This is a genomic window from Vibrio sp. UCD-FRSSP16_30 (assembly GCF_001676025.1).
In the GTDB taxonomy this organism is placed as follows: Bacteria; Pseudomonadota; Gammaproteobacteria; order Enterobacterales; family Vibrionaceae; genus Vibrio.
This window is the reverse complement of record NZ_LZFW01000003.1, coordinates 57,672-139,171: the sequence shown is the minus strand read 5'-3', so window position 1 is coordinate 139,171 and position 81,500 is coordinate 57,672. Positions and strand designations below refer to the sequence as shown.

69 protein-coding genes, 2 pseudogenes and 1 riboswitch (1 of these 72 only partly in view) are annotated in these 81,500 nt (G+C 41.7%); of the genes and pseudogenes, 28 read left to right on the top strand and 43 right to left on the bottom strand.

The features are described from left to right. Positions 1 to 218, top strand: a pseudogene (gene istB / locus A9260_RS16560) (IS21-like element ISVch3 family helper ATPase IstB); the annotation flags it as partial. Here the strand turns inward: istB and A9260_RS03550 are convergent. Then, a complete protein-coding gene (locus A9260_RS03550) occupies positions 210 to 623 on the bottom strand; it encodes a hypothetical protein (RefSeq protein ID WP_197485243.1) in 414 nt (137 codons plus the stop codon). The pseudogene istB and the gene A9260_RS03550 sit on opposite strands and share 9 nt — an antisense overlap. 294 nt (positions 624 to 917) lie before the next feature. On the opposite strand from A9260_RS03550, the gene A9260_RS16555 reads away from it, so the two are divergent. From A9260_RS16555 to A9260_RS03535, 4 genes are all read left to right on the top strand, one after another. Then, positions 918 to 1,031, top strand: a complete 114-nt coding sequence (locus A9260_RS16555; protein ID WP_306763662.1) for a phage integrase N-terminal SAM-like domain-containing protein — start codon at positions 918 to 920, stop codon at positions 1,029 to 1,031. A gap of 436 nt (positions 1,032 to 1,467) precedes the next feature. Further along, entirely contained in the window at positions 1,468 to 2,427 is a 960-nt protein-coding gene (locus tag A9260_RS03545) for a TRAP transporter substrate-binding protein (protein WP_068696268.1), read from the top strand. 70 nt (positions 2,428 to 2,497) lie between these two features. Then, positions 2,498 to 3,001, top strand: a complete 504-nt coding sequence (locus A9260_RS03540; RefSeq protein ID WP_068696267.1) for a TRAP transporter small permease — start codon at positions 2,498 to 2,500, stop codon at positions 2,999 to 3,001. Further along, the gene (locus A9260_RS03535; RefSeq protein ID WP_068696265.1) at positions 3,001 to 4,305 is read left to right on the top strand and encodes a TRAP transporter large permease; all 1,305 of its coding nucleotides are present in this window, start codon (positions 3,001 to 3,003) and stop codon (positions 4,303 to 4,305) included. The genes A9260_RS03540 and A9260_RS03535 overlap by 1 nt, the downstream gene beginning before the upstream one ends. Before the next feature lie 23 nt (positions 4,306 to 4,328). Here A9260_RS03535 and A9260_RS03530 read toward each other — a convergent pair whose 3' ends face one another. The 4 genes from A9260_RS03530 to A9260_RS03515 all read right to left on the bottom strand — a co-directional run bounded on the left by A9260_RS03530 (position 4,329) and on the right by A9260_RS03515 (position 8,212). After that, positions 4,329 to 5,210 (bottom strand): DMT family transporter, encoded by an 882-nt coding sequence (locus A9260_RS03530; protein WP_197485245.1) that lies wholly within the window; start codon positions 5,208 to 5,210, stop codon positions 4,329 to 4,331. 179 nt (positions 5,211 to 5,389) lie between these two features. Beyond that, a complete protein-coding gene (locus A9260_RS03525) occupies positions 5,390 to 6,010 on the bottom strand; it encodes a 3'-5' exonuclease (protein WP_068696261.1) in 621 nt (206 codons plus the stop codon). 175 nt (positions 6,011 to 6,185) lie between these two features. Next, on the bottom strand, positions 6,186 to 7,553 hold the full coding sequence (locus A9260_RS03520) for a TrkH family potassium uptake protein (protein WP_068696260.1): 1,368 nt from the start codon (positions 7,551 to 7,553) through the stop codon (positions 6,186 to 6,188). After that, the gene (locus A9260_RS03515) at positions 7,550 to 8,212 is read right to left on the bottom strand and encodes a potassium channel family protein (RefSeq protein ID WP_068696258.1); all 663 of its coding nucleotides are present in this window, start codon (positions 8,210 to 8,212) and stop codon (positions 7,550 to 7,552) included. The genes A9260_RS03520 and A9260_RS03515 overlap by 4 nt, the downstream gene beginning before the upstream one ends. Before the next feature lie 454 nt (positions 8,213 to 8,666). Between A9260_RS03515 and A9260_RS03510 the strand changes: the two genes are divergently transcribed. The 5 genes from A9260_RS03510 (at position 8,667) to A9260_RS03490 (ending at position 17,374) form a co-directional block, all read left to right on the top strand. Next, on the top strand, positions 8,667 to 8,966 hold the full coding sequence (locus tag A9260_RS03510; protein WP_068696256.1) for a hypothetical protein: 300 nt from the start codon (positions 8,667 to 8,669) through the stop codon (positions 8,964 to 8,966). Positions 8,967 to 9,467: 501 nt separating this feature from the next. Continuing rightward, positions 9,468 to 11,924, top strand: coding sequence for a TonB-dependent receptor plug domain-containing protein (locus A9260_RS03505; RefSeq protein WP_068696254.1), 2,457 nt, complete (start codon positions 9,468 to 9,470; stop codon positions 11,922 to 11,924). Between the two features lie 69 nt (positions 11,925 to 11,993). After that, entirely contained in the window at positions 11,994 to 14,819 is a 2,826-nt protein-coding gene (locus tag A9260_RS03500; RefSeq protein ID WP_068696251.1) for a M16 family metallopeptidase, read from the top strand. Between the two features lie 96 nt (positions 14,820 to 14,915). Continuing rightward, complete coding sequence (locus tag A9260_RS03495; protein ID WP_068696248.1) at positions 14,916 to 16,628, top strand: ABC transporter ATP-binding protein/permease; 1,713 nt, start codon at positions 14,916 to 14,918, stop codon at positions 16,626 to 16,628. Between the two features lie 185 nt (positions 16,629 to 16,813). Next, positions 16,814 to 17,374: a VC2662 family protein gene (locus tag A9260_RS03490; RefSeq protein WP_068696246.1), complete on the top strand. Its 561-nt coding sequence runs from the start codon at positions 16,814 to 16,816 to the stop codon at positions 17,372 to 17,374. A 140-nt stretch (positions 17,375 to 17,514) separates the two neighbouring features. On the opposite strand, the gene A9260_RS03485 is transcribed toward A9260_RS03490, so the two are convergent. The 7 genes from A9260_RS03485 to A9260_RS16885 form a co-directional block, all read right to left on the bottom strand. Then, complete coding sequence (locus tag A9260_RS03485; RefSeq protein WP_068696244.1) at positions 17,515 to 20,178, bottom strand: molybdopterin-dependent oxidoreductase; 2,664 nt, start codon at positions 20,176 to 20,178, stop codon at positions 17,515 to 17,517. A 160-nt stretch (positions 20,179 to 20,338) separates the two neighbouring features. Further along, positions 20,339 to 21,292, bottom strand: coding sequence for a nickel/cobalt transporter (locus A9260_RS03480; RefSeq protein WP_068696243.1), 954 nt, complete (start codon positions 21,290 to 21,292; stop codon positions 20,339 to 20,341). A gap of 3 nt (positions 21,293 to 21,295) precedes the next feature. Further along, positions 21,296 to 21,952 (bottom strand): DUF1007 family protein, encoded by a 657-nt coding sequence (locus A9260_RS03475; protein WP_068696242.1) that lies wholly within the window; start codon positions 21,950 to 21,952, stop codon positions 21,296 to 21,298. A gap of 4 nt (positions 21,953 to 21,956) precedes the next feature. Continuing rightward, positions 21,957 to 22,832, bottom strand: a complete 876-nt coding sequence (locus tag A9260_RS03470) for a metal ABC transporter solute-binding protein, Zn/Mn family (protein ID WP_068696241.1) — start codon at positions 22,830 to 22,832, stop codon at positions 21,957 to 21,959. Between the two features lie 29 nt (positions 22,833 to 22,861). Next, entirely contained in the window at positions 22,862 to 23,704 is an 843-nt protein-coding gene (locus A9260_RS03465; RefSeq protein WP_068696239.1) for a metal ABC transporter permease, read from the bottom strand. A 4-nt stretch (positions 23,705 to 23,708) separates the two neighbouring features. Next, positions 23,709 to 24,374 (bottom strand): metal ABC transporter ATP-binding protein, encoded by a 666-nt coding sequence (locus A9260_RS03460; RefSeq protein ID WP_197485242.1) that lies wholly within the window; start codon positions 24,372 to 24,374, stop codon positions 23,709 to 23,711. Next, on the bottom strand, positions 24,371 to 24,508 hold the full coding sequence (locus tag A9260_RS16885) for a hypothetical protein (protein ID WP_156683998.1): 138 nt from the start codon (positions 24,506 to 24,508) through the stop codon (positions 24,371 to 24,373). Before A9260_RS16885 ends, A9260_RS03460 begins: the two co-directional genes overlap by 4 nt. Positions 24,509 to 24,867: 359 nt before the next feature. Between A9260_RS16885 and A9260_RS03455 the strand changes: the two genes are divergently transcribed. Further along, positions 24,868 to 25,554, top strand: a complete 687-nt coding sequence (locus A9260_RS03455) for a DUF6933 domain-containing protein (protein WP_068696235.1) — start codon at positions 24,868 to 24,870, stop codon at positions 25,552 to 25,554. A 103-nt stretch (positions 25,555 to 25,657) separates the two neighbouring features. Here the strand turns inward: A9260_RS03455 and A9260_RS03450 are convergent, their stop codons facing one another. Both A9260_RS03450 and A9260_RS03445 read right to left on the bottom strand, forming a co-directional pair. Continuing rightward, positions 25,658 to 25,927 (bottom strand): type II toxin-antitoxin system RelE/ParE family toxin, encoded by a 270-nt coding sequence (locus tag A9260_RS03450; protein ID WP_068696232.1) that lies wholly within the window; start codon positions 25,925 to 25,927, stop codon positions 25,658 to 25,660. After that, positions 25,920 to 26,198: a type II toxin-antitoxin system RelB/DinJ family antitoxin gene (locus tag A9260_RS03445; protein WP_068696230.1), complete on the bottom strand. Its 279-nt coding sequence runs from the start codon at positions 26,196 to 26,198 to the stop codon at positions 25,920 to 25,922. The genes A9260_RS03450 and A9260_RS03445 overlap by 8 nt, the downstream gene beginning before the upstream one ends. A gap of 377 nt (positions 26,199 to 26,575) precedes the next feature. Here A9260_RS03445 and A9260_RS03440 point away from each other — a divergent pair, with 377 nt between their 5' ends. Further along, on the top strand, positions 26,576 to 26,884 hold the full coding sequence (locus A9260_RS03440; RefSeq protein WP_068696229.1) for a helix-turn-helix domain-containing protein: 309 nt from the start codon (positions 26,576 to 26,578) through the stop codon (positions 26,882 to 26,884). 80 nt (positions 26,885 to 26,964) lie between these two features. On the opposite strand, the pseudogene A9260_RS17240 reads toward A9260_RS03440, so the two are convergent. The 7 genes and pseudogenes from A9260_RS17240 to A9260_RS03410 form a co-directional block, all read right to left on the bottom strand. Beyond that, positions 26,965 to 27,102 (bottom strand): annotated as a pseudogene (locus A9260_RS17240) (IS3 family transposase); the annotation flags it as partial. Positions 27,103 to 27,200: 98 nt separating this feature from the next. Continuing rightward, a complete protein-coding gene (gene dhiA / locus A9260_RS03435) occupies positions 27,201 to 27,716 on the bottom strand; it encodes a type II toxin-antitoxin system antitoxin DhiA (protein WP_068696228.1) in 516 nt (171 codons plus the stop codon). Next, positions 27,716 to 27,979 (bottom strand): type II toxin-antitoxin system toxin DhiT, encoded by a 264-nt coding sequence (gene dhiT, locus A9260_RS03430; protein ID WP_068696227.1) that lies wholly within the window; start codon positions 27,977 to 27,979, stop codon positions 27,716 to 27,718. Before dhiT ends, dhiA begins: the two co-directional genes overlap by 1 nt. A 125-nt stretch (positions 27,980 to 28,104) precedes the next feature. Then, positions 28,105 to 29,235: an ABC transporter permease gene (locus A9260_RS03425; protein ID WP_068696225.1), complete on the bottom strand. Its 1,131-nt coding sequence runs from the start codon at positions 29,233 to 29,235 to the stop codon at positions 28,105 to 28,107. Beyond that, a complete protein-coding gene (locus tag A9260_RS03420) occupies positions 29,222 to 30,370 on the bottom strand; it encodes an ABC transporter permease (protein WP_068696223.1) in 1,149 nt (382 codons plus the stop codon). The genes A9260_RS03425 and A9260_RS03420 overlap by 14 nt, the downstream gene beginning before the upstream one ends. A 5-nt stretch (positions 30,371 to 30,375) precedes the next feature. After that, a complete protein-coding gene (locus A9260_RS03415; RefSeq protein ID WP_068696221.1) occupies positions 30,376 to 31,356 on the bottom strand; it encodes an HlyD family secretion protein in 981 nt (326 codons plus the stop codon). Further along, positions 31,346 to 32,764: a TolC family protein gene (locus A9260_RS03410; RefSeq protein ID WP_197485244.1), complete on the bottom strand. Its 1,419-nt coding sequence runs from the start codon at positions 32,762 to 32,764 to the stop codon at positions 31,346 to 31,348. The genes A9260_RS03415 and A9260_RS03410 overlap by 11 nt, the downstream gene beginning before the upstream one ends. 412 nt (positions 32,765 to 33,176) lie before the next feature. On the opposite strand from A9260_RS03410, the gene A9260_RS03405 reads away from it, so the two are divergent. Continuing rightward, a complete protein-coding gene (locus A9260_RS03405; RefSeq protein WP_068696217.1) occupies positions 33,177 to 35,528 on the top strand; it encodes a fatty acid cis/trans isomerase in 2,352 nt (783 codons plus the stop codon). Between the two features lie 129 nt (positions 35,529 to 35,657). On the opposite strand, the gene A9260_RS03400 is transcribed toward A9260_RS03405, so the two are convergent. From A9260_RS03400 to A9260_RS03370, 8 genes are all read right to left on the bottom strand, one after another. After that, entirely contained in the window at positions 35,658 to 36,554 is an 897-nt protein-coding gene (locus tag A9260_RS03400) for a DnaJ C-terminal domain-containing protein (protein WP_068696215.1), read from the bottom strand. A gap of 217 nt (positions 36,555 to 36,771) precedes the next feature. After that, positions 36,772 to 37,095: a bactofilin family protein gene (locus tag A9260_RS03395; protein ID WP_068696213.1), complete on the bottom strand. Its 324-nt coding sequence runs from the start codon at positions 37,093 to 37,095 to the stop codon at positions 36,772 to 36,774. An 8-nt stretch (positions 37,096 to 37,103) separates the two neighbouring features. Then, complete coding sequence (locus A9260_RS03390) at positions 37,104 to 38,051, bottom strand: M23 family metallopeptidase (RefSeq protein WP_068696211.1); 948 nt, start codon at positions 38,049 to 38,051, stop codon at positions 37,104 to 37,106. Positions 38,052 to 38,182: 131 nt separating this feature from the next. Beyond that, positions 38,183 to 38,539, bottom strand: coding sequence for a YibL family ribosome-associated protein (locus A9260_RS03385; protein ID WP_068696209.1), 357 nt, complete (start codon positions 38,537 to 38,539; stop codon positions 38,183 to 38,185). Positions 38,540 to 38,651: 112 nt separating this feature from the next. Further along, positions 38,652 to 39,524, bottom strand: coding sequence for an NAD(P)-dependent oxidoreductase (locus A9260_RS03380; RefSeq protein ID WP_068696207.1), 873 nt, complete (start codon positions 39,522 to 39,524; stop codon positions 38,652 to 38,654). A gap of 205 nt (positions 39,525 to 39,729) precedes the next feature. Beyond that, positions 39,730 to 40,446, bottom strand: a complete 717-nt coding sequence (locus tag A9260_RS03375) for a YebC/PmpR family DNA-binding transcriptional regulator (protein WP_068696205.1) — start codon at positions 40,444 to 40,446, stop codon at positions 39,730 to 39,732. A gap of 106 nt (positions 40,447 to 40,552) precedes the next feature. Then, positions 40,553 to 40,762 carry a DUF3283 family protein gene (locus A9260_RS16545; RefSeq protein WP_082957035.1) on the bottom strand — a complete coding sequence of 70 codons (210 nt, stop codon included), beginning with the start codon at positions 40,760 to 40,762 and terminating at the stop codon, positions 40,553 to 40,555. 148 nt (positions 40,763 to 40,910) lie between these two features. Beyond that, on the bottom strand, positions 40,911 to 41,108 hold the full coding sequence (locus A9260_RS03370; RefSeq protein ID WP_068696203.1) for a hypothetical protein: 198 nt from the start codon (positions 41,106 to 41,108) through the stop codon (positions 40,911 to 40,913). Positions 41,109 to 41,374: 266 nt separating this feature from the next. Between A9260_RS03370 and A9260_RS03365 the strand changes: the two genes are divergently transcribed. After that, on the top strand, positions 41,375 to 41,863 hold the full coding sequence (locus A9260_RS03365) for a hypothetical protein (protein ID WP_068696275.1): 489 nt from the start codon (positions 41,375 to 41,377) through the stop codon (positions 41,861 to 41,863). A gap of 97 nt (positions 41,864 to 41,960) precedes the next feature. Here the strand turns inward: A9260_RS03365 and A9260_RS03360 are convergent, their stop codons facing one another. Beyond that, positions 41,961 to 43,937, bottom strand: a complete 1,977-nt coding sequence (locus tag A9260_RS03360; RefSeq protein WP_068696201.1) for a replication initiator protein RctB domain-containing protein — start codon at positions 43,935 to 43,937, stop codon at positions 41,961 to 41,963. Positions 43,938 to 45,293: 1,356 nt separating this feature from the next. On the opposite strand from A9260_RS03360, the gene A9260_RS03355 reads away from it, so the two are divergent. After that, on the top strand, positions 45,294 to 46,514 hold the full coding sequence (locus tag A9260_RS03355; protein WP_068696199.1) for a ParA family protein: 1,221 nt from the start codon (positions 45,294 to 45,296) through the stop codon (positions 46,512 to 46,514). A gap of 3 nt (positions 46,515 to 46,517) precedes the next feature. Further along, positions 46,518 to 47,492: a ParB/RepB/Spo0J family partition protein gene (locus A9260_RS03350; RefSeq protein ID WP_068696197.1), complete on the top strand. Its 975-nt coding sequence runs from the start codon at positions 46,518 to 46,520 to the stop codon at positions 47,490 to 47,492. A gap of 73 nt (positions 47,493 to 47,565) precedes the next feature. Here the strand turns inward: A9260_RS03350 and A9260_RS03345 are convergent, their stop codons facing one another. Next, the gene (locus A9260_RS03345; protein WP_068696194.1) at positions 47,566 to 48,831 is read right to left on the bottom strand and encodes a mechanosensitive ion channel family protein; all 1,266 of its coding nucleotides are present in this window, start codon (positions 48,829 to 48,831) and stop codon (positions 47,566 to 47,568) included. Between the two features lie 185 nt (positions 48,832 to 49,016). On the opposite strand from A9260_RS03345, the gene A9260_RS03340 reads away from it, so the two are divergent. Next, complete coding sequence (locus A9260_RS03340) at positions 49,017 to 51,074, top strand: tRNA(Met) cytidine acetyltransferase TmcA (protein WP_068696192.1); 2,058 nt, start codon at positions 49,017 to 49,019, stop codon at positions 51,072 to 51,074. A 283-nt stretch (positions 51,075 to 51,357) separates the two neighbouring features. Beyond that, positions 51,358 to 52,146, top strand: a complete 789-nt coding sequence (locus A9260_RS03335) for a hypothetical protein (protein WP_068696190.1) — start codon at positions 51,358 to 51,360, stop codon at positions 52,144 to 52,146. An 83-nt stretch (positions 52,147 to 52,229) separates the two neighbouring features. On the opposite strand, the gene A9260_RS03330 is transcribed toward A9260_RS03335, so the two are convergent. Continuing rightward, positions 52,230 to 54,347 (bottom strand): type I secretion system permease/ATPase, encoded by a 2,118-nt coding sequence (locus tag A9260_RS03330; RefSeq protein ID WP_068696187.1) that lies wholly within the window; start codon positions 54,345 to 54,347, stop codon positions 52,230 to 52,232. Between the two features lie 96 nt (positions 54,348 to 54,443). Beyond that, on the bottom strand, positions 54,444 to 55,835 hold the full coding sequence (locus A9260_RS03325) for an HlyD family type I secretion periplasmic adaptor subunit (RefSeq protein WP_068696185.1): 1,392 nt from the start codon (positions 55,833 to 55,835) through the stop codon (positions 54,444 to 54,446). A gap of 332 nt (positions 55,836 to 56,167) precedes the next feature. On the opposite strand from A9260_RS03325, the gene pdxH reads away from it, so the two are divergent. Continuing rightward, positions 56,168 to 56,809 (top strand): pyridoxamine 5'-phosphate oxidase, encoded by a 642-nt coding sequence (gene pdxH, locus A9260_RS03320; RefSeq protein WP_068696183.1) that lies wholly within the window; start codon positions 56,168 to 56,170, stop codon positions 56,807 to 56,809. Positions 56,810 to 56,856: 47 nt separating this feature from the next. Further along, on the top strand, positions 56,857 to 57,258 hold the full coding sequence (locus A9260_RS03315; RefSeq protein WP_068696181.1) for an ACT domain-containing protein: 402 nt from the start codon (positions 56,857 to 56,859) through the stop codon (positions 57,256 to 57,258). An 80-nt stretch (positions 57,259 to 57,338) separates the two neighbouring features. On the opposite strand, the gene A9260_RS03310 is transcribed toward A9260_RS03315, so the two are convergent. Then, a complete protein-coding gene (locus A9260_RS03310) occupies positions 57,339 to 59,186 on the bottom strand; it encodes a TonB-dependent receptor domain-containing protein (RefSeq protein WP_068696179.1) in 1,848 nt (615 codons plus the stop codon). Between the two features lie 41 nt (positions 59,187 to 59,227). Beyond that, a riboswitch (cobalamin riboswitch) is annotated at positions 59,228 to 59,450 on the bottom strand. A 190-nt stretch (positions 59,451 to 59,640) separates the two neighbouring features. Between A9260_RS03310 and putA the strand changes: the two genes are divergently transcribed. The 4 genes from putA (at position 59,641) to A9260_RS03290 (ending at position 65,530) form a co-directional block, all read left to right on the top strand. Beyond that, positions 59,641 to 62,808: a bifunctional proline dehydrogenase/L-glutamate gamma-semialdehyde dehydrogenase PutA gene (gene putA, locus A9260_RS03305; protein ID WP_068696177.1), complete on the top strand. Its 3,168-nt coding sequence runs from the start codon at positions 59,641 to 59,643 to the stop codon at positions 62,806 to 62,808. Positions 62,809 to 62,810: 2 nt separating this feature from the next. Further along, positions 62,811 to 63,506 carry a hypothetical protein gene (locus tag A9260_RS03300; RefSeq protein ID WP_068696175.1) on the top strand — a complete coding sequence of 232 codons (696 nt, stop codon included), beginning with the start codon at positions 62,811 to 62,813 and terminating at the stop codon, positions 63,504 to 63,506. A gap of 102 nt (positions 63,507 to 63,608) precedes the next feature. Next, complete coding sequence (locus tag A9260_RS03295; RefSeq protein ID WP_068696173.1) at positions 63,609 to 64,703, top strand: patatin-like phospholipase family protein; 1,095 nt, start codon at positions 63,609 to 63,611, stop codon at positions 64,701 to 64,703. 26 nt (positions 64,704 to 64,729) lie between these two features. Continuing rightward, positions 64,730 to 65,530, top strand: coding sequence for an ABC transporter permease (locus tag A9260_RS03290; RefSeq protein WP_068696171.1), 801 nt, complete (start codon positions 64,730 to 64,732; stop codon positions 65,528 to 65,530). Positions 65,531 to 65,664: 134 nt separating this feature from the next. Here A9260_RS03290 and A9260_RS03285 read toward each other — a convergent pair whose 3' ends face one another. After that, positions 65,665 to 66,759, bottom strand: coding sequence for a mechanosensitive ion channel family protein (locus A9260_RS03285; protein WP_068696169.1), 1,095 nt, complete (start codon positions 66,757 to 66,759; stop codon positions 65,665 to 65,667). Further along, complete coding sequence (locus tag A9260_RS03280; protein ID WP_068696167.1) at positions 66,759 to 67,694, bottom strand: LysR family transcriptional regulator; 936 nt, start codon at positions 67,692 to 67,694, stop codon at positions 66,759 to 66,761. Before A9260_RS03280 ends, A9260_RS03285 begins: the two co-directional genes overlap by 1 nt. A 132-nt stretch (positions 67,695 to 67,826) precedes the next feature. On the opposite strand from A9260_RS03280, the gene chrA reads away from it, so the two are divergent. Next, complete coding sequence (gene chrA, locus A9260_RS03275) at positions 67,827 to 68,981, top strand: chromate efflux transporter (RefSeq protein ID WP_068696165.1); 1,155 nt, start codon at positions 67,827 to 67,829, stop codon at positions 68,979 to 68,981. A gap of 134 nt (positions 68,982 to 69,115) precedes the next feature. Then, positions 69,116 to 69,307: a hypothetical protein gene (locus tag A9260_RS03270; RefSeq protein ID WP_068696164.1), complete on the top strand. Its 192-nt coding sequence runs from the start codon at positions 69,116 to 69,118 to the stop codon at positions 69,305 to 69,307. Between the two features lie 171 nt (positions 69,308 to 69,478). On the opposite strand, the gene aroG is transcribed toward A9260_RS03270, so the two are convergent. Beyond that, positions 69,479 to 70,531: a 3-deoxy-7-phosphoheptulonate synthase AroG gene (gene aroG, locus A9260_RS03265; protein ID WP_068696162.1), complete on the bottom strand. Its 1,053-nt coding sequence runs from the start codon at positions 70,529 to 70,531 to the stop codon at positions 69,479 to 69,481. Positions 70,532 to 70,666: 135 nt separating this feature from the next. Further along, positions 70,667 to 72,235: a sensor domain-containing diguanylate cyclase gene (locus A9260_RS03260; RefSeq protein ID WP_068696160.1), complete on the bottom strand. Its 1,569-nt coding sequence runs from the start codon at positions 72,233 to 72,235 to the stop codon at positions 70,667 to 70,669. 152 nt (positions 72,236 to 72,387) lie between these two features. On the opposite strand from A9260_RS03260, the gene A9260_RS03255 reads away from it, so the two are divergent. Beyond that, the gene (locus tag A9260_RS03255) at positions 72,388 to 72,831 is read left to right on the top strand and encodes a carboxymuconolactone decarboxylase family protein (protein ID WP_068696159.1); all 444 of its coding nucleotides are present in this window, start codon (positions 72,388 to 72,390) and stop codon (positions 72,829 to 72,831) included. 316 nt (positions 72,832 to 73,147) lie between these two features. On the opposite strand, the gene astB is transcribed toward A9260_RS03255, so the two are convergent. Together astB and astA are read right to left on the bottom strand one after the other, a co-directional pair. Next, positions 73,148 to 74,494, bottom strand: coding sequence for an N-succinylarginine dihydrolase (astB, locus tag A9260_RS03250; RefSeq protein ID WP_068696157.1), 1,347 nt, complete (start codon positions 74,492 to 74,494; stop codon positions 73,148 to 73,150). 14 nt (positions 74,495 to 74,508) lie between these two features. Beyond that, positions 74,509 to 75,594, bottom strand: coding sequence for an arginine N-succinyltransferase (astA, locus tag A9260_RS03245; protein ID WP_068696155.1), 1,086 nt, complete (start codon positions 75,592 to 75,594; stop codon positions 74,509 to 74,511). Between the two features lie 538 nt (positions 75,595 to 76,132). On the opposite strand from astA, the gene A9260_RS03240 reads away from it, so the two are divergent. Further along, complete coding sequence (locus A9260_RS03240) at positions 76,133 to 76,873, top strand: type 1 glutamine amidotransferase (RefSeq protein ID WP_068696153.1); 741 nt, start codon at positions 76,133 to 76,135, stop codon at positions 76,871 to 76,873. A gap of 166 nt (positions 76,874 to 77,039) precedes the next feature. Here the strand turns inward: A9260_RS03240 and A9260_RS03235 are convergent, their stop codons facing one another. From A9260_RS03235 to glgX, 3 genes are all read right to left on the bottom strand, one after another. Beyond that, entirely contained in the window at positions 77,040 to 78,866 is a 1,827-nt protein-coding gene (locus tag A9260_RS03235; RefSeq protein ID WP_068696151.1) for an ABC transporter ATP-binding protein, read from the bottom strand. 239 nt (positions 78,867 to 79,105) lie between these two features. Continuing rightward, the gene (locus A9260_RS03230; RefSeq protein WP_068696149.1) at positions 79,106 to 80,986 is read right to left on the bottom strand and encodes a sensor domain-containing diguanylate cyclase; all 1,881 of its coding nucleotides are present in this window, start codon (positions 80,984 to 80,986) and stop codon (positions 79,106 to 79,108) included. A 267-nt stretch (positions 80,987 to 81,253) separates the two neighbouring features. Further along, positions 81,254 to 81,500 carry the 3' end of a glycogen debranching protein GlgX gene (glgX, locus tag A9260_RS03225; RefSeq protein ID WP_068696147.1) on the bottom strand. Its footprint extends 1,754 nt past the window's final position, so only the last 247 of its 2,001 coding nucleotides appear in the window; the start codon falls outside the window, past its right edge; its stop codon occupies positions 81,254 to 81,256.

Sequence of the window (81,500 nt, the reverse complement as noted above, 5' to 3'; positions counted from 1 at the left end):
AAGAGCATGCGGGTCACTTACTAGAAGTGCTTGAAGATCGTTATCAAAACAGCAGCACAATCGTCATCAGCCAATTACCCGTAAAGGAGTGGTACAACATGATCGGTAACGCTACCGTTGCAGACGCGCTAATGGATCGGCTCGTACACAATAGTCATCGAATAGAACTGGGAGGTGAATCAATGAGAAAACTGGCGCAATCCGATCACTTAGAGTAAAAATAAGAAGAGAGAAAAACGGCAGGATCTGGTGATCGGAATAAACCGAAACAGCTGATCGCAATCACCGGAATACGCAAAGCTGGCGAAAGGATCACCTGCTGGATTGATAATGCCTAACACTAAAGGTCCAGATATATGATACTGAGTGCTAAACCCTCCTGGCCCATAATACCCAGCTAAAGAAAACCTAAACCTCAGACCTTCGTTAGATACTTTGTTCTCAACCCAGAACCCAAGGCCATTTAGCCTTTTTCCTGCGAGTTCTAAAACTTCTTTAATCTCAATTAAGTTTCTTTCATAGGCATTTTGCTCAGCTTTGAGCATTAAGTTTCGTTCTTCATCCGTTAAGATGAAGTCCTTACTAGCATCAACAAGCTGCTTTACTTTATTCCAATTACTCATTTATACCTCTTTGATACATAACATTCTAAATAACAAGCTGGCTCACTTTTCTACTTGCCTACCTTCACTTAAACTACCATAACTCACTGAAATATAACGAATACAAATCAAAATCTGCGTTCTTTCTTTGCGTAAAAACGAGCGTGCGTGTTATCACTTTTTAACAATGCTCGTTATCTTAGGAACAACAGTATTAATTCTATGATTAACAATGATTTATTTAATCTCCTTTCGAAGAAACGAGACTGACCCTTCGACAAAACAAGCCAAGTTTTAGAAGAAATTCGACGACATATGCGAATGCGAGGCTACAGCCTCAGAACAGAAAAAGCCTACTTATATTGGATCAAATGCTTCATTCGCTTTAACAAACTAAAGCGCCCAAAAGATACTGCGAAATTGAAGTAATGGATTTTCTTTTCTATCTTGCCAACGAACAATACCTAACAGACCTTGACTTTAAATAAGACATTTATCCTGCATCACACTTTTGAAATTTGTTCAAAATCCTCCCATAAATAGGTCTAAAATTGTGTGGCACGACATACAGGCCACATTCGTATTTACTTACACTTTCTTTCACTTCCTTTATTAATCGCGGTCAATTCACACAAAAAAGAACTAAAAAGCTCTATTTTTATACAAACCAGCCCTAAATATCCCCAAAAATATGTGACACCAGTCAGTAAAAATCGAATAAATCCTATCCAATTCCTACTTGTGAGAGTCAGATCCAAAATACCCACCTATTTGTCATATAAGATTACTTTGAGTGCACGCTAGTGCACATAGACAAGTTAGTTTGGATCTTAAAATCAAATTCCACATAAAAAGGAACATGGGAATGAAGAAAACCCTCATTACACTAATGGCCACTTCGGTACTTGCTACTTTCGCAGTTAATGCAAAAACGCTAACCCTTGGTCACGCAATGAACTTGGATAGTGCAGCTCACGCCGGAATGGTTATTTTTGCTGATAAAGTAAAAGAAAAATCAGCCGGTGATCTACAAGTTAAGATTTTCCCTAACGGCATGTTGGGATCGGAGCGCGACCAAGCAGAACAAGTGGTTACTGGCGCATTGGATATGGCTAAAATCAACGGCTCACTAGCAGAGTCATTTGAACCAACTTACAAAGCTATCTCTATTCCTTACCTTTTCCGCAACTCTGACCACATGCACAAATTTATGCGCAGTGAAACAGCAGAGAAGCTACTTCAATCAAGTAAAGGCAAAGGCTTCATTGGTATTACTCTATATGACTCAGGTTCACGTAGCTTCTATAGTGCAAAACCAATTAAGACTCCTGAAGATCTTGCGGGCCTAAAAATTCGTGTTCCAGAATCACCAACAATGATGGAAATGGTTAAACTGCTTGGCGCTCGCGCGACACCAGTACCATTTACAGAAGTGTACACAGCACTACAACAAGGTGTCATCGACGCGGCTGAAAACAACATCTCAAGCCTAGTAGAAATGAAGCACTCAGAAGTGGCTAAATTTTACGCGATGGACCAACACATGATGACTCCAGATTTAATCATGATTTCTGAGTCAACTTGGGCGAGTCTAAACCCAGAACAGCAAAAAATCGTCAAAGAAGCTGCTATTGAATCAATGGAAGAAGAAATCAAGATTTGGGCTGCAACTGATGCGAAAAACATGAAAATCGCAAAAGAGTCTGGCGTTACTTTCATCGAAGTAGATACAAGCAAGTTCCGCGCTAAAGTACTGCCAATGATCGAAAGTGCTAAGAAAGATCCTGCATTGAAATCTTACATCGATTCAATCGAAGCAATGTAATCAATACCTCCTTTAATTGCCCTCCTTTTGGAGGGCTCATTCATTCTACAGTTGTTGACGTGGAGGAAAGATGTACTCAGTTTTACGTCAGTTTAAAACCATCCTAGATAAAGCTATTCTCACCTTTTGTGGAGTGGCCATTGTCACTCTCGTGATCACAGTGACATGGCAGGTTTTTAGCCGCTATGTACTTAATGACCCAAGCTCGTTTACCGATGAACTCGCTCGATACACCATGATTTGGTTTGGTCTTGCTGGAGCAAGCTATCTATTTGGTAAAAACGGCCATCTTTCGATCACTCTATTTATTGGTTCAGTCAAAACCAAACATCGAAAATATGTCCATGTGCTAATTAATTTAGTTTCTGTGGTCTTCATCAGCCTCGCTATGGTCAAAGGTGGCCTATTGTTGATGAGTCGCACCATGACCCAATTCTCACCTGCATTACAAATTCCAATGGCTTACGTTTATCTAATATTGCCACTTTCTGGAGCCATCATGCTGACTTATATCGCTTTAAATAGCATCGAAGTTTTTGCCCCGACTCAATCAGCAAAGGAGGGTAAACAGTAATGGATATCTCAATTGGCTTTTGGCTACTGTGTTTATTTCTATTTCTGATTGCGTTTAGTGTACCGATAGCAATAGCGATCGCCATGTCATCGTTAGTGATCATGTGCTCGATTCTGCCGACTAATGTCGCCTTTATGACTGCGGGGCAGAAGATCGTTACCGGTATAGACAGTTTCAGTTTGCTTGCCATCCCCTTCTTTATATTGGCCGGTAACATTATGAACCGAGGCGGAATCGCCACACGGTTAGTGCAACTGGCAAAAATCTTAGTTGGACGTCTTCCTGGCGCTCTATCTCATGTAAATGTCATCGCTAATATGCTGTTTGGTTCGGTATCAGGATCAGCGGTTGCGGCGGCGGCGGCGGTAGGTAAAACCCTTGAGCCAGAGCTAGAAAAAGAAGGCTATGACAAGTCCTATTCAACGGCGGTAAACGTTGCATCATGCCCTGCAGGCTTGCTCATTCCACCAAGTAACTCGTTAATTGTCTTCTCAGTAGTCAGTGGCGGAACATCCATTGCGGCGCTATTTATTGCAGGTTACGTGCCGGGGATTTTGATGGGCCTAAGCTGTATGGTTGTGGCGTATATTATTGCCAAAAGAAAAGGCTATAAGAGCGCACACGTTGAATTAACCATCCGTGAAAAATTGATCATTACTTGGCGAGCCGTTCCCAGCTTAGGCTTAGTGGTTGTGGTCATTGGCGGAATCATTGGTGGGGTCTTTACGGCCACCGAAGGTGCCTGTATTGCCGTTCTCTACTCGTTTTTCTTATCCCTTTGTTATCGAACATTGGGTGTAAAAGAACTGAAAACGATATGTGTAGAGACTGCAGAAATCACCGGTATCATGCTGTTTTTGATTGGCGCATCAACCATCATGTCTTGGGCAATGGCCTTTACCGGCTTACCAAGCATGATCAGTGAGTGGATGCTGTCTATCTCTGATAACCCAATCATCATCTTTATTTTGATGAACATTATTCTACTCATCGTAGGTATGTTTATGGATTTGACGCCGGCAGTATTGATTTTTACGCCAATCTTTATGCCGATTGCCACTCAGCTTGGCATGCACCCAATCCACTTTGCAATGATGATGATATTCAACCTTTGTATTGGTATCGCCACGCCACCGGTGGGGACAGCCTTGTTTGTTGGCTGTAGTGTCAGCGGAGCAAGGATTGAAAGCGTCATACGCGCCATACTGCCTTTCTGCGCGGTATTAATCGTCACGCTACTACTGATTACATTTATCCCAGCAATCAGCTTAGCGCTACCGCAAGCGTTTGGTTTGATTAAATAAAGATTGAGCCTAGGAGTTCGCTCCTAGGCTCTTTTTTGCTTTCCAAATACATTAATTAATGCACCTGTAATAATTAAACCACCACCTAAATACGTCCAAACGGATGGGATCTCGTTAAATACCCACGCCCCGAGTAACGCCGAAAAAACAATTTGCACATAAGAATAAGCAGAAGCTTTACCTGCCTCTTGGGTTTGCATCGCCTTTGTTAAGCCATACTGACCAATTTGAGTAAATATGCCCACTAACACCAACATAAGAGTAATAAATACACTCGGCCAGACAAAGTGATTCCAAATGAGCGCTGTAGATACTGGTAAAGCAACCAAAGGGAAATACAAGATAATCACTGAGCTATCTTCAGTTTGGCTGAGCTTTCTTACAATCACATAAGCAATCGAGCTGCCAAATGCGCCGCACAATGCAATCATAATGCTAAACACAGGCAATTCACTCGGCCCTTCAGCCATGCTCGGTTGTACCATGATAAATAAGCCGATAAGACACAATACAATGCACATTAATGTCGATCTTTGAATCCGCTCTTTAAGAAATAGCACGCCAAGTAGCGCAGTAGAAATAGGATGAACGTATTGCAAAATGGTCGCTTCTGCCAAAGGCAAAGTGGTTATCGCATAGTACACACACATTAAAGCCGAAGTGCCCACCACCCCGCGCAATAACAGCAGTGGTTTATTGTTTCCCCAAACCGAAATACGCTTACGCTTTACATCAACATAGCTAATGACAAGAGAGACCAAGGCACGAGCGGCGACAATTTCAAAGACAGGAATACCATAGTTGCTAATGTATTTAACACACGCCGACATCAGTGCAAAACCGACAGCAGACAACAGCATAAACCGAACCCCAACAGGGATCTGAGAAAAAGAAAACATAGCTATACCGATATTGTTGGCTGCAAAAAAGAGGGAGAGAATCATATCTTAATGGTCGTCACTTCACCATTCGTCGACAGATAAAAATGATGTCTCTCATTGTTATAAATTTTAGGTTATAAACTTTAGGCTATAGGCTTTACGACGCAGATAAAAAGCGACAATTTCAATGCTGTGATCAAATATTATCGTGAGGCGTGTTTAGCAAACAAAACGGGGACAGCACTTTTACTGGTTTTACCTAACTTTTGCATGAACGAAAAATCAGGGTTATGTACACCGTGCTGCTGTAACTCTTCAAGCATTACCAACCACAGCTTGGCTGTCATTTCAGAATCTGCCAATGCCCGGTGAAAAATGCCATCATTTTCAATTTTGGTGTAACGAATTAAATCACCCAATTTATGAGTCGGTGCATTTTGATATAAGCGACGTGCAATTAACATTGAGCAGGCATATTGAGCCGTACAATCCACATTAATGGCAGACAATTCAGCCTCTAAAAATCGCTTATCAAACGAGGCATTATGCGCCACTAAATCACAATCTTTAATGAATTTGGCAAACTCTCTCATCACCACGCCACAACTTGGCGCATCATTAAGCATCGCATTAGAGATCCCAGTATACCCTTCAATAAAAGAGCTCACTCTAAAGCCTGGGTTCATCAGTTGTTGGAAGGTATCCACCACAATCCCATCAACTAACTTAACCGCACCAATCTCAATGGCTCTATCACCCATATTCGGTGACAAACCTGTTGTTTCAAAATCAAAAACCACCACTGTATTGGCTAAACCAGACATACGTATCTCATATTAATCATTAAACCAGAGCAACTTACTAGGTTATTTAAAAGGGGTTGCGAGGGAGCAATACTAAACGTAATCAAGGATTAACACCACTACAGTGAGAATCCTTGATTATGTACTGATCATTATAAATAGTTGATCGTGTATTGTTCGCAGAAGGGATGGGATGCTAACCCGTAAATACAGGTTCTTCTGGGTAGCGAATTAAGGTTTTCTCAGGTCTGGCTAACATATACGCTAAGGTAAGCGGGCCGATTCGGCCGATAATCATCACTACAATCATGATAAATTTGCCCGGCTCTGATAGCTCCGCGGTTAAACCTGCACTGACCCCTACGGTTGCAAAAGCAGAGATGGTCTCAAAGATAACCACTTTAAACGGTGCTTGCTCGGTAATCATCAATGCAAACATGGCAAGAAATAGCAAAATGCCACTGACTACGATGATCGCCAGTGAGCGGGTGATGGTTTGACTTCCTATTGTGCGATGAAAAAGCACCACGTGTTTTTTCTGACGCAGGAAAGCCCACGTTGCCATTGCCGCAACCACAAATGTCGATACCTTAATACCGCCACCTGTAGAAGTAGAACCTGCACCAATCAGCATGAGCAACATCATAAACAGCATGGCTGGAGCGGTCAGTGCCGACAAATCAATACTATTAAAACCTGCGGTTCGAGCGGTAGCCGATTGGAAGAACGCTGCCAGCCATTGCTCAGACATCGACAAATTACCCAACGTCGCCATGTTATGTCGTTCTAACAACCAAAAAGCTAAGGTTCCGACAATCAGTAATATTGGCGTACCAATTAACATGATTTTGGTATGTAGTTGCAGTTGTCTAAAGCCTTTATGTAGGTTTGTCGATAAATCGCCCACAACGGTAAAGCCGAGGCCACCTAAAATAAATAAAGCGGCTAAACAACTGATCACCACAGGATCGCCAACAAAGCCGACTAAACTATCTGAAAACAGAGAAAAACCCGCATTATTAAAAGCGGAAATAGAATGGAATAGCGCATAAAACATGCCCGTGCTCCATCCCATCTCAGGTACCCAGCGAAAACTCAGCACCACAAAACCGACAAATTCGGCAGCCAAGGCAAAAATGATGATCTTCTTCACTAACCCATGCAGATTAATTCGGCGGTCTTGCCCTAGCGCTTCCTTAGCCAATGCCTGCTGTTGTAATGATAACCGTACCCCAAACATATACAGCAATACCGCAGACAGTGTCATCTGACCCAATCCACCAATTTGCATCAAAATCATCAGCAAAATCTTGCCGCTTAACGTAAAGTGCTGACCGGTATCGACAACCCCTAGCCCAGTCACACTAATTGCCGATGTCGCGGTAAAAAGTGCGTCGGTCATTGATAGCCCAGATACGGAAAAGACGGGTAGCGTTAATAACACAGCGGCAGGGAACAAAATCATAAGAAAGCTAACAACAATAACTCTCGGCTCTCCGCCAATGTTGCCCTTTTTCTCTTGGCCTAAGCTATAGACTCGACTTTGATGAATTCGTGGGATCATAACGTACGCAGTTTTTGAGCTAGAGCCGTTTCTGGGCCAACAATAATAATGACATCACCGATTTCTAAGCTCTTCTTGTAGCTTGGGGATGAAATCACTTCTGGGCCACGTTTTAAGGCAATCACGCTGACTCCCTCTTCACGGCAAAGTGCCATGTCCGCCAGTGACTTTCCCAGCATCTTAGCGGTGACAACCACTTCGGTAAGTGCAAGGCCGCTGCCTAGTGGATGAAAATCTTTTACGCGCTTATCTATCATTTGGTTGGCAATTCTAATGCCCATTTCTTTTTCGGGCATGATGACTCTGTCCGCGCCTACTTTATGTAATATCTTGGCATGGAACTTATCATTCGCTTTCACCCAAACGGTTTTACAATGTGCTTCCTTGACCACCAAGGTAGTCAAAATACTGGCATTAATATTACTGCCAATAGCCACCATCACCATGTCATATTCATCCAGCTTTAGCTCTGCAACTGTTTCTTCTTGAGCGCAGTTAGCCACAATAACTTCGGTTGCAAACTCTGCAGCGCTTTTGACACGCTCTTCATCAATATCAATGGCTAATACTTGCGCCCCTGCACGGCTTAATTCCCGACATACCGAAATACCAAACCGTCCTAAGCCTATAACAGCATATTGTTTCTTTGCTGATCTCATTTATCCTCTCCGATGACACTGTTTGGCTTACTAAAAACCGTTGCAATTTTTAGTATAGTAAACATCTGATTTACATAACGAAATAATGATTAATTAAAAGATAGTTATCAAAGTTCTTAAGTTCAGCCTCATAAACAGATTTACACTGTAAATATTCAGCTCACTGATTTCCGTTTAACAAAGTAAAGCTGCACCACTTTTTTGCCCAAAAAACTGAATAAAACCTGAATAAAATAGAAACTCATGTCTTATTTAAAACATTCAGAGACAATAATTAAACTCCTGCCAAATGATACAAAATGTTAATAAAGTGCGCCTAATTGCTGAAAACATCTTTCATTCTAATGTCTACTCCATCACGCTATCGGCTTCAATTCATGAGTAAAGATTGCACTTTTATCCCAACAGACACTAATCTAGAGATCAATAACTTATCAATTGGCAGTATTCCCCTATGGCTTATGCATCAAAACGTTTTTTACTCTTATCAGAATCTCAACAACAAGAAGCAAAAAAACGAAAGCGCTTCATCGAAAAGTATCTATTAGAAACCGATCCTAAACAGTTTCTAGAACCAACAAGTTGGGAGTCATTTTGTGGCCAACACTGTATCGATATGAAAATAGTTCGACCTGAGCGTGAAGAGTTCGCTAAATGGTGTTTTGATCTAAAAATGTGGCAAGGCGATTTGTTTGTATTGGCACCGCAACCACCACAAAATAGATACTGCCCTAAACAATGCGCAAATTCATAACCTAAGCTAGGATCACTGCCTAACAATACAAGCTCACTGACGTCATTAATATGAACAGCAAAGCTTTACATATCTTGCCATCTAAAAATAACCGACACGACAGCGGTTGTTTATCAAATACCTCCCTCTTCTGTACAAAATACCCGATATCAAACTAACTCAACCTTTTAAAGACAAAACTCCATTCATCACCAAACAAGCCAATTCTTTCTAGATACATATTTGGTCAACAATCAAACTTAACACGCTATATTTCATATAGTTAAGTGTTTAAATTCTATTCAACACCTCAGAAAAAACCGTCTTGATATCAAATTTATGAATAAAAACATGAGCCAACCATAACAATTATGAATGAATCCTTGCGGCCAACGATTAAGTGTGGATGATGAGCATATAAATGATAATGATTTGCATAAGCGTTAGTAATTCAGTTTAAATATCTGTCTATGACGTAAATGATTATCAAACACTCTTTCATAATTAAAAGTTGTAGGATTTATGGATCGTCATAACAAAATAACCACACTGGCTTTAGGGATAATGACCGCACTGTATGGTGGGTACGCTTCGGCACAATCAGAAGTCGAACAGGTTTCTCAAACAGAAAATAATGATCAAGAAGTGATTGTCGTTACCGGCAACATACTGACCGTTGATCGTTTAGAGCTTGAGCAATCACCAAAAGATAACCCAACCCTATCAGAAGCTCTCAAACATGAACCTAGAGTCGGCATCAATGATGCACAAGACTCAATGCAAGGTGGCGATCTAAAACCGGATGAAATTTCACTCTCTGGCGCTAGACCTCAGCAAACCAAATACACCATTGATGGTGTTGGTGTAAACAATACTGCGACCTTTGGTAATAGTAATGGCTCACCAACCTCTCTTACTTCAGGGCATACATCAGGCTACTTCATTGATACCAATCTGATTGATAGTGTAGACGTTCTCGATCATAACATTGGCGCAGAATACGGCGGTTTCACTGGTGGTATCGTTGATGCGCATATTCGTAAGCCTACCGACGAATTTGTTATCGACTACAACTATCGCATGAATGATAGTGATTGGAATGCGTCGCAAAAAGTGGGGGCAAACTTCCAAGATGACTACGGAACACCTATTGACGGGTCGGGAAAATATCAGCCTGAATTCCAAAAAAGAATGCATTCATTGCATGTCGGTGGCGCCATCAGTGATACGCAAAAGTTAGCGCTTAATGTCAGCCATCAAACCTCTGAGATCCCCCTTGCCAATAGCGAAGATGTGGATCAAAACATGGATAACCTCTTCATTACCCATATTTGGGAATCTGGAGCATGGCTCACTACCACCGACTTTCGTTATGCTGGACACAAAAGCAATAGTTTCTTAAATGATGCCAATAGCGACGATAATGCTGTGCAAAGTGGCAGTGAAACGGTCAACTCCCATACAGGTATCGGCGGCACATTCAAAGTTGACTATATGTTAGAAAATGGTCACTGGACCAACTCTCTTTCTTACGATCACCTTATTGATGAGCGTGAGGCTGATACCGATTACTTTGCTGTGTTTATGACTTTAGATGCCAATGGTTTTAACAGTTATAACCAAGGTAGTTACGGTAACTTAAAACAAATACAAGACTCATATCAGTACAAATCGGCATTCCACTTTGATCCAAGATACCTTGGTAGCGTTGAATTTCAGCCAAGTTTTGGTGTTGAGGTCAGCCATCAGCAAGCGCATGTTGAGCGTGCAGACGATCATGTTGCCTACCAGTATTTAGATATGTTTGGCAGTGCGTCAATTTCCACATTAACACGTAACAGTGCCGCAAATTATGATGTGGATGCGCAGCAGTACAGCTTATTTGCTGACAGCAAAATGCAGTGGGATCGCTTGGGTGTTTATCTGGGTGGACGAGTTGATCATTTAGGCGTTTTCGACACCACTGTATTCTCGCCTCGCTTTACCACCAGCTGGGACTTTGATTTGGTCAACACCAACCGAATTACGTTAGGTGCGAACCGCTACTACAGCGCAAACCTATTAGGCTGGGCACTAGAATCAGAACAAGGAAAGTATCGTTCAACATCACGCACTTGTACTCCAATTGATGGCGACTGGAGCAACTTAGATGAAAATAATCTTGACTGTGCTAGCACTGAAACCTTCGATAGCTTAGACCTAAATAGTGCTGATGTTCCTTACTCTGACGAGCTCACGGCTTCTTGGGCAATCGATATCAACAATTTTGCCATCAACACTACCTACATCTTCCGCATGCAAAGAGATGGCATTACTTACTCTTCTGACGCTACTACGGGCAGTGCAACCATTCACAATAACTTAGAGAGTGATAACCATATTGTCAGTTTGGATATTTCAACCAAGCGTCCTTATGAATTGGCTGGCGGATATCTAAGTGCAAACTGGACAACGGCTTACAACTATCGCCGAGGCTATGGCGATCTAAAAGGCACTTACGACCAAGGTAATGATTTAGGCGCTGGCTTCCAAGATGAATGGGTCATGCTGGATGGTGAACTGGTTCGCTATAGCGAAATGGACGTCAGTGGCTATCAATCGCCTCTAAAAAGCAGCTTAGATTTGAATATGTTCTGGGCGAATGCCGGGCTGGTTTGGAATAACCGCGTAAATTATCAACACGGTAAGAAAGCCGCGGCTTATACCGGAGCTACCTCTATTGATATTGATGGCCAGCCAGAAACCGTCAATATCCTTGAAACCACAGAGCTTGATGAGTTGATTACATGGGATATGGCGATTAACTGGACGCCAACCCAGCTTAACGATCACCTTGTGCTAGGGCTTAGCGTAACCAACGTATTAAACACTCAAGAGGTCATTTCTCTTTCAGGAATTAGCGTTGGAAGCACTGTTGTTCCCGATGAGCATTACAACTCTGGTCGACAAGTTTGGTTAAACGTCAGCGTACGCAACTAACACCATAAAGCACAATATTCAGGCTCGATACTACCGAGCCTTTTCATTTCCAACAAAGGATCGGCGCAGATGTTTCTGCGCCATTATCTTATGAAATCTATACCATTATTTATTGCAGCATGCATCGCGCTAACCGGCTGCCAGCAAACCACCAATAAAGTCACAGAGACGCCACTACCGATACGCCAAGATGTTATTCAAGGTGAGATTGACAATGGTATGCGCTACATCCTCATCGAAAATGACCGACCTAAAAATCGAGTCTCTCTACAGCTTGTTGTTCATGCAGGCTCTCTCGTAGAAGAAGACGATCAAAAGGGCATTGCGCATTTGGTTGAGCACATGGCTTTCAACGGCACTGAGCAATTCCCAGCCAACACGCTCATTGAACATCAGCAATCATTAGGGATGGTGTTTGGCCGCGATGTAAACGCAATGACAGAGTACTTCACTACATCGTATTTCCTGCACTTGCCTGATAGCTCAGAACACATGCTCAGTGAAGGCTTTAATATGCTGGCTCAACAAGCGAGCGCTGTGGTATTTGAACAAGATGAGCTTGAACGTGAACGTCCCGTAGTTGAAGAAGAGTGGCGTTCAACATTAAGCATGATGGCTCGCTTAGGTAAAGAAAACCGCCAGATTATGTTGGCAGGTAGCCGTTTTGGCGACCGTGAACCCATTGGTGATATGGATTTAGTGCGTAATGTGGATGCCAGCCGCATCGAAGCCTTTTGGCAAGATTGGTACCACCCAAACAACATGACTTTAATTGTGGTTGGCGCAACCAATAAAGCCGAAGTTGAAAAAATGCTTAATCAGTACTTTGCACAAATTCCAGCAAAAGAGTTGCCTGCTCGCCCAGATTTGACCGTATCCCTTGATAATACAGTGCGCTTAGAGGTCATTGCGGATAACGAAATCAATACTGAAGTACTTTCTTTTAACTTTAGAGAGCCGCAACCCTCACCTCATACAGAACAACAACTAAGAGAAAAGCTGCTCAACGACATTACGATGCAGGTATTTAATAAGCGTCTGCGTGAGCAATACCATGTCGAAACCGAAAACATCAGCAAAATGATGATGATGAGCCGCCCGATGGCCACACATTATCGTAATAATCGTTTAATGGTCGTGCTCAATGGCAGCAACTATCTTGCCAGTACCCAAGAAACATTTAATCAGCTTAGCCGCTTTTCCGAGCATGGTTTTGCCGAAAGTGACGTGACGGCAATTCGTCAAAGTGTCATCAGTCGCTACCACCAAATGGCCGACTCACTACGCGATACCACCAACCGCCGTGAAATGATGTCAACGTTTAACCGCCTACGCTCACAATCCCCTCTTGTGGACACAGTGCAGCAGGCACAGATCGTTGAAAGCCTGGTGAATAGCATTACCTTACAAGAAGTGGATGCGCACCTAAAGAAAATGGTATTCAACCTCAATCCATTGGTTATTGCTCAAGTAAAACAAGATCATACACAAAACCTACCAACAACAGAGCAGTTTAAGCAGGCGTGGCAACAAGCAAAAGCCAACCCACCAGCGGCCATTGCAGCAGTGCAGGTAGATAAACAATTAATGGAGCACATCCCAGCAAAAGCTGAAATCGTCGCGCACAAACAACAACATGGGGTTCACTTCTGGACATTGGCCAACGGCGCTCAAGTCTGGTTCGAGTACAGTGATGAAACAGGTAATCAATTACGTCTTGATTATCGCGGTTGGGGCGGAAGCCAACATCTTCCACTAGAGCAACGCTCTACTGCCCTGCAACTTCGTCAAATGAGCAAGTTTGGTTATGGCGGATTTAATAGCGATCAGCTGTCTATTTTAAATGCAGCATACGCTAACCAACTGTTCCCATTCATTAATCAAAATAGCCACGGGTTCATTGGTACATCCGATCAAAAATCACTGGAAAACTGGTTACAAAACCTCTATTTGCAAATCACAGAACCACAGATCGATAAAGAGATTTGGCAAACATCGAAAGTGTTGATGAAGCGCAGTATTGATAACCGAAAGATCAGCGCAAACGGCCAATTTAATTCAGCGATTGATGCGCTACGTTATGTCAATAACCCTGAGCGTTTGAGCTTAACCAAACCGCAACTACAGAAAATTCAAGCCACTGATTTACTCAATGCGTGGAATAAAGTTTTTGCCAGTGCTAAGGGTCATCAACTGATCGTGGTGGGTAACGCCAAGCCTGAAGACATCATCCAACTGGCACAGCGCTACATCGGTTCACTGCCATCAAGCACTTCTTATTCTAAATTGCCATTACCGCCATTAGGCAGCGGCAAGCATGAAATCAGAATTGCCGCTGGTGAAGAACCGATGGGTATTACCTCACTGATGTTTAATCAAGACTTTACCTACAGTACTGAGCGTGATGATAAGGCGTATTTACTCAGCCGAGTGATATCAAACCGCCTACGTGAGTCTCTACGTGAAGCTGCCGGTGGCGTGTACTCGGTGCGCTTTGCTATTCAGCTCGATCGCGATCGCAACCAAGCGTACGGCATGATCAGTTATAGCCACGATCCTGTGCGCATTGAAGAGTTAAAAGGCAGAGCTTCAGCAGTTATCGATGAAGTACTAGAAAAAGGCGTAACGCAAACAGAATTGTCTGAAGTCATCGCTCAAACTAAAAACGCGCTTACTCCTGACAACATCTCTGATCGTCAAAAAATCAACTACCTAACAGATGCCGCGCAATATGGTGACAGCTTAACCTCAGTAGACGATTACCTCAGCTGGGTAGACAGCGTAACACCGGCGCAAATCGATACTATGGCGCAGCAGATCTTAACCACCAATAACTGGATAGATGCCACGCTAGTGCCTGCGGAAAAAACCCAATCTGTAGACGATAACAAATAGCAGTAACACCACGCAGATCACTCAGATTAGTGGTTTATTTACTCACAGCACATACAGCCAATAGGCTGTATGTGCTTTAGTACTATCAGGGAATGTATGTCAATTCTTAAACAATTTTTCGCTCTTGCCAGTCCCTATTGGCTCAATCGTACTAGCCTTATTTCTTGGCTATTGTTTGCGGCAACAGTGGCACTTTCATTGTTGCTGGTGCAAGTCATGGTCGAGCTAAACGTCTGGAACAAAGAGTTTTTTGATGCGCTGGCCAATTTAGATGGCCCATTAATTTATGATTTATTAGGCAAGTTCATCCTGATTGTTGCCATCATTGTCGTCATGAGGGTATACGCAAAATGGCTACAACAATGGGTAGAGATACGCTGGCGAACTTGGTTTACCGAACGCCTTGTTAGCCGCTGGCTCAGCAATCAAAACTTTTATCGTTTAACGCTTACCGAAGAGCCTGATAACCCAGATCAACGAATTGCCGAAGACATCCAATTATTAACCACCGATACTTTGGACTTGATCCTTGGACTGATTAAAAGTGTCGCCACAATCAGCGCATTTAGCGTCATACTATGGAACCTTTCTAGCGACTTCTTATTGCCTTTGTTTGATGATGTAAAAATATCGGGCTACCTATTATGGCTGGCCATTATTTACTCCTTTGTGGGCGCAGGCGTGACACACTTTTTTGGTCACCAACTGCATCGTCTTCATTATCAACAGCAAAAGCGAGAAGCCGACTTTCGAGCAAGGCTTCTGCGCAGCCGAGACAGCGCAGAACAAATTGCATTGATGAATGGACAACAACGAGAAAAATCACAGCTTGATTCCACTTTCAACACCATTTCTGATAACTGGAAGTCCTTGATGGGACGAGAGAAAAAACTGGGGATGGTGGTCAACACCTATCATCAGATCGCAGCAATGGTTCCTTACTTTGCCGCAATCCCTGCATTAATGGCTGGTGTTATCACCGTTGGTGGCCTGTTTCAGGTGAGAATGGCGTTTATGCGTGTTTACAGCTCACTAAGCTGGTTCATCTTTAGCTACGACAACTTAACACGTTGGAGTGCCACCATTGTTCGTTTGACGCAATTTATTGATGCTATGGATAAATGTGAAACATTGGCTCAGCAGCAACGTCCAAACCTACATCCTATTACGGATACAAACGGCGTTGCATGCCAAAAATTGTCAATCCAAAAGCCGAATGGCCAAACATTACTCTCAGATATTAATCTGCAGGTAAATAGCGGCGAATCGTTGTTAATTAAAGGCGCTAGCGGCTTAGGAAAATCGACCTTGTTACGCACATTAGCGGGGATCTGGCCATTTTATAACGGTCATTATCACACCCAAGACTCGAATGTACTGCTGCTACCGCAAAAGCCCTACCTTCCTAAAAGTACTCTGAGGGAATGTTTGAGCTATCCGCAAGCGGCAACACCTGAAAATGAGCGTTATCAAAGCGCACTAGAAAAAGTAGGCTTAGCGGCTTTGATATCAGAGTTAGATATTGAAACCGAGTGGCAAATAAAGCTCTCTGGGGGCGAACAGCAAAAGATAGCCCTTGCGCGAGCATTGGTGTTAAAACCAGAGCTGCTAATTTTAGATGAGGCCACAAGTAACCTCGATGAGCCAGTCGCCTATCAATTGATTCAGCAATTGCGAACGTTATTACCTCATAGTACCTTATTAATGGTTAGCCATCAAAGCCACTTAACAGAGCTATTTGAACGCGTTGTCGAGCTGGAACAAACCACGATAAAAACTCAAACTGAACCACTAACTGCGGTGAACTAACCTTGCAAAAACCTAGCTAACCCTATGCTTAACGGTGCTCAAAGGGAAAAAGAAGCGGTTTCTCCCTTTAATCGCCGTTAAGCAACACATTGTCGATAAAGATAAATTTCCATTTTTGTTGCTTATATCAAATCAATGTCACGTCTATGATTGAGCCAATATTCAATAGTTAGGATACATCCAACATGAAAAAACGACTCGTCGCAGTAGCATTGGCATCAAGCATTGCTTCCTCATTTGCTTGTGCACAAGAAGCACCAGTTATGTTTTCAACCATCGATATGAATGCGCCACACGTCAACTCAGTAAAAGGCGTACGATTATCAGTACTGCACGGTAAAGTATCAGAAGTAAAAGGTGTGGATGTATCACTGGTTGGTATGTCTGAAACTGACCGTACTACCGGCTTAAACTTCAACTTGATGTTTGGTGCCAACAAAGTGAACCAAGAGATGAAAGGTTTATCTTGGGGTTGGTTTAACTGGAACACAGGCCAAACAACAGGTGTGAACTTGGGTGCGGCTAACATTACTCACAATGTTAAAGGTGTTAACTTGTCTATCGCCAACATCTCTGACGGTAACACAATGGCTGATATTGGTGTTGTTAGCCTTTCTAAGCAATCGAAAGTGCAAGTAGGTATATTCAACCACACAAGAAAGATTGAAGGTGTACAGGTGGGTTTGATTAACTGCGCGGATAATGGTTTCTTAAAATGTTTCCCTATTATCAACTTCGCTAAATAATCACGCTATACCATTGAATACTGAGGCTATTGCTACCCAAAGCAATAGCCTCTTCAATTTACACTAAATAGACTGACTGATTACCGAATACTTTCCCCTATCAACACTATGATAAGAGAAAGCCCGTCACCCTCAATTTATCATTTCGCGTCTTTCGCGTGAGCTTCTAAAAATGCCATCACCAATTTTCTCTGATCAGGGTCAAGTCCCGCTCTTGGGAACATACTTTGAGTAATACTATGCCATTGTGCTTTGGTGTATTGCTTAGGATCTTTTGCTGAGTGACACATAGTGCAGCGCTCATAAAATAGGTTTTCACCGGCACTGTGTATGCTTGGCTTAGCCGCTTTTTGTGCTTCCGCAGTCTTGGTTTTTGCACGCACCGAAATAGGCGCAGCTTTGACTGTGTGTGTCTGCTTGTTAGTGTTAATAACGGGCGGTTCAAAGGCACGATTATCAGATTCAGGATCAATACAAGGCTTCATGTACGCTAAACACGTATTGGCAATGGTTGCCTGACTAAGACCACTACTCGCCTTGCTTGAGGTCAATACGTTAATTGCTCCGCCATTACAGCGACCTTTTTGATCAAACTGCAACCAAGCCCCTTCCTCTAAACTGATGACGCCCGGCATGATTTGATCAGAGACTTTCGCGCCCGCAATCACTCGGCCGCGCTCATTGTAAATTTCAACTAAACCACCGGCCTTAATGCCTCGCTTCTTTGCATCTTGCTGATTAATGAGAACATATTGGCGTCCCTGAACATTTTCGATATTTCGAATATCGGCATTGGCCAGTTGCGAGTGCACTCGCATATTCGGGTGCGGGCTGACCACATGTACCTGTAAATCATCTGCGTTACCTAAGTATTCACTTGGCGTCATAAAGCTTGGCATTGGCGGACAATCACTAATATTAAAATCGGCGATATCTTGACAATAAAGCTCTATTTTACCCGAACGTGTGTGCAATGGGTTTTTATCAGGATCTTGATAAAAATCGCCATGTCTCACCCATTGTTTAGCTTGTTGAGGGACAGGCATAGGGGCAACGCCCAGTCGCCAGAAATCATCAAAAGGCAACGTTGCGGATGATGCTTGATAGCCTTTCTTCACAATATCGTCAGCCGTTGAATCTTGGGTAAATGCTTTTTCTACGCCAAACATTGCGGATAATCGTCTGAAAATCTCAAAATCATCCAAGCTTTGTCCATAAGGCTCAATCACTTGACGCATTGCATACACTTTATCCGCGCTGTAGGTGCCGCCAGAGGAAACATCATTGCGTTCTAATGTGCTAGTAGCAGGCAGGACGATATCGGCAAAGCGCGACGATGCGCACCACCAAGGGTCTTGGCAGACAAAGGTTTCTACTTTTTCGTTTAATGCTTTAATAAACTCGTTGGTGTTTTGCTGATGAGAAACCACATTATTACCGGCGTTATAAATCATTTTCACGTCAGGATAGGTGTACTCAAGACCATCTCGGGTAAAAGATTTACCGGGGTTGTTCAACATCTCCGAAATGCGCGAGGCAGGACAAATAGATTTCACCGGATTTCGGCCTTGCGACAAACCAATTGGCGCCGTTTTTCCCGATTGTGGCATACCACCGTTACCATAGTGCCAGCTAAAACCAACCCCCTCTCCAGGCTTACCTATTTTGCCGATCATAGCGGCAAAGTTGATGATCGCCCAATGCACCATTTCGCCGTGGTCGGCACGCTGTAGCGACCAAGAAGCGGCAAATTGAGTACGCGTAGTCACAAAACGAATCGCTAAAGATTTGATCTCTTCAGCGCTAATACCAGTAATTTTCTCCGCCCATTCTGGCGACTTAATGACACCGTCATCCTTACCTTGCAGATGATCGATATATTTATCAGAACCGACGGTATAACGCTCAAGATACTCCACATCGTGCATCTGTTGGCTATACACATATTGCGCCATAGCCAAGAACAGCGCGGTATCGGTATTCGGGACAATTTTGACCCACTCGGCATCCAGTTCAACATCGGTATGGGTGCGTTGTGGGTTAATTGAAATAAATTTAATACCCGCTTGCACAAACTCTTTCCAGTGCGGATACATTTGATGATCAGCAATGCGCGCTTCAATGCGGTTGTTCTTCCAAGGGTCACAACCAATCAGCACGAAGGTTTCAGTGTTCTCTTTGATGACAGGCCACGCTGTCTGCGGAGAGTACACTTCCATGTCGCCAATCACATGCGGCAGAATAATTTGTGAAGCGCCACCAGAATAATCGCCCGTTGTTGAGCTTTGACCACCAATCAGATTAAAGAAGCGACCTTGCAATACATGCGGTTTCATTAGCCCAGGGTGAGCCCATCCGCCGTAAGAGCTGCTAAATATGGCTTCGTTACCATGTTGTTCAACGGTGTGATTAATCGCATTGGCAACCAATGACAACGCTGTCTCCCAACTCACTTGTACAAAGGACTCTTTACCACGTAAATGAGGTTTCGTATCGCCTGTAGGATCGGCTAGGTAAGAGGCGCGCACCATTGGATATTGCACTCGGGTATCATCGTATAAACGACTCAAAATACCTTTAGTCAACATCTGCGTTGGCATTGCATCAAGCTCAGAAATTGGCTGAATCCCAATCACAACCCCATCTTTTACCACCGCATTAAACGGCCCAAAATGACTCGCATGAGGAATAATTTGAGTCCCCTCATCAAACACTTTATCAATAGGGAAAAGAGTGAGACCACCGCCTGCGACAATTGCCGTCGCCAGAGAGCCTTTTAGGAAGTTGCGTCTTGAAATCGTCATAATATGGTTTGGAAAAGATTGCTTAGAAAAGAACAGTTACGCCGGATAATAATTAGCCAAACGCGTATAGTCATCCTCTTAAATGAGAATGACTTACAAACTTAGATACACAAAATAATAACTGGGGGGCAGGCCTTGAAATTGGCTTCACATTCAATCGTTAAGAGAAGATAGGTGAGATGCCATAGCTAGGTATCACAATGAGTAATACACCTAGAACAATCAAGAATAACCCTGCTAAACACTTCATTAATGTCGGCAAAATGATAGTGACGCCTGAACGAGCAGTTTTAGCGTAATACTGGATAAACTTTCGCCCTGTCACAGTTAAAAAAGCGATGGTCGAGGTTGTGATAGCAGTACCGATTGCCATTAAAAATGCACCAATCACCCCAAGCCAATACAGATGAGTCAAGTTGGCAAAAAACAGCACTAAGATAGCGCCCGAGCAAGGTCTTAAACCTATGCTAAGGATAATCATCAAATACTCTCTTGGCTTAGAAATGCTATTTAGCTCGGAAGCATTCGCAGAATGTTTATGTCCACAGCCACAGCTGTCACTGTGTTGGTGCTGATTAGCCTTACTAGAAGTGTAAAGATACTTAATTGCGCTATAGATAAGTTGTGCGCCGAGCAAAGCAACTAATACGCCACTGTAGGTGGCAAATTCTGATACGGTTGTATTGAGTTTGCGCATGGTTTGGTGAAACACAAAAACAAAGGTGCTAACCAAGGTCACTGCAACAAGAGCTTGCACTACCGCAGAACACATCGTAATAAAAATGCCCGCTTTAAGGCGGGTTTCATTGGTTGCCAAATAGGTGCTGACCACCACTTTGCCATGGCCGGGACCAAGAGAATGCAAAATCCCATATAAGAAACAAACACCCAATATAATGAGGTCGGATTGGCTATCGCCGTTATAAAACTGATCGGTAAGGTAATCTAAAGACTCTTTTTGCAGGTGAATACTTTCTAGCAAAATAACAGGCCACAAAAACCATAACGCTACTACGACAAGCAATAGCACCATTGCTATCACTAGCATAGGTTTAGACATGCTGACTTTAGTCGGTTGCGGCGCTTCAAGTGGCGTAATTTTATGTATCTTCATTTTTTACACCTTTTTATTTAAGCAACTAAAGTTCAGCGTTTGAGTAAAGACCTTACCTAACTGAGTATCGGGGGGAGCATCAATCGGTATCGACATGGCTTTATTGACTTGAGAAGCACTTGGATGTGGCTCAACCAAAGATGAAGAACAATATGGCTGTAGCGCATTGGCAAATTTGATGTCGTTAGACGATTGCCAAGACATATCCACATAATAAGAAGGATCAAATATGCGTAATTGCAGCTTGTTGCCATCAAACAGGTAGGGTTTATCTAAAAGAAGGGTAAAACTTAAAATAGCCTTACCTTTTACCACCTTCAATTTAGCATCGGTCACGTCTTGATATTTAAACGCCTGCTTGCCTTCATCCAAATAGGTGAAGTCATGTGAAGGTCGCATATTATCAATAACAGAAGCTGAAATAGTCTGTAGAGTTTGCTGTCGATGCTGAGGCGACATGTCCTCACCATCGAACAAATATGCCGTAGTCATCCTATCAAACGTCCATTTCATTTTAAAACCATCAATGGTTTTGCTATTGCCTAGTATTTGCGTCTCAGTGTCTATCCACGAATGTGGATGAGCCATCGCTGAGTGGCAAAATAACAAGAACAACAAGCTAACCAATGTTGCTCGAAATGTGGGTTTGATAGAATGCATCACACTACTCCATGCTATTAGCGATAACCGTCACGTTGTGTTTAAAGGCTTTCGCATAAGTATTTGCTTCGCTATCCAAAGACAATGCCTCTGGGTAAAGCTCACCGCCTTCTTTTGCACCACTTGCAGCAGCCACTTGCTTCACTAAGCGAGGATCGGCTTGATCTTCCATAAAGTAGAACTTCACGCCTTCAGATTTGATCTGATTAATCAGTTCAGCAATATGTTGAGCACTTGCTTCAGACTCAGTGGAGTAGCCTTGTGGAGCCATGAAATCAACATTGTATTGCGCACCAAAGTAGCCAAATGCATCATGGCTAGTCAGCACTTTGCGTTTTTCTCTTGGAATTGCATTAAATGTTGCTACAGCCCAATCATTAAGTTCAGTCAGTTGCTTGATGTACTGCTCGCCATGTTGCTTAAAGTAATCTGCATCTTCAGGATCAGCTTTAATCAGAGCATTCATTACGTTAGTGGCATAAGTTACGCCATTAGCCATGCTATTCCATGCGTGAGGATCGATGATTTTCTCTCCATCATCAATCATGCTACGAGTTTGAATACCGTTAGAAGCAGTCACAACTTCGCCTTTATAGCCAGACGCTTTAACTAAACGATCCATCCAGCCTTCAAGACCTAAGCCACTCACAAATACCACGTCAGCTTTGTTTAAAGTCACGCTATCTTGCGGTGCTGGAGAAAATGAATGAGGATCACTTGCAGGACCAATTAAAGTCGTCACTGCAACATGCTCACCACCGACCTGCTGTACGATATCACCCAATACAGAAAAGCTTGCGACGGCATTTACTGTTCCTGCCATTGCAGCGCTGCTTGTTGCAAGAGCCAAAGTTACGCCCGCAAGTTTTAATAGTTTCATTGAATTTTCCTAGTTAATAATGACGTCAATTACTGTCGTAGCATTCCCTTTTTGCTTCCACAGAAAATAGACAGGATAAAAATAAACAAAGCGACCAAAATAATGGCAGGTCCTGCCGGAATAGATTGGTACCAAGACCAGCTCAAACCAAATAATGAGCTGATCATGCCAAACACAATAGAAATCATCAGCATATACGGTAATCGGTCTGTCCAGCATCGAGCTGAAATAGCAGGTAACATCATCAAGCCTACCGACATCAACGTGCCTAAAACCTGAAAACCTGCAATAAGATTTAATACCACCAGCCCCATAAATAAGGCGTGGATGTAAATTGAATAACGGCTTGAATAAACAGAGAAAAAGCTAGAGTTAAACGACTCATAGACAATCGCTCTATAACAAATAGCCAGTATTAATATAGTGATACTCACTACCACCCCAATAAAGACTAAAGCGGCGTTATCCACGGCCAGCAATGAGCCAAAAAGTAGGTGCAGTAAATCAATACTGTTCTTGCGATAGGAGACTAAAATCACCCCTAATGCCAGTGAACCAAGATACAATCCAGCAAAGGTTGAATCTTCGCTCAGTTTGGTACGCTTACTGATCCAACTGGATGTTAATGCCACAAACAGCCCCGCGACAAAACCGCCAACCCCCATATAAAACAGCGACATGCCGGCAAAAAGGTAGCCGATCGCCACTCCAGGTAATACTGCGTGAGAAAGCGCATCACCCACTAAACTCATGCGGCGTAATAATAGAAAGATACCAAGCGGAGGTAAGCTAAAAGAGAGCACTACACAAGCGACTAGAGAGCGTCGCATAAAACCAAACTGGCAAAACGCATCGAAAATATGTATGGACATAGTGTTAGTGTGTTACCTGATTCAAGTTGTTATTTTGTTCAAAAGTAGCCTGCCCATTATTGAGTCGGATAATGTTCGTAAAGTAGCTTTCAACCATTGAGATATCATGCAATACCGCAACAATAGTTTTACCCTTACGATGCAATTCAAGAACAAGCTTGAGAATGAGCATTTGAGTATCTTCATCGATACCAGCAAAAGGCTCGTCCATCAGCATTATTGGTGCATCTTGAACCAATAAGCGCGCAAACAGCATGCGTTGAAATTGACCACCAGATAAACGATTGATACTAGTCTTTTTAAGATCGGAAATGCCAACCTGTTGCAATGCCCAATCAACCTGCTGCATGTCTTTTTTAGACAAGCGGCCAAAAATACTTTTTCGCGGCCAGCAGCCCATAGAAACTACTTCAAAAACATTGATTGGAAAATCCTGATCAATGTTCGACTTTTGCGGCAACCAAGCAATACTTTTTTTATCAAAATCTTTCAGGCTAGTTGTGCCCGATATCGCCGGAATTAACCCACATAAAGTATTTAATAGCGTGGATTTACCCACCCCATTCGGCCCTACAATTGCCGACATAGAACCCAGCTTTATCTGACCTGAAATAGGATGACATACCGCTTTATTTTGATAGCCAATGACTAACTCAGTAAAATTAATCATGCTAAAGCGATCGCCCATTTAATTGCCAACCATAAAACGCAAAGCCCCGCAGCGCCCAATAGCGCTCGACTCAGTGATGACATCACCAGCAGGTAACGATCGTCATTGGTGTTTTCAGTTGATTTGATATTCATTAAATGTGACATGCTTCAAACAATTAGGGCCGACGTTATAACATAGCACTTGAGTTTTTTATAATCCTGATATGCAAGCACTATAAACTCACACTTATCGATAATTTATAAGTCATTGTTTAATAGCAATAAAAATAAACAGGCCATCATTCTCTGAATATAACTTTGCTAAATTGAGCGTATGCGCAGCATTATTTAACGAGTGGAATTTAAGTCAGGAAAGGTAGAAAAGCTTACCTTTGCTGTAGCAAAGATAACGATCTGATGCTGGTAGGAAATTTAGTGTGAATGAGCATATAATTCGAGAAAAATATAACACCATAAAAATGGTAAGTACTATCAAAAGTAGGTGACACTAAATGTTAGTTTTTAACTGTACCAAAGCCGCGGTCGAGTTTTTTACGGTCAAGCGTCAAGGCAAAAAGATCTCTGATTTAGAGCCTGCACCACATAAAACCATCCTAGAGTCGATTGAAACCGCGACGTTTCCAGACAGTGTTAATACCGACAAAAATAATAACTTCCAATGGCATTGGGTGCTCCATTGTGTCTCCATCAAACGCAAAAAGTACTTAATGGCGATGGATTATCAAAGTCGTTTTTGTATCACTGTACTAGCAGGAAAGAAAGGTGACATTGATCAGTTTCTAAACACCTTTGAGCCTATGCTAAAAACGTGCTTTCACACTCTCGCCAATAATAGTGGTGTTGACACGGTAGAGATAGATAACTGCATTGACCATTACAATAAAGAAGTGATTAACTGTGCCTTCCACCCTAGAAGTGACCGTAGCGTACAAACTCACCTAAATGATGTTCATTGGCATCTTGAACACCACTGCTATGAAGATGGAATGTTGCTTGACGATAATGACCTACTTGGCTTTAACTTATTCTCAGGTCAGTTTCCTCGTACCAGTAAATACAAAAAAGAGTACTTTTACCCTAATGAAGAGCTTGTTAGCCAGTGGCAATTATGGGCATTAAAGCCTCAAGTGCTCGATATGAGTAACGTCATCATATTGAGCAACTATCGCAAACAATAATAGAAGACGCTTGTTCACGGAGATTAACTCACGCAATAACTGCGTATGCATAGCGTTAAAGTTCTTTTTAGAAAATGTATATGCAGGTATGTCTAAGCGAGGTTCAGAATAAATCGCTATGTGAGCCAACTCTCGCTAATTGAAGTAGTCCATCATGGACACGGTAAATTAACACTAAATCGGGCTTGATATGGCAATCTCGAAACCCTACCCAATTACCAGTCAAAGGGTGATCGACATTCTTTGGATCTAACGTATCTCCTCGTTGAAGCTTAGATATGATATTTCCAACTTCAACAATGTCGGGAATAGGCATTTTTGTTACTTTCTTAAAATCTTTCTTAAATTGAGTTGAGTATTCGAGCTTATACATTGTTAACTTTGGCTTCTGTTAGCTCTGATAGCATAGCTTCAACAGATTTGGCTTTGTGACCTTTTCCTTCAACAAGCTCTTGAATAGCGGCAGCAGTTACATCATTAGGTTGTGGTACTCTTAGATCAAAAGGAATACCGCCATGGTTAATTACAGCTTTTGCGAACAACTTGATTGCTTGTGATGTACTTAAACCGACCTCATCACAAATACTAGTAAATGCAACCTTAGTATCGTGATCAATGCGAGTACTGAGCATTTCATTTCTCATTAACTTACCTTTTGTATTACAATGTTATACAAAGTATAGCAGTGTGACAGCATATGACAATGGATCCCTTACGCTTGGCACTTCAGCTTCACTTAAGTATAACCAGTAACAGCACTCCTAATGTGACGTTGATATGACTCCCGCCGTCAATTAAAACTAAGAAGTTTCTGCTCCTATCTTTCCAAAAACCTTTAGTGTCTTCAGTGATAGTGTTAACGCATAGATGAACCAGATTAAGGTTCATATTTGGAATAAATAATAAAAATATCGACAAAAAGCACCATATAAGACCTTTCAGTGCTTTGCTTGTTTTATATTTGACACTATAGTGAATAGAAATCGCATATATAGTTCAAATATAACACTACGGGTAAAATATGAATCCAAAACTCTTCCAACTTCGTAAAGATCTACAACATATATCAGCAAACATAGAAGAAATGTTATCTGATATAGAAGAAGCATCGAATTCACCTGTACCTTCTTATTCTATATATAGTAAAGAATTGCTTATCAATGATTTGCGCGAGCGCAGAAAAGGTGTCTCGTATGAAGATCTAGAATTGCAAACGGACATATCTCGTTCCACTTTAATGAGAATAATGAAGGATCCGGCAAATACTTCACTAGAGAATTTTTTAGTGGTAGCGAATGAATTGGGAATGAAGATTTGGATAGAAAAATAAAAGTGCTACTTATAGTGTACTCTGCGGTGTTCTAACCCAAGGTGTAAATGGTTATATTCCGGTCAAGCGCAACTGGACACCTAATTTTGTGATTTTTCGTAGTTGATCAGTGTTAAGTCACCGAGTGTTGTATGCAACCGTTCATGGTTGTAATACCTAATGTATTCCTCAACACCTTGCTTCATTGACTCTCGCGTTAAATACACAATATTTAGCAGTCACTCGTCTTCTATTAGTAAATTACTCTTTGGTGAGTAGCTTGAAGTGAATCTCATCTACTTTCTACAAGATGCACCTAGAAGTTGGGAGCAAAATATTACTGGCTAAAGGCTTCGTTTTCGGCTTTCACGGCTAATGCTCCGTGGGCTAGCTGAACCAAAGTATCAAACTTAGGTGAAGTATGGGGGCTCAAAGCTTTGTAGATACTTGGTCTACTTTTTAGGTTAGTTTTGAGTTGTACGTTTTGAATTCCATACTCTTCAATATAGCCACGAATAGCGGCTTGAAGAATATCAGGTCTATTAAGAGTGATAGAGTCCCAAGCAGCTTGTTTTAAAACGGCTTCAATATCATCAGGAGAGATTGTTCTTTCTTTCGCATCGAGGTGTTTTCCATATTGCTTAGCTAATTGGCGCAACTTTGTCGCTGATACTTCCGCAACACCCCAATCGAGATAAGTACCTTCGAGAGAAAACTCCGTGAAAGATCCGACTTTAGAAAAGGCTTCCGTTTCAAATACAGCGGTTAGATCAGCCGTACCACGAAAACCGTCACTGAACTCAAGCTCCAATTCATAACCAGATTCCCAATCAACATCAATTATCTTCAGCATCAGTTAACCCTCTTAATCGTTATGCCTTTGACGGCTTTATCCCATTCAATCAGCAATTCACTTTTGTGCTGTTCAATATATTTTTCAGCTTTCACAAGCTTTTTGGCCGGTAAATACCCAGCGAGCAATTCAATATTATCAATGGCAATGGATGCACGGTGTTCACCATACTCAACATGCACATGAGGTCGATTATGTGAGTCATTGTCTAGGTAATACATGATAAACTTCAAACCTAACAACTTTTTGAGTATCTCAGGCATCAACAACTCCTCTATTCCTTGTTAATTGTATGCCAGTATCCTGAAGGATACAAGAAAGGCATATACAAAGCATTTAAGAGTGAGAACCAAGGGTTAAGTGTCGTAGTAGCGTTACTCACAACTCATCAGTTTGACTCACTCACATCAAAGCTCTGTCCTTTCTTTCTTCGCACCCAATACACCACACACGACCAACCCATTACTTGCGCGAGTAATATGAAGTATTGAGGGGTCACTTCGGAGAAGTCTGCGCCCATTTGGTTTAGCTGTAAAAAGCCTTGAATGGCTGGCGTACTTGGGAATACATTGGATAACCAGATAATTGGGGCAGGGATCGCTTCTAGTGGCCATATAAATCCAGCGCTAAATACGAGAGGCATAGAGCTCATTAATACGATTACCGTCACCAGTTCTCTTCTGGGGACGATCATGCCTAATAAGAGACCTATCATGCTGGCTGAGAGCAAAAATGGCGTGGTGAATATAAACAGTTGTAATGGGTTTGCCAGTCGCGAGACGGAGTAAAAATCAAAACTCCAACCAAAGTAATAAGCGCTTAATACATAGTAAAATCCGCTAAAGCAGACCACTCTTGCCAACAAACGAGCATAAGATTCTCGTTTGGCGATAGTCGCGCCGACGATGCCAACACCCATGACTAAGGTCTGCTGTAGTATCAATACAAATACCGCAGGCACAACGTAATTTACATATCCGCCAGATGCATTAAAGGTGGGCTTCATATTCAAATCAATTGAGCTGTGATGGCTTACCGCGGTTACCAAGGGTTCACCTTCCATCACTAAACGAGCCACTTTAGCTTCGGCTGCTAACGTGCCACCAGCTCTCGCAAGCCCCTCCACTATTGTGCCGTATACCAGAAAATAAGAAGCATCTCCGGCAAAGGCGAGGGTTGGACTTTTACCTAGCAATAGGTCGCGATAAAAGTGCTCTGGTATCACTAGAATACCGCGCACTTCACCGTCTAAAAACTGCTGTTTAGCTTGCTCAATACTGTGCGCTGATTGGGTAATATGAATTTGCGACGTGGCATCCACCATCCGTTCCAGATCGTAACTGACTTTGCTTTTATCCAAGTTAACCACGGTAATATGTTGCTCACTCGGCGTTTCGTTTGCATAGGGTAACGGATACAAGAATGAATAGAATACAACCCCGCCAAAGATAGTAAGTACTACCACAGGGTTGGTTAAAATGGCTTTTAGTTCTTGCTTAAAAATCTCACGCCAGTTCATTAGACGCACCTTGTATCTTTTTATTGGCTAATTTAGCCAGCACCAATAGCAGTAACAAATAACCCAACATAGGAAGAATATGCTCAAGGGTTTGCCATGTTGCCGCGCCATAAGAAACTTGGCTAACTTGCGCTTCAATATAATGGCTAATGGGCAATAAACTGCGCCAAAACTGCGCTAGCACGTTCATGTCTGTCACAGGAAAAGTAATCCCCATAAAGGCAAAGCCAGGCGCAGTAAATGCGCCAGCAAAGCTCAAGGCTCTTGCCGCATCAAAGGTAATAAAAAAGAAGACACACCCCACCAGCATACAAGCAATCACTGTGGCTAACTGAGCCACAACCAACACACCCAAGCCGCCGTGCATCGGCCAATCTAAGTAGAGATAGAACCAAGCTAAAAAGCTCATACCAAGAAGAAGATAAATGGGGATATAACAAGCGAGTGTTTTTATCAAGCAGCGTAGCGTCCCTTGCTCTGGCCAGTGCTGCATAAGTCCTTCACGTTTATGTAACGCTAAAGTCAGTACGGTCCCAACCACAATCACAATTTGCCAAATCGCGGGCACAATTGCCGAAACCAAAAATTGGGCATAGTTACTATTGCTGTTAAATAATGGCGTGATCTGATTGCGCACTGCGACTGACTGACCAAGGGCACTTTTCACGGTTTCTCCACCGAGCGATAAGTGCTTTAAGGTTTCTATTTGTGCGTCAAAAGTGCCAATTGCACGAACAATCGCAGAGTTAATCAGCTTACCCACCAAGATATATTGACTGTTATAAAACACGCTCACTTGCGGCGGATTAGACAACAGAATGTCTCGGTCAAAATGCTTAGGAATGACAACATAAGCATAAATATCACTGCCACTGAGCGCTTTTTTTGCCTCGTATTCCGATAACAAGTTAGCACTTACTTTCAGGGTATCACTTGCATCAAGACTATGAGCCAGTTGATAAGACAACTTGCTGTGTTGATGATCCACTATCGCAATAGGCAATGACCGAGCAAGGCCTTGCGAGAATATCCACCACACACAAATGGCAATCAGTATTGGCAGCCAAGTGATGGATGCCAATAACCATTTATCTTGGCGCAATCGTTGCCATTCATCGGCTACAAAAACCAGCATGTTATTTACTCTTGCTCATCAAGAGTTAATGACACACTCATTCCAATGCGAAACTCACCTTGATGATCAAGAGGACGCGCTTCCACTTCAAAAGTGCGCAAATCAAATCCTTGGCTACTGTCTGTTGCTCGCCACGTAGCAAAGTCGCCCATCACAGCAACGTGAGTAACACGAAAGCGAACTTCATCATCTAAAGCGGGTACAAAGGCGCTAATTTCACTGTCTTTAGCAAAATGTTTGAGTAGATCTTCACGCACATTAAACACCGCCCATGAATCAAGTGTATCAATCACGGTGACGACCGGAAATCCTTGCGGCGCTAATTCACCACTGTGCAATAGCACTTGTGATACTTCACCATCAAACCAACTCGCAATTTGAGTATCTGCGGCATACGCTTCCACTTCGGCTACTGCGCCTGCTGCCATACGCGCTTTTTCACTGGCTGCTTTTTTAGTCTCTGAGCGAGCACCTTCTTTAGCCAGTAAATACATCTGATAAGCGGCATTTTCGGTATATTTAGCGGCTTGCCATTGGGTGTAGGTTTCGTCGCGTTTTTGCTCAGCTACCACACCATCTTGATAGAGGTTATCGACTCGGCGGTAGGTTTTCTCCATTAATGAAGACGCCGCTTTGGCTTTACGCCATTGATCGCGAGCCGCGGAAATTTGCTGTGAGCGTGCGCCGTTTTCAGCTTGCTCAGCAAGCGCTCCTGCCGCTTCTTGCCCTGCGCGAGCTTGTTCTAGTTTGGCATCAATTTCTGGGCTATAAATGGTGAAGATAAGATCGCCCTTATTCACCAAATCGCCTTTTTTAACATTAATGGTATCAATACGGCCTGCAACCTTAGAGGAGATGCTGTATTGCTGAGCCGTCATTTGCCCCTGAATACGAATAGGTTCAGGTTGATAAGCTTGATAAAAGCCGTACCCTACAAGGCCAACTAGGGCTAACGCCACCACAGCAATAGGTTTCTTAGTTGACATTGTTTTCTCCTTGCTCAGTTGCAGGTTGCGTCGTTAAACGCGCTGTATTCACGGTTTTATTAGGACGGTCTTCATATTGGCTAAAGGTGTTCATTTTTCCACTTAGGGCAAGTAATTTATTGAGGGAGATTAAATAGTTAAAGCGTGCGACATGTTGCTGTGTTTGAATGCTCGCAAGGTAAAGCTCAGCATCGACGACATCAAGTGAGTTAGATAAACCTTGGCTAAACATCTTGCGACGTAAGCGTAAGTTCTCTTGCGCGAGCTCAATACTGGAATTCAAACCTTTGACTTCTTCCATTGATTGCTCAGCTTCTAAATAGGTTTTTTGTACCAATACTGCCAAGTCTTGTTTTGCTTGAGCGCGTAAATGGGTAATTTGTAAAACCGCGCTGTGAGCGGCTTGCAATTGTCCCGAACGACCACTGGTTTCCAGTAGCGGAATGCTCACCCCTACCCCAACAAACCAATCCGGTGTTAACTGAGCGGTAATTGAATCCCCCTCATATAAGTTGTAATCACCGTACAAATAAACATCAGGATAATATTTTCCCTTTTGCACATCCGTGAGCCCTTTAGCTTGTTTCTCCTTGGCATCAAGAATGGATAGCCCTGGATAGCTGACTAAAGTTTCGGTGGTATAAGCACTTAAAGGCGGTAAATTGTCATTGATAAACAATTCACTAGTGGGCGTTACTGTCTGAGATTGATTAAGAATTTGAGTTAATGCGCTGCTGGCAATTTGTAGATCTCGCTGTGCTTTTTTTCGATCCACTCTCGCTTTAGCTAAAGAGGCATCGGCTTGCAGTTTTTCCACTCGCGCGATTTGACCTTGCTGTTGGAGCTTATCGGCAAAACTGGCGTGTTGCGCCAATCCATCTTCAACGGATTGGTAAGTAGTGACAACTTGCTTGGATAACACAACGCCAAAATAGTATTTAGCTAAATCTTCAAATCGAGCTTGTCGCTCCATCTCTAGTTGCGCGCGCGCTTCATCGGTTTGCGCCGAGGCAATAGATTGCGCAGAGATGATTTTACCGCCAGTAAAAATAGGCCATATTGCGCGAATGGATGATGTAAATACGTCTTTTTCTGACAACGTTGAATAGGAGTTGGCTAAAAACGGCAGTGAAATCGGTGGTAGTGGTGTCGGCGTCGTAATACTGTCTAATAGTTGCTCACCACTTAACGTGACATCATCATCAAGACGTGTGTAGTTTGCACTTAACGTTACAGAAGGCAGGTTTAGGCTCTTCTTTGCATTTTGAAGATTCTGATAACGATCAATATTTGCTTGGCTAGCCGCTAACGAATTGTTTTGCTGCTGTACCAACTCCCACGCTTGTGAAAAAGTGACATTTTGAGCATTCACATTTAATGAACATCCAAACACTAATCCAGCGACCATACACTTAAATTTCAACTTCACGCTCTTCCTTGGGGTGTCCACACCATAAAATTAGAGTCAATACTCTAATTAATCTTATTATTGATAACAATGATGTTTATATAGAACTGTTAAGTGTAGCTCGGTATTTATATGTTTTGTGTGAAAAACGAATGAAAAGGTAGAAAATTCATGTAATTAACAGGGCTGAAATATGCGAAATAGTCGAATATTTTGCGAAACACACCCCCAGTATCCATAAGTAGCGTAACTATCTTGCCTCATGAATTGTTATTAGAATGCTGTATAAATTGACGAAATGTAAAATAGGATTCAAAATCATACTGTTAGGAGCATTAATATGATGCTGACCGTAATAATCCATTAATTGTATATACGACATAGAAGTCTTTTCTTGAGGACAGGGAAGTTAATGAGAAAGTTCACCATCACAGCCTTAATCATCTTATTCGCCGGCTGTTCATCTTATGTAGGATTAAATTTTAATGATCTTTTTGGGCCAGAAGAGGTTCAACAGAGAAATGTGCCATTTGAGACATCACAAGCTCACTATTTCATCGATGAAATCAAACCTATTTTAGATAAACGCTGTGTCGTCTGTCATGCTTGCTACGATGCACCCTGCCAGCTCAAATTAACCTCAGCAGAAGGCATTGATCGCGGATCAACTTTAGCGGCGGTCTATCAAGGGGAACGACTTACTGCCACCAATCCAACACGCTTATATGAAGATGCCTCTTCGACCCAACAATGGCGTGAGCATGGATTTTATCCGGTATTAAATGAACGTTTGCAACGCGCCGATGCCAATATTGAAGCAGGAGTGATGGCGCAACTTTTACTACAAAAAGAGCAATATCCACTGCCAAATGATGTCATTCTTGACGACGATGATTTTGATTTTAGCCTAAACAAAATCAATGTCTGCCCAACATCCGATTCTATAACAGCATTTAAAGAGGAGTACCCTTTATGGGGGATGCCTTACGGAATGCCCGCTCTTTCTAATAATGAGCAGCAAACACTACTGGCGTGGCTTCGCCAAGGGGCAACGATGTCCGAGCCTGCTCCTCTTTCTGCAAAAGAAGCACAGGCTGTAGAAAAGTGGGAAACATACTTCAACCAAGATGATTTAAAGCGCCAGATCACCAGTCGTTATATTTACGAACACTTGTTTTTATCTCATCTGTATTTTTCAGAGATCAATGAACGTCTTTTCTTTAGTTTAGTTCGATCTTCCACGCCACCAGGCGAGCCTATTCAGCGTATTTCGACACGTCGTCCTTATTCTGATCCGGGCGTATCACGAGTTTATTACCGCCTAGCACCTGAGCGAGAAACCATCGTTGATAAAACGCACATGCCTTATGCGCTCAATCAGCAAAGAATGGATGATTATATAAAGTGGTTTGATCGCAGTGATTACCACATAGATAAACTGCCTAGTTACAATATTAATGTCGCTTCTAACCCTGTTTTAGCATTTTCTGATATTCCAGTAGAAAGCCGATATCGCTTTATGTTGGACGAGGCACAAAACACCATTATGGCGTACATCAAAGGGCCAGTGTGTCGAGGTCAATTAGCACTCAATGTTATCAATGACCATTTTTGGGTGTTCTTCATCGACCCCACCGCTTCCAGTAAACATGACTCAACAGAGTTTTATAAAACTCAAGCCCAGAACATGAAATTACCTAGCCAATTGGACAGCAATACAACGCCATTATTTAACTGGTTAAAATTCTCAAAAAGTCAGTCTCTTTATCTCTCTGAAAAAATGGACTTTATGAACAAACAATTTGCCAATGGAGAGCACTTAGATATTCCTCTAATTTGGAATGGCGATGGTCATAACCCCAATGCAGCGTTAACCATTTTTAGACACTTTGACAGTGCTAGCGTGGCTAAGGGACTAGTCGGTAATCAACCTAAAACCGCGTGGGTCATTGATTACGCGCTGTTAGAGCGTATTCACTATTTGCTGGTCGCCGGTTTTGATATCTATGGTAATTTTGGTCATCAGCTGATCACGCGTATGTATATGGATTTACTGCGAATAGAAGGTGAAAGTAACTTTATTGCTCTACTACCTAAAGAGTCGCGCCATCAAATATTGTCCAGCTGGTATGAAGGACAATCCGTTGAATTTTCAGACTATTTAACTCGTAACGCTCATCCGTTTAATCAAGAGTCTGGGGTGGAGTACCGCACCAATAAGCCTAAACAAGAGTTGCTTACGCGACTTGCCGAACATGTCTCTGTCTCACTCACCGATCGCTATGAAATTAGCAATACACCATTAAAACGCGACAGTGAATTGAAATTATTGGAGCTGCATACCCTAGTCGGTGGCGGCATTGAGTATATCCCGCAAATATCCATTATTAATATTGAAGCCGATACTGGCCAGCAACACGTTTTCACACTGCTGCATAACAACGCGCACACCAATATTTCCAGTCTCTTTAATGAAGAAGATAGCCGAGACCCTGATCATGACACTCTTACCTTAGTGAATGGCATCTTGGGCAGTTATCCGAGTGTATTTTTGTCGCTACAAGAAAGAGAGATCCCCGAATTGGTTAAACGTATTCGTGAATTAGACGATGATGATGACTACGAAGAGATGCTCGATAAATTTGCAGTAAGACGCACCGATGTACGGTTCTGGCCTTTTAGTGACAAGATTCATGCATGGTATGCAAAGGATCAGCCTGTTGAATATGGGCTGTTGGATTATAACCGATATGAAAATCGCTAATGGCTGACCTACACTACAGACTAAAAAGGCTCCTTACACTTATGCGTGAGGAGCCTTTTGTTATTACTGAGTGCAAATATCAATCGTAATAAGTCACTGATTAGCCTAGCGATTTACCACAACACTTAACTAAAGTGTCGCTTTGAACTGCTGAAGGATCTCTTTTTGCTCATCAGTTAAACCTGTTGGGGTTTGTACATGAATGCTGACCAATAAGTTACCTGTATTACCTTTGCGGTCGGTAGCGCCTCTGCCAACCACTTTAAACTTACGACCCGTTTGCGTGCCTGCGGGTACTTTTAGTTTAAAACGGCTATCAAGCACAGAAACCTCAACCTCTCCACCTAAAGCGGCAGTGACAATATCAATATTGGTATTGCAGATAATATCATTACCGTCTCTTTGCAAAAATGCATGTTCACGGATCACAATAGACAGCAACAAATCACCGGCAGGCCCGCCATTTGAACCCGCTCCGCCTTTACCAGAGAAGCGAATTTTTTCACCCTCTTTAATGCCGGCAGGAACCTTAACATTGATTTTTTTCTGTACGCCATTGATGGGCAGATCAACAGGAAGTTCTGTTCCTTGAATCGCATCGACAAAATCAACGGTGAGTTTAAACTCATGATCTTGTCCTTTTCTAGCAACTGGACCACGACGACCGCCACGAGCTTGAGAGAAAATATCCTCAAAGCCGCCAAAGCCTTGGCCTCCCTGACGGAATCCTCCACCAAACATATCTTCAAAGCCTGCTCCACCAGCATGTCTGCCATGAGCGCCTCTTTGACCAAAACCACTGTCATCAAACGCAGCATGACCAAATTGATCATATTGCTGACGTTTTTCTTGGTCGGTTAAGATTTCATATGCTTCTTTGATTTCTTTAAATTTATCTTCCGCTTCATCACTGTGATTTTTATCTGGATGGTACTTCATTGCTAAGCGTTTATAGGCTTTTTTAATCTCTTTTTCTGAGGCAACCTTGGAGACACCTAGCACGTTATAATAATCGGCTTTGGACATGCTATTTCTCACTCTTATCTATATATATAAAGGCGCTTGAGTTCCCTCTACACCTTGAATGTCCGCTAGTTTAAGTTTTACAAAAAGTAATTCAACTATTTATACCATCACAGTAAGTAAGTGAGCAGAAGAATGCTAGTAGCAGGACAACTATCAACAATAAAAAAGCCACTTTACAGTGTAAAGTGGCTTAGTCATTAACCAAAACTATCGACAATTAGCTGTTTGAAGCTTGTTTTACTTTAGCAGCATTAACCTGCTTTTCTTTTGACGCAAGCTCGACAACTTGTTCTTTTTGCGGTGGACGAGTATCGCCGTTAAATTTACCGCCACGCTCAATGCTCAGATCGTCAGTATAAATAGTACCTTTAACCTGACCATTTTCTAAGATCTCGACTGAAGTTGCATGACACGAGCCTTCAACATAGCCATTGATGATCACTTTTCCCGCAAACACATCGCCAATAACGCGACCTGATTGACTCACAATCAACGCCTGTTCCACACTCACTTGACCTGTTACCGTGCCGTCAACATGCATATCACTCTCTAGCTTGAGTTGTCCTTCGACTTGGCAGCCTTTTGCGATGAGAGTTGTAGCTGACTGCTTGCTCGGTGTTCTATCCTTTTGACCAAAGAGTCCCATCTAATACCTCGTTCTTTTTCAAATAATGATTCAAAGTTATTTGCACTCCACTCATGAAAAGCCAATGGATCTAACGCACGCCCAACAAAACGAATCTCATAATGAAGATGAGGACCGGTTGAAAAGCCTGTGTTACCTGAATAGGCAATAAGCTGACCCTTCTCAACAAAGTCTCCTGATTTCACTTTGAACTTTTGTAGGTGTGAATAGGAACTGGAAAAGCCATAGGAATGCTGTAATCGTAAGAAATTACCGGAGCCCGTTTTACTTGGTCGAACAACTTCAACAACACCATCAGCGGTAGCGTAAATCGGAGCCCCTGTATTCACGGCGTAATCTATACCACGATGTAGGGTCTTTTTGCCTGTTTTAGGGTGAATTCGATAGCCGTAATGTGAAGAGACTCGCACATCCCCAGCAGGAGAGCCGTTAGGAATGTTGTTGAGCATATAAAGACGAACAGATGAGGTGACAGCGGCGGCATCTAAACGGCTTTCTAATTCACCGTCTTTTTCTGCAACGCCAAGAACAACTTCTAAATCTCCAAGCCTATCAGACACTTGCTGCAAACGTTCTTCACGAGCACCAAGATCGCCTTCCAATTCAACTTTAAGATTTTGCAATTGTTCTACTTCTTCACTCAACTTGAGTGAATGGTTTTGCAACTCTGTTTGCTTGGAAAGAACAAAATCAACTTCATTATTGAGGTAGTGAATTGCAATGCCAGCGGCAACAATTGCCGCTATAAAAAAATAGCCAAAACCCTTTAAGCAACGCTGTAATAATTTCCCCATTTGGAAATGACGCGTGCCATCCACAGTCGATACTGTGACTATTACATGTTCTTTCATTAATACCTTGCTGACTGATTACTTTTTGACCGATACGTATTTTACTTGAACCGTCGAAATCAGCAAGTTTAAATCTCATTTTTGATAAGTAGAGGCTATTTCATTGTATTTTAAGGATAAAATACCTTCAATTAAAACTCTTTGTCTGCAAAGCCCGTCACTTCATCAACACGTAACGCTTTGCCTAGCTTAGTTAAAGGGTGCACAACAACGATGCCTTTTACGCGACGTTTAAGTTGACCCATATCCGCTTGTTCTTGCTTAGTGATTGGACGAGAAAACGGCTTATCAGATAAATCTTTACGCTCTTTGTTAAGATCGTAGCTTTCTTTATGTTTAAGCTGAGCCACTTGTTTTTCTAGCTTTGCAATCTCTCTTTCGAATTGAGAAATAATTGGCTGATCGCGACGAATAATAGCCGCTTCTAGTTTATGCTTCGCTTTATCAATACGATTGTTCAGGTTTTGAATTTCTTTTTTTGCAGACATGTTCCGCTCCTAGTAAAAAAAACGTGCTGTCCTAAGACTGCACGTTAAATGGAATATGTGAAGTATATCGCGTGTTTGCCCAGGACACGACACATTGATTCAGAAAAGCTGACTATTGGGCTTGTTTACGTATTGCTTTGAGTAATACAGAGGTATCCATGCGACCTAAACCTTCCTCTGACAGTGCTTTGTAAGCATCAGTACTGGCTTGAGTAAGAGGCAACTTTAGATCGTGCTGCTTGGCTTCTTCCAGACAAAAGCCCAGATCTTTGATCATCCAGTCAATGGCAAAGCCAAAATCAAACTTATCTTCGGCCATAGTTTTAGCGCGATTCTCCATTTGCCAAGAGCCCGCAGCGCCATTTTTTAAGCAATCCACTAGCGTTGTGACATCTAAACCAGATTTCTCAGCCAGAAGTAGCCCCTCTGACAAACCCGTTAGTGCGCCCGCAATGCAAATTTGGTTAACCATTTTAGCGCGCTGTCCCTGCCCTGCCTGACCCATCAATACCGAAGATCGAGCATACGCATCAAACACAGGTTGCATTGCAGCAAAGTCAACTTCTTCACCACCACACATAACAGTTAACACGCCGTTTTCCGCGCCTGCTTGACCCCCCGATACCGGCGCATCCATAAATCGAAGTTGTGCTTGAGAGCAAGCCTTCGATAACTCTTCGGCAAGGTTGGCCGAAGTGGTCGTATGATCAATCAATATGGCATTCGATTTCATGTGAGCAATTGCGCCAGAGAGCGAAGTTGTCACGCTACGCACGTCATCATCGTTACCCACACAAACTAAAACCACATCAGAGCCTTGTACGCACTCTGCCACGCTTTCAAATGCTTGCCCGGTGTATTCACTCGCCCACTGCGTCGCTTTACTTGCAGTACGGTTATATACACACACCTCAAAGCCCGCCTTAGCCAAGTGACCCGCCATTGGGTAACCCATCACACCTAAACCTAGAAAACTGACTCGCATTGCTCACTCCTGTCTGTTAATGCAAAACAGGGATAAGAATAACACGGCAACGGACTACTAAGGAGACTTACGACTGAACCCCGGTAAAGTCTTGGCAAAGATACTTCAGATAACGGGTAAAATAAGAAGGGAAAAACGCAATAGAGCAAGCGAATGCTTGCTCTATTCTATCGTCAGCTAAGCCAATGGCTGAACTGAGTAACGATTATACTTCAGCGTTATGATAAACCTGCTGAACATCATCACAGTCATCAAGAAGATCGAGGAATTTTTGGAATTTCTCAGCATCTTCACCTGTTACTGGTGTTGGAATTTGTGGAACAAAAGTGATCTCTTCCACGTCCATTGTCAGTTCAGGGAACGCATTGTTTAGGGCAGTCTTAGTTTTGAAGAACTCAGTGTGCGGAGAGAATACAGTAATCACACCGTCTTCTAGCTCAACGTCAGTCACGTCTACGTCATCCATCATTAGCGTTTCTAGGATAACTTCATCATCTTCACCTTTAAACTGGAAAACAGCTTGATGATCGAACATGTGAGAAACAGAACCTTCAACACCAATTTTTGCGCCTGTTTTAACAAAGCACTGGCGTACGTCTTGGAAAGTACGGTTGCCATTATCAGTTAAGCAATCAACGATAACACTTGTGCCACCAGGGCCAAAGCCTTCGTAACGTGCTGGTTGATAGTCTTCACCACCGCCGCCGTTAGCTTTATCAATCGCTTTGTCGATAACGTGCGCCGGCACTTGGTCTTTTTTAGCTTTTGCGATTAGGTGTTTTAGAGACAAATTCATGTCTGGATCTGCACCACCATTTTTCGCACTCATGTAAATTTCTTTACCGTACTTAGAATAAACTTTAATTTTTGCGCCAGCTGTTTTGGCCATTGAGGCCTTGCGCACTTCAAAACTTCTTCCCATCGGGATCTACTCTCTAATTCTATATGTCTAAGAAAAAGTCACAGTTACCAACTTAGACCAATCCTGGTAAGTAACAGTGATTGATATTAAGGCTGATGATAAAGAACTACCTTACATTCATCATCTGTCGATACTTCGAAACAGACTCGTTAAACCAAAGCAAATGTTGTTCACTTTTAAGTTTATTGCGTTGCTCTGAAATTTCTAGTTCAGTACCTTGCGAGTGTTTCACTTTCCACACCAAATAAGATGCTTGTTTGTCCAACTCAACGCGGTATTTATCTTCTGTAGGAAGATTAGAAAGATTTATCGACATGTGAGGTTTTTTACTGCGAATTCGTGACGTGTAATATAGCACAAATTCTAGTGAGGAAAAAATGGGTAAATTTACACTGTAAATGAAATGATTTTATCGGGGTAAAACAAAGCTCACCATTACAGTGAGCTTATCGTTTGATTAGGTATTAATGTAATAAACCTAACTCACGGGCTTCTTCTAGCGTCAATCCACTTTCCCTGATTTCTTGCATTTGTTCTATTCGGCGTCTTGCCTCTGCAGATTTCAACTGTTTATTCGAAGTCGTCGCGGAGATAGTGTTCAATTCATCCCACGAACCCGCGAGATCTTGCATCTCTTCTCGGCTGATAGAATTAATAGACATCGGGTTGCTCCTAGAATAACAAATAAATAATGGGCGTTTGCCCTTGAAATACAAAAGAATCACCAATTAGCTTTTATAAAATATTGGCTCATCTAACGTTTGTATTGATAGCAACCTAGCACCTTAGTGTTAAGGATTTTTGAATCAAAATGTGATGAAACCATCAGCGGATTTTTACTTTTGTGGCGGTGATTGCATTTGACTACATTTTAACCATTTTTGATTTACACTTAATAAACCTAAGTAAAGATAAAAGAGTCAAAATCGTGAACCAGCTAGCTCATTGGCAACAACAAATTTCACAGTGGCACTCGCAACGAAAGCATGATCAAGTAGAGATCTTAGTGCAGCTGATTAACAACCCTCCTGCTGAGCTTTGGGGGCCTGAGCTCACCGCAGAACAAAGCCAAGGATTAGGATGCTGGTTAGATGGTTGCGCTCGTATCTATCAATATCAACTTGAACAAGGCGATACTACAACGGCTTATTCATACTTGTGTCTTGCCCAAGCACGCTTAGAGGATGTGATCTGTAGAGCGGAGGTGGATCAGAACATACGATTATGTTGCTGTCGCAGGTTAGAGCAGGTGATGGTGCTTATTTTTGAGTTTTGTAAGAAGCAGCATGGGAATAACTGGCGAGAAGAGCTTAAAAATCAGATTGAAACGCACATTAAATTTTTAACGCACTACCCTCTTAATGAAGCGCCAATCCCAATACTTAAACCCTGTAGAAACGAAAAACGATCCGCATAATAGCCAGTGTTTGATCATTTAAACGATCTTAAATAACTCGCTTTAGATAACCACTGTCTTTAAATAACCAATGTTTAGCCACTATGCGGAAGCATGATCAAGAACCGGATGCGATCTCTCGTAGTACGCGCATAACAGTCTCATCGTAATGCCCTTCTAAGATCTGTCGGCAGACTTTACGCCTAACCGCTAAACCTAAGATCAAACGTTCGATCGACAGATGTACTCCTTCAGAATCTTGGTTATACAATTCGATCGTACGGCTCAAGTGTTCATAACTGATCACTTTGTCTGCAACCTTTAACCAATCAAGCTTCTCTAAAAGCTCCTGACACTCTTCACGAATAGATACTGGTGAATGTCCGGTCATAGCCGATAATGCCGTTATACTGCGTTCTAGAGCTTCTGGTGAAGTATATTTAGTTAGACTGATGGTGATCTCTTCAGCATTAATCTCAACCAAATGTTTACGCAGTTTAACTCGACGCCCTAAATTACCTCTAGGAGACGCCTTTTTACGTTGAATAGGCTCAAACTCACCATCAATAATTTCAGCGAGCTCTTCCAGTTTTTGTTTCGAGACCATTTCGTGTCTAAGCGGATTGGGCAGCGTTGGGGCCATATTACGCTTACCGGCATTCGTGGTGCGCGCGCGCGCGTAACGAATCACTTCTTCCGCATTACACTTAATATCGACTTGGTAATCTTTGACCTTTCCTTTGCCCTCAATGACCGTCAAAGTCAGGTGATAGCCCCATAAGTTGACCACAAACAACTCATCATTGCCTTTGCCATTAGACAGCTTTTTAAGTTCACGCAGCAGATCCATCGAAAAACGACGCCATTCGATGTTTCTTGCCAGCTTTTGGTTTAGCTCACTCAATAGCATGCTGTCATTGGTGCGGCGCGACATACGGCTTCTGAAATAGGAGTACAGTTGGAACACCAAGGTATGCTGACGTAAGATCTCTGGTGGAAATAAGAAGAAATAATCTCTAGTGAGCAGTTCTTCATAGAACGATGGCTCCCACACCAGAATATAAAGATTAGGTTTGATCTTGATCTCGCCTGCTTCATTTTCTGTCGGCGCTTCTTCTGAGGCGGTGATCGTTCTTGCTAGAAAACGGAAACGATCACTTTTAAAACCTTCTGGCATGTTTTCGCTTAACCACTGACCGGTTAACTCATGCAACTGAAAATCAGTGTATTCGATACGATCAATACTATCTCGGATAGAATCTCGCGCCGGTCCACTGTCTTTTTTTCCGCGTAGCGATAAGATATCAGTGATGTACAAAGGCGTTTTATTTGGCGCTATTTGAGCATTGATATGATAGCTGTCTTGGTGATGATCGTGATACTGAACTGTCAATGTGAACAAGGCAAACAGCGTCATTAAATCATCAACGGTCATAATATGTTTGGACGATCGTGTTTCAATTATTGCGCGAGTTCCAGAGATTGAGACCATTGATTTTTGATAATTCTTACGTGTTCTTGGCGGCGCTAATGCTTGATCAATGATTCCGGCCCAGTTGGTTGGGGAAACAACAAATTGATCAGCTTCATCTAGCATTGCTGGTGGATTATTCAGTCCATGCTCGCTAAGTAGTTGTTTATTCACATGAGTTTGAGCTAATGCTTGGGTTTTTTTCTTTTTGGCTGTTTTCTTAGACGTTTCGGTTTGTAAACTTCCAGTGCCAAGAGTGGTGATCAGTAACGATGGATTGACAAATTTATGCAGCATTGTTTTTCCAGCAAGTCCAGTTTCAAAACGAACAGGTGTTTGGGCAAACAGACCAATGCTTACGGCCGCTCTAAGGCGTTGCTGAATAGCTGCGCGGGTGATTTGGCCATCCGTCGCCTCAATGAGTTCTGTTGTTGATACCAGGCCATCTTTGCTGCTCATTCCACGTAAAGAGATCAAATTGAGTAATTCGACGATGCTTTTGGTGACACCTTTAAAGTGCTGGTATTGTTCTATCCAGTCAATCGCTGCATTGTTAACTTCAAACAGATGGCCATCTTTATGACTTCTTGGCGGTTTAATTAAGATCTTTTCGTCATTGCTCATTTGTCATCCATTTACATTACATCGTAACTTAATCATTGTTCCGTATAGCTTAAGAAAAATTCTTTTAAAAATAAAGAAAAAATTTGGATTGTTTTTAAAACTGATCTTTATGATTAAAACTGATCTTATTGATATAGTGATCTAATGATCCGGGCGTTGATTTGCTTTTAACTTATTGATTTTTAATTATTATATTTTGAGCGGGATCGGAACGATGATCAACATGCTATCGTAAGCATGATCATATAAAGCCCGTAAACATGATCAGTGATATTTGGAAATATGATCAAAGATGAATTAGAACAATGATCAAGAATCGGTTGAAAGCATGATCATTAGTCATAAACATGTTATCCACATCAGATTTGAACATAAATCATACACAGAAGATAAGATCGCGATCTGAATGTGAGGTTATGTTTAAATTTATTTGAGATTACTACCCTGCTGCTTATTTTTGATCCAATTAATTATTGGAAAACTGATCAAGAAAGTCATCGTTCCACCATATTCGCTGTTTATGGTTATCTGGACGATTGAAGTAGAGTAACTACATCGGTTTTATTGGTCTGCTACTTTGATTGTAAACTACCAATAAATAACAACAAGTTATCGCTTTTTATGGAAGCATGATCATGAAAAGTAGTATTTTGTCCGTTAAAGGCTGATTCGTAAATGGATTTTGCATTAATTATCCATCAAATACCCTAAATGCCCATTCTAATTGATGTTTCCCGTAATTTAGCGGCTCGTTTACATGCTTCCGAGGTGCGTGATCACTTGATCATTGATCCGATAAAGATCTTTTAATCAAGCAGATTGAGATTTTGTACATCACGCCTGTTAATCCTGCTTATTCCCTTGATCATGGTTCCTAAATGATCGCGTTGACTGTTTATTTACTTTTATTGCGTGTGGAATGATGATCAAGGATTGCTCTTGATCATCGTTCCCATATTATAAAAACTTGAACTTAGAATAATGCTGCTGGCTTATTTTTGTATTCTAGTTATGCACTACCCTACTTTTAACCGTTGTTTTCCTATTAATTGTATTTTTGGTTATTGACTGTCAAATGACCGTAATTCATACAGCTTCTATCATCGTTCCGTTAGTTTTTCTTTGTTATGCTGCTTTTTTAACTTATTTCTCTGTTTACATTGTAAATAAGTGACACCTGTAACGTTTAAAATCTGCAGTTATTTCTGTGTAATTAGCCGTGTAAATATGAGCGCTATTATTGTTATTTAACAGGCTATTTATGTGATTCAACTCATTAATAAATGTTCAGCACTTTATTGTATTTATATCTATTAGCTGTACAATTAACTGAGTCATACATTTATGGGAAGAATGATGAAAAGAGAATCCACGATAGATAATCTCTACCGGTTAGCTGAGCAAACGAAACAGGTCCAAGCTGATCGTATTGAAATTGTATTGGAAGAGCGCAATGATGAGCACTTCCCTCCTATGTCAAAAGCTTTAATGGAAACCCGCTCGGGTTTGACTCGCAGAAAGCTTGACGATGCAATTAGTAAATTGGAAGCCAAAGGGCATCAATTTACAAAGAACAACGCTAATCACTACTCCATCTCATTAGAGGAGGCTCATCTTTTGATGGAGTCTGCCGGTGTTGAAAAATTTCATCAGCGTAAGCGAAATCAAAATAATAAACCTTGGGTTGTGAACGTTCAAAACCAAAAGGGTGGTACAGGTAAATCGATGACAGCGGTTCATCTTGCTGCTTGTTTAGCGCTAAACCTTGATAAACGTTACCGCATTTGTCTCATCGATTTGGATCCACAAGGTTCATTGCGTCTGTTTCTTAATCCACAAATTAGCATCAGTGAACACGAGAATATCTATTCTGCTGTGGATATCATGTTGGATAACGTGCCAGATGAAAACGAAGTAGATTTGGATTTCTTGCGTAAAAATGTACTGCTGCCAACGCAGTATCCAAATCTTAAAACCATTTCAGCCTTCCCTGAAGATGCAATGTTTAATGCTGAAGCTTGGCAGTCTCTTTCTCAAGATCAGTCATTAGACATCGTTAAATTATTAAAAGAAAAGTTAATTGATAAAATTGCTGATGACTTTGATGTGATTATGATTGATACCGGTCCACACGTTGATCCACTGGTATGGAATGCAATGTACGCATCAAATGCGCTACTTATTCCATGTGCGGCTAAGCGATTGGATTGGGCATCAACCGTTAACTTCTTCCAGCACTTACCAACCGTTTATGAGATGTTCCCAGAAGACTGGCATGGCTTAGAGTTTGTTCGTATGGTGCCAACCATGTTTGAAGACGACAACAAGAAGCAGGTTTCGGTTCTGACCGAGATGAATTATCTTCTGCAAGATCAAGTAATGATGGCAACAATTCCAAGAAGCCGTGCTTTTGAAACCTGTGCTGATACCTATAGCACCGTATTTGATTTGACCCCTGGTGATTTCGAGGGCGGCAAAAAGACATTAGCTGTGGCTCAAGATGCGGTTCAAAAGGGCGCATTAGAATTAGAACGTGTGCTGCATAGCCACTGGGCGTCATTAAATCAGGAGGATTAAGATATGGCGATAAAAACATCCGACTTGAACGCCAAATTATTTGGTAAAGCAAACAAGCGTAGAGCAACAACACCAACAGAAGCGCAAACAGCAGCCAAAGAAAATGCTCAGGTTATTGAGTTAGCTGTTGCAGGGCAGGAGATGGTCTCGTTTCAGTTACAACGTATTGCTGCATCTGATATCGAAACACAAACCGTTGTATTTTCTGATAATGCGCGTGAACAGACATTTCTTAACGAACACGCTCTTTCCGATATTTTAGATACGCTTAAAGAGCGTGGTCAACAGTATCCAGCGGTTGGTCGTAAGAATGCACAGGGACAAATTGAAGTCCTTGATGGTAGTCGTCGTAGAAAGTCTTGTATCTTAGCGAACAAAGACTTTTTGATTTATGTTGCTGACGATATTAACAGTGAGCATGCTAAGTTTCTTTCTGATGTTGCTAACGCACACAAGCCTTTATCGCTTTATGAGCGTGGCCGTGAGATGCAAGCTAAGTTAGATTCTGGTGATATATCAGATCAAAAAGGGCTGGCTGCGTTGTTTAAATGCAGTGAGGCATTGGTTAGCGGCGCGTTAAAAGCGGCTTCTTTACCTTTGCCGTTATTGCAAGCTTACCCAAATGTCACTGAACTTGGCCGTCCGACAATCGTTAAGCTACATAAACAGTTCAACGAACTAGAGGCTAGCGCTCAGCAAGGTATTTTGGATAAATGCCAACAAGGTGGCGCTTATGTTTGGCAACGCTTTGATGGTATGAGCGAAGCTAAAATCACTAAACAGGTTTCGATTTTATTGGAAAGCTGGATTGCTGAGCTTAATCAAACTATCCATAAAGAGGCGAAAAAGCCGATTGAGTTGGTGAAAGGCAAAGCTAATTATATTCGCAAAGGCCAGTCGCTATCATTAAACTTGAAGAAAGTTGATGACTCTTTGGCTCAAGAGATTATTCAGTTTATCGAAAGTAAACTACGTTAGATTGAACTAATAGCAAGAATTTAAAAGCAAGAAGTTAAAAGCGGGTATCATTTATTTGATACCCGCTTTTTTGTTATATGACGGCAGAGTTTAGCTTTACGGTTTTCAGATTAAACTCTCTTAATATGGAATAGATATGATCGAACAGGTCAGCTTGAGCTCGTTCATAGTCTTTAATACTGGTTTTATTGACGTAGCAGTAAATCTCAATCGGTAAACCAAAATGATTACTCTCCAATTGTCTCACAACAATCGTTAAATCTTGAATGACCGCAGGGTGAGTAGACAGGTAGCTGGCTACATATTCACGAAAGCAGCCAAGATTGGTTAAGCGTCTAAAGTTTATAGGGTCGGCATCCTCTGGTAATGTTTGATTGTACTTTGCTATTTCTTGTTGCTTACGCAATATATAAGGCTTTAACAAACGAAAACGCTGCATGCGCTGCAAGTTTTCTGAATCCAGAAAGTCGATACTTTCAGTATCAATAAATAGTGCGCGCTTTATTCTTCTTGCGCCGGTTTCTTCAACCCCATACCAGTTAATAAACGGCTCTGTCACAAGAGTCTGAGACGGAATCATCGCAATGGTATTGTCCCAGTTTTTGACTTTAACTGTGGTGAGCGTGACCTCTTGTACTGTGCCATCAACATTGTGATTATCTAACTGAATCCATTCGCCAGTTGATATCATCTTATTGGCGGCCAGTTGAATGCCCGCGATAAACCCCATAATGGTGTCTTTCATGACAAAGGCAATCATACCGGCCATGACGCTGACACCTGATATCAGATAAATTGGGGTGCGATCTAAAATATGAGAGATGGTAAGAAGCACGGCAAGCGCGACAAATGACAGTTTAAAGAATTGCACTATTCCATGCAGTGGCAATCGATGACCGTAATGCTTGCTTGCCAGTAAAATTAATCCCAGGTCAAATACAGCAAACAATGCTCTTAATACGATAATGGCTGCGCCAATTTCTAAAAAGGCATTGATGACTTGACCTAAAATGCCACTTTTAGGAATGATCAGTTCAACACTAGACATCAAGAGGTAGTAAGGAATAATAACGGCCATCTTCTCAGCAAACTGCTTTTTATCTATGCTCAGCTTGGTTTTGGCATCTATATTTTTACTGTTTTTCTGCACAAACGTATTCGTGATATAGCGAATGACTAGATAAGTTGGAATAGAAAAGAATAAAGTGGCCAGCACAAGTGATAAGTCGGCGATAAAACTATACCGATCAAACGTAATGCCGATGAGAGAAAGTAGCTCGACCAGGATGTGTCCTAAGTGATCGGATACCCAAGTGCCTGCGGTTTGTGTTTCTTGCATTAAGATAAACCTCCATGTTTTATCCAAACACTATATTAAGCCTTTAATTTAGTAACAGTAAAGTTTCATTTCTCTTAAGCAACATTCTTATGATCCAAGGTATCGCTGCAGAGTGGCATCCATTCATTCTTATAAAGATTCTGCTATTCTATGCGCAGTTATTTAGCCCAATCTAAGGTGACCGCGTGTCGTATATTTCTCATGTTCAGCAGTTATTAGCTTTGCAAAACCAAGCTGTACATTCTTTGCATCGATGCGCTGTCGTTCTTGAAGGAAGTCGACAATGGCAGTGGCAAGTATTGCAATTACTTGGTCAGTCACATGTTTATGAACGCGCAATATTGTTAGGTGAAGAAAGCTTAGATTATTGTGAAAGCCTTTCATTTAAACAAGCTCGACAAAAAATTGGTCAAGAGTCTGATCTGATTATTGCCGATTTTAATGCAACGTTTGATGCTAATGGATTTACTGCAATCGCAGGTACCTTGAAAGGGGGCGGCCTGTTGGTCATTCTTCCTAAAGTTTCGCCTTGTTTAGCTTCAGATCTATGGCTAGAAGATGCTTGCCAGTCATTACACTTCATTAAAGAAACCAGTACCGATAGTGCAGAACTTGATAGTCACTCTGATATTCAGCACGGACACGTATCAAGGTTTACCGATCAACTGCAAGCAATAGATGCAGTGCAAAAAGTATTAAGCGGCCATAGAAAGCGCCCTTTAGTGATAACCGCTGATAGAGGCCGAGGAAAGTCCGCAGCCTTAGGTAAAGCTGCGGCGCGTATTCTTTTGCGATCGCCTAAAAAGATTGTGGTGACGGCGCCCAGCACTCAGGCAGTAAAAACTTTGTTTGAGCACGCCAGTAACGACCTTGGCTTACAAGCGCAAAGAAACTTTCTATTAGAATCCGATAACGGTGGCAGTATGCGGTTTGTATCTCCAGATGAATTACTCAGAGAAGAGATTACCTGTGATTTACTGTTAGTTGATGAAGCTGCTGCCATTCCTCTACCTATGTTAGAAGCGATTGTTGAGCATTATCATCGAGTCTGTTTTGCGACGACTGTTCATGGTTACGAGGGCTGTGGTCGAGGGTTTAGTATTAAGTTTGAAGCTTGGCTTAACATTCATAGACCGGGTTGGAGTGGCATAAAATTAACTGAGCCGATTCGCTGGAGCTCAGGTGATCCGGTGGAAGCATGGTTATTTGATACGTTCTTACTTGATGCGGAGGTTGAATCTTTTTCCTCTTCAAGCGTAACGGCAACGGATTTGTTAAAGCTTGATATGAGTAAGCTGGATTTTTCCAAAGGGCTAAAAGATTCTACTCAGTTAAGAAAGGCGTTTGCTCTTTTAATCAATGCTCATTACCAAACTTCCCCTAATGATTTATTTCAGTTACTTGATGATCCCAATATCAGTCTTTATCAAGTGATTGAGCAATCCCACTTGGTGGGCGTAGTACTTTGTGTTGCTGAAGGCGCTTTGAATATCGATCAGATGGAAGAGATTAAACTTGGCCGCAGGCGACCTGCTGGACACTTAGTTCCAATATCTGTGACGAGTTATACTGGCGATAATGAGCCTTCGTTGCTACGAAGCCTTCGAGTGATGCGAATTGCTGTTCATCCTCAGCTTCAAGGACAAGGTATTGGCAGTTGGATGTTGTCTCAACTTAGCCTATTACATAAAAACGACACGGATTACCTTTCAACAAGTTTTGGTATCACGGATGAATTGTTTCACTTTTGGCAACAGAATGCCTTTGATGCGGTTAGGCTTGGCAGTAAGCAAGATAAAGCCAGTGGTTGTTTTTCTGCGGTGATGGTGAAGTGTTTGGCAAATGACATGCAATGGAAGGGGAACGCTCAAGCTTTGTTGTATTCAAATTTACTGGATACCATTACAGACGTTCATCAGAATCTTCCAACTGAGCTTGTTCTGCCAATACTTAATAATTGCACTCAAGTGAATGAAAGCTTAAATGACGGCCTGTATTCACTGGTTTCTAACTACACCTTCGGTGGCAGTAATTTTGAATCGACGAGAGTGCTGGTTAAGCAGCTGCTATTAGAAAAACAACCTCTCAACAGCCATTCCAATCAGGTTCGTTTACTTACGGACCTTTGTTTAAAAAAGCTCACTTGGGCGCAAACGTGTAAACAATATGGCTTTAGTGGCCGTAAGCAAGCCGAGGCTGAATATCGACTCGCTATTCAACAATGTTTGCTCACTCGCAACTAGCGGTTAATTTACACTGTAAATCGGCCCTTCCTTAATAATAAGCTGAACTCTTGGCTTACGACTGTTCCTGTTTTATCTGCCTAAAAGTCGCTATTTTGCTCAGTTCATATAACAAGTTGTTGCTATCAGTTCGAGTGCATATTCATTGTCGCAACAATTTTGAGCATAAATTAAGTCACATAATCCTTTTATTACCGTGGCGTAAAGTTTAGTCGCGAGCGACTGAGTTTAGGGTATGCATTGGCAGACAAGACAATTGGGTTTGACCCTAAGGTACAGTGAAATGAATAAGAAGATGCTTTTAGTCGCAGCTATTGCGAGTACGATTTTATCTGGCTGTGGTGGCTCTGATAATGGAACAGCTAAAGAGATAAATAAAGTAGTTGACCAAGCTGGGAATATATCTGTAGATGAAACTGTAAAAGAGCAGTTTCCTAGTACGGATACTAATAAAGAAACTTCTGAAAATTTACCAGCCAGTACAACACTTGCTCCAAAGAGTAGCTCTGTCCAATCTACAGTAGATCATGTAACCCCAAACCCTGTAAATTATAAGCAACCAGTACTACCAGCTAAGCCCAAAACAATGCAATTGCTTCTGGTTAAGCATCAGGGCGGGGCTCTTTTCCTACAAGGTAATAAAGGCGAACTGTATGAGGTGATACCAGTAAATGGACTTATCAAGATTTCAAGGATAGATAGAGACTCAGATAACATGAACATTGCATATCAACTTGAGCCTGGTATGAATTGTGGTGATTCTTCTTACGATTCTAGCCCTAGCTTAAAGGCTTTATTTAAAATTAATATTCATATTCAATCAATCTCTGTTAGTAACCAAGATCTTGGGAAATATAAAGTGACTTCTGAAATTACGAGAAGAAAGGATGAGAACGGTCAACCCATGGGAACATGGGTATGTAAGGTCACTGTCTTGCAGGATAAAGTAAGACAGTCGGATTTCTACTTTATTCATGCTGATGATATTAATGAAATTAGAGTCGCTGATTTTGATAAAGCTACTAGTACTTATAAAACCAAATTTGATATTACATCTGACAACATATGGTAGATTGGCTTATCTAATATGAGCAAACTAAAAGGGTCGCAACATAAACATGTTGCGACCCTTTTTCAATTTACACTGTAAATCGACTATTGATTCACACTACTCAAGTTTCCTTTCTGTAGTTCTGCTAATACTTTTTCTTTAGGCCCATCTGCGACTACGGTTCCGGCGCTCATTACTATTAGGCGATCAACAACTTCTAGCATTGACGTTTTGTGGGTAATTAAGATCAATGTTTCTTCTTTAGATAGATTTTTTAACTCTCTTTTAAATAGAGCTTCAGCTCTATTGTCCATTGCGCTGGTTGGTTCATCGAGCAACAAAATGGGCGGTCTTCCTAAAAGCGCTCTAGCCACTGCTACTGCTTGGCGTTGTCCCCCCGATAATAACTGCCCACCTTCACCCACCTGCCTTTCAAGGCCCGCCGGATCTTTCATTGTGAACTCTGTTACCCCGGCGCGTTTTGCCGCTAACATCACTTCATTATCTTCGGCCAGTTGTTTACCAAGTGTAATGTTGTCGCGTATAGACCCATAAAACAGGGTGATGTCTTGAGGAACGCAGCCTATATTGCTTCTAACGTCCGTATGATGTAATTGTTGGATGTCGGTGTCATCTATGCGTACATGACCTTCTGTGGGCTTATACAGCCCCATTATGAGACGTTCCAATGTGGTTTTACCTGAACCAATACGCCCAATGATGGCCACCTTTTCTCCTGGGCGAATGGTTAGGCTTAAATCACGGATTGAAGACATAGGGGCATCAGGGTAGCTAAAGGTGACTTTATCTAATTCAATTTTTCCTTGTAACACAGGGCGATGAATATAGCGCTTATCCTCTTCTTGCTCATCAGGCATATTCATTACCTGTTCAATGATGGTCATTGATGATTTAGCTTGGTTATAACGAGTCGATAATAAAGCCACTTGAACTAGCGGTCCTATTGCTCGTCCGCTAAGCATGGTTGCGGCGATTAAGCCACCCATAGTCAGTTCACCCTCGGAAATGAGATACACCCCAACAATCAACATGCCAATATTTGAGGTTTGTTGCAGAAAGCCTGCGGAGTTTTGCACACTGTCAGTAATGCGGCGACTTTTAATGTTCCAGTTTGCCATGTGTGCTACCGCTTCTTCCCAGCGGTATTGAAACTGACTTTGTGCGCCAAATATTTTTAAAGACTCAAGACCGGCAAGGCTCTCAATTAAATTGGCGTATTTTTGTGACGCTAAACGCGATCCTTCTTCAATGCTGTTTCGTAGTGGCTTTTGAATGAGCAACGAATGAATGATAAGTAGCGTGACACAAACAATCGGTACTAGCACAACGTTGCCGGCAATTAACCAAATCACTAGTAAAAACAGTAAGGCAAAAGGCAGATCAATAAGAGCGGCAATCGTGGCTGAGGTGAAAAATTCTCGAATGGATTCAAATTCTTGCAGGTGACGGGCAAAAGCGCCAACAGAAGGTGGCCTTGCCTCCATTCTGATCCCCATCACTTTACTAAACAGTTTTGAAGAGATAAGAATGTCTGATTTTTTCCCTGCAACATCAATGAAGTAACTGCGCAAAGTTTTGAGTAGTAAATCAAAGATAAAAATCACCACAATGCCACTTGCGAGCACCCATAATGATTCAAAGGCTAAGTTAGGAACTACTTTGTCATAAACAATACGAGTGAATAGGGGAGTGGCAATAGCAAAAATATTGATCAAAATAGAGGCGATCAATACATCTCGATAAATAGAGCGTGATTCTTTGAGGGTTCCCCAAAACCAATGACCTTTGCGGGTTTTTAAAATCTCGGGCGAGCGCTGATCAAAGCGAAATTGTTTTTTTATTAAGAAATATCGGCCGCTATAATCTTGCTCTAACTCTTCTAGAGTCACGGTGGTGGCAACAAATCCGGTATTTTGACTGACTATCTCTGCTTGGCCATTATCTGGATTAACGCTAAGCAGCACGCAAGCTTCATTTTCACCAGTCAGTAAAATAGCGGGCAAAACTAAATCTGACACTTTATCTAGCGCTAGAGATTGCTCTTTTGCTACTAAGCCTGCACGCTCTGCCGCTCTTGGAAACAAAATAGGAGTAAGCTTCCCATCGGGTAGAGGTAAACCGCTTATCAAGGCTTGTGGCGAATTAGATAGGCCATAATAGCGACTGACATAAATCAGAGAGTGCAGTAATGAGTCTTTCATTGCTTGTCATCCTTGGCAAAATCTTGTTGCCCCTTGATCATGCTTTCGTGAGTGTTGGAATGAGATGCAGTCAAGGGGGACGGTAATGATTAGAAATTATTCACGTAGGGCGCGTCCTTTGACGCTCAGCACTGGCTTGAGAAGATAATCAAGAACGGTACGTTTACCGGTAATGATATCGACCGATGCGGTCATTCCCGGAATAATAGGCAGCTCGCCGTTGCTACCAAATTCCGTTTGCGGAGTATGGATGCGAACTAAATAAAAGCTATTACCTTCTTCGTCTTGAATAGTATCGGCACTGATATGTTCAAGAGTGCCACTCAGCCCGCCGTATTTAGTAAAATCGTAGGCACTAAATTTTACAATGGCCGGTAAACCGGGACGTAAAAAAGCGATATCTTGCGGTGCAATTTCAGCCTCGACCACCAGCATATCTTCCGTTGGAACAATTTCGACAAGATCCATTCCCGGCTGTATAACCCCACCAACAGTATTTGTATATAAGGTTTTGATAGTGCCAGTCACAGGGGAGGTAACAATAGTACGGCTCACTCTATCTTCTAGACCGACAGTACTTTGGGTAAGCGAAGATAATTCATCTTGGCTAATATTGAGTTTTTCTTGTTGTTCAGAGCGAAAGTCCAGCGCGGCATCAACGCGGCTAAGTAATGTTTCTCTAATGGCAGCATTAAGTACTGGAACACGGCCTTTTGCAGAATCTAGTTCACGCTTGGTATCATTGAGTTGGCGCTTTAGTTTGATGAACTCAATTTTAGGGACAATACCTTCATCTGCGAGTGGCTTCATCAGGTCGTATTCATTTTGCGCAAAATCATAACCTTGTTTAAGGTTAGATATTCGGCCACGAATTTCGTTAAGATCTTGAATTTTTTGATCAACTTGTTGATCTAATACTCTTAATTGGTTTTTTAAGTTATTTAGATCTTGTCGATATTCAGCGCGCTGTCGAGCAGCTAGCTTTGGTTGATTTTCTTCAAAATTGACGGGATAGACTAGTTTATTGCTATTAATAATGACGCTATTTTGCCAATTACGTATCGTAACGTTTTCTTTTACCTCGATACTGGCAACCGATGCTGATAATTGCAGTACTTTGGCAGTCAGGTTGTAGACTTGTTGTTCACGTTCGCGAAAATCAGATTGAAAGCGGGTATCATCAATCAGCAATAATTGCTGTCCTTGCACTACTTGCTGGCCTTCGCGAACCAATATTTGTTTGACCAGTCCACCTTCAAGGTTTTGCACCACTTGTAATTGACTTGATGGAATGACTTTACCATTACCTACGGTGACTTTATCGATCTCGGCCCAATAGGCCCAACCAATCGCACAGCCAAAAAATAGCAGTACTAACCAGAGTAATAATCTGGCGTTAGAAGGGGTATTCAATAATAGAGCTGCGGTTTTGTCATCCACATACTCTAATTCGGTACGACCGAGGTTTTTTAGCTTCTCTTGACTCATAGGCCATCCATTTGCGCATTGAGTGAGTGAGGAAAATTAATTTAATAACTTACATATCGTTCTATATGTAATTTTAGTTATTAGATTAACTTATAGTATTCTTGTTTTAGTTAAATGTTAAGTAATTGTGTGGCTTTCTGGGTGCTAATAGATGAATGTAGATGTGAGTAGGTATTTGAATTTTAAATAAAATTAAAGTGATTTAATCGCTGAGTATGTAGAGGACAATAAATTGTAAGTAATTGACGCTTCTGACTGAGTATTGGCAAAACTTTCTTGAGTTATTGCCGTTAGACGCGCAAAATTTATGAAAAGTGATTTGAGGATGTGAAATGAAGTTAACGGATATTCGTCGTGACTATATGTTGGGCGGTCTACGCAGAAAAGATTTAAAAGAAAATCCGGTCGAACAGTTCAATATTTGGTTGGAACAAGCGATAGAAGCCGAGCTGACAGATCCTACTGCAATGACAGTGGCGACAGTCGATGAGCGTGGTCAGCCATATCAACGTATCGTTTTATTAAAAACATTAGATAATCAAGGGTTTGTGTTTTATACCAACCTTGGTAGCCGCAAAGCGCTTCATTTAAAAGAAAATAACCGAATTAGCCTACATTTTCCGTGGCACCCCTTAGAGCGACAAGTGCATGTCACTGGTGTGGCTGAAAAGCTAACTGCAGCAGAAAATTTTAAGTACTTTACTTCTCGACCTAAAGAAAGCCAACTTGCGGCTATCGCGAGTAAGCAAAGCTCGCGCATTTCAGCTCGTGGAATTCTAGAAGGTAAATTTTTAGAGCTTAAGAAAAAGTTCGCTGATGGAGAAATCCCTGTCCCTTCATTTTGGGGCGGCTACAGAATCAAAATTGAATCTATAGAGTTTTGGCAAGGTGGGGCAAACCGTTTGCATGACAGATTCATCTATACTCGTGAAGATGAAGAGCAGTCGTGGGATGTTGAGCGCCTTGCGCCGTAATTTACACTGTAAAGCGTCAATTTAGAATCAACTAAGAGATTAAACAAATGTCCGGAATTACTGAGTTATCAGAGCTACTCACATCAATGGAACCGCACCTAAATGACACTGAATATGTGTTTTGTACGGTGCAAGGGAAGATGGATGATTATATTGGGTTAAACCCAATTGCGACATTTATTGAACCTGAAGGATTAACCTTGGTGCTGGATAAACGTGATGCAACAGCAAATGCTCTAGCATTTGACGGCTGTTTTAAGCAAATTATCTTAACGGTTCACTCAAGTCTTGAGGCGGTGGGTTTAACCGCGGCTGTGTCGACCAAGCTTGCTGAAAAGGGTATTAGTGCGAATGTCATCGCCGCTTTCTATCACGATCATATTTTTGTCCCTGTTGCTAAGGCAGAGATAGCATTAGATGCTCTGCTTGAGTTTAAAAACGCAGATTAGATTATTTTAAATAAATGCGCTTTAAAATAAAAAACCCGACTGTATTCAGTCGGGTTTTTGTTTATTGGTAAAGCGGTTAACTAGAAGCGGTAATCGATACCTGCGTAGTAGCTGCGCTCTGCGCCTACCCAAGTGTATGGGATTGATGTTGGGAAACCATAAGATCCCGCTGCAACATCATAGTCTTCATCCAGTAGGTTGTTTATCTTGAATTTAACATCTAAGTTTTCTGTAACAGCATACTTGGTTGCAAGATCTAAGGTGATGTAGCTATCTAGGGTCGTTTGACTGAAGTCAGAACGCTCACCTACGTAAATCGTTGCCAAAGAAACGTCAAAGGCATCGTAGTTATAATCTACGATCCACTTATAGTTTTGTTTAGCGCGGCGAAGAAGTTGTTCACCTGTTGTTTTATCTTTCGGATCTTTCCAGTCAGCAACCACAGTATGGTTGATTGGGCCAGTAGAGAAATCAATAGTTAATTCAATACCTTTGATTTGAGCTTTGTTCACATTACTAGGAGAGTATGAGACGCCATCAAATCCCCAAGTAATCAGATTATCAATGTCATTTTGGTAAGCAACTAGGCTCCAAGCTGCCCAGGAATGATAACCATTAAAACCAAATTCGAAAGATTTAGATTCTTCTGGTTTTAAGTCTTTATTACCAGATGAGCCATATAGATCACCAAATGTAGGTAGTTTAAATGCGGTGCCATAATTGGTTGTAAATTGAATGTCTGGAAGGATAAACCAGCCAAGACCAACACCCCAGGTGGTTTTGCCTTCATCTCTGGTTCTTTGATCGTGTCGTATATTTGCTTCAAGAGTAACAGGATCTAAGTCAACACTTGTACCGACAAAAGCAGCTACATTTTTTCTGGTTTCTTTTTCAAAACCCCATGCGCTAGTATTGTTTGCTTTCTCATACGATAAGTCTAGACCGCCAACGATATCGGCATTTTGGATGCCTTTATAGTGGTTAAACCACAAGACAGATGTGCGTTCTGAGTTGATGATTGTTTGTTGAGCATTTGTTTCTGCTAAACCATCAGCCTGTTTATTTTGAGAGAAATTAGCTTGAAGGTTGGAGCTATATACTGCGTTCTCGTAGTTGATATTACCAGAAAGAACATAGGCATCTGTTTCTTGTTCATTTTTCGCTTCTACAGGGCTAGCACCTATATATTGGTTATCGTAGTTTTGATAAATGCCATTAAATCCAGCAGACCAGTTGTTGTTGATTTCTTTAGTGACACCACCAGAGATAAACTGAGAACCATATCCATAGTTATTTGAACTATCTATGCTAGTAATGTTATCGCCTTTGCTACCCTCATTACTGATAATGACGTGACCACGGGCTGTATCTGAAAGATCACCACTTGAACGCCAAGCTTCTTGGTGGGTACTATTTGAACCACCATTAAGAGTCAACTCATGAACTGAACTATCTTTTGGTTGTGTCGTAATACTAATCACACCACCAATGGCATCAGCACCATAAACGGCAGCGCGAGGGCCTCGAATTACTTCAATTCGTTCAATTGCAAACGCAGGAATTAGACCAAGAGCATTATATGAACTAGCAGCCGCTGTATTTAAGCGCACACCATCAAGTAGAATTAATGTGTGGTTACTATTTGTACCACGGATAAAAATACTACTAGAGCTTGCTTTCGTTCCTAGATTACGAACTTCAACACCAGGTAATGTTTTTAATACATCATAAGCACTATCCGCTTGTAGTTGTTCAATCTGGTCACGTTCAACCACACTCACTGATGCCAGTGTAGAAGACTGAGATTGTGCAAAACGGTTTGCAGTGACAACCATGGTTTCATCAACGTCAGTTGAATCTGTTTGTTGAGCAAATAGAGAAGGAGCGTACAGCGAAATAAGCGCTGTCGCTAAAATGGTTTTTTTCATTATAAGTCCTAAATACGCGTAGTGATAAAAACGCTTATGCTTGCGTTTTTTCTTTACTGGCAGGTATTCGGACTAATGAGCACTGCAGATAGAATCTGCAACCTAGCATCTCACTTCCCACAATATCTATTGCAGTGTGTGGGCTTACTGCCCTATAGATGTTCGTTCTCAATTACCGCTGCGCGTCAGTTTTGGATTCACACCAAATTCCCTTTATAAGCCTGAAATCTTAGATTTCATGACACCAGCGAGGGAGAGTGTATAGGGTGTTGCTAGATGTGTCTAGCCCTCTGTAATGTTTGTTAAAAACGTCAAATTAAGATGTAAACTCACATTATTTAGAATGTTAATTGTCTGTAATCACGTTTCTTTTGTTCTTTGTTTTGTGATCCTGATTTTGAATTGTAGGATTGTCCGCCAATTCATGGTGGTTTTATAGAGCTGAGGAAAGATTATGTTTACAGCATCTAGTGTTTTAAATCCCGATTTCATCAACCAACCAAAAGAGACACTTTGGTCTCTCATTTCTCCTATGTATATGGTGGATGAATCAATTTGGTTGAAAGAGTTATTAAAGCTAGCAACGCCTTTAGAAGAGGAAAAACAACGCATTGAGCGTCAAACAACGGCGTTAATTGCAACAATTCGCGCTGATAAACGCTCAATTCAAATGATTGATGCGTTGTTGCTGGAATACAGTTTAGATACTCAAGAGGGTATTTTGTTGATGTGCTTAGCCGAAGCTCTGATGCGCATTCCTGATTCTGAAACCGCCGATGCATTGATTAAAGATAAACTGACCGTTGCCGATTGGAAGTCTCATTTAAGCCAGTCTGATTCTGTATTTGTTAATGCCTCTACATGGGGCCTTATGCTGACAGGAAAAGTCGTTGGTATTAACAAGCAAGAAACAACCAGCCCAAGCTCTGCCATTTCAAAACTCATGAATAAAATGTCCGAACCTGTGATTCGCAATGCGATGCATCAGGCGATGAAAGTGATGGGACACCAGTTTGTGTTAGGGCGAAATATTGAAGAAGCGCAAAAAAATGGCGCATCACTTCGTAAAAAAGGCTTTACCCATTCTTTTGATATGTTGGGCGAAGCGGCTTTAACAACGGAAGATGCTAGAAAGTATTTTAATGACTACATGCAGGCGATTGAATCGGTAGGGCGTACTGCTGGGTCAGTAACCAGCCCAGCCCCTTCAATTTCAATCAAGCTTTCAGCCTTACATCCTCGCTATGAAGTGGCGAATAAAGCGCGAGTATTCACCGAGCTTTACGAGACATTAATTGAGTTACTTACTCGCGCTGTTGAGTTAGATGTGGCCATTACTATTGATGCAGAAGAGGCGGATCGTCTTGAGCTTTCACTGCAACTGTTTGAAAAAGTCTATAACAGTGACTTGGTTAAAGGCTGGGGTAAGTTTGGATTAGTGATTCAAGCGTATTCAAAACGCTGTTTGCCGGTTTTAGTGTGGGTGAATGCGCTGGCCAAAGAACAAGGAGATATGATTCCTTTACGTTTGGTAAAAGGTGCGTATTGGGATAGTGAAATAAAGTGGTCACAACAAGCAGGCTTTGCCAACTATCCCGTTTATACGCGCAAAGAAGCGACGGATATGTCTTATCTTGCCTGCGCTCGATTTTTATTAAGTCCGGGAGTGCGTGGTAATATCTTCCCGCAGTTTGCCAGCCATAATGCGCATACAGTGACTGCGGTTGCTGAGATGGCAAACCACCGTAATTATGAATTTCAAAGACTGCACGGTATGGGAGATTCTCTTTATCATCATGTGATGGATAAATACGCGCAGCCTGTTCGTATTTATGCGCCTGTTGGCAGCCACAAAGATCTCTTGCCTTATTTAGTGCGACGCTTATTGGAAAATGGTGCTAATAGCTCATTTGTACACCGTTTGGTGGATGCTCGCTGTCCTATCAGTGATCTTACTCATCATCCTGTAGATACCTTGCTTGCCAACAAAACTCTGCACAATGAACAGATCCCGTTACCGCGCGAGATTTTTTCCGATCGCGTTAATTCCATCGGGATCAATGTTGATGTTGCAAGTGAGGCCGATCCCTTTGACTTACAAGTGCAACGCTTTTTAAGCAAGCAGTGGCAAGGATCGCCAATCATTGATGGTCGTGCTATTCACGAAACAATGATCAAGGAAGAAACGGTTGTTGCTCCGTTTGATCGCAAGCGCATCGTTGGTTCGATCCACTTTGCTCACCTTGATCATGTTTCCATGGCAATCAATAGTGCTCAATCGGGGTTTGAAAACTGGAAAAACACCCCTATCGTGAGTCGTGCTCAATGCCTTTATACCCTCGCCGATAAATTAGAAGAGAATTTGGCCGAACTGGTGGCTCTTTGTCACATGGAGGCCGGTAAAACCATACATGACAGTATTGATGAGGTGCGTGAGGCGGTTGATTTTTGTCGTTATTACGCCGCTAATGCTACGACATTAGGACCTGAGTCGATTCAAGGCTTTGATGGTAATTTACAATGGTGTGAACGACACGGAAGAGGTGTGTTTGTTTGCATTAGTCCGTGGAACTTCCCTTTGGCTATTTTCCTAGGGCAAATATCCGCGGCCTTAGTGGCAGGTAATACGGTTATTGCAAAACCGGCCGAGCAAACCAGTTTAATTGCGGCTAGGACCATTGAGATCATGCTTGAGTCAGGCTTTCCTGCTGATGTGATTCAATTTTTACCTGGTAAAGGCGCTGAAATTGGCTCAGCTCTTACCTCACACCCTGCTATTGCAGGAGTCGCATTTACCGGCTCAACCGCCACTGCGAAACGGATTAATGTGTCTCTTGCGCAGCGCGATTGCTTACCAGTACCATTTATTGCCGAGACTGGGGGTCAAAATGCGATGATTGTTGACTCTACTGCTCTACCTGAGCAAGTGGTGCGTGATGTCGTGCGTAGTGCATTTGCTTCAGCAGGTCAGCGCTGTTCGGCTTTACGGGTGTTATTTGTTCAGCAAGACATTGCCCCAAGAATCATTGAGCTTATTCAAGGTGCCATGCAAGAGTTAACGGTCGGGACGCCTTATTTACATAGTACCGATGTAGGACCTGTGATTGATCAAATCGCTCAGAAAAAGTTATTGCAACACATTGAGGTGATGCGTCAAACGCAAAAGGTGGTGGCTGAAGTTAAACTTGATGAAGAATGTGCCAAGGGCATGTTTGTTGCGCCAACCGCAATTGAAATTAGCGATCTGTCGGTACTAAAAGAAGAGCAGTTTGGGCCTATCTTGCATATTGTGCAGTTTAAAGGCAATCAACTTGCGGATGTGGTTGAGCAAATAAACGCAACAGGTTTTGGTTTGACCATGGGGATCCATTCTCGCAACGAAACCACTTATCGTTGGATTGAACAAAATGCCAGAGTGGGAAATTGCTATATTAATCGAGACCAAGTAGGCGCTGTGGTTGGCGTTCAGCCATTTGGTGGACAAGGTTTATCTGGCACGGGTCCTAAAGCGGGCGGACCACATTACTTGTATCGTTTTACACAACATACCTGCAAACAGCGTGAAGTTTCTGCTTCGGTTACTAAGGCGCAAATATCACACACTGATGAGCAAGGAGTATAGAAATGAAAAATGCATCTATTTGCTTTTCTGAAGCGCAACAAGCTTGGAGCCTCTGGAATCAAGTTCCTTATGCTAATCGCCATCAATCTTTGTTAGCAGCCAGTGATGCTCTTGCTATAGAGAGTTTCACTTTGCCGTTAACCTTCCATCACAAACACTGCCATCAATTACTGACGGAACCAGAATTAATGCCAGGGCCAACCGGTGAAACTAATGAGCTGTATACCGCAGGCCGTGGCGTGGCAATGATTGTCGCGGATAGGCTGGTTGATATTCATGCAGCTAAAGCGTTGTATGCTCAATTAGTGGTGGGGTTACTTTCAGGTAATTGCGTCATTATGTGTGTACAAGACAGCGAGTTGGCGAAACAAGTGTTAACGGTGATTGATGCGCTTAAACTGCCTAGTGGAGTGCTGAGCTTGGTGGAGTATGACCAATATGCGCAGCTACTAGAGAGTGATATTCGTATTGTTAGTATTATCGCTGATGCCAGTTTGGTAAAAGAGATTAATCGTAATCTAGCTAAAAAATCAGGTGCTATTGCACCGTTGATTGCGGAAGTTGAATTGGCAAAAATGCCGGTGTCTCAAGACCCTATGTTGGTTCTTCGTTATATTACAGAGCGTACTCGCACGATCAATATTACGGCGGTGGGTGGTAATGCGACATTGCTAGAGTTAGGTAGTGCAGAGCATTAGTGTTGTAGTTTAATCCCTGTATTTTATTAAAACCAAATACCGAGTTGAAACCTATGGCTTCACTCGGTATTTTTGATGATGGGTTATCTGGAGAAGTAGAGAATGTTGTCGAAGTGTACAGATAAATCTTCACTCGTTGTTCAAGGTGGCGGGCAAAAAGGGGCGTTTGCCGCTGGGGTTCTCGATACGTTTATTGCCGCAAATTATGATCCTTTTTCCATCTATATTGGTACATCGGCAGGGGCGCTCAACGTTTCTTCTTTTGTCACCAAGCAGCCAGGACTTGGGCTCGATTTTATTCTTAATTATACAACCCAAGATCGTTTTTTTGATTTTCAACGCTTAGTTCAAAAGAAAAAAGTGGCGATGGATCTTGATTGGGCATTTCAGTTTGTCCACAGTGGTGAGTTTCCTTTAGATTTAAAAAAGGGAGCGGAAAACTTAGGTAATGAAAGAGAAGCGCTAGCCTGCGTGACTCATGTACAGGAAATGAAGGACTATTATTTTCCAATCTTCTCTGAGCATTGGTATGACATATTAAGAGCCACTTGCGCTATTCCTATGTTGTATCACCAAGAAATCGAAATTGATGGCGCAAACTGGGTCGATGGTGGTGTTTCTGCGACGATTCCAGTGCAAGAGGCCTATCGACGAGGTGCATGTAACATCGTCGCGATTACTACCGAACCTGTTATTGAAAGGTCATCTAAATTTAAGGCTTCCTTATCTATAGAGCCGATTGATAAGTTTAAACTCGATCTTAGTCGTGGAATCGAACCGTATCTCAATCGTTTTTCTTCTGCGCAAAGTAGAGAAAAAATGAAGAATATCAGCGACCTTTTTTTGGATAGAATAAATCAATTAAAGGAGCGTCACCCCTTTACCAAAATCGATTCTCTACCAAAAAATTGGCTACCCGATGCTGAGAAGTTATCTGAGATGATGGCTTATCATTCGCAACGTTTAAATATTAAATCGCACACGCCACACTCAATAGAGATGTTGTTTAATCATTATATGAACCACTCCGCGATTTCTGATTTTATGAATACACCACCTGAAGGGGTGACAATTACAGAAATAACACCGATAAAATCTCTTAACAGTAGCGGTTTACTAAGCCATAAAGATGATATCCTTGCCGACTACGAAATAGGGGTGTTAGCGGGAAAAGAGTTTTTGTCTAACACGCTCTAATTATTTCTTTGTGCGTGGTTAAATTTATGCAAACGTCTCATGATATTGGTTGGTGGCATCTTGCTGCTTTTTCTTTATTGCTCATCATTCCTTTTAGTATTAATAAAGTGTACAAGCTTGAACTCGGTAGAGAGATGGCGACTGCAATAGCTCGCATGGCTAGCCAGCTAATTTTGGTTGGCTTATACCTCGAGTTTGTATTCTCAACCAATAATCCTTGGATTAACTTAGCTTGGATTACGGTGATGCTGTGTGTAGGGGCAACCACCATTGTTGGTAAATCAAAGCTACCGCGTCGAGTACTGTTTGCTCCGGTATTGACGGGACTAGTGGTAGGTTTAGCTCCGGTTTTAGCTATTTTATGTTGGTTGGTGGTTCAGCCTGTGCCTATCTACAATGCTCAATATGTCATCCCTCTTGCAGGAATGTTATTAGGAAATAGCTTGAGTGGTAACATTGTAGCACTGCAAAATTTATATACTGCGTTTGAAGAACGACATCATGAATATGCGGTGGCGATTGCTTTAGGCGCTCCGCCTGCTTATGCTTCACTGCCGTTTGTCAGAGTGGCAATGCAAAAGGCATTTGCTCCTATTTTAGCCTCTATGGCGGCAACGGGGCTGGTGACCTTACCGGGCATGATGACAGGACAGATTTTAGGTGGGGCATCCCCGATGCTCGCAATCAAATATCAATTGGTTATCTTGCTGGCCATTTTTGTGATGATGAGTATTTCTGTCACTCTGACGCTAAAGCTCAGTTTATATCGCTCGATTAATCCGCAAGGCAGAGTGACCATTGGTTTTAAAAAACGCAATCAGAACTAAATGTCTCTTATGTTTTTAAGTTAAGTGAATAGAGTTTACCTAAGATAAGATTGCGTAGGAATTGACTGAAAAAAATGCCCTGAGATGAATGTCTCAGGGCATTTTTATTTTTACGATTGGTATATAACCGCTAATTAGCGCTGCTGGTGAGAGATAAGATGCTCGGGAAGCTCTTCTATCTTGAGGGTTTGAGTTGGGAATGCAATGTCAGCCTCGTTGTCATGTATGATCTGCATAACTTGCAGAAGTACATCTTGCTTCACTTCATGGAATCGAGCCCAGTTTACGGTTTTAGTAAACGCATAGATAAAGAAGTCTAGCGAAGAGGGACCAAAGGTTGTGAAGTTCACCATCAAGGTTTGGTTGGCATCAATATCAGGGTGGTTTTTAAGCATGTGCTGTACGTCACCAATCACTTTATCTATTTTATCGGAGTCACTATAGCGAAGACCGATGGTTTCATAGATACGGCGATTATGCATTCGTGATGGGTTTTCTACAACAATGCTACTAAATACTGAATTTGGCACATACAGTGGTCGTTTATCAAAGGTACGGATTTTAGTCATCCTCCAACCAATACGTTCCACGGTACCTTCGATGCTTCTGTCGGGTGAACGAATCCATTCACCAATTTTAAAGGGGCGATCGAAATAAATCATCATCCCACCAAAAAAGTTAGAAAGCAGGTCTTTTGCGGCAAGACCGGCAATTAGGCCGCCGACACCACCAAAGGTTAATAGGCCGGAAATACTCAATCCAAGGGTTTGCATGATAGTGAGCATCCCTATGATGATCACAACTAAGCGTATTAACTTTGCAATGGCTTGTACGGTGGTAACGTCGCGCCCTTGCCTTTCTAGTATTTGACTTTCAAAGTTGGTGATGACTCGTGAGAGAGCCCATACAACCATAAAAATAATGAGTATCAGTTTGGAGGAGTATAGCCAGTCAAACCTATGATCAAAATATTCCTCCAACATTAGCCCTAATGACACTGTGCCTGGCCAAAGCCAGATAAGTGTACTCACCGGTGTTGTGATGCCATGCAAGACGGCATCATCCCAAACAATGCGTGTTTTACTGGCCATTTTTTCTAGGCGGACAATTAATATTCGCCAAGCAATCCAACTAATTAAGCTCAACACGGTAATCAAAATGATTTCATTGATGATTTTACTGTCGGTGATATCTAGTAAATTGAGCCAGTCAATTGAGGTGAGTTCCATTATGAGGTGGTTTCCTTGGGTTCGTTATTTTTTACGGTATCTACTACTAAAGAGAGTAACCAAGTAAGCTTATCATTATTTGGCTGATTATCTTTCCAAACCATGCTAATCGTGAAGTCGTTAACCTTGATTGCCGGTTCTGCTCGAGTCAGTCCGTTGGCAATAAAAGGAATCATCGACATTAATCTAGGCACAATACAAACAAGCTTTCGCCCTTGCATTAGTTGCCCTATGGTCAAAAAATTTTGCGAAAGAACTTGTACGCTACGTTGTTGATTAAGAGATTGCAGCTTCACATCTACAGGGGTTTCCCATTTACCATCAGAGCTTACCAATGCGTGTGGGATACGACAATAATCTTCAATAGTAATTGGCGTTGTCAGTCCTGTCGCTACCGCATCAAATAAACAGACATGGCTCTCTTGGTAAAGCTCTTGAGATTGAAAGCCTTTGTTTAAATTGGGAAAGCTGCCAATGACTAAGTCTAGGCGCTCTTTTTCCATTATTTCGGTAAAATTATGTCGATTAACATTAATAAAACTGACTTTAGCATTCGGTGCTTGCTCGGTCAGTGCATCAAATATCAATGGGGCAAAGACAAATTCTGCATAATCAGTTAAACCAATACGACAGACTCCTTGAAAGGTTTGCGCGCAAAATGGCTCTGGTTCTAATAGGTTATTTTTAATTGTCGATAAAATGTTTTCAACGTCTTTAGCGATAGTAAGTGCTCGCTCGGTGGGTTCCATCGTATGGCCGCAACGCTTGAATAAAGGGTCATTAAGTAACGTGCGCAAGCGTGACAGGCTATGGCTCATTGCTGATTGGCTCATGTGCAATTCAGTGGCCGCTTTTGAAACACTGCGAGTGTTTAATAAGGCGTTAAATGCGACCAGTAAATTGAGGTCAATTCTTTTCCAGTTAGTCTCTGTCATTCATATTCTCGTGATAATTAACTCTGAACTGCTAATCCTATTTCATGCATTATACCTATCAATACTATTAATTTGAATCATAGTGGTGGGTTGCTTATGGTATAGCCTAATTTTATTGGGCAGTAATGAAGTATGTTTTCAATTTTTAAGATCTTTTTCGCTTTAGGCTGGGTTAGTTTTGGTGGGCCGGCGGCTCATATTGGCTATTTTAGAAAAACGTTTGTCGAACAAAAACAATGGTTAAGTGATGACGAATACGCTCAGCTTGTGGCGTTAAGTCAGTTCCTTCCTGGGCCGGGCTCAAGTCAGGTCGGTTTTGCTCTAGGTTACAAGCAAGGTGGAATTGGTGGTGCGTTTGCTGCCTTTTTTGGCTTTACTTTGCCGTCAGTTTTACTGATGTTGGCTGTTGCTTTGCTGAGCAGTAGCTTGTTAGAAACATCGTTATTTATCTCGGTGATTCATGCGCTAAAGCTTATGGCGGTAGTGGTGGTCGCGGATGCCATAGTGGGAATGTATAAAAGTTTTTGTCAAACGAAGCGCAGTGTTCTCTTATGTTTATTCGTTGCGCTCACTATGCTATTAGTGAGCGGGATATTTGCACAAATATTGGTTTTGTTATGTTGCGCTGTACTCGGTTCAATGTGGTTTAAACCGACACAGGTAACGACGAATACTGAGATTAAAAAACGCGGTAAATTTACGATATGGCCAGTTGTGATTTTTGCTGGCGTACTATTAATAGGCCCGTTTGTTGCCAGTCAAACACCATTATTACAGATCTTCCATGATTTCTTTTATGCTGGTTCATTAGTTTTTGGTGGGGGCCATGTTGTCTTACCTCTGCTTCAAAGCTTAATTGGCGAGCAACTGACTACTGATACCTTTTTAACGGGTTACGCAGCCGCACAGGCAGTTCCTGGCCCTATGTTTACCTTTGCTACCTACTTAGGTTATGAGCTGCTTCCTCAGCAACCGATTATTGGTGCTTTAGTTGCGACAATGGCGGTGTTTCTCCCTGGTTTCTTGTTGGTTTTGTCGGTTATCCATAATTGGCAGGCATTAGCCTCGATTCCTCGGGTTTCTGCTGCTCTAAAGGGAGTGAATGCAGGAGTCGTAGGATTATTGATTGCGGCTTTATATCAGCCAATTTTTGTTAGCGCAGTGAATAGCGCTGTGGATTTTGCGGTTGTGCTGGTGGGGTATTTTCTTTTGAAGCAGATGAAATTACCGATAGTTGCTTTGGTGGCAAGTTTCATTGGTTATGGTTTGCTGAGTGCTTTATTTTAAAATGATAAGTCAGCTCTTGTTTATTAACATCTAAATAACATACTTGTGGCATTATTGACCTGGATCATTGGTGGTGCATGTTATCTACACTAATGTAGGTTTTGTTAACAGTGTGTGAACAAGGGAGTATTCGCATGGAATTAAAGCAAGACCCAAGATGTTATACCGATGTATGCGTAGATGGACTTTGGTACCACTATGATCACTGCGGCACGAAAGCCTATGTACTTAGAGGTGGTTCAGCGCCAGAGGTAGACTTTCACAAAGAGCCGAAAACCGAAGATGAATTGGTTTGTATGATTAAGGCGTTAGGGCTAGTTAAATAATACCAATCGTAGCAATTCTCTGATCATTTAATTACTGTGATTGGTATAATACGGACATTGAATTCAAATAAAATGCCCCGTTAGCTGCTTACTCATAAGAGATGCGCTAACGGGGCGTTTTTTATTGGTTTTAACCTTGGTTTTTAAGTTTCTTAACTTTTAAGCTTGGGGTTAAGCTTTACGGCGAGCCGTCACAGCGTCAGCCAGTTGTCTTAATACGGTTTCCGTATCTTCCCAACCAATGCAGCCATCAGTGATAGATTGGCCATAAGTAGACACTTTGCCATCAACAAGATCTTGTCTGCCTTCTACAAGGTGAGATTCAATCATCACCCCAAAGATTGCCTTTTCACCGCTTGCTAGTTGCGCTGAAACATCATCACTTACGTTAATTTGGCGTTGGTATTGTTTGCTACTGTTAGCGTGGCTAAAGTCAATCATGACCTTTTCACGTAAGTTTGATGCGCTTAATTTTTCTTTCACTTCTGCAACATGCTGTGCGCTATAGTTTGGCTCTTTACCACCACGTAAAATGATATGACAGTCAGGGTTGCCTGCTGTTTCAATAATGGCTGAGTGGCCAAATTTAGTCACAGATAGAAAGTGATGCTCGGCTTCTGCACTGCGAATCGCATCTGTGGCAATTTTAATATTACCGTCAGTACCATTTTTAAATCCAACCGGACAAGAAACGCCAGAAGCTAGCTCTCTGTGTACCTGTGATTCAGTCGTACGAGCACCAATCGCGCCCCAGCTAATCAAATCACCAACGTATTGAGGCGTGATCATATCTAAGAACTCGCCAGCTGTTGGTAGACCAAGGTCAGTTAAATCCAAAAGCAGTTTACGGGCAATTCTAAGGCCGTCATTTAATTTGAATGTATCGTTTAGATAAGGGTCGTTGATTAAACCTTTCCAGCCCACTGTAGTGCGTGGTTTTTCAAAATAGACACGCATAACAACTTCAAGGCGATCCCCTAGCTCATCACGTAATACCTTAAGACGTTTTCCGTACTCTAGAGCTGCCTCAGGATCATGAATTGAACATGGACCGACAATAACCAATAAACGGTCATCTTGATCGTTGAGCATGTCATGAATGGCTTTTCTTGAATTGTATGTTGTACGCGTTGCTGTTTCAGTCGCAGGAAAGCGCTCTAAAATGGCAATGGGTGGTAATAGTTGTTTTACTTTGTTGATACGAACGTCATCGGTTTGATACATGCTAAATTATCCTTTTTTATTACCGTTTAGAACCGCTTAAAATTGAATTTATATTAAGCAGAAACGGCAGCACTTTTTAATTGTATTTATGCAAGTTATCTAAGAAGAAAAAGACTTTCAATCAATTTTTTATATTTAGCGACACTCTAAGGTATTACGTCCATTTTGTTTTGCTTTGTATAACGCTTTATCGGCGTCAGTAATAAGCTGGATTAGCGAGTTATTTGCGTCAGGGGTGCAGCACGCGCCCCCTAAACTGACGGTAACATACGGTTTAGCTTCACTTTTTGCATGGGGGATTTGCAAAGACGTTATTTTTTCAAGAACCATTTTCGCTAGATGAGTCGCGCCGTGTATATCGGTATTCGGTAACAATATAACGAACTCTTCACCGCCGAATCTTGCCACTAAATCGGCAGGTCTGACTAACACTTCTTGTAATGTCTGAGCGACATGAGCCAAGCATTCGTCACCCTCAATGTGTCCATAATGGTCGTTATATTGTTTAAAATAATCAATATCACACATGATGATGGATAAAGGTTGTTGCTCTCGTCGCATTCTGCGCCATTCTACCTCTGAGACAGAATCAAATTTTAGTCGATTGGGTATGTTAGTAAGGGAGTCGGTGACGGATAATTGCCTCATTTTATTAAGAACTTGCTCTAGGCGCTGCTCTTTGCTTTCAATGGCTTCTAACATTTTATTGAGTTGATGAGACAACTCGCCAATTTCATCGCTAGATTTGACTTGTGTTCGTTGCTGGTAGTTTTTGGTATGAGTAATTGATGTTGTGTTTTCGGTCAATTGTGAAATAGGGGCAATGACGATCTTTCTAAGCACGATCCAGACCGCAACTAGCATCAACATACCTAGTGCAATACTTGCCATGACCGCGGAATGGATAGCAATTTCACCTTGTTCGCTAATGTCTTTTTGAAAGTAAGACTGGATCAGCAAAATCGGCTTACCGTCATTAAATAGATAACGAGAAACCTCTAGTCTATTATCGGGTAAATCTTTAACGATAAATTCATCATTTCGTACAATGGATTGGTCTGCAACGGGTTTTATCTGAAATCGAACATAAGATTGTTTGGTGATGTTGGCGATTAAGCTGGTATCGATATAGCGGCCACGGATGATAATGCCTTTCACTGGGCCTTTTTCGTCGGAGGTTAAAATGGGCCGAATTGAGTAGGCGATGGGTTCATTATTGAGTAAAACCAACCCCATATAATGAATATTAGAATCTATCGACAATAGTTTGGATTTATTGGCATCAGTTTGTAATCGATTAATAATACTTTGAATAAAATGACTATCGTTGATAAACATATCGAGATCTTTATCATAGATTCCGTGCCACTTGAGATGTAATCCTTCATCAAGAAACAATAAAAAATTAAAATTACCATTCCTAAATGACTCAATACCAAGATTAGACTCGATATATTGAGGGTTATTTCCTTGTATGAAAGAATAGGTGGCATCCCACGCCCCCCAATCCTTATTGAGCAGATCTAATCGCTCGATATCTTCATCAAGAAGAGCGGAAACTCGTTCAAAGTTGGTAATGGCATCTTCTTTTTCTAGCTGTTCGAAAACAGGGAAAACAAATCTCCATTGCACAAAGAAGCTAATTACCACCAATGAAATTAGCAGTGGTAATAGAACCAAAAGGATTTTTTTGGATAGTGACATTTTGTCCTTAAAACATCGAAGATATTGCAAATCTTGTCATTGATGGGGTCAATAAATAATGACTTAACTACATGATAATTAGCTATAATAGACTAAAACACAATAAAATAAATCAAGCACTTCCGTAACTGTTACATCAAACGAGGACCATCATGACTCGAGTAAATATTTATAAATCTCAGCCCGGCGCGTATAAAGCTTTTTTTGCTGTTGAGGCTTATCTTAAACAATGTGCTTTTGAGCCTATTATTGAAGAGTTGATTCGAGTGCGAACCTCACAGCTTAATGGTTGCTCCTATTGTATTCACGTACATACCAAGGGCGCATTAGCACACGGGGAGTCTCAAGAGCGTATCTTTGCTCTGCCAGTCTGGAAAGAGTCCGTGTTATTTTCTGAGAAAGAACGCTCAGTTTTATCCCTTGTGGAAGAAATGGTACATATATACGCACAAGGTATTACTGATAATACTTATGTTAGTTTACAGAATTATTTTACTGATGATGAAATAGGACAATTGATAGTCCTTTGCACCATGATGAATGCGTGGAATCGATTAGGTGTGGCAACACATGCTAATGAAAAAACTAAATATTAAGTATTTTTCTTATAGACAAAGAAAACCCAAGGCGAAGCCTTGGGGATGGAGAATGGGTCTACAATTTGTAATTCTGCCAACTGACTACAAAAGACACCAGGTCGTGTGAGGTTTATTATCACCTTTCTCATTGTATTGTTTTTGTATGAGGATAAATAATAACGACCCCTACAGCGTAAGGAGAAAATACCTAACTCGCTATGTCGCTGGTGGATAACTTTGATCAGAAGCCAGTAATCTACTGCTATTTTCATACCTTTGTTTTATCAGATTGGCTAGTTAGTTCCGTTCTAGTTAGTTCTGTTTTACGTTATGTCTACTGTTGGAATGGGTAGACAGAGCCAAGATCTAATATCTGCGATAGCTCATCTAATGCACACTGACTTTCTGTTAGTAAACTAGGGTCTTGTAGATCTTGAGCAGAAATTGAATCGCGATAATGCTTATCAACCCAGTGATTTAAAGTGACAAACAAATCATCACTCATCAATACCGATTGATTCATCGCCATACGTTCTTGCGGGGATAATACGACTCGCAAACGTAAACATGCGGGGCCACCCCCATTTTGCATGCTCTGTTGTAGATCAAAACAAAGTAGTTTATCAATGCCTAGGTTACTGGTGATAAGTGATTGTAGATACTCAGATACGTGAGGGTTCTGCTTACATTCCTTAGGTACGACTAATGCGGTTTCACCGCTCGGTAAACTGAGTAGTTGACTGTTAAATAAGTAGCTATTGACCGCATCTTGAACCGAGACTAAGGCATCTGGAACTTCAATTATATTTAACGGTTTTTGCATGGCATCATTGAGATTGTTATAGACAGAGTCCTTATTTAAAAAGGCCAACTCATGACAAAACATGACATTTCGGTTTCCTACCGCAATGACATCATTATGAAAGACACCAGCATCAATGACGTGTGGATTTTGCTGAGCAAAAACAACTTTGTCGTCTGTGAGTTTATGAGTACGCGCAATCGCACTACTCGCTTCTAAAGTCTGCCTTGCCGGAAAACGTTGCGGTTTAGGTAAGCTTTTATCAAAGGCACTTTCGCCAAATACAAAAAATCCTACGCCTTGCTCATGATAATCATGACAAAAACGAGTGTGATTAGCCGCACCTTCATCGCCAAAGTAAGAGGTGGCAGGCAGAGCGTTGTGATGATAGAAGTGGTTATCATCATTAAACATAGCTTTTAAAACTTGCCCTGTTTGTGGATGCTCAATGGAGCGGTGGAACTTATTAATCAGGTTGGCTGGGGTAAAATGCAGCTTATTATCTTGAGTATCAGAGCTTGGCGAAACAGTGGCGGCATTTGCGGTCCACATACTGGATGCCGAGCAACAGGCTGCGAGCAAAGCCGGTGAATGCTTGGCTGCTTGCTTTAGCACAGAGCCAGTATCACCGCTAAAACCAAGCTGGCGCAGTGCATGAATATCAGGACGAGCAAGAGGAGCAATAACACCTTGTGTCATGCCCAAATCATGCAAGGCTTTCATTTTCTTTAAGCCTTCTTTTGCCGCAAGCTTTGGGTTTGAAGCCTTGGTTTTATTATTTTTAGAAGCAAGATTGCCATCGGAAAGGCCCGCATAATTATGAGTTGGGCCGACAAGTCCATCAAAATTGGCTTCAAGGTGTTGAGCTGTATGGTTCATGTGAAATCCTCGATTTAAATCTGTGCTTGTGCTTGCTCTTGTTGAGAGTAAGAGCTCGAGTGTGAGTTAAAAAGAGCAACCAATACGGCAGTATCCCCATTTTTTAGTTGCAATATATCCGCCAGTTTTTGGCCAATAATCATGTAATTACCATCCAGCGAAATCTGCTTAGTGCTAATCGCCCTAAAATCCTTCACTTGCCCGTTACTCACCAGATAGGGTGTGGCATTAAGTGTGCTTTCTTCACTCAATGACTGGGTATTTGAGATTTTAACTGTTGCAGTTTTCTGCTCTCTTACCGCTCGAATATCGCTTGCTTGAGACTCTAACATTGGCCCAGCATCAAAGATATCGACATAGTGATTAAAACGAAATCCTTCTGATTCAAGTAGTTTGCGAGCTGGTAATGTATGAGGGTGAGTATGGCCAATGACTTCTTGCGCGGACTCTGGAAGCAAGTTGGTATAGATTGGGTTTTTGGGCATCAGCTCGGCAATGAACACTTTGTCATGCATGGATAGCTTATCGGCAATGGCAAAATCGAGATTAAAAAAGTGCCTTCCTAGCCCTTCCCAAAAAGGAGAGCTGCCTTCTTCATCACTAAAACCGCGCATCTCGGCAATGACTGTTGAATCAAAGCGATCTTGATTTTGTCCCATAAATAAGAAGCGACTTTTTGACAATAAATGCCCGTTGTAGCCTTGTCTTGAATCTGGCAGCAGAAACAAGGTACACAGTTCTGTGCATCCAGTATGGAAGTTACTTAGGCTTAGCGTTTGTACTTTGTTGTACACATCAAGCTCACGAGATGAGTGGACGGTAGTATCTAAGTGGTAGCTATAAAAAGGGTCTTGCAGGCCAACTCCGGCTTGTATCGCGCAGGTACCTACTAATGTTTGTTGCTGTAAGTCTTCGGCAACAAATAAGTAGTATCCATCGCTCAGTGGATGTTCACTATTAAACGTATCACAACCATCTTTAATCATTTGATCGATGCGTTTTGGATCATCTTGCATAGAGGTGAAGCCAGTGCCAGTTTGTTTGGCTAACTGGGCCAATCCTTGGTGATCTGTTGCTGTAATAGGGCGAATCAACAGCATATAAATTGCATCCTTTGCAAAGTTTAACGAGTAGACACAATACAGAGAGATCAAGGTGAATCAAGCTTGTGGTATTCAATTGTTACTCAATAATATTAAGATTATTCATCATTTATGCATTTGGTCTGCCTGTTTAGTCATGATTTAGGGGTTAATATTCGAATACAGACAAAGGCACTGATTAGTTATGGAGTAAGACGCAGAGGATAATGAAAGTGACTTTATTTTAAAAACTGTGATCATTATTCAATTTAATGCTTATGTTTCGAGTTTGTATTTGATGCCAATCGTAGCAATTTTCTGATCAATCTAGTGGTTTTTAACACTTGATAGCCGAGTGAAACTTAGGATAGTAGAAAAATAACTGTTCAAAAATATTCGCCTGTTCTTTAGTGTCTTTCCTGTGCTATTTCTGAGGATGATCTTACTGTGATTGGTATGAGTGTAAATTTTCAGCTAATTGCTTCTTCTGAGTGAAAAGTACCACCTATACTCGTAGTGTGACTTAAAATTGTTACCCAGAAAAAGAGGACGATGGATGAAGATAGGGATACTAATTTGCGGGCATCTGTCTGGCGATCTTGCAAACGTCTACGGACAATACTCCAATATGATCGTGACGGCTTTGCAGGCGATAAATGAGAATATTATTTTTTCTGAATATGACGCGCTTAATCAGCAACTTCCCGATTTAGATGAGTGCGATGGTTATATTGTCACTGGCAGCGTATATAACGCTTATGACAATGAACCATGGATTCTCGGCTTGATTGATTGGGTGCAGCGCTGTGAAGCTCGCCGAGCGCCGTTAGTGGGTATTTGCTTTGGTCATCAAGTGATTGCAAGAGCTCTTGGTGGCACGGTCGAGAAATCCAACAAAGGCTGGGGACTGGGTAATTATGAAGTCAATATCACCACGCAAAAGCGTTGGATGAATCTGTCTATTGATAGATTACGCATGTTGGTTAGCCATCAAGATCAGGTGATCACAGTACCTAGGGGAGTGAAAGTCATTGCATCAAGTGATTTTTGCCCGAACTTCATGCTTGCTAAAGATAATCATCTTTTTACGGTGCAAGGGCATCCTGAATTTTCATCTGAATTTCTCGCTAGGCTGGTGGATGAGCGCAAAGACTTGATTACAGAGCAGCATTATTTATCGACATTTGAACAGCTAAAAGAAGCGCCAGATTCTGCCATTATTTTGCATTGGATTGATGCATTTTTTGTGTTCAATATGGAATCAATTCAAGAAGCCAATTTTCAGAAGGTAGGGTAGGTTATACCCATCGAGGGTTTAGCTAGGAATAAAATTAAGGGAAGAAAGTACTGACTGTACTTTCTTCCCTTATTTGGTTTAGTTGCTATGCGATAAAGCCCTTAGCTATTGGGCGATACAGCTAGTAGTTATTGAGCAATAAATCATTCGCTATTGAGCTATTGAGCTATTGAGCGATAAAACCACCGGTTTGGTGCGCCCATAACTGAGCATAGATGCCATTACTATTAATTAACTCTTGATGCGTCCCTTGTTCCACAACGTTACCTTTGTCGAGCACTATCAGTCTATCCATTGAGGCAATAGTTGATAAACGGTGTGCGATGGCAATAACGGTTTTGCCTTGCATCAATTCATTCAAACTTTCTTGAATGGCAGATTCGACTTCTGAATCTAAAGCAGAGGTTGCTTCATCCAATATTAGAATCGGCGCATTTTTTAGTAGAACACGAGAAATAGCTACACGCTGTCTTTGTCCGCCTGAGAGTTTGACGCCTCGCTCACCCACTTGAGCATCATAACCAATATTGCCAAACGGGTCGGTTAGCGTTTCAATAAACTCATGCGCTTGAGCTTGCTTGGTTGCCGCAATTAATTGCTCTTCATTGGCATCTGGATTGCCATACAAGATGTTATCGCGAATAGAGCGGTGTAGCAGTGAAGTATCTTGAGTCACCATGCCGATATTGCTGCGTAATGAGTCTTGAGTAATGCTAGAGATATCCTGCTGATCAATACTAATCTTGCCACCTTCTACATCATGAAAGCGCAGTAATAGATTTACTAAGGTAGATTTACCCGCTCCTGAGCGTCCGACTAAGCCTACTTTTTCACCCGGTTTAATGTTTAAACTTAGGTTGCTAATGACGCCTTTATTCTCACCGTAGTGAAAACTCACATCATCAAATTGTATGCCACCTTGCTTAACCGCAATAGGTTTAGCGTCTGGCTTATCTTGGATATCAATAGGCTTAGATAGCGTCGACATACCATCGACTGTGGTGCCCATATTTTCAAAGAGTGCTCCCACTTCCCACATGATCCACATTGACATGCCGTTGAGACGTAAGGCTAGACTAATGGCAATCGCAATGGCACCGACACTGACGGCATCGTCCATCCACAACATAATCGAGATCGCGGCAATGGCAAACACCAATACATAGTTCACTATCTCAACCAGTACATTAAAGCCTGTCACCAAGCGCATTTGCTGATAAACCGTGCTGAGAAAACCTTCCATGCCTTTTTCGGCATATTCGGTTTCTCGTTTGCTGTGAGAAAACAGCTTCACTGTCGCGATATTGGTATAGCTGTCAACAATGCGACCGGTCATGGTAGAGCGCGCATTAGCTTGCTCTGAAGAGACCTTTTTTAGTCGCGGAACAAAGTAAATTTGAATACCAATGTAAGCCAGTAGCCAGACTAACATTGGCAGCATTAAGCGATAATCAGCATGGGCAAGCAGCACAATAATTGAAGTAAAATACACACAGACATACACAAAAACATCCAGTGTTTTCATCACGGTCTCGCGCACTGATAACGAGGTTTGCATGACCTTAGTGGCGATTCTTCCGGCAAAATCATCTTGATAGAAAGATAGACTTTGTTTTAAAAGGTAACGGTGCGCCATCCAACGGATGGACATGGGGTAGTTACCCAATAGTGTTTGGTGCTGAATAAGAGAATGTAAGATAACCAGTACCGGCATGACAACCAGTAACAGAATCCCATAAATCAGGAGAGTATGGCCATTTTCCTGCATAAAGGTTTCAGGATTGCTTGAGCTTAGCCAGTCGACAAGATTACCCATTATGCCAAATAGTGATACTTCAACAATGGCAACTATGGTACTTAGAAGTGCCATCAGTAATAGTGGTTTTTCAAAGCCTTTAGTGTAATGACGACAGAAGGCAAACACAGTGTTTGGTGGCTGTTCAGGCTCTTGTTTAGGGAAGGCTTTGGTGAATCCTTCAAAGATTTTATACATGGTTATATCCTACAATGTGGCCTTAAGAGGGCCTGAAATATCACTAGCTTTTGCTAGGTAGGGTGGAATTTAGCGACGATTGTTAACGAACTTATTATTTATAAACAGCGACTAATAAGTGCTCAATAGAAAGCGATGAACATCAACAGACCTTAAATGTGAGCTTTTATATTTGTGAGTACCAAACTAGTTAATTATTGAGTCGATACCTGCGCATATAAATCATAACCATCAATTAATCAGTCAGGCATACTCATTATGGTCATGTTTTTGCCTTTTTTCTTCGCTTTATCGGTTGCTTGCAGCGATGTAGCTAGTGTTTTATCTGAAGAATCAAGCAGATGAGAGATACCTATGCTCACAGTAAAAGAGACATCAGTCTTATCAAACTTAAATCTGTGTTTGGCTATGGAGTTTCGTAGATTCTCCGCGACAGTATATGCATTATGCTGATCGCTAGCTTGATAAAGTATGCAGAATTCATCGCCACTGGATCTTGCGGTTGATAGAGTCGAGGATACCGGGAAGTGCTCACCGATGATCTGAGTCATTTCTAGTATCAGTTGGTCGCCACAAGTATAGCCGTATTGATAATTGACCTGTTTAAGGTCATCCACATCAATAGTGAGCAAATAAATATCCGTATGGCCTTTATAGCGGCTGATTTTATTACGTAATGTCAGTAAGTTGTCTTGATTGGTTGCACTATCACGCAATGATAATTGACGATGCAGCATTACATTACTTAATGCCGTTTCAATGTAAGTTTGTAGCAGCTTCATCAGGCTTGAATAGGTTTGTGTGCGATGCTCAATAAAAATCACCCCTAACAGTCCTTTATGCCCCATTAAAGGTAAGCGATAAAATGCTTTATCTAGCTGAACAGCCCTAGCCAAGCGATCATTTTGACTATTTCGAATGTAAGTAAGCTCACCATTTAATAGGTTAATCGCATACTTTTTATCGTTGATTAATAATGACTCTTCACCTTGATAGTCGATACTATAGAAAGCATGGGTTTCATAATTATACAAACAAAGTTGAATACGGTTTCTAGAGCAGAATCTTGATAATAAACGGGTGAGATTATTTTTAAATTCAAGGAGATCACTGGAGCGTTTAAGTTGCTTTAGCTCAAATTGGAGTTGACCATTGATGTAATGATAGGCCGATATCATCAGTAATAATGTCATTGCTAATACCACGATTAGAGTGACGGAATAACTGTGTGATAATAGGCTTGAACGATTAGTGGTTGAGAAGTAGACCCAATTAAGGTTATTTCTGGCACTGTAGACGGCAAGCTTAGGTATATCTCCATAATAATAAGAGACATGCCCAGAACGATGTTTATTTAGAATATTATCGTTGGGTGAAAATTGGTACGTTGGCTTGCTAGAAAAGTAATGACTGACTGGGCCTGACTTAATCTCTTGTACCACTTTACCGGCAATCGCGTATTTATATACAGTGGCGCTTTTCCCTATTCGGTTAGGATCTGGATGAAGCAAGATTTGTCCTGTTGTACGGTCTACCACAAAGACATTACCAGCATTCATGGGTTGCAGATCGATTAATGCTTGGCTTACAGCCCACAAGTCATATTCAATAATGTACTGTATTTTATTTCTTGGGTGCTTTTCACGAATCGCAATGACCCAACGTTCATTGTAGCTTTGATAGACGTTTGAAACTTGATAGTCATTTTGTAGCAATTGAATATCAGTCCATCTAAGAGCATCTATTCCGATAGGTTTAGGTTGGATTGCCCGCTGTTTTGCGGCATTAATCTGTAATTCTGAGAGCAGTTGATGGGTTTTAGTATTATATCGAAGAATATCGTTATAATTTTCTGAACGATTGACTAAATTAATCGCTTGTTGGTTCGTTGCCGTTATCCCTGCTGTAGCAGAAGAATAATTTAGAGACGAAATCGTATTCTTAGTGCTATTGAACTGCTTTTGGATGAGCTTAGTTGCCGTTCTCAAGTTCGCATGAGATTGAGATATGACGTCTTTCTCTACTTTTAGATAATGCTGATAAGCAACATAAATTAATATGGCAATAAGTACGACCACATAGGGACGTAAAAGACGGATAATTGTTCTTGGTAAAGCCATATATATTGATTATCTAATGTTATTTATTATTGAAGTTCCAACCCTAATTCGGTTGCTTTTTATCCGTCTGGCAACAACAAGCAATCATATACAAATATGAACTGTGATCAAGTTCTCTTTTTGTATATAAGTGCAAAATGATGTTTAAGGTTATCGATGCTGTCAAAGCATCATCGCTAATTTAGAGCTCACAGTCGCGGTACCAACAAACTGTACTTAGACATTGTCCTGAACACAGCACTGAGAGCTCCTTATTTAGATCATCGATTAGGCTTCAAGGACTTCTTGTATCGCGGGTAGGATTTTGGCAGGGCTTTCTGCTTTTAAGATGACCATGCTCTGAGGTTGCAATAGCATATCCTTATTAATGCATCCCTTACCTGCTAATGCTTCTGCTGTATCACAGATCAGTTGCCAACGCTCAATTCCCCCTTCTGGAAGTTTAAATCGAGCTGGGGTTTGTGACTGGTTAATGTAATAAAGCAGTTCTGCTCCATCAGTACCAATCCCTAAC

Coding starts and splice junctions, on each gene's coding strand:
- A9260_RS16885 (WP_156683998.1), bottom strand. CDS start 24,508: ATGAATATCAAATCAACTGAAAACACCAATGACGATCGTTACCTGCTG.
- A9260_RS03390 (WP_068696211.1), bottom strand. CDS start 38,051: ATGAAAGAACATGTAATAGTCACAGTATCGACTGTGGATGGCACGCGT.
- putA (WP_068696177.1), top strand. CDS start 59,641: ATGTTTACAGCATCTAGTGTTTTAAATCCCGATTTCATCAACCAACCA.
- A9260_RS03450 (WP_068696232.1), bottom strand. CDS start 25,927: ATGTATAAGCTCGAATACTCAACTCAATTTAAGAAAGATTTTAAGAAA.
- A9260_RS03455 (WP_068696235.1), top strand. CDS start 24,868: ATGTTAGTTTTTAACTGTACCAAAGCCGCGGTCGAGTTTTTTACGGTC.
- dhiT (WP_068696227.1), bottom strand. CDS start 27,979: ATGCCTGAGATACTCAAAAAGTTGTTAGGTTTGAAGTTTATCATGTAT.
- A9260_RS03360 (WP_068696201.1), bottom strand. CDS start 43,937: ATGAGCAATGACGAAAAGATCTTAATTAAACCGCCAAGAAGTCATAAA.
- A9260_RS03475 (WP_068696242.1), bottom strand. CDS start 21,952: ATGCATTCTATCAAACCCACATTTCGAGCAACATTGGTTAGCTTGTTG.
- A9260_RS03395 (WP_068696213.1), bottom strand. CDS start 37,095: ATGCATGTTGACGGCACGGTAACAGGTCAAGTGAGTGTGGAACAGGCG.
- A9260_RS03425 (WP_068696225.1), bottom strand. CDS start 29,235: ATGAACTGGCGTGAGATTTTTAAGCAAGAACTAAAAGCCATTTTAACC.
- A9260_RS03295 (WP_068696173.1), top strand. CDS start 63,609: ATGTTGTCGAAGTGTACAGATAAATCTTCACTCGTTGTTCAAGGTGGC.
- A9260_RS03490 (WP_068696246.1), top strand. CDS start 16,814: ATGAAAAAACGACTCGTCGCAGTAGCATTGGCATCAAGCATTGCTTCC.
- A9260_RS03505 (WP_068696254.1), top strand. CDS start 9,468: ATGGATCGTCATAACAAAATAACCACACTGGCTTTAGGGATAATGACC.
- A9260_RS03280 (WP_068696167.1), bottom strand. CDS start 67,694: ATGACAGAGACTAACTGGAAAAGAATTGACCTCAATTTACTGGTCGCA.
- astA (WP_068696155.1), bottom strand. CDS start 75,594: ATGCTGTTGATTCGCCCTATTACAGCAACAGATCACCAAGGATTGGCC.
- A9260_RS03410 (WP_197485244.1), bottom strand. CDS start 32,764: ATGGTCGCTGGATTAGTGTTTGGATGTTCATTAAATGTGAATGCTCAA.
- A9260_RS03290 (WP_068696171.1), top strand. CDS start 64,730: ATGCAAACGTCTCATGATATTGGTTGGTGGCATCTTGCTGCTTTTTCT.
- A9260_RS03230 (WP_068696149.1), bottom strand. CDS start 80,986: ATGGCTTTACCAAGAACAATTATCCGTCTTTTACGTCCCTATGTGGTC.
- A9260_RS03420 (WP_068696223.1), bottom strand. CDS start 30,370: ATGCTGGTTTTTGTAGCCGATGAATGGCAACGATTGCGCCAAGATAAA.
- A9260_RS03535 (WP_068696265.1), top strand. CDS start 3,001: ATGGATATCTCAATTGGCTTTTGGCTACTGTGTTTATTTCTATTTCTG.
- A9260_RS03380 (WP_068696207.1), bottom strand. CDS start 39,524: ATGCGAGTCAGTTTTCTAGGTTTAGGTGTGATGGGTTACCCAATGGCG.
- A9260_RS03470 (WP_068696241.1), bottom strand. CDS start 22,832: ATGAAACTATTAAAACTTGCGGGCGTAACTTTGGCTCTTGCAACAAGC.
- A9260_RS03440 (WP_068696229.1), top strand. CDS start 26,576: ATGAATCCAAAACTCTTCCAACTTCGTAAAGATCTACAACATATATCA.
- A9260_RS03325 (WP_068696185.1), bottom strand. CDS start 55,835: ATGAGTCAAGAGAAGCTAAAAAACCTCGGTCGTACCGAATTAGAGTAT.
- pdxH (WP_068696183.1), top strand. CDS start 56,168: ATGAAGTTAACGGATATTCGTCGTGACTATATGTTGGGCGGTCTACGC.
- A9260_RS03445 (WP_068696230.1), bottom strand. CDS start 26,198: ATGAGAAATGAAATGCTCAGTACTCGCATTGATCACGATACTAAGGTT.
- A9260_RS03355 (WP_068696199.1), top strand. CDS start 45,294: ATGAAAAGAGAATCCACGATAGATAATCTCTACCGGTTAGCTGAGCAA.
- A9260_RS03545 (WP_068696268.1), top strand. CDS start 1,468: ATGAAGAAAACCCTCATTACACTAATGGCCACTTCGGTACTTGCTACT.
- A9260_RS03525 (WP_068696261.1), bottom strand. CDS start 6,010: ATGTCTGGTTTAGCCAATACAGTGGTGGTTTTTGATTTTGAAACAACA.
- A9260_RS03465 (WP_068696239.1), bottom strand. CDS start 23,704: ATGTCCATACATATTTTCGATGCGTTTTGCCAGTTTGGTTTTATGCGA.
- A9260_RS03550 (WP_197485243.1), bottom strand. CDS start 623: ATGAGTAATTGGAATAAAGTAAAGCAGCTTGTTGATGCTAGTAAGGAC.
- A9260_RS03485 (WP_068696244.1), bottom strand. CDS start 20,178: ATGACGATTTCAAGACGCAACTTCCTAAAAGGCTCTCTGGCGACGGCA.
- A9260_RS03315 (WP_068696181.1), top strand. CDS start 56,857: ATGTCCGGAATTACTGAGTTATCAGAGCTACTCACATCAATGGAACCG.
- A9260_RS03415 (WP_068696221.1), bottom strand. CDS start 31,356: ATGTCAACTAAGAAACCTATTGCTGTGGTGGCGTTAGCCCTAGTTGGC.
- A9260_RS03345 (WP_068696194.1), bottom strand. CDS start 48,831: ATGCAAGAAACACAAACCGCAGGCACTTGGGTATCCGATCACTTAGGA.
- A9260_RS16555 (WP_306763662.1), top strand. CDS start 918: ATGCGAATGCGAGGCTACAGCCTCAGAACAGAAAAAGCCTACTTATAT.
- A9260_RS03500 (WP_068696251.1), top strand. CDS start 11,994: ATGTTTCTGCGCCATTATCTTATGAAATCTATACCATTATTTATTGCA.
- A9260_RS03405 (WP_068696217.1), top strand. CDS start 33,177: ATGAGAAAGTTCACCATCACAGCCTTAATCATCTTATTCGCCGGCTGT.
- chrA (WP_068696165.1), top strand. CDS start 67,827: ATGTTTTCAATTTTTAAGATCTTTTTCGCTTTAGGCTGGGTTAGTTTT.
- A9260_RS03285 (WP_068696169.1), bottom strand. CDS start 66,759: ATGGAACTCACCTCAATTGACTGGCTCAATTTACTAGATATCACCGAC.
- A9260_RS03520 (WP_068696260.1), bottom strand. CDS start 7,553: ATGATCCCACGAATTCATCAAAGTCGAGTCTATAGCTTAGGCCAAGAG.
- A9260_RS03375 (WP_068696205.1), bottom strand. CDS start 40,446: ATGGGAAGAAGTTTTGAAGTGCGCAAGGCCTCAATGGCCAAAACAGCT.
- A9260_RS03385 (WP_068696209.1), bottom strand. CDS start 38,539: ATGTCTGCAAAAAAAGAAATTCAAAACCTGAACAATCGTATTGATAAA.
- A9260_RS03335 (WP_068696190.1), top strand. CDS start 51,358: ATGAATAAGAAGATGCTTTTAGTCGCAGCTATTGCGAGTACGATTTTA.
- A9260_RS16545 (WP_082957035.1), bottom strand. CDS start 40,762: ATGTCGATAAATCTTTCTAATCTTCCTACAGAAGATAAATACCGCGTT.
- A9260_RS03235 (WP_068696151.1), bottom strand. CDS start 78,866: ATGTATAAAATCTTTGAAGGATTCACCAAAGCCTTCCCTAAACAAGAG.
- A9260_RS03510 (WP_068696256.1), top strand. CDS start 8,667: ATGGCTTATGCATCAAAACGTTTTTTACTCTTATCAGAATCTCAACAA.
- aroG (WP_068696162.1), bottom strand. CDS start 70,531: ATGTATCAAACCGATGACGTTCGTATCAACAAAGTAAAACAACTATTA.
- A9260_RS03495 (WP_068696248.1), top strand. CDS start 14,916: ATGTCAATTCTTAAACAATTTTTCGCTCTTGCCAGTCCCTATTGGCTC.
- A9260_RS03460 (WP_197485242.1), bottom strand. CDS start 24,374: ATGATTAATTTTACTGAGTTAGTCATTGGCTATCAAAATAAAGCGGTA.
- A9260_RS03400 (WP_068696215.1), bottom strand. CDS start 36,554: ATGTCCAAAGCCGATTATTATAACGTGCTAGGTGTCTCCAAGGTTGCC.
- A9260_RS03255 (WP_068696159.1), top strand. CDS start 72,388: ATGACTCGAGTAAATATTTATAAATCTCAGCCCGGCGCGTATAAAGCT.
- A9260_RS03515 (WP_068696258.1), bottom strand. CDS start 8,212: ATGAGATCAGCAAAGAAACAATATGCTGTTATAGGCTTAGGACGGTTT.
- A9260_RS03330 (WP_068696187.1), bottom strand. CDS start 54,347: ATGAAAGACTCATTACTGCACTCTCTGATTTATGTCAGTCGCTATTAT.
- A9260_RS03300 (WP_068696175.1), top strand. CDS start 62,811: ATGAAAAATGCATCTATTTGCTTTTCTGAAGCGCAACAAGCTTGGAGC.
- A9260_RS03370 (WP_068696203.1), bottom strand. CDS start 41,108: ATGTCTATTAATTCTATCAGCCGAGAAGAGATGCAAGATCTCGCGGGT.
- A9260_RS03270 (WP_068696164.1), top strand. CDS start 69,116: ATGGAATTAAAGCAAGACCCAAGATGTTATACCGATGTATGCGTAGAT.
- A9260_RS03310 (WP_068696179.1), bottom strand. CDS start 59,186: ATGAAAAAAACCATTTTAGCGACAGCGCTTATTTCGCTGTACGCTCCT.
- dhiA (WP_068696228.1), bottom strand. CDS start 27,716: ATGCTGAAGATAATTGATGTTGATTGGGAATCTGGTTATGAATTGGAG.
- A9260_RS03240 (WP_068696153.1), top strand. CDS start 76,133: ATGAAGATAGGGATACTAATTTGCGGGCATCTGTCTGGCGATCTTGCA.
- A9260_RS03540 (WP_068696267.1), top strand. CDS start 2,498: ATGTACTCAGTTTTACGTCAGTTTAAAACCATCCTAGATAAAGCTATT.
- A9260_RS03350 (WP_068696197.1), top strand. CDS start 46,518: ATGGCGATAAAAACATCCGACTTGAACGCCAAATTATTTGGTAAAGCA.
- astB (WP_068696157.1), bottom strand. CDS start 74,494: ATGAACCATACAGCTCAACACCTTGAAGCCAATTTTGATGGACTTGTC.
- A9260_RS03260 (WP_068696160.1), bottom strand. CDS start 72,235: ATGTCACTATCCAAAAAAATCCTTTTGGTTCTATTACCACTGCTAATT.
- A9260_RS03480 (WP_068696243.1), bottom strand. CDS start 21,292: ATGAAGATACATAAAATTACGCCACTTGAAGCGCCGCAACCGACTAAA.